The organism is Sinorhizobium glycinis, from assembly GCF_001651865.1.
GTDB lineage: Bacteria > Pseudomonadota > Alphaproteobacteria > Rhizobiales > Rhizobiaceae > Sinorhizobium > Sinorhizobium glycinis.
In genome coordinates, this window is record NZ_LPUX01000061.1 from 454,991 (window position 1) to 552,911 (window position 97,921).

General features: G+C 60.4%; 93 protein-coding genes and 1 pseudogene (1 of these 94 only partly in view). 56 read left to right on the top strand and 38 right to left on the bottom strand.

Going from position 1 to position 97,921, the window contains the following annotated elements; translation table 11 throughout:
- Both AU381_RS17670 and AU381_RS17675 read left to right on the top strand, forming a co-directional pair.
- A protein-coding gene (locus AU381_RS17670) for a FadR/GntR family transcriptional regulator (RefSeq protein WP_064243033.1) crosses the window boundary here: on the top strand, positions 1-722 show its 3' portion. Its footprint begins 1 nt before the window's first position; only the last 722 of its 723 coding nucleotides appear in the window; only part of the start codon is in view: it crosses the left edge, with 2 bases visible at positions 1-2; the stop codon is at positions 720-722.
- A 163-nt stretch (positions 723-885) separates the two neighbouring features.
- Entirely contained in the window at positions 886-1,767 is an 882-nt protein-coding gene (locus tag AU381_RS17675; RefSeq protein ID WP_064243034.1) for a beta-keto acid cleavage family enzyme, read from the top strand.
- Positions 1,768-1,861: 94 nt separating this feature from the next.
- Here the strand turns inward: AU381_RS17675 and AU381_RS17680 are convergent, their stop codons facing one another.
- Entirely contained in the window at positions 1,862-2,563 is a 702-nt protein-coding gene (locus AU381_RS17680) for a FadR/GntR family transcriptional regulator (protein ID WP_064243035.1), read from the bottom strand.
- 148 nt (positions 2,564-2,711) lie between these two features.
- Positions 2,712-3,503: an SDR family NAD(P)-dependent oxidoreductase gene (locus AU381_RS17685; RefSeq protein ID WP_037434659.1), complete on the bottom strand. Its 792-nt coding sequence runs from the start codon at positions 3,501-3,503 to the stop codon at positions 2,712-2,714.
- A 137-nt stretch (positions 3,504-3,640) separates the two neighbouring features.
- Here AU381_RS17685 and AU381_RS17690 point away from each other — a divergent pair, with 137 nt between their 5' ends.
- From AU381_RS17690 to AU381_RS17700, 3 genes are all read left to right on the top strand, one after another.
- Positions 3,641-4,987 (top strand): four-carbon acid sugar kinase family protein, encoded by a 1,347-nt coding sequence (locus tag AU381_RS17690; RefSeq protein WP_064243036.1) that lies wholly within the window; start codon positions 3,641-3,643, stop codon positions 4,985-4,987.
- A gap of 1 nt (position 4,988) precedes the next feature.
- Positions 4,989-5,870: a beta-keto acid cleavage family enzyme gene (locus AU381_RS17695; protein WP_064243037.1), complete on the top strand. Its 882-nt coding sequence runs from the start codon at positions 4,989-4,991 to the stop codon at positions 5,868-5,870.
- A 145-nt stretch (positions 5,871-6,015) separates the two neighbouring features.
- Positions 6,016-6,801 (top strand): SDR family NAD(P)-dependent oxidoreductase, encoded by a 786-nt coding sequence (locus AU381_RS17700; protein ID WP_174552531.1) that lies wholly within the window; start codon positions 6,016-6,018, stop codon positions 6,799-6,801.
- A 78-nt stretch (positions 6,802-6,879) separates the two neighbouring features.
- Here the strand turns inward: AU381_RS17700 and pgi are convergent, their stop codons facing one another.
- From pgi to AU381_RS17745, 8 genes are all read right to left on the bottom strand, one after another.
- Complete coding sequence (gene pgi / locus AU381_RS17705; protein ID WP_064243039.1) at positions 6,880-8,505, bottom strand: glucose-6-phosphate isomerase; 1,626 nt, start codon at positions 8,503-8,505, stop codon at positions 6,880-6,882.
- Between the two features lie 59 nt (positions 8,506-8,564).
- Entirely contained in the window at positions 8,565-9,827 is a 1,263-nt protein-coding gene (gene oiaX, locus AU381_RS17710; RefSeq protein WP_064243141.1) for a 3-oxo-isoapionate-4-phosphate decarboxylase OiaX, read from the bottom strand.
- Positions 9,828-9,861: 34 nt separating this feature from the next.
- Complete coding sequence (locus AU381_RS17715) at positions 9,862-10,728, bottom strand: N-acyl homoserine lactonase family protein (protein ID WP_064243040.1); 867 nt, start codon at positions 10,726-10,728, stop codon at positions 9,862-9,864.
- Positions 10,729-11,205: 477 nt separating this feature from the next.
- Positions 11,206-12,246, bottom strand: a complete 1,041-nt coding sequence (locus AU381_RS17725) for an aldo/keto reductase (RefSeq protein ID WP_046117985.1) — start codon at positions 12,244-12,246, stop codon at positions 11,206-11,208.
- Positions 12,247-12,276: 30 nt separating this feature from the next.
- A complete protein-coding gene (locus tag AU381_RS17730) occupies positions 12,277-13,326 on the bottom strand; it encodes an aldo/keto reductase (protein WP_064243041.1) in 1,050 nt (349 codons plus the stop codon).
- A gap of 53 nt (positions 13,327-13,379) precedes the next feature.
- Complete coding sequence (locus tag AU381_RS17735) at positions 13,380-14,363, bottom strand: substrate-binding domain-containing protein (RefSeq protein WP_012707230.1); 984 nt, start codon at positions 14,361-14,363, stop codon at positions 13,380-13,382.
- Between the two features lie 36 nt (positions 14,364-14,399).
- On the bottom strand, positions 14,400-15,386 hold the full coding sequence (locus tag AU381_RS17740; protein ID WP_064243042.1) for an ABC transporter permease: 987 nt from the start codon (positions 15,384-15,386) through the stop codon (positions 14,400-14,402).
- A gap of 70 nt (positions 15,387-15,456) precedes the next feature.
- Positions 15,457-16,986, bottom strand: a complete 1,530-nt coding sequence (locus AU381_RS17745; protein WP_064243043.1) for a sugar ABC transporter ATP-binding protein — start codon at positions 16,984-16,986, stop codon at positions 15,457-15,459.
- 115 nt (positions 16,987-17,101) lie between these two features.
- Here AU381_RS17745 and AU381_RS17750 point away from each other — a divergent pair, with 115 nt between their 5' ends.
- Positions 17,102-18,115 carry an L-threonylcarbamoyladenylate synthase gene (locus tag AU381_RS17750; RefSeq protein ID WP_064243044.1) on the top strand — a complete coding sequence of 338 codons (1,014 nt, stop codon included), beginning with the start codon at positions 17,102-17,104 and terminating at the stop codon, positions 18,113-18,115.
- A gap of 179 nt (positions 18,116-18,294) precedes the next feature.
- Here AU381_RS17750 and AU381_RS17755 read toward each other — a convergent pair whose 3' ends face one another.
- On the bottom strand, positions 18,295-19,275 hold the full coding sequence (locus AU381_RS17755) for an aldo/keto reductase (protein ID WP_064243045.1): 981 nt from the start codon (positions 19,273-19,275) through the stop codon (positions 18,295-18,297).
- Between the two features lie 204 nt (positions 19,276-19,479).
- Between AU381_RS17755 and tkt the strand changes: the two genes are divergently transcribed.
- The 9 genes from tkt to AU381_RS17800 all read left to right on the top strand — a co-directional run bounded on the left by tkt (position 19,480) and on the right by AU381_RS17800 (position 31,267).
- Positions 19,480-21,471: a transketolase gene (tkt, locus tag AU381_RS17760; protein WP_064243142.1), complete on the top strand. Its 1,992-nt coding sequence runs from the start codon at positions 19,480-19,482 to the stop codon at positions 21,469-21,471.
- On the top strand, positions 21,468-22,490 hold the full coding sequence (locus AU381_RS17765; RefSeq protein ID WP_064243046.1) for a class 1 fructose-bisphosphatase: 1,023 nt from the start codon (positions 21,468-21,470) through the stop codon (positions 22,488-22,490). Before tkt ends, AU381_RS17765 begins: the two co-directional genes overlap by 4 nt.
- Before the next feature lie 6 nt (positions 22,491-22,496).
- The gene (gene fba / locus AU381_RS17770) at positions 22,497-23,546 is read left to right on the top strand and encodes a class II fructose-bisphosphate aldolase (protein ID WP_064243047.1); all 1,050 of its coding nucleotides are present in this window, start codon (positions 22,497-22,499) and stop codon (positions 23,544-23,546) included.
- 34 nt (positions 23,547-23,580) lie between these two features.
- Entirely contained in the window at positions 23,581-24,357 is a 777-nt protein-coding gene (locus AU381_RS17775) for a DeoR/GlpR family DNA-binding transcription regulator (protein WP_064243143.1), read from the top strand.
- Complete coding sequence (locus tag AU381_RS17780) at positions 24,354-25,124, top strand: triose-phosphate isomerase (RefSeq protein WP_064243048.1); 771 nt, start codon at positions 24,354-24,356, stop codon at positions 25,122-25,124. The genes AU381_RS17775 and AU381_RS17780 overlap by 4 nt, the downstream gene beginning before the upstream one ends.
- Before the next feature lie 13 nt (positions 25,125-25,137).
- The gene (derI, locus tag AU381_RS17785; protein WP_064243049.1) at positions 25,138-25,611 is read left to right on the top strand and encodes a D-erythrulose-4-phosphate isomerase; all 474 of its coding nucleotides are present in this window, start codon (positions 25,138-25,140) and stop codon (positions 25,609-25,611) included.
- Between the two features lie 144 nt (positions 25,612-25,755).
- A complete protein-coding gene (locus AU381_RS17790; protein WP_064243050.1) occupies positions 25,756-27,327 on the top strand; it encodes a Re/Si-specific NAD(P)(+) transhydrogenase subunit alpha in 1,572 nt (523 codons plus the stop codon).
- Positions 27,328-27,340: 13 nt separating this feature from the next.
- Positions 27,341-28,786 (top strand): NAD(P)(+) transhydrogenase (Re/Si-specific) subunit beta, encoded by a 1,446-nt coding sequence (locus AU381_RS17795; protein ID WP_064243051.1) that lies wholly within the window; start codon positions 27,341-27,343, stop codon positions 28,784-28,786.
- 606 nt (positions 28,787-29,392) lie between these two features.
- A complete protein-coding gene (locus AU381_RS17800) occupies positions 29,393-31,267 on the top strand; it encodes a methyl-accepting chemotaxis protein (protein WP_064243144.1) in 1,875 nt (624 codons plus the stop codon).
- Positions 31,268-31,613: 346 nt separating this feature from the next.
- Here the strand turns inward: AU381_RS17800 and AU381_RS17805 are convergent, their stop codons facing one another.
- The 5 genes from AU381_RS17805 to AU381_RS29810 all read right to left on the bottom strand — a co-directional run bounded on the left by AU381_RS17805 (position 31,614) and on the right by AU381_RS29810 (position 38,296).
- Positions 31,614-32,441 (bottom strand): phosphogluconate dehydrogenase C-terminal domain-containing protein, encoded by an 828-nt coding sequence (locus AU381_RS17805; RefSeq protein ID WP_064243052.1) that lies wholly within the window; start codon positions 32,439-32,441, stop codon positions 31,614-31,616.
- A 333-nt stretch (positions 32,442-32,774) separates the two neighbouring features.
- Complete coding sequence (locus AU381_RS17810) at positions 32,775-33,563, bottom strand: hypothetical protein (protein WP_064243053.1); 789 nt, start codon at positions 33,561-33,563, stop codon at positions 32,775-32,777.
- Positions 33,564-35,141: 1,578 nt separating this feature from the next.
- The gene (locus tag AU381_RS17815) at positions 35,142-35,948 is read right to left on the bottom strand and encodes a hypothetical protein (RefSeq protein ID WP_064243054.1); all 807 of its coding nucleotides are present in this window, start codon (positions 35,946-35,948) and stop codon (positions 35,142-35,144) included.
- Positions 35,949-37,249: 1,301 nt separating this feature from the next.
- Positions 37,250-37,639 carry a hypothetical protein gene (locus AU381_RS17825; RefSeq protein WP_156528628.1) on the bottom strand — a complete coding sequence of 130 codons (390 nt, stop codon included), beginning with the start codon at positions 37,637-37,639 and terminating at the stop codon, positions 37,250-37,252.
- Positions 37,640-38,017: 378 nt separating this feature from the next.
- Positions 38,018-38,296 carry a hypothetical protein gene (locus tag AU381_RS29810; RefSeq protein ID WP_156528629.1) on the bottom strand — a complete coding sequence of 93 codons (279 nt, stop codon included), beginning with the start codon at positions 38,294-38,296 and terminating at the stop codon, positions 38,018-38,020.
- 1,130 nt (positions 38,297-39,426) lie between these two features.
- Here AU381_RS29810 and AU381_RS27715 point away from each other — a divergent pair.
- The 3 genes from AU381_RS27715 (at position 39,427) to ligD (ending at position 41,081) form a co-directional block, all read left to right on the top strand.
- Complete coding sequence (locus AU381_RS27715) at positions 39,427-39,600, top strand: DUF3606 domain-containing protein (protein ID WP_064506656.1); 174 nt, start codon at positions 39,427-39,429, stop codon at positions 39,598-39,600.
- A gap of 113 nt (positions 39,601-39,713) precedes the next feature.
- Positions 39,714-40,076: a sunset domain-containing protein gene (locus tag AU381_RS29815; RefSeq protein WP_064243059.1), complete on the top strand. Its 363-nt coding sequence runs from the start codon at positions 39,714-39,716 to the stop codon at positions 40,074-40,076.
- 33 nt (positions 40,077-40,109) lie between these two features.
- Complete coding sequence (gene ligD / locus AU381_RS17850; protein ID WP_064243060.1) at positions 40,110-41,081, top strand: non-homologous end-joining DNA ligase; 972 nt, start codon at positions 40,110-40,112, stop codon at positions 41,079-41,081.
- 370 nt (positions 41,082-41,451) lie between these two features.
- Here ligD and AU381_RS17860 read toward each other — a convergent pair whose 3' ends face one another.
- A complete protein-coding gene (locus tag AU381_RS17860) occupies positions 41,452-43,410 on the bottom strand; it encodes an AAA family ATPase (protein ID WP_064243146.1) in 1,959 nt (652 codons plus the stop codon).
- Between the two features lie 44 nt (positions 43,411-43,454).
- On the bottom strand, positions 43,455-43,757 hold the full coding sequence (locus tag AU381_RS17865; protein WP_064243062.1) for a hypothetical protein: 303 nt from the start codon (positions 43,755-43,757) through the stop codon (positions 43,455-43,457).
- A 55-nt stretch (positions 43,758-43,812) separates the two neighbouring features.
- Between AU381_RS17865 and AU381_RS17870 the strand changes: the two genes are divergently transcribed.
- The 9 genes and pseudogenes from AU381_RS17870 (at position 43,813) to AU381_RS17910 (ending at position 51,242) form a co-directional block, all read left to right on the top strand.
- On the top strand, positions 43,813-44,406 hold the full coding sequence (locus AU381_RS17870; RefSeq protein WP_064243063.1) for a helix-turn-helix domain-containing protein: 594 nt from the start codon (positions 43,813-43,815) through the stop codon (positions 44,404-44,406).
- 641 nt (positions 44,407-45,047) lie between these two features.
- Positions 45,048-45,329, top strand: a pseudogene (gene thyA / locus AU381_RS17875) (thymidylate synthase); the annotation flags it as partial.
- Between the two features lie 144 nt (positions 45,330-45,473).
- Positions 45,474-46,079, top strand: coding sequence for a glutathione S-transferase family protein (locus tag AU381_RS17880; protein ID WP_064243064.1), 606 nt, complete (start codon positions 45,474-45,476; stop codon positions 46,077-46,079).
- Complete coding sequence (locus tag AU381_RS17885; RefSeq protein WP_064243065.1) at positions 46,072-46,611, top strand: dihydrofolate reductase; 540 nt, start codon at positions 46,072-46,074, stop codon at positions 46,609-46,611. Before AU381_RS17880 ends, AU381_RS17885 begins: the two co-directional genes overlap by 8 nt.
- Before the next feature lie 205 nt (positions 46,612-46,816).
- Positions 46,817-47,899 carry an FtsH protease activity modulator HflK gene (gene hflK, locus AU381_RS17890; RefSeq protein ID WP_064243066.1) on the top strand — a complete coding sequence of 361 codons (1,083 nt, stop codon included), beginning with the start codon at positions 46,817-46,819 and terminating at the stop codon, positions 47,897-47,899.
- On the top strand, positions 47,896-48,831 hold the full coding sequence (hflC, locus tag AU381_RS17895) for a protease modulator HflC (protein WP_064243067.1): 936 nt from the start codon (positions 47,896-47,898) through the stop codon (positions 48,829-48,831). Before hflK ends, hflC begins: the two co-directional genes overlap by 4 nt.
- A gap of 7 nt (positions 48,832-48,838) precedes the next feature.
- The gene (locus AU381_RS17900) at positions 48,839-49,024 is read left to right on the top strand and encodes a DUF2065 domain-containing protein (RefSeq protein WP_064243068.1); all 186 of its coding nucleotides are present in this window, start codon (positions 48,839-48,841) and stop codon (positions 49,022-49,024) included.
- A gap of 6 nt (positions 49,025-49,030) precedes the next feature.
- Entirely contained in the window at positions 49,031-49,417 is a 387-nt protein-coding gene (locus AU381_RS17905) for an ACT domain-containing protein (RefSeq protein ID WP_064243069.1), read from the top strand.
- A gap of 316 nt (positions 49,418-49,733) precedes the next feature.
- Positions 49,734-51,242: a Do family serine endopeptidase gene (locus AU381_RS17910; RefSeq protein WP_064243070.1), complete on the top strand. Its 1,509-nt coding sequence runs from the start codon at positions 49,734-49,736 to the stop codon at positions 51,240-51,242.
- On the opposite strand, the gene AU381_RS17915 is transcribed toward AU381_RS17910, so the two are convergent.
- Positions 51,223-51,825 (bottom strand): GNAT family N-acetyltransferase, encoded by a 603-nt coding sequence (locus AU381_RS17915; protein WP_064243071.1) that lies wholly within the window; start codon positions 51,823-51,825, stop codon positions 51,223-51,225. The two genes, AU381_RS17910 and AU381_RS17915, sit on opposite strands and share 20 nt — an antisense overlap.
- Entirely contained in the window at positions 51,822-52,709 is an 888-nt protein-coding gene (gene serB / locus AU381_RS17920; RefSeq protein WP_064243072.1) for a phosphoserine phosphatase SerB, read from the bottom strand. Before serB ends, AU381_RS17915 begins: the two co-directional genes overlap by 4 nt.
- Between serB and miaA the strand changes: the two genes are divergently transcribed.
- The gene (gene miaA, locus AU381_RS17925; RefSeq protein WP_064243073.1) at positions 52,708-53,619 is read left to right on the top strand and encodes a tRNA (adenosine(37)-N6)-dimethylallyltransferase MiaA; all 912 of its coding nucleotides are present in this window, start codon (positions 52,708-52,710) and stop codon (positions 53,617-53,619) included. The two genes, serB and miaA, sit on opposite strands and share 2 nt — an antisense overlap.
- A 104-nt stretch (positions 53,620-53,723) precedes the next feature.
- On the opposite strand, the gene AU381_RS17930 is transcribed toward miaA, so the two are convergent.
- Together AU381_RS17930 and AU381_RS17935 are read right to left on the bottom strand one after the other, a co-directional pair.
- Positions 53,724-54,074 carry a DUF4440 domain-containing protein gene (locus AU381_RS17930; RefSeq protein WP_064243074.1) on the bottom strand — a complete coding sequence of 117 codons (351 nt, stop codon included), beginning with the start codon at positions 54,072-54,074 and terminating at the stop codon, positions 53,724-53,726.
- A gap of 75 nt (positions 54,075-54,149) precedes the next feature.
- Complete coding sequence (locus AU381_RS17935) at positions 54,150-56,129, bottom strand: ATP-binding protein (RefSeq protein ID WP_174552532.1); 1,980 nt, start codon at positions 56,127-56,129, stop codon at positions 54,150-54,152.
- Between the two features lie 403 nt (positions 56,130-56,532).
- Here AU381_RS17935 and AU381_RS17940 point away from each other — a divergent pair, with 403 nt between their 5' ends.
- Both AU381_RS17940 and ilvN read left to right on the top strand, forming a co-directional pair.
- Entirely contained in the window at positions 56,533-58,311 is a 1,779-nt protein-coding gene (locus AU381_RS17940; RefSeq protein ID WP_064243076.1) for an acetolactate synthase 3 large subunit, read from the top strand.
- A 25-nt stretch (positions 58,312-58,336) separates the two neighbouring features.
- Positions 58,337-58,909: an acetolactate synthase small subunit gene (gene ilvN / locus AU381_RS17945; RefSeq protein WP_012708543.1), complete on the top strand. Its 573-nt coding sequence runs from the start codon at positions 58,337-58,339 to the stop codon at positions 58,907-58,909.
- Between the two features lie 191 nt (positions 58,910-59,100).
- Here ilvN and AU381_RS17950 read toward each other — a convergent pair whose 3' ends face one another.
- Positions 59,101-59,946 (bottom strand): aldo/keto reductase, encoded by an 846-nt coding sequence (locus tag AU381_RS17950; RefSeq protein WP_064243077.1) that lies wholly within the window; start codon positions 59,944-59,946, stop codon positions 59,101-59,103.
- A gap of 449 nt (positions 59,947-60,395) precedes the next feature.
- Here AU381_RS17950 and nthA point away from each other — a divergent pair, with 449 nt between their 5' ends.
- From nthA to AU381_RS17965, 3 genes are read left to right on the top strand one after another with little or no spacing between them, the layout of a single operon-like run.
- Entirely contained in the window at positions 60,396-61,040 is a 645-nt protein-coding gene (gene nthA, locus AU381_RS17955) for a nitrile hydratase subunit alpha (RefSeq protein ID WP_064243078.1), read from the top strand.
- The gene (gene nthB / locus AU381_RS17960) at positions 61,037-61,696 is read left to right on the top strand and encodes a nitrile hydratase subunit beta (protein ID WP_064243079.1); all 660 of its coding nucleotides are present in this window, start codon (positions 61,037-61,039) and stop codon (positions 61,694-61,696) included. Before nthA ends, nthB begins: the two co-directional genes overlap by 4 nt.
- The gene (locus AU381_RS17965; RefSeq protein WP_162273435.1) at positions 61,665-62,060 is read left to right on the top strand and encodes a nitrile hydratase accessory protein; all 396 of its coding nucleotides are present in this window, start codon (positions 61,665-61,667) and stop codon (positions 62,058-62,060) included. The genes nthB and AU381_RS17965 overlap by 32 nt, the downstream gene beginning before the upstream one ends.
- A 10-nt stretch (positions 62,061-62,070) precedes the next feature.
- On the opposite strand, the gene AU381_RS17970 is transcribed toward AU381_RS17965, so the two are convergent.
- The 4 genes from AU381_RS17970 to AU381_RS17985 form a co-directional block, all read right to left on the bottom strand.
- On the bottom strand, positions 62,071-62,883 hold the full coding sequence (locus tag AU381_RS17970; RefSeq protein WP_064243081.1) for an anti-sigma factor family protein: 813 nt from the start codon (positions 62,881-62,883) through the stop codon (positions 62,071-62,073).
- A complete protein-coding gene (locus AU381_RS17975; RefSeq protein WP_064243082.1) occupies positions 62,880-63,434 on the bottom strand; it encodes an RNA polymerase sigma factor in 555 nt (184 codons plus the stop codon). Before AU381_RS17975 ends, AU381_RS17970 begins: the two co-directional genes overlap by 4 nt.
- A complete protein-coding gene (locus tag AU381_RS17980) occupies positions 63,418-63,792 on the bottom strand; it encodes a COG4315 family predicted lipoprotein (protein ID WP_064243083.1) in 375 nt (124 codons plus the stop codon). Before AU381_RS17980 ends, AU381_RS17975 begins: the two co-directional genes overlap by 17 nt.
- A gap of 219 nt (positions 63,793-64,011) precedes the next feature.
- Positions 64,012-65,100 carry an AbrB family transcriptional regulator gene (locus AU381_RS17985; RefSeq protein ID WP_064243147.1) on the bottom strand — a complete coding sequence of 363 codons (1,089 nt, stop codon included), beginning with the start codon at positions 65,098-65,100 and terminating at the stop codon, positions 64,012-64,014.
- 249 nt (positions 65,101-65,349) lie between these two features.
- On the opposite strand from AU381_RS17985, the gene AU381_RS17990 reads away from it, so the two are divergent.
- From AU381_RS17990 to AU381_RS29820, 7 genes are all read left to right on the top strand, one after another.
- On the top strand, positions 65,350-66,477 hold the full coding sequence (locus tag AU381_RS17990) for an ATP-dependent DNA helicase (RefSeq protein WP_064243084.1): 1,128 nt from the start codon (positions 65,350-65,352) through the stop codon (positions 66,475-66,477).
- Positions 66,478-66,509: 32 nt separating this feature from the next.
- The gene (locus tag AU381_RS17995) at positions 66,510-67,142 is read left to right on the top strand and encodes a LysE family translocator (RefSeq protein WP_064243085.1); all 633 of its coding nucleotides are present in this window, start codon (positions 66,510-66,512) and stop codon (positions 67,140-67,142) included.
- 262 nt (positions 67,143-67,404) lie between these two features.
- Positions 67,405-70,473, top strand: a complete 3,069-nt coding sequence (locus tag AU381_RS18000) for an ATP-binding protein (RefSeq protein WP_064243086.1) — start codon at positions 67,405-67,407, stop codon at positions 70,471-70,473.
- Positions 70,457-71,692, top strand: a complete 1,236-nt coding sequence (locus tag AU381_RS18005; RefSeq protein WP_064243087.1) for a YcaO-like family protein — start codon at positions 70,457-70,459, stop codon at positions 71,690-71,692. Before AU381_RS18000 ends, AU381_RS18005 begins: the two co-directional genes overlap by 17 nt.
- A 3-nt stretch (positions 71,693-71,695) precedes the next feature.
- Positions 71,696-72,529 carry a TfuA-like protein gene (locus tag AU381_RS18010; RefSeq protein WP_064243088.1) on the top strand — a complete coding sequence of 278 codons (834 nt, stop codon included), beginning with the start codon at positions 71,696-71,698 and terminating at the stop codon, positions 72,527-72,529.
- A gap of 36 nt (positions 72,530-72,565) precedes the next feature.
- On the top strand, positions 72,566-73,771 hold the full coding sequence (locus AU381_RS18015; protein WP_064243148.1) for a gluzincin family metallopeptidase: 1,206 nt from the start codon (positions 72,566-72,568) through the stop codon (positions 73,769-73,771).
- Positions 73,768-74,421 carry a hypothetical protein gene (locus tag AU381_RS29820; RefSeq protein WP_064243089.1) on the top strand — a complete coding sequence of 218 codons (654 nt, stop codon included), beginning with the start codon at positions 73,768-73,770 and terminating at the stop codon, positions 74,419-74,421. The genes AU381_RS18015 and AU381_RS29820 overlap by 4 nt, the downstream gene beginning before the upstream one ends.
- 176 nt (positions 74,422-74,597) lie before the next feature.
- Here AU381_RS29820 and AU381_RS18025 read toward each other — a convergent pair whose 3' ends face one another.
- The 5 genes from AU381_RS18025 to AU381_RS18045 all read right to left on the bottom strand — a co-directional run bounded on the left by AU381_RS18025 (position 74,598) and on the right by AU381_RS18045 (position 78,579).
- On the bottom strand, positions 74,598-74,951 hold the full coding sequence (locus tag AU381_RS18025; RefSeq protein WP_064243090.1) for an EF-hand domain-containing protein: 354 nt from the start codon (positions 74,949-74,951) through the stop codon (positions 74,598-74,600).
- A 15-nt stretch (positions 74,952-74,966) separates the two neighbouring features.
- Entirely contained in the window at positions 74,967-75,215 is a 249-nt protein-coding gene (locus AU381_RS18030) for a glycine zipper 2TM domain-containing protein (RefSeq protein ID WP_064243091.1), read from the bottom strand.
- A gap of 277 nt (positions 75,216-75,492) precedes the next feature.
- Positions 75,493-76,170 (bottom strand): MerR family transcriptional regulator, encoded by a 678-nt coding sequence (locus AU381_RS18035; RefSeq protein WP_064243092.1) that lies wholly within the window; start codon positions 76,168-76,170, stop codon positions 75,493-75,495.
- Positions 76,171-76,545: 375 nt separating this feature from the next.
- Positions 76,546-77,649 (bottom strand): hypothetical protein, encoded by a 1,104-nt coding sequence (locus AU381_RS18040; protein ID WP_064243093.1) that lies wholly within the window; start codon positions 77,647-77,649, stop codon positions 76,546-76,548.
- Positions 77,650-77,868: 219 nt separating this feature from the next.
- Positions 77,869-78,579 (bottom strand): DUF899 family protein, encoded by a 711-nt coding sequence (locus AU381_RS18045; RefSeq protein ID WP_064243094.1) that lies wholly within the window; start codon positions 78,577-78,579, stop codon positions 77,869-77,871.
- A 194-nt stretch (positions 78,580-78,773) separates the two neighbouring features.
- On the opposite strand from AU381_RS18045, the gene AU381_RS18050 reads away from it, so the two are divergent.
- The 8 genes from AU381_RS18050 (at position 78,774) to AU381_RS30770 (ending at position 87,484) form a co-directional block, all read left to right on the top strand.
- Positions 78,774-79,526 carry a pyridoxine 5'-phosphate synthase gene (locus AU381_RS18050; RefSeq protein WP_064243095.1) on the top strand — a complete coding sequence of 251 codons (753 nt, stop codon included), beginning with the start codon at positions 78,774-78,776 and terminating at the stop codon, positions 79,524-79,526.
- 482 nt (positions 79,527-80,008) lie between these two features.
- A complete protein-coding gene (locus AU381_RS18055) occupies positions 80,009-81,577 on the top strand; it encodes an MBOAT family O-acyltransferase (protein ID WP_064243096.1) in 1,569 nt (522 codons plus the stop codon).
- A 3-nt stretch (positions 81,578-81,580) separates the two neighbouring features.
- Positions 81,581-82,798: a TonB-dependent receptor gene (locus AU381_RS18060; RefSeq protein WP_244520089.1), complete on the top strand. Its 1,218-nt coding sequence runs from the start codon at positions 81,581-81,583 to the stop codon at positions 82,796-82,798.
- A gap of 72 nt (positions 82,799-82,870) precedes the next feature.
- Positions 82,871-83,116 carry an acyl carrier protein gene (locus AU381_RS18065; RefSeq protein WP_064243150.1) on the top strand — a complete coding sequence of 82 codons (246 nt, stop codon included), beginning with the start codon at positions 82,871-82,873 and terminating at the stop codon, positions 83,114-83,116.
- Positions 83,117-83,157: 41 nt separating this feature from the next.
- Complete coding sequence (locus tag AU381_RS18070; protein WP_064243097.1) at positions 83,158-85,044, top strand: HAD-IIIC family phosphatase; 1,887 nt, start codon at positions 83,158-83,160, stop codon at positions 85,042-85,044.
- 87 nt (positions 85,045-85,131) lie between these two features.
- Complete coding sequence (locus tag AU381_RS18075) at positions 85,132-86,529, top strand: aminotransferase-like domain-containing protein (RefSeq protein WP_064243098.1); 1,398 nt, start codon at positions 85,132-85,134, stop codon at positions 86,527-86,529.
- Between the two features lie 269 nt (positions 86,530-86,798).
- Complete coding sequence (locus AU381_RS18080; RefSeq protein WP_064243151.1) at positions 86,799-87,233, top strand: DUF983 domain-containing protein; 435 nt, start codon at positions 86,799-86,801, stop codon at positions 87,231-87,233.
- A gap of 47 nt (positions 87,234-87,280) precedes the next feature.
- Complete coding sequence (locus AU381_RS30770) at positions 87,281-87,484, top strand: GDCCVxC domain-containing (seleno)protein (protein WP_082910137.1); 204 nt, start codon at positions 87,281-87,283, stop codon at positions 87,482-87,484.
- A gap of 25 nt (positions 87,485-87,509) precedes the next feature.
- On the opposite strand, the gene AU381_RS18085 is transcribed toward AU381_RS30770, so the two are convergent.
- Together AU381_RS18085 and AU381_RS18090 are read right to left on the bottom strand one after the other, a co-directional pair.
- Positions 87,510-88,148 (bottom strand): NrsF family protein, encoded by a 639-nt coding sequence (locus tag AU381_RS18085; RefSeq protein WP_064243099.1) that lies wholly within the window; start codon positions 88,146-88,148, stop codon positions 87,510-87,512.
- A gap of 1 nt (position 88,149) precedes the next feature.
- Positions 88,150-88,677 (bottom strand): sigma-70 family RNA polymerase sigma factor, encoded by a 528-nt coding sequence (locus tag AU381_RS18090; protein ID WP_064243100.1) that lies wholly within the window; start codon positions 88,675-88,677, stop codon positions 88,150-88,152.
- 279 nt (positions 88,678-88,956) lie between these two features.
- On the opposite strand from AU381_RS18090, the gene AU381_RS18095 reads away from it, so the two are divergent.
- The 4 genes from AU381_RS18095 to AU381_RS18110 are packed head-to-tail and all read left to right on the top strand — an operon-like array spanning position 88,957 to position 91,536.
- Entirely contained in the window at positions 88,957-89,280 is a 324-nt protein-coding gene (locus AU381_RS18095; protein ID WP_064243101.1) for a BufA1 family periplasmic bufferin-type metallophore, read from the top strand.
- Between the two features lie 37 nt (positions 89,281-89,317).
- On the top strand, positions 89,318-90,244 hold the full coding sequence (bufB, locus tag AU381_RS18100; protein ID WP_064243102.1) for an MNIO family bufferin maturase: 927 nt from the start codon (positions 89,318-89,320) through the stop codon (positions 90,242-90,244).
- Positions 90,231-91,031: an HvfC/BufC N-terminal domain-containing protein gene (locus tag AU381_RS18105; RefSeq protein ID WP_082910139.1), complete on the top strand. Its 801-nt coding sequence runs from the start codon at positions 90,231-90,233 to the stop codon at positions 91,029-91,031. The genes bufB and AU381_RS18105 overlap by 14 nt, the downstream gene beginning before the upstream one ends.
- 1 nt (position 91,032) lies before the next feature.
- Positions 91,033-91,536: a DoxX family protein gene (locus tag AU381_RS18110; RefSeq protein ID WP_064243103.1), complete on the top strand. Its 504-nt coding sequence runs from the start codon at positions 91,033-91,035 to the stop codon at positions 91,534-91,536.
- 82 nt (positions 91,537-91,618) lie between these two features.
- Here AU381_RS18110 and AU381_RS18115 read toward each other — a convergent pair whose 3' ends face one another.
- Both AU381_RS18115 and AU381_RS18120 read right to left on the bottom strand, forming a co-directional pair.
- On the bottom strand, positions 91,619-92,230 hold the full coding sequence (locus tag AU381_RS18115; protein ID WP_064243104.1) for a 2-hydroxychromene-2-carboxylate isomerase: 612 nt from the start codon (positions 92,228-92,230) through the stop codon (positions 91,619-91,621).
- A 165-nt stretch (positions 92,231-92,395) separates the two neighbouring features.
- Positions 92,396-93,283, bottom strand: a complete 888-nt coding sequence (locus AU381_RS18120) for an SDR family oxidoreductase (RefSeq protein ID WP_064243105.1) — start codon at positions 93,281-93,283, stop codon at positions 92,396-92,398.
- A gap of 196 nt (positions 93,284-93,479) precedes the next feature.
- Here AU381_RS18120 and AU381_RS18125 point away from each other — a divergent pair, with 196 nt between their 5' ends.
- Complete coding sequence (locus AU381_RS18125; RefSeq protein ID WP_425288626.1) at positions 93,480-93,842, top strand: winged helix-turn-helix transcriptional regulator; 363 nt, start codon at positions 93,480-93,482, stop codon at positions 93,840-93,842.
- Positions 93,843-93,854: 12 nt separating this feature from the next.
- Here the strand turns inward: AU381_RS18125 and AU381_RS18130 are convergent, their stop codons facing one another.
- A complete protein-coding gene (locus AU381_RS18130; RefSeq protein WP_082910141.1) occupies positions 93,855-94,574 on the bottom strand; it encodes an aspartate/glutamate racemase family protein in 720 nt (239 codons plus the stop codon).
- A 219-nt stretch (positions 94,575-94,793) separates the two neighbouring features.
- Between AU381_RS18130 and AU381_RS18135 the strand changes: the two genes are divergently transcribed.
- Both AU381_RS18135 and AU381_RS18140 read left to right on the top strand, forming a co-directional pair.
- Complete coding sequence (locus AU381_RS18135; protein WP_064243107.1) at positions 94,794-95,258, top strand: Lrp/AsnC family transcriptional regulator; 465 nt, start codon at positions 94,794-94,796, stop codon at positions 95,256-95,258.
- Positions 95,259-95,349: 91 nt separating this feature from the next.
- Positions 95,350-96,618 carry an NAD(P)/FAD-dependent oxidoreductase gene (locus AU381_RS18140; protein ID WP_064243108.1) on the top strand — a complete coding sequence of 423 codons (1,269 nt, stop codon included), beginning with the start codon at positions 95,350-95,352 and terminating at the stop codon, positions 96,616-96,618.
- A gap of 185 nt (positions 96,619-96,803) precedes the next feature.
- Here the strand turns inward: AU381_RS18140 and AU381_RS18145 are convergent, their stop codons facing one another.
- Positions 96,804-97,502, bottom strand: coding sequence for a thermonuclease family protein (locus tag AU381_RS18145; RefSeq protein ID WP_064243109.1), 699 nt, complete (start codon positions 97,500-97,502; stop codon positions 96,804-96,806).
- A 205-nt stretch (positions 97,503-97,707) separates the two neighbouring features.
- Between AU381_RS18145 and AU381_RS29825 the strand changes: the two genes are divergently transcribed.
- Positions 97,708-97,921, top strand: a 214-nt coding sequence (locus AU381_RS29825) for a hypothetical protein (RefSeq protein WP_199275324.1), incomplete at its 3' end; no start/stop codon positions are given.

Below are 97,921 nucleotides of genomic sequence, written 5' to 3' on the forward strand. Positions count from 1 at the left end.
TGAGAGTGTTGGACGAGCCGAAGAAGACTCAGACGCGCCTCGAACTGGCCTTGGAATACATCACCGGGGAGATTGCCCGGGGCAATCTGAAGGCGGGCGACAAGCTTCCAAACGAGAAGGAGCTGGCCGAGCAGCTAGGCATAAGCCGTACCCCCATTCGCGAGGCGATGAAGACCCTTTCGGTGGCGGGACTCATAGACATACGGCATGGACACGGAAGCTATGTGCGAGAAGGGCCGGGCCTGCCCTCCACACCGCTCACCCTGTTTCAGCTCTACCTTCAGGATTCCACCCCCGAAATGCTGATGGAGCTTCGGGATATCTTCGATCGCAATTGCACCGAAATCGCAGCACAACGAAGAACGGAAAGCGATCTGGCAAAGATGCGGGAATGCATCGATCGCCTGAAGGCGCTAACGCAACAGCCCGGCGCCTCCTTGGACGACATGTTGAAAGCTGACCTCGATTTTCACCGTGCTGTCTACGAGGCCAGCGGCAACATACTGATCGTCACCATTGCCGAGTTCGTTCTGAACATGGTCGCGCCTTGGGTGAAGAAATCGCTGGATGTAAGCGGGCGCGTCCGCGCCGTCGAGCTGCACGAACAGATGTATGGCTCGATACGCGATCGTACGGTCGGCCAGAAAAACCGAGTGAGCGTCGAAGCAAACATGCAGCACTTCAAGCAATCGTTGGACACAGCAACTTCTAAAGCGGGATAAGAATACGCTTATATGTAAGCCCTTCTAAGGCAACCAAGGAGTGGCGGCGAATGGTGAAGTCCAAGGCGGCTGTTCATTCGCCGCTGCAAAGGGCGATCTTTTCACACGAGTCACTCCGCACGCTCACGAGTAGCGGGGCCGAGAAGGGGGCCAGGTAAGAAAGATGTCAGCGAAGCGAAAACTGATCATCGAAGCGCGCTTGAACGAGTACATGCCGCGCTCCGCGAACCCGAACGTGCCTTTCACAGCGGAAGAGATTGCATTGGAAGCCGCGAAAGCGCGGGAGGCCGGCGCGAGCATCGTTCATTTTCATGCGAGAGACGCGGAGGGTGCGCCGGCCCACGGCGCAGAAGATTATGCGAAAGCGATCAGGGCGATCCGAGACGCGTGTGATTGCCTGGTCTACCCGACGCTCGGTCAGATCACGAAGGATGGTCGGGAAAGCCGCCTTGCTCATCTCGAGGTGCTTGCCAAGGATCCGGCCACGCGCCCTGACATCGCTCCGATCGACACCGGGAGTACGAATATCGACCGTTTTGATCCAGAAGCCCGCAAATTCCTTTCCGACACGATGACCTATCGAAACGACGTCGCGACCTTGAAGCTGTTTGCCAAGAGGCTGCCAGAGCTCGGCGTCAAGCCGCAATTTGTGAGCTGGACGGTGGCCTTTACGCGAACCTTCGAGGCTCTCAGAGAGATGGGCCTCGTCGTTGATCCTGCGTACTTGATGTTCGAGCTGACTGATCAGGGCATCCTTGGAGGCCATCCTGGGACCGTCAAGGGATTGCTTGCTCACCTCGATTTCCTACCGGCGCAACCGCTCGAATGGAGCGTCTGCAACAAGATCGGCAACATCACCGCCCCGGCAGCGGCGGCTATAGAAATGGGTGGGCACGTATCCGTCGGCCTCGGCGACTATGGCTGGCCGGAGCTGGGCACCGCCAACAACGGCGATGTTGTCCGCCACATCGCAAATCTCGCGCGGGCCATGGGCCGCGAGATTGCCGCCCCGGATGAGGCGCGGGAGATGCTTGGATTGCGGTAAGCTGCCTCAGCCGCACTCACGGCTGCAGGTGTCGCGCAGTCGGTGCCGCCCCCGAGGCCAAGCAGATCACGAGTTCAGTGAACCGCGCCCACTCTCATTCTTGATCGAGCGATTGCATGAAGTGCTGCATGTTGGCGTCGACGCTCATGCGGTTCTGCGGGCCTATCTCTTGCTTGAGAATGGCATCGTAGATCTGTTCATGGAGATCGACCGCTCTCACACGGCCGCTGACATCAAGCGATTTTCGGACCCATGGCGCGACCATGTTCAAGACGAACTCGGCTACCGTCATAATGAGTTTATTTCCTGTGGCCTCATAGATCGCTCGATGAAAATCGAGATCAGCCTTCAACATGTCGTCCAGCGACGCGTCGGGCTGCTCCGTGAGCGCCTTCAGCCTGTCGATGCATTCACGCATCCTCGCGAGATCTTCGTCGGTGCGGCGCTGCGCGGCGAGTTCTGAGCAATTGCGGTCGAAGATGTCCCGCAGTTCCATCAGCATTTCGGGCGTCGAATCCTGAAGATACAACTGGAAAAGATTGAGGGGCAGCGCGGGAGCGCCCTTTTCCTCGCGAACATAGCTTCCGTGGCCGTGCCGAATATCGATCAAGCCTGCGACGGCGAGCGTCTTCATCGCTTCGCGAATGGGGGTACGACTAATTCCCAGCTGCTCGGCCAGGTCCTTTTCGTTTGGAAGTTTGTCGCCGGCTCTTAGATTGCCTTGGGCGATCTCCTTGGTAATGTAATCCAACGCGAACTCAACCCGCGTCTGCGGTTTCTTCTGACTGTTCAACACACAGTTTTCCTTTCAGCATCCAATCTGCACCCCCGCAGAGTCGGGGTGGTCGTGAGACCTTATACCACCCCGGCCGGATACTCGTAAAACAAATGTCGCACGGCAGAAGAAGACCAACGCCAAAACGCCCTGGCCAGCTTTGCGAATGTCACCTTTCGTCGCCGAGCTTTTTGGATGTCTTGGGATCAAACGGGAACAACAGTCCTGCGGCCAGGAAGCCGCCATCGACATTCAAAGTATGGCCCGTAATGTAGCGCGCTTCCTCGCTAGCGAGAAATACAGCGGCATCGGCAATCTCCTCCGGCTCGCCATAGCGACGCTGTGGAACCAGACGGTGGTAGGCTTCCCTGGTCTCAATGGTGTGCATAGTACGCGAAACTTCCGTCAGAATCGGTCCTGGAGCGATTGCGTTCACATTGATGCCGTGGTCGGCCAGTTCAACGGCCATGACCTTGTTGAGCAGCTCAACGCCGGCCTTTGACGCGCCGTAAGCGGACCGACCGACGCCACCCTTTTGTCCAGACAGCGAAGCGATATTCACGATCGAACCGCTCTTGTGTTCAGCCATAGTCCGCGCGACCGCCTGGGACACCAAGAACGTGCCGGTGAGATTGATGCGAACGACCCGCTCAAACTCTTCCCTCGAACTTTCCAAAAACAGGGTTGTCGCGCCAATTCCAGCATTATTCACCAAGATGTCGATCTTGCCGAAGCGCGCGAGCGCTTGATTGACCAGACCGCTCACGTCTTCATCGACGGAGATGTCCGCACGGACGGCCAGCGCCGCGGAACCGATTTCCTCCGCAGTGAGCTTGGCCGCTTCTTCGTCGCGGTCGCAGACCACGACTTGAGCCCCTTCGCGGGCAAAAGCAATAGCGATGGCTCTGCCGATGCCACGGGCGGCGCCCGTTACAATGGCTGTTTTCCCGTTCAAACGCATAGTTGACCTCCCAAACGGTTCTAGTTGCGCTAAAGGTATGAGGTATGATCTTGACCATGTTATGATCCTTCCTTATTACTGCTGTCAAGTGGTTGTGGATGCGCGTTCATGCGGCGCGCCGCCAGGGAGGTAGAGAAATGGAAGGGAAGAGGCCACTCGTTGGCTTTTACGGTGACGATTTCACCGGTTCGTCGGAAAACCTTGCGCAGTTTCACCGCAACGGCCTGAAAACCAGGCTTTATCTGCGGGTTCCATCGCAGGAGACGCTGGCGGAAGCAACTCGCGACCTGGATGTCGTGGGATTTGCGGGAACGGCGCGAGCACTGGATAACTCGCACATCACAGCCGAAGTATTTCCGGCCTTCAAAGCGCTCCGAGCGTTAGGCTGCACGTTCCTGCAGTACAAGATCTGCTCGACCTTCGATTCCGCCCCGCAGGTCGGCAACTTCGGGTTAGCCGCGGAACAGCTCGCGGGGGGCGGAGGCGAATACGACCTGGTTGTCTTGGCTGCAACGCCCGACTTCGGCCGCTACACGGCGTTTGGCAACCACTATGCGAAATTCGGTTCCGAGATCGTGCGACTGGATCGGCATCCGAGCATGTCGAACCATCCACGTACTCCGATGAAGGAATCTGATCTCCGGCGGCACCTGGCCGACCTGTGCTCCCTCGATTTCGCCAACATATTCTTGCCGGAGATCCGGGACGAAGCGACACTGTCGAGACGCCTCGAAAATTTGCTTGCCGACAGGAAGGGCGTTGTTTTCGACGGCGTGGACAATCGCGATCTCGACAATATTTCCAGCGCGCTTTGGGAGTATCACAAAAAACGGCCGGTTTTCGCGATAGCGGCCCAGGGTCTTGCTCAGGCGCTCGGCAAGCAATTGGCGAAACACAAGAATCCGCTCGATCTTCTGGACGTCGGAACGACCATCGCACCCGCGTCCAACCTGCTGGTGCTGTCGGGCAGCTGCGCCATTCAGACGGGCCGCCAGATCGACGCTGCGGTTCAGGCGGGCTGGGCGGCGCTTGAGCTCAATCCGCTCGAGCTTACCGACAGTCGGGCGGTCGCACACAAAATCGAACTCGTCAAACCGCAGATCATGGCCCACCTCGCCAATGAGCGGCCGACGATCGTCTACACCGCACGGGGTCACGCAATGGACCGCGAGAGGTTCGAGGACATTCCGCCCCAGCTCATTGGCGAAGCCTATGCCAATCTCATGGTCGCGGCCAGAAGGGAGACGGATGTCCAACGTGTGGTCCTAGCCGGCGGCGATAGTTCGAGCTACGCGGTCCGGCAGAGCGCGGCGGAGTCGCTGACCATCAAGGTCTTCGATCGGGTTCAGCACGGTCATCTTTGCGAGCTGATGGGCGGGGGATTGGACGGGCTCGAGGTTCTCCTCAAAGGAGGCCAGGTCGGCGACGACGACTATTTCATGCGCGTGCTTCGCGGCACCGAGAAGCAGCACGTGGAGGCTTAGGATGAAGAAGCTTATCCTTGAGGCGCGCATCAACGAGTATGCAATGCGCGACCACAATAGGAACGTTCCTTGGACATCCGACGAGATTGCGGAGACCGCAGCCAGGGTGCGTGAAGAAGGCGCGTCGATCCTGCACTTCCACGCGCGAACGGTCGACGGCCAGCCATTGAATACGTTCGAAGCTTACGATGATATCATTCGCAAGGTGAAGGCTAAGTCGGACATTCTCATCCTCCCCACGCTCGGCTTCATCTCGAACGATGCCGATGCCCGTAACCGGATCGATAATGTGGTTCGGCTTGCGCAAGACCCGATAACGAAGCCGGATATCGCACCCATCGATACCGGAAGCGCCAATCTCGAGACCTTCGACCGCGAAAGCGGCAACGTTTCCTTTGCCGAGCGTATCTACGTCAACACAACCGACTCGCTCGTGCATTATGCTCGCGAACTAAAGCAGGCAGGCGTGAAGCCCAAGATGGTAAGCTGGTCCGTCGGTTTTACCAGGCGGGCGCTCATGCTGATGGACATGGGATTAATCGATGAACCGGGCTACATGCTGTTTCACATGACGGACGGCAAGACGATTACCGGTCATCCCGGAACCCGGCAGGGGCTCGAGGCACATTTGATGTTCTTGCCGCCAGACCGACGGATTGAATGGACGGCAAACGTGCTGGGCGGCAACCTGCTCGCACTCGCAGATACCATTGCCAAACGGGGCGGCCACCTAGCCATGGGAATCGGCGACTATCCTTATCCGGAGCTCGACTATCCTTCAAACGAAGTTTTGATCCGCGAGACTGTTCGGGTCATTCGGGCAGCGGGAAGGGAGCCAGCTACTCCAGAGGAGGTCCGTCAAATGCTTGATCTGAGTAACTAACTCGGTGTTGGCGGGACCTACACCGCGCCGCTTTTGAAAAAAAGCAAGCGCGAGTAACTACGGCGGATAAACGGTCGCGCGCTCGACTGGCGGGCGCCATTGAATGGCTGACGGGAAAGAGCGGACGCTAGGAAGGAGATTTAAAATGAATAGCGGTCGGCCTTTGGCAATGGTGACGGGCGCTTCGTCCGGTATAGGTTTCGAGCTCGCTAGGCAATTTGCGCAAAAGGGGTTTGATATCGCGCTGTCTGGCTCCAGCGAAAAGATCTTCGAGGCAGCTGAAAAACTTCGGAGTGACGGCACAGAAACATTCGCGTTACGGGCCGACGCAGGAACATACGAAGGAGTCGAAGCTTTCTGGCGCTTCGTGATGCATCTAAAGCGTCCGGTCGATGCGTGCGCGCTGAATGTGGGCATTGCAGTAGGCGGAGCGTTTGCCGAGACTGCATTGGAGGATGATCTGCGTGTTATAGCAGTCAACGTCACCGGAACGGTTCACATGGCGAAACACGTGGTCCGGCATATGGTTGCGAACGGCAATGGCCGCATTCTGATTGTATCGTCGGTTTCCGCCACATCCCCCACGCCCTTCGAAACAACCTACGGTCCTTCGAAAGCGTTTGGTTTTTCGTTCGCCGAGTCGCTGCGCGAAGAACTGAGGGGAACGGGTGTTACGGTAACGGCCCTCCTTCCAGGCGCGACGAACACAGAATTCCATGCCAATGCTGGCATGGCCGACACGCCGATCGGAAAAGCGATGAAAAACGATCGGGAACTCGTCGCGAAGCAGGGGTTCGATGCTCTGATGAACGACATTGACCATGTCGTGGGTGGAGACGAGGCGACGAAACAGGTGGTGATCGAAAATCGCAAGCTGACAGAGACCGTCAAAGCGGCTCGCCATGCCGCGATAGCGCGAATAGGAAGATAACCAAGCTAGCCATCGTGCGGCCTACCGGAGCGCTTGCCCGCGATCGGACGCCCTATCGGCGTTTAGCAAATAGGTCACTCAGCCCTGAGCCTTCAGCAGTGCCGCAACGAGGCCCGCGGTCGAAGAATCATGTCCCTCGGCGCTCTCCTTCCCCTCGACGACCGGCAGCAGCCCGGTCGCCAGTTCCTTGCCGAGCTCGACGCCCCACTGGTCGAAGGAGTTGATGTTGAAGAGCGCGCCTTCGACGAAAACGCGATGCTCGTAAAGCGCGATCAGGCGGCCGAGCGCGAAGGGGTCGAGCTGCTCGTAGACGAAGGTCAGCGACGGCCGGTTGCCGGTGAAGACGCGGTGCGGCGCGATCTTGTCGGCCTTTGCCTCTTCCATGCCGTTTGAGGTGAGTTGCGCCTTGGCCTCGGCCAGTGTCCGGCCCTTCATCAGGGCCTCCGACTGCGCCAGGCAGTTGGCGATCACCAGCTGGTGCTGGTGGCGCAGGTCCTTCTCGTGACCGTTGGCGGCGATCATGAACTCGGCCGGGATGATGTCAGTGCCCTGGTGGATGAGCTGGTAGAAGGCGTGCTGGCCGTTGGTGCCGGGCTCGCCCCAGACGACCGGCCCGGTCTGAAATTCGACCGGCTTGCTGTCGAGCGTGACCGCCTTGCCGTTCGATTCCATGTCGAGCTGCTGCAGATAGGCGGGAAAGCGCGACAGGCGCTGGTCGTAGGGCAGGATCGCCCGCGACGGATAACCGAGCACGTTGCGGTGATAGAAGCCGATGAGGCCGAGAAGCATCGGGATGTTTTCCCGCACCGGGGCGGTACGAAAATGTTCGTCGATCGCGTGGCCACCGTCGAGGAAGCGGCCGAAACTCTCGCTTCCGATGGCGATCATCAAAGGCAGGCCGATTGCCGACCAGATCGAATAACGTCCGCCGACCCAGTCCCAGAAGCCGAAGACGCGCGAGGCGTCGATGCCGAAGGCGGCGACCTTGTCGAGCGCAGTCGAGACGGCCGCGAAGTGATGGCCGACCGCCGCCTCGCTGAGCTTGCCGGCGATGAAGGCGCGGGCGGTCGCGGCATTGGTCATCGTCTCGATCGTCGTGAAGGTCTTGGAGGCGACGATGAAGAGCGAGGTCTCCGGATCGAGCAGCTTCAGCGTGTCGGCGATGTGGGCGCCGTCGACATTGGAAACGAAATGGAGCCGTGGACCGTCATGGAAAGGCGCGAGCGCCAGCGTCGCCATCACCGGGCCGAGATCGGAGCCGCCGATGCCGATGTTAACGACGTCGGTGATCTTCTTGCCGGTGGCACCCTTGAGTGCGCCGGCGCGGACGTCGTCGGCAAAGGCGCCCATGGCCTCCAGCACCGCGTTCACATCGGGCATGACGTCCTTGCCGCCGACGAGGATCGGCCGGTTCGACCGGTTTCGCAGGGCCGTATGCAGCACCGCGCGTTCCTCGGTGATGTTGATGACGTCGCCGCGGAACATCGCGTCGCGCTTCTCCTCGACCTTCGCCGCCTTGGCGAGCGCCTCGAGACCATCGAGAATCCTGTCGTTCACCGCGCATTTCGAATAGTCGAAAAGCAGGTCGCCGAGGCTCAGGCTGAAGCGCGAGAAGCGGTTCGGATCGGCCGCAAAGGCGGCGCGGATGTAGGTTGCATTAGTGGCCGAAACGGCGGACTTGAGCTGTTCGACGATGGTCTTCATGGGGATACCTGCGATCCAAGGCGCGAGTTAAGACGCTGTCATTTTCCGCCAGGGAAGGTTCAATCGCGCTTGCCGAATTTGGCCAGCGCCTGTTTGAGCTCGGGATGGTTCTGCGCGTACGAATCTAGGTCAACACCCTCGCGCGCGGCTTCCCATGCTTGTCGAACGGCTTTGACGCCCGCACCTGGACCGTCTGGATGACTGACGACGCCTCCGCCGCAGAGGTACAGGAGATCGAGCGTCCTTCCGGTTCGACGATATGTCTCAGGCGCCTGTCCACCCCATTGCCCCGAGCAAACGACCGGCATGGGCTTTTCCCCTGCGGACGTAAAGGGGGCGACGAGGTCGTGGAAAGACTGGACGAACGAATCGTCGGGCTCCCAATACTTAGATCCAATGCCGTTGATCTGGAACTGGTCGACGCCGAGCAGCCGCCAGTACTGCTGGTAAACAGAAAAATTCATCCCAAGGCCGGGGTGGCGGGTGAGGATGTCCCATCCGTTACGGTGGGCATGCAGCGCCAGTCTTGAACGCCTCCTCAAGAACAGGAAAGCGCCTTGCCCGATAGAGTTTATGTTGATCACGGCCGCGTTTCCGCCGGCATCGGCGACGACGTCATGGTTTCTCATCATGACGTCGGGATCGACATGGGAGATGTTGAAGGCATACATTACCTTCTTTCCGGTCCGTTGCTCATGGTCCTTGATAAGAGGCATGATCGCTCTCACCCGCTCCTCGAGCGGCGAATAGGGCGGACCGCAGAGCTTCTCGTCATCCTTGATGAAATCAACGCCCGAGGCGATAAGCTCGCTCACCATCTCGGCCGTTTCGTTGGGACGCAGCCCTAGCGCCGGCTTTATGATCGTGCCGATCAGGGGGCGGTCGAAGACGCCTGTCAGCCGCCGCGTCCCCGCTATGCCGAACTGAGGCCCTGGGTAGGAAGCCCCGAACGCATGCGGCAATTGCATGCGCAAGACACGTATGCCGGTGAAGCCTCGGATCGAGAAGACTCCGCCGATCGTGATCGTCATCAAAGCCGAAAGATCATCGCCGATCGCTTCAATCGGAAAGGCGATGTCGGCTTCCGCCCGCCGATACGAAGGTCCCGACGCGTTTTGGGGGATCGAGGGCACGGAGATCGGGGGAAGCTCGCGGACGTCAAGCACGCGGGCGGCGACCCGCGCCTTCAACTCCGGCGTCTCCCCCGGGAGGTCGACGAACGTGCCCGTCGACTGATCGCTGGCGATCTTGCTTGCAAATGATCGAGGATCCCCGTCGCATTCGATCAGATACGTCATGACGACGCAGTCGTTTCTATTCATGTCGTGCACACCGTTCGTAATCAAAACAGAAGGATCAAACCCTCGATCGCTCTCCGTCCGCGACGCAGATCTCGACTATCCGCAGCCCGTGATCGCTCAGGCGGGAGGGATAGAATTGGGCCAATTTTTCCTCATGCACCGGAATGATCCGACGCTCGTCATTTCCCACGATGCCCAGCATCTCTTCGGCTGCCTGGATCAGCTTCGTCTGGCTGCCATTCGCAAGCCCTGGGGGGACGAAACAAGGATCGAGTTGATCGTCGCCAGTGAGGTTCCGGTAGGTGTAGACGACATCTCCGGACAACACCAGCCTGTCATCGCTGCCTCCGTTTTGCACCACAACATATTGGGAGCCTGCGGTATGAGTGTCGTGGGCGGGATACAGGTGAATGCCCGGAAGGACATCTTCCCGCGTCCCTTCGAGAAGTTCCAGTCTGCCCTCGATGTTCGCCTGGGTAAGATAAAGTATATCGGCGGGGTTCAGCCCAGCCAATAGCGATCGAAACCGGCGGCCCTTGGCAAGGATCCACATCCAGGATTCAAGCTCCTTCTTCTGGATGAAGATCTTTGCATTGGGAAAGAACTTCAGGCCGCCAATGTGATCGAAATGGGCGTGCGTTATGAATATGTGAGTCACGTCCTCAGGCCGGACGCCACATTCACCCAAGACTATGTCCGGCGACGTCCATCCGGTTACTCCGATCGAGTTCGCTATCTCTCCCCCGAAATCGTTTGCATCGTGGCCGACGTCGACTAACGCGACCGCATCGGCCGTCCTGATCAGAATGTATGCGAATGGCAGATTCATCGTTCCCTGGTTATGGGCGCCGTAATAGACACCGCTCACCGGGTGAACAGGGCTTTGGGCATACTCAAGCACCCAAACGGAATGCGCTCCCATGTGTTTCCTCCGCGTTTGCGAACAACGGCCCTGCGCAACATCCGCTCGCGTCGAATGTCATGGTGCCCAATAGCGCAGATGCCCGTTTCAATTCCAACGAAGCTCTCGTCAGCAACCTCAAGAGTTCGGTACTCTGTCTTCCCAGCCGCCCTTCGAATGCCCTCTGGGCCTGTAAAAGGTCAGAGCGGGCCCGGCCAAGATGCCGAGCTGCATGTTCGGTTGCCGCCAAGCGCCTCCTTCTGTCGCCCCCCTGTCCGACGGACTCCAATATATCGGCGGCACGGCACGACAGCTGGGCGAAGAGCAGATTCATGCCGGGCTCTCTCAAGCCGAGGTGCATGAAGGAGAACAGTGCGAGCACCTCGCCGTAAGCCCGGACCAGGGTCTCCAGTTCAGACCGCTGCTCCTGCAATTCAACGGCGTTTGTGACTTCGTTGCAGGAGAACGGAACAAGGCCCCGCTGATACCCCATAACCGTCACGCCACCGCGGGGAGTGGCGCTGTTGCGGGCAGCAGATCGGCCGATTGCAGGGCGGTCCAGAATGCGGGCGGAATGCGCTCGTTGATCGCCGCCACGTTCTGATCGACTTCAGCACTGCTTTTCGCGCCCATGACTAATGTGGCCACGGCCGGGTGGGCATATACGAACTGCATTGCGGCAGCCGGCAAGCTGACCCGGTATTCCTCGCACACCGCTTCGATCGATTTGACCCGGTCGAGGACGGCGGCCGGGACTTTCCCGTAGTCGTATGTCGCCGTTGCGCCAGAGGTTCCGCTGGCCAAAATACCCGAATTGAAGATGCCGCCTGCGATGATTGAGACATTTCTCGACAAAAGCTCGTCGAAGGCGGAGTGCAGGGGTTCGTGGTTGAGCAATGTATAGCGTCCGGCCACCAGGGCGCACTCGATAGGGAACTCCCGGGAGACGCCTACGACGGAATCCGTTTCATTGACTCCGAGGCCAATCGCCGAGACGCAGCCGGTGGACCGCAGCTCGTCCAATGCCTTGTACCCGGAGGCTCTCAACTGATCCCAGTAGAACTCGCTTCGATCGCCGTGCCAGGCGCGCCCGACATCATGTACGAGCAGGACATCGATGTAATCGAGACCAAGACGCTGCTGGCTGTCCTCGAACGACCTCATGATACCGTCGTAGGTGTAGTCGTAAGTGTCCAGGAAGGGCAGGGGATCGATCCACTCGATTCCATAGACGGTGTCGAGCTTTTTCGTGCGGCTGGCTGGCTTGAGGACACGGCCCACCTTGGTGCTCACGACGACGTCGTCTCGCAGCTTATTCACTCTAAGGGCGTGGCCCAGGAAATGCTCGGACTTCCCGAAGCCGTACATGGGAGCGCAGTCGAAGTATCGAATGCCCGCAGCGTAACCCGACAGAATCGTCTGCTCGAACTCGTCGTATGATACGTCCGCGTTGAAGCCCGAAATGGGAACCGTTCCAAGCCCCAGTGACGTTACCCGTACATTCGATTTGCCGAGCGGGCGCTTTGCCAGGTCCGACATCATATATTCCTTTTCTTGACTACGAAGTATTCAGGCGGCCGATGTCATGATCGGAGCCGCTTCCGGGATGAGGCTCTTTGCCTTGAGCGCGGACCAGAACCCTGGCGGGATCTTCTCGGAAATCGCCTTGACGTTCGCCTCGACGTGGGCAGTGCTAAGGGCGCCTTGGACCACCGCAGTGACGGCCGGGTGCGAGTAGACGAACTGCGTCGCCGCCGTCGCAAGCGAAATGCCAAATTCGCCGCAAACTGCCTCGAGAGCTTCAACGCGCTTCAGGATTTCGGGGCTGGCTGTCTGATAGTCGTACGTCCGGACCGCAGCCGCACCTTTGCTTCCCTCTGCCAGGACGCCGGAATTGTAGACGCCGCCTGCGATGATTGAGATCCCGCGGCGCTGAGCCTCGGGGAAGAAGTCTTCAAGAGGCTGATGGTTAAGCAGCGTGTAGCGGCCCGCGACCAACGAGCAATCAAGATTAAATTCGCCAGCGACTTGTAGAACGGACGCGGTCTCGTTGACGCCGAGCCCTATCGCCTTGACTGCTCCGCTGCTCCGAAGCTCATCGCAGGCCCGATACCCGCTCTGGCGTAGCTGTGAGAGGTAGAGGTCGTAGCTGTCGCGATGCCAGACGCCGCTGACGTCGTGGAGATAGAGAATGTCGACGCCATCAACGCCCATGCGCTGCTGGCTGTCCTCGAATGAACGCATTATCCCGTCGTACGTGTAGTCGTATTCGTCGACGTAAGGCAGCGGGTCGATCCAGTTGATGCCGTAAAGGCTCTCCGCCCGCTTCGAGCGGCTCGCGGGCTTGAGGATACGTCCCGCTTTAGTGCTGATGACCACGTCCTCGATGATGCCGTTCACGCGCAGCACATGACCCAGGCTGTGCTCGGACTTGCCGAGGCCATAGAGCGGTGCCGTATCAAAATACCGCACGCCCAGCTCGTAGGCCTTCATGACCACGGCTTCGAAATCGGTGAACGGGACCCTCACGCCGCAACCGCCCAATGGCGAGGTACCAAGACCCAGTGAAGTCAGTTCGACTCCGGTGTTACCGATCTTTCTCTTCTCTAGCACAGTCATATTTCACCTTGATCTGACAGTGGCGAGCCCGTTGACGGGCTCGCCAACAATAATCACATGTACTTTTTGACGTTATCTTTGTCCAAGATCAGCCATGGAACGACGTAGTCCTTCTGTGTGCCGTCCTTCCACTCCATCAGGCCGTTCCATACCTCCGACTGCGGCTTGTATTCCGTGCCGATTACCTGACGCAAAGCAAGATCTACTGCACCTTGCCCTTCCGCCCTCGCATACTTGTACAGGGTGACCGCCATTTCGCCGTTCTCCACGGCGCGCTTTGCGTCCGGGATGCCGTCGATCGCAATGACCGGCACCTTGCTGAGGTCAACGTTGGCTGCCTTCATGGCTTCAATGGCGCCGAGCGCCATCTCGTCGTTCTCAGCGAGGACGCCATTGATCTGGTCGGGATAGGCGGAGAGCCAGTTCTCCATGAGAGCCTGGCCCTCGGCGCGGCTCCAATTGCCGCTCTTGTCGGCGAGCAGCTTGAGGTTCGAATGCGCTTCGAGCCCGGCGTCGACGCCGGCGCGACGTTCAATCTGGGCCGACTGGCCGATTGGCCCTTCCATGAGGACCAGATTGCCGCCGCTCGGGAGGCGCTTCGCCATTTCCTCGGCGATGATCCTGCCGCCTTCGCGATCGTCGACGATAATCGACGCGGTATAGTTTTTCGACGAGGTTTTGAGCGCCGAGACGATCACCGGGACCTTTGCCTCGGCCGCCTTGTCGATGGCCGGCGCGGAAGCTTCGAGATCGAACGGGGCCATGATGATCGCATTGAACTGCTGGGTCAGCGCCGTATCGATCTGGTTGGCCTGGATAAGCGGATCGTATTTTCCATCAAAAACCGTGATCTCGACCTTGCCCTCCTTTACGGCAGGGTGGTTCTGGATCTCTGTGGACCAGGCCTTCATGTATTCGCCTGCCTCGCCGAAAGAAAGTGCAGCAATACGGATCTTCTCTTGGGCTGCGGCGAGGTCCGCACCGAGCAGCATCGTCGAGGCTGCGATCGCGGCAATGAACGTACGTCTGTTAATCATATTCTCCTCCGATTTTTTTGTTGCAATTGGCAACGGTTACTTGCGTATCTGGTCTGCGATCACGGCTAAGACTATGATGGCTCCTTTCAATAGTTGCTGGTAATATGACGACACGCCCATCAGATCCATCCCGTTGTTGATGGTGCCGATGATCAATGCGCCGAAGAGGGTCCCTACGAGTGAGCCGCGTCCGCCGGAGAGGCTCGTGCCGCCGATCACGACTGCCGCGATGGCGTCGAGTTCGTAGCCGATGCCCGCCTGCGGCAGTGCCGCTGTCGTGCGGGCCGTCAGCACAAGTCCGGCAAGCCCGGCGAGCAGACCGCAGATCACGTACGTGGCAGCGATGATGGTACGGGTCGAGATGCCGCTGGTCCTGGCCGCTTTTTCATTGCCGCCAACGGCGTAGACGTAGCGTCCAAAAGTCGTCCTCGAGAGCGTGAGCCAGCCAATCAGGAACACGGCGAAGAAAATGAGGACGGGGACAGGGAGGCCAAGGATGTTTCCGCTGCCGATCCACCGCAGGGAAGCGGTAAGGTTAGCGATCGGCCTGCCGTCGGAATAGATTAGAGTGAGGCCCCTGGCCATGCTCAGCATTCCGAGCGTCGCAACAAAAGGCGGCACGTTGATCCGGGCGATGAGAACCCCGTTCGCGAGGCCGACGACGGCTCCGGTACCGAGCGCTGCAAGAATACTCCAGATCACAAGGTGCTCGTTCCCGGTGGTGACCAGGTTGGCTGCCAGCATTCCGGCGAGTGCCATGACCGATCCGACCGACAGGTCGATGCCCTTTGTCAGGATGACGAACGTGACGCCGATGGCGAGAATGCCGTTGATGCTCGACTGGCGAAGAAGGTTGAGCCAGTTGTTCCAGGTGAGGAAGTACTGGTTCAGCGAGGTGAAAAGCACGCAGATTGCGAGAAACACCAGAATGATGCTGAAGGACTTTATGAAGTCCTTGGTGATCTCGGCTTTCCTGCGCTCCGACGGAGTGCCGGTGGCGATCTTGGTGATGTTAGCGTTCATTTGACTCGTCCTAAATCCTGCCGCGACACCGGCAGCAGTAGCTTGCCGAACCTGAGGGAGCGCAGACTCCTCAACTTGCGAGCTCCATGATCATTTGCTGGGTGGCGCCATGGCCGTCGATGACGTCGACCAACGTGCCTGCCTTGAAAATCGCGATCCTGTCGCTGACCTGGAGGATCTCCGGAGCCTCGGACGACACGACGAGAACACCGTGACCCTTGGCGGCGAAGTCCCGCAGGAAGGCGTAGATCTCCTGCTTGGAGCCTTCGTCGATGCCGCGGGTGGGCTCATCGCAGATCAGAAGTCGGGGATTGGTCGTCAGGCATCGCGCGAAGACGACCTTTTGCTGGTTTCCGCCGCTCAGATTCTCGACCGCAAGCTCGGAGGAGCTGGTCTTGATCCGCTGGGAGCGGATCATCTCCTCGACGACTTCGCGTTCCTTCTGCTGCTTCACGAAGCCGCTGACCGCCATCAGGGAAAGGGCGGAAAGCGTGATGTTGTGGGCGATCGAAGACGACAGGACCAAGCCGCTGTCCTTGCGGTCCTCGGACACCATCGCCATGCCCATCTTGATCGATTCACGCGGCTTGCCGCGCGGAACCGGCCTTCCTGCAAGCATCACCTCGCCGGATGTCGGCGTCTCCATCCCATAGACCGCCTCCAGGAACTCGGTCCGGCCGGAGCCGAGGAGACCGTAGATTCCGAAAACTTCGCCGGCGGCGACGGAGATCGAAATGTCCTTGAATTCGCTCTCGCGGGACAGGTTGCGGACTTCAAGCAAGATGGGAGCACCTGCGTTCGGACGCTCTTTCTCGACGACCTTGACCTCACGCCCGACAATATGAGTGACAAGCTCCTTGCGGGTGGTCTCCTTCATGGAGCCGCTTACGATGTAGTTGCCGTCGCGGAAGACCGTGAACTCGTCCGCAATCTCGAAGATTTCTGAGAGCTTGTGTGAAACGTAGATAATGCCCGAGCCACGATGCTTCAGACGATCGATCGCCGCGAACAGGATGTGGGCTTCGTGCTCGCCGATCGCGGAAGTCGGCTCGTCCATGATGACGATATCCGCATCGAAGCTCAGCGCCTTGGCGATCTCGACCAACTGGGTTTCGGCGAGGCTGAGATTTGACATACGGGCATTGGCACGGATCGGGAAGCCGATGTCGTCCAGGAGCTTCTGCGCTTGCGTCTCTAATAGGGCAAAATCGATGAAGGCCCCAAGACGTTTTGGCTCCCTTCCGAGATAGATGTTCTCGGCGACAGTCATTTCCAGAACCGGAGAAAGCTCCTGGGTGATGATGGCGATGCCGTGATCGAGCGCCTCGCTGGCGGAGCGGAAATCGACCACTTCACCCTTAATCTTGATGCTGCCCTCGTCCCTGCGCAGAAGACCCATAACGATGTTTAGGAAGGTGGACTTCCCAGCCCCATTTCCCCCGCACAAGGCGTGGACGGTCCCCGGACGAAGCTTCAGGTGCCCGTTACGCAGTGCCGGAACGCCATGAAACGCCTTCGCAACACCATCCGCCTCCAGCAGAAGACCGTGTCCGGTCGTCGAGTGTAGTGTGGTGTCGAATGTGACACTTCCCGTCGTCATAAAACCTCCCAAGGCCAACTCCTCATCAGCCTCGGAAGAAGGTATAAGGTCATACCTATTTTGACAAGCGGTTTTTTTCCCTTTATTCAAACAGCGAGACGGAAGGGGTTTTTCAATGATCATTGATGTCGCAGCCGATCCCGCAGCGGGGATCACTTCAGCTGTCGAGGCGCTCGGGAGGGGCGCTGTGATCGCGGTGCCGACCGAGACCGTTTACGGGTTGGCCGCCGACGCGACTAATGAATCCTCGGTATCCAAAATCTTCGATATCAAGCAGCGACCGAGCTTCAACCCGCTTATCTGCCACTGCTCCGATCTTGAGATGGTCAGCGAATTCGCGACCCTGGATCCGGTCAGTCTCCGTCTTGCGGAAAGGTTCTGGCCGGGGCCGATGACGTTGGTGCTCAACTCGAACCCCGGTAGGCTTCCATCCGTGACTACGGCCGGCCTGACCACCGTCGCCATCAGAATTCCCATGGGATTCAGCAATGGCTTGATCAGGTCCTATGGAAGGCCGCTGGCCGCCCCGAGCGCCAATATCTCGGGAAGAGTGAGTGCGACGACAGCAGCGCACGTCGAGAGCGAATTCGGCGATGGAGTACCGTTGATACTCGATGGTGGCCCGACGAAGATCGGCGTCGAGTCCACTATCCTGAGGGTCTGCGAAAATGGCATCGAGTTGCTTCGTCCTGGCGGCCTCCCGATCGAGCTCGTCGAGCATGCGGCAGGTCTTCAAGTCAGCGCCCCAAACCTTTCCCGCAAAGTGCTCGCACCGGGAATGCTGACATCGCACTATGCTCCGCGCGCGATGGTCAGGCTGAACGCCACGCGCGTCGGACCAGGCGAGACGCTCCTCAAGTTCGGCAATGCCATTGTTCCGGGCGAAGGGGCCTGCGCACGCGTTTTCAACCTGAGTCCGGAGGGCGGTCTCGAGGAGTTTGCGGCGAAATTGTATGCGACCCTCAAAGAGGCCGACGATGCCGGCGCGGAATCCATAGCAATCGTTCCCATACCGGACGAGGGCTTGGGGCTGGCGATCAACGACCGACTCCGGCGAGCTGCGGCGCCGCGAACCCTGACACTCGGCGAACTCGAGCAGGCGGCGGTTCGAAACAAGGAAGCCAGGTGATGCGAAGTTTCGGCGACGAGGCCATGGATTGTCCCCGGCGCCCGGTCACCGAGCAGCTTTTTGACGTGACGCACGTCCTTCCCGCTTCAAGGCAGCGTTCAGGCGGAATGGCGACCCGACGCGTCGCAGACGCCCGGCAGTTGCCAAGCGTCTTGAACTTCAAACTGCGGCCATAGCCGTCACATCAGGCCGACTACATCGTGGGGTACGTAGGGAGCTTCAAGCCGCTGGATTTCGTCGTCGGTCAATTTGACGGCCAGAGATCCCACCGCATCCTGCAGATGGCTTGGCTTGGTAGCTCCGATGATAGGGCAGGTCACGCCCTGCTTTTGCAGCACCCACGCCAACGCTATTTGCGCTTGAGGCAGGCCGCGTTCCACGGCGATCTTGGCAACTTCGTCCACCACGACCCGATCTGCGGCCGCGGCCTTCTCGTAGAACCTGCCGGTGACGTTGTCCGTTTCCGCGCGCTTGGACTGGGATCCGCTTCCCTTCGTGAGAATACCGCGTGCCAGCGGGCTGAACGTCATCACGCCGATGCCTTCGGCACGGCACAGCGGCAGCATCTCGCGTTCCTCCTCGCGATAGATAAGATTAAGATGAAGCTGCATTGATGCGAACGCAGCCCAGTTGTTGCGCTTTGAGATCTGGATCGCCGTTGCGAACTGCCACGCGTACATGTTGCTCGCGCCGATGTAGCGAACTTTGCCCGCCTTCACCACGTCATTGAGCGCCTCGAGCGTCTCCTCGATGGGCGTTTCGCTGTCCCAGAAATGCGTCTGGTACAGATCGATGTAGTCCGTTCCCAGGCGACGGAGACTGTTGTCGACCTCGGACAGGATTGCTTTGCGCGACAGGCCGGCGCCGTTGGGGCTGGCGTTCATCCGCCCGAAAACCTTGGTTGCCAAAACAATTTCGTCACGCCGGCCGTGTTCCTTCAACAGCTTGCCGACGATCTCCTCGCTGGTGCCGTCGGAATAAACGTTCGCCGTGTCGAGGAAATTGATCCCGGCATCCAGCGCTTGGTGGAAAAGCGGCCGCGCCTCGGCTTCGGCAAGCGTCCACTGGTGATTCCCCCTTTCAGGTTCTCCAAAGCTCATACAGCCCAACGCCAAACGCGAGACCTTAAGTCCAGTCGCTCCTAAGCGAACATATTGCATGTTTTCACTCCCTAAGGTATGAGGTATGATCATCTCTAGCAGAGACATGGCTGGGCGTCATTAAAAATTTTTGCGGAATGTTACTGATCTTCTCAAAATAACAAAAATTATGTGAGTTTGTAATTTCCGCTTGTGATTTTCAACAAAGCGCGCAACATAGCGTCCATCGAATTGATCATACCTCATACCTTTTGGGAGGAAGAGTTGACAGCAGTTTCGGTCCGCGATCTGGCAAACGCTATCCGCGTCCTATCAATCGATGGCGTGGAGGCGGCCAACTCCGGTCACCCCGGAATGCCGATGGGCATGGCCGATGCGGCGGCCGTTCTGTTCGGCAAGCACCTCAAATTCGATGCGAGCGAACCCGGCTGGCCGGATCGCGACCGGTTCGTCCTGTCGAACGGCCATGGCTCGATGCTGCTGTACAGCCTTCTCCACCTAACCGGTTACAAGGAGATGACCATTGAGGAGATCCGCAATTTCCGCCAGTGGGATTCGAAAACGCCAGGCCACCCGGAATACGGCCACACCGCCGGCGTCGAGACAACGACGGGGCCGCTAGGGCAGGGCATTGCGTCCGCGGTCGGCATGGCTATCGCCGAGCGGCGCCTGGGCGCGGAATTCGGCACTGCGCTCGTTGATCACCACACCTATGTCTTCTGTGGAGACGGATGCCTCATGGAAGGCGTAGGCCAGGAAGCTGCCTCGCTGGCGGGCCATCTTCAACTCGGCAAGCTGATCGTCCTCTACGACGACAATTCCATCACGATCGACGGTTCGACTGCGATAGCGTTTTCGGAAGACGTGCTTGCGAGGTTCGATGCATACGGATGGCACACGCAACGCGTAGATGGCCATGACGCTGAAGCGATCGACGCGGCGATCTTGAACGCGAAAGCGGAAACATCGAGACCGTCCCTCGTCGCGCTGAAAACCATCATTGGGTTCGGTTCTCCGTCAAAGGCAGGAAAGAGCTCGGTGCACGGCGCGCCGCTGGGCGCGAGCGAAGCCGCTGCGACAAAGACGGCCTATGGCTGGACGGCAGATCCTTTCGAGATTCCAACACCGATCCTGGAAACATGGCGCGCGATCGGCGCGAAGGGCGCGAAGTCCCGCAGAGAGTGGCAAGCGCGGCTCGAAGCAGCGGAACCGGACGTCAAAAGCGAGTTCGAGCGTCGCACCGCGGGATCGTTGCCGCCGCATTACGAGGAGACGGTGAACGCCGCCAAGGCGAAGCTGCTCGATAAGCCGCAATCAGTGGCCACGCGCAAGGCAAGCCAGATCGCCCTGGAGGCGCTGACGGAGTTGCTTCCCGAAATGATTGGCGGCTCTGCGGACCTTACCCACTCGAACTTGACGCGTGTTCCGGCCGTCGACAGCGATTTCACCGCCGTTAGAACCGGGCGTTATGTCAGCTATGGCGTGAGGGAGTTCGCAATGGCCGCCGCAATGAACGGCATGGCGGTTCATGGCGGCTTCATACCGTATGGCGGCACGTTCCTCGTATTCTCGGACTATTGCCGCAACGCCATTCGCGTGGCGGCTTTGATGGGAGCGCGCTCCATCTTCGTGATGACGCATGATTCCATCGGTCTCGGAGAAGACGGCCCGACCCACCAGCCCGTCGAGCATCTTGCCAGCCTCAGGGCGATGCCGAACTTGCATGTGTTCCGGCCCGCGGACACGATCGAAACGCTCGAATGCTGGGACATCGCGATAACCAGCAAGAACACGCCGTCCGTCCTGGCGCTATCGCGGCAGAATGTTCCCCAGCTCCGCTCGGAACGCGACGGCTCCAATCGCAGCGCGCGAGGAGCCTACGTGCTGCGGGAAGCCAGCAGGGAACGCGCGGTCACGCTCATCGCGACTGGAACGGAGGTAGCGCTTGCGATCCAGGCCGCCGAACAGCTCGAAACGAGACATATTCCAGCCGCGGTCGTCTCGATGCCGAGCTGGGATCTCTTCGAAAAACAGGCCAAGGACTACCGGCACGCGGTGCTGGGGGACGCGCCACGCATAGCGGTGGAAGCGCTCTCGAAGTTCGGCTGGACCAGGTATGTGGACAGCGAAGACGACGTGATTGGAATGTCCGGCTTTGGCGCGTCCGCGCCGGCGGAGACGTTGTACGAAAAATTCGGAATCACCCGCGACGCGATAGTCGCGCGCGCCGTTGCAAGGGTGAGGGGCGAAGAATGAGCACTCCGGCAACTCTCGCGAGCGACGAAGCCTCTTTCCGGCACGAGTCGGTCGATGAGTACCTCTCGACATGGGCGGGTGAGGACCGGTCGCGACAGCGCGTGACGGCACTTATCAACGGGGTCTTGGACGCAGCATGTCTTCTGTCGGAGCGTATTGCGACCGGTTCGCTGGAAGGCGATCCGGCGCGACTTGTCGGTTCCAATTCCGACGGAGATGCGCAAAAGGCCATCGACGTTGCTTCGCATGCGTTGTTCGTCGAGATTCTGGAACAGGCAGGGGCCGGACGGATCCTCTCCGAAGAGGCTGACGAGCCTGTTGTGTTCAAGGGTTCGGGGTTCGGTGTGGCTATCGATCCGATCGATGGTTCAGGCAACCTCGGACTGGGCGCCCCGGTGGGCACGCTCTTCTCGATCATTCCATTCACCGAGACTGAAGACCCGTTCTTGACTTCTGGCAGGCGGCAGGTCGCCGCCGGATATGTCTCCTTCGGCAACACGATCGACCTCGGCTTCTCCGTCGGAGACGGCATGCTGCTTGCAACGATGCATCCGCAGACCGGCGAGTTTTTGATTGTGAGAAGGCAGGTCCGGATACCGCCGGACACGTCGGAACTCGCTTTCAACGCTTCCGTTCACCGCCACCTTCCATCGGGTCTCAGCCTGTATGTCCAGGACTGCCTGGGGGGCAGGGAGGGACCGCGTGGCCGCGATTTCAATATGCGCTGGCTGGGGTCGGCAGTCGGAGAGCTCCACCGGATAGTGCTCAGGGGCGGTGTTTTCTTCTACGCCGCCGACAAACGACCGGGGTACCAAAATGGACGGCTTCGCCTGGTGTACGAGGCAAACCCGATCGCGTTTCTGATGGAGCAGGCCGGGGGGCGGGCGACGGACGGCATTTCAGCGATTCTGGACAGGGTCCCGACCTCCCACCATTGCCGCACGCCGCTCGTCTTCGGTTCGGCGACCGAGGTCGAACTTATCGCGAGCTATCTCAATTCCAATCCAACCAGCGAGTGAGATTTCATGGCCAGGATCACTCTCCGCCAACTGTTGGACGACGCCGCCGAGCACGGATACGGCGTCCCGGCGTTTAACATCAACAACATGGAGCAGGCGCTCGCCATCATGGAAGCGGCCGATGACACGGATTCGCCTGTCATTCTGCAGGCGAGCCGCGGCGCGCGGGCATATGTGAACGACATCATGCTCAAGCACATGATGGATGCGGTGACGGAGATCTATCCGCATATTCCCGTTTGCGTCCATCTTGACCACGGAAACGAACCGAGCACCTGCGTCACCGCGATTCAACACGGCTTCACTTCGGTGATGATGGACGGGTCGATCCGTGCTGACGGGAAGACGCCGGCGGACTGGGACTACAACGTAAGGGTCACAAAAAATGTCAGCGAGACGGCCCATTGGGCAGGCGTTTCGGTGGAGGGGGAACTTGGGGTTCTGGGCTCGCTCGAGACTGGCATGGGCGAAGCCGAAGACGGGCACGGTGTCGAAGGTAAGCTCGATCTGCATCAGCTTTTGACCGATCCCGACGAGGCCGCGAAATTCGTCGAGGAGACGAAGGTGGACGCGCTCGCCGTCGCAATGGGCACCAGCCATGGAGCCTACAAGTTCTCGCGCCGCCCGGACGGGGACGTCCTAGCGATGGATGTTATCGAGGCGATCCACCGAAAGCTGCCGAACACGCATCTTGTAATGCATGGTTCCTCGAGCGTCCCGGAGGAATTGCAGGAAATCTTCAATACCTTCGGTGGCCGGATGAAGCCGACTTGGGGCGTGCCGCTCGATGAAATCCAGCGGGGCATCCGGCATGGCGTTCGAAAGGTCAACATCGACACCGACTGCCGCATGGCCATGACGGGGCAGGTACGCAGAGTGCTTGCAGAAGACCCGACGGAATTCGACCCCCGCAAGTACTTGAAGCCCGCAATGACGGCGCTTTCGAAGCTCTGTCGCGAAAGATTCGAGGCCTTCGGAACGGCCGGACGCGCGAGCTCGATCAACGTCATCCCACTTGCAGAAATGGCGAAGCGGTATCGGGCAGGCTCGATATAGGCCGAGGCAACGGCGATTTAGAACGGAGATGTTTGTGAAGCGGGACGAGCGCAGGCAGCGAATCATCGACATGCTGGTCGAAAACAAGGCCGTCGGTCTCGACGAGCTTGCCGATCATTTTGCGGTCTCGAAGATGACGATCCATCGTGACCTCGACGACCTCGACCAGGAAGGAGTCTTACGGAAGGTCCGCGGTGGAGCGACGATCGACGCTGGGACGCGGTTCGAAAGCGACTTCCGAATTCGCGCGCGCCAAGATAACGCGGCCAAGATTGGAATGGCGCAGGCGGCTTTGGAACTGGTCGAGCCGGGTATGACGGTGATGGTCAACGACGGCTCGATGGCAGCGGTGCTCGGCGGGATGCTGCCGCAGAAGCGGCCGCTCACCCTAATCACCAACAATGCGGAGATCATGGAACGGCTGAAAGGCGAGTTCGGCATAACGCTGATAGCTCTCGGTGGCATGTATTCGGCGAAATTCAACGCTTATCTCGGCATCGTCACCGAGGATGCGCTTTCTCGGTTGAGGGCGGACATCGCCTTCATTTCAACCCCCGCCATGAGCGGCAGGATCGCCTATCACATGGACGACAATGTCGTGCGTGCGAAGCGCGCGATGATTTCGTCGTCGGTCAGGGCCTGCCTCTTGGTCAACCATCAGCGGTTCGGCCACACCGCCTTGAACGTGCTGGCAGACGTAGCTGAGTTCGATGCGGTTATCACCGATCGCGCGCCTGGAACTGCTGTTCTGGACGAATTTGAACGGGCGGGCATCAAGCTCACCATCGCATCGACGCAGGATCCGACATGACCGGCACATCGCGCTTCTGGATTGGCACCAGCTGGAAGATGAACAAGACGCTTGCGGAGGCCGAGCACTTTGCGCGGGGCCTCAAGGCCGCAGATGCGACGCGTGATCCGCGCATCCAGCGTTTCGTCATTCCGGCTTTCACCGTCCTTCGCGAGGTCAAGGCAATGCTCGCCCAAACCTCCGTAAAGGTTGGCGCGCAGAACATGCACTGGGCCGACCAGGGCGCTTGGACGGGCGAAGTCTCGCCGCTGATGCTGAAGGACTGCAATCTCGATCTGGTCGAACTCGGCCACTCTGAGCGGCGTGAACACTTCGGGGAGACCGACGAAACGGTGGGCCTGAAGACCGAAGCCGCCGTCCGGCACGGTCTTATTCCGCTTATCTGCATTGGTGAGACGCTGAGAGACCGCGACAGCGGTAACGCACCGGAAATCCTAGCCGCCCAGGTGCGCGGCGCGCTTTCGAAATTGGCCCCCGCGCAGAAGGAGGCCGAGGTCCTCCTTGCCTATGAGCCCGTCTGGGCCATCGGCGAGAAGGGCATCCCGGCAACCGCCGAGTACGCCGATGCGCGTCAGGCCGCAATTATCGCCGTGGCCGAAGAGGTGATCGGCCGAAAGATCCCCTGCCTCTATGGCGGGTCGGTCAATCCGCAGAACTGCGAAGAACTGATTTCGAGCCCGCACGTAGACGGGCTGTTCATCGGCCGTTCGGCATGGAGCGTCGAGGGGTACCTCGACATCCTTGCGAAATGCGCCGCCAAACTCTGAGGAGAAACAACAAATGAAAGTTGCCATTGCAGGAGACAGCGCAGGCGAAGGTCTCGCCAAGGTTTTGGCCGAACACCTGAAAGGTCGCTTTGACGTGTATGAAGTCTCGCGAACCGAGGCCGGTCCCGATCGGTTTTATGCCAATCTGTCGGAGCGCGTCGCCTCTGGCGTGCTCGACGGCATATACGACAAGGCCATTCTCGTTTGTGGAACCGGAATTGGCGTCTGCATCGCAGCGAACAAGGTTCCGGGCATCCGCGCCGCACTGACGCACGACACCTATTCCGCCGAGCGTGCTGCCCTTTCGAACAACGCGCAGATCATCACGTTGGGTGCACGTGTGATTGGACCGGAGCACGCTAAGTCGATCGCCGACACGTTTCTAGGCAAGACGTTCGACGAAGGCGGCCAGTCGGCGGGCAACGTCAGGGCGATCAACGACCTGGACAGCAAGTATCATCCCGGCGCGCCAAGTTCGAGCAGATAGACGTCGAACTGGGGGGACGGCGGCGAGCGCCTCGGGCAATTGGTAAGCACAAGGCAAACCTTGGGTCAGTATCGGGCGAGCACATTTGCTCCGAGTCGATGCCGTCGAGCAGGTAACAGAGATATCTCATGTAGGGAGGCGGCAGTGCGTATTGGGGCATTAAGAGAACGGTATCCAGAGGAAGCGAGAGTAGCGCTGACTCCCGAATCTGCCGTCCAATTAAGAAAATTGGGCCATAATTGCGTGGTCGAGGCGGGAGCTGGGAGCAGGTCGGGTATTTCAGATGATGCATATCGCTCCGTGGGCGTAGAGGTCGTGCCTGACGCGAGGGCTCTCATCGCAGCTTCCGACGTCGTCGTGAAAGTTCGCAGTCCCGAAGGGGATGAAGCGAAGAGCCTGAAAGATGGTCAAACGCTGATTTCCTTCCTGTGGCCGGCCCAGAACCCGGATCTTCTCGAGACCTTTCGGGACAAGAACATCACGGCCGTTGCCATGGACATGGTGCCACGCATCTCCCGTGCACAGAAAATGGACGCGCTGTCCTCCATGGCCAACATCGCCGGGTATCGCGCCATCATTGAGGCGGGCAACCAGTTCGGCCGCTTCTTCACTGGCCAAGTGACGGCTGCCGGCAAAGTGCAGCCGGCAAAGGTTCTCGTAGTTGGTGCCGGCGTAGCTGGGCTTGCAGCGATTGGTACGGCTGTCAGCCTCGGTGCCATAGTACACGCCTTCGATGTTCGTCCCGAAGTGGCCGAACAAATCGAAAGCATGGGTGCGAACTTTGTCTTCCTTGAATTCGAAGCAAACCAGGATGGCGCTGCAACGGGTGGCTATGCGGCGCCTTCCTCGCCGGAATTCCGCGAGAAGCAGCTTACGAAGTTCCGAGCCCTTGCGCCAGAAATAGATATTGTCATCACCACGGCGCTGATACCTGGTCGCCCAGCTCCCAAGCTCTGGCTGGAAGACATGGTTGCCATGATGAAGCCCGGCTCTGTCATCGTCGACCTGGCCGCCGAGCGCGGCGGCAACTGCGATCTAACCGTTCCCGATCAGCGTATCGTCTCGCCGAACGGTGTGGTCATCATCGGCTATACCGATTTCCCGAGCCGCATGGCGGCTCAGGCCTCCATCCTCTATTCGACGAACATCCGCCACATGCTGGCCGATCTCACGCCTAACAAGGATGGCGTGATCAACCACAACATGGAAGACGACGTTATTCGCGGCGCGACCGTGACCAAGGGCGGCGAGATCACCTATCCGCCACCGCCGCCGAGGATCCAGGCCATTGCCCCCGCCAAACCAAAGGAGAAGGTGAGGGAGCCGACAGCGGAAGAAATGCGGGCCGCGGAAGCCGCCGCCTTTCGCAAGCAAACGACCAGTCAGGTGGGGCTGCTCGTTATTGGTGCTCTGCTCCTAGCCTTGATCGGGTCCTATGTGCCGTCTGAGTTCATGGCGCACATTGTGGTCTTCGCTCTCGCTTGCTTCATCGGATTCTCGGTGATCTGGAACGTAAGCCATTCGCTGCACACCCCGCTGATGGCCGTTACCAACGCGATCTCTGGCATCGTGGTTATCGGGGCCCTTTTGCAGATCGGTTCGGGAAATTGGCTGGTCGTGATCCTCGCTGCACTGTCGGTTCTGGTCGCCACTATCAATATCGTAGGCGGCTTCATGGTCACCCGCCGCATGCTTGCCATGTTCCAAAGGTCGTGAGGGAGCGGCACCAATGAATCTTGGACTTGTATCAGCAACCTACCTTTTCGCTGCCGTTCTGTTCATCCTGTCGCTTGGGGGGTTATCAGGCCAAGAGAGCGCCAAGCGAGCTGTTTGGTATGGCGTGGTCGGGATGGTCCTGGCTGGCGGTGCCACCATCCTCTCGCCCGACGTCAGCTCTCTATCGCTGATTCTTCCTGTCATTCTCGTCGGCGCTGCGCTCGGTGCGATTGTTGCCAGGCGTGTGCAGATGACCGAAATGCCCCAGCTCGTCGCAGCATTGCATTCATTCGTTGGTCTCGCTGCCGTATTCGTCGGTTTCAACGCACATCTCCAGCTAGCGGATGTAGCAGGAATGAACGAAACGACTCGCGCAGGTCTGACGGGCTTTGCGAAAGTTTTGGCACAGAAGCTTGCGGACCCATCTGGTGTCTTAGTATCGATCATGAAGGTCGAGGTGTTCCTCGGCGTGTTCATCGGTGCGGTCACCTTCACGGGTTCGGTCATCGCATTCGCCAAACTCGCAGGCAAGGTTGATGGCAAGGCTATGAAGTTGCCGGGGGGCCATGTTCTCAATGCCGGCTGCGCGATCGCTTCGGTTATCCTCTTGGGGTTCTATTTTCAAAGTAATGATTTGTGGCCGCTCGCTGCCATGACCATTTTGGCTCTATTCATCGGTTATCACCTGATCATGGGCATTGGCGGAGCCGACATGCCAGTCGTGGTTTCCATGTTGAATAGTTACTCGGGCTGGGCAGCTGCGGCCATCGGTTTCACCCTCGGCAACGACCTCCTTATCGTCACTGGCGCTCTGGTTGGCTCATCGGGTGCAATCCTTTCCTACATCATGTGCCAGGCGATGAACCGGTCCTTCATCTCCGTCATCCTCGGTGGCTTCGGGAGTACGACGGCTCCGGCAACGGAAATAATCGGTGAACAGGTGGCCATCGATGCAGACGGAGTTGCAGCTGCGCTCAATGATGCTGACTCTGTCGTCATCATTCCGGGCTACGGCATGGCGGTGGCACAGGCTCAAGGTGCGGTTTCGGAAGTGACCCGCAAGCTGCGCAGTAAGGGCAAGAACGTACGCTTTGCAATCCACCCAGTAGCTGGCCGTCTCCCCGGTCACATGAACGTGCTGCTTGCGGAAGCGAAGGTGCCTTACGACATCGTTCTTGAAATGGACGAAATCAATGATGACTTCCCGGAAACGGACGTGGCGATCGTCATAGGCTCGAACGACATCGTCAACCCTGCAGCACAGGAAGACCCGAACTCTCCAATCTCCGGAATGCCGGTGCTCGAATGCTGGAAGGCAAAGCAGGTATTTGTGTCCAAGCGAGGCCAAGGCACTGGTTACTCGGGCATCGAAAATCCGCTGTTCTACAGGGACAACACGCGCATGTTTTATGGCGACGCCAAGTCCTCGCTCGAAAAGCTGCTTAGATTGATAGATTAAGTTCTTGGCATTCCCTCGCTCTGTGAACGTGAGCCGGGTCTCCCTCCGGTCTCATACAGAGCGTTTGCCCCGCAGGCATTGCCTGCGGGGTCTTTTTTACGGGCTGTATGCCAGTTGCTGGACCGTATTCTCTTTTGTGCCTGAGACACCAATCCATCATAGACAAGTAAATCTAAACTCAGGATTATTTGAACTGCGTCAGGTTAGCCTCGACACTCTTTCGGTTCTGGACCCCAACTTCGCAATTAAGAATGGACGAGGCAAACCAGATTGCCATGTTAGCCGAGCAGGCAATGCGGACTGGCTATCGGCGGCATCGCGTCCTTCGGGAACTGTAAACACAGCTCTTTTGGGTCGGCCCGTTGGCCGCGGAGATCGCCGAACACTGCTGTCCAATACCAATTGTGAGGCGTTCGTTGTCTGAATAGGACCACTTTAACTCGAATTAAAGGTATCAGGTATAAGGTTATACCACTTCTCAAGTGGAACTTCGATACTGCTGCATGACGCAGCACGGTTTGCCTGATAAGCGTCCACAGCCCGGAAAGATGGACTCGACGCTAACTCACCTCGTTCAATAAATTTGCTTCCAGCGGCGGAGGAATGATGCGCGATATTCGGGAATTTGGCGTGGCACTACGTTTGTCGATCGCTTTCGGGTTGCTGTTGTTCGCAATGGGAGTTCTGTCCCTTTCGTCAATCAGGCAGGTGAATGAGATAAACGCTAAGCTCAGCCTCATAAATGGGAGTAACAGCCAAAAATACCGGAACGGCATTGATATGCTCGGAACGGTCCGTGATCGAGCAATGGCATTGCGCGACATCGTTTTGACCGACTCAGATACGGATAAAGCGACGACAATCGCGATGATGAAAAAGCTGCAGGCGTCCTATGCCTCAAACTCCGCGAAATTGCAGAAGGCCGTAAATGCTGATGTCTTCAGCACTGCCGCTGAGCATCGTCTTGTTGATGGTCTGAAGGCATTTCAGAATGAAGCGGAACCACTAATCGCCGAAGTTATCAAACTGACACTGGATAGAAAAAAAGACCAGGCAAAGCCACTCCTCTTAAATCAACTTCGACCCAAGTTGACGGCATGGATTGGCGCTTTGAACAAATTAATCGATTACGAGCAAGCATTGAACCAGGGCGTAGGCGGCAAAGTCAAAGCGGCTTCTGACGAGTTTAAATCCCTGACCCTCACTGCGCTAAGTGTGGCTGCTTTGTTCGGGATATTTGCGGCAGCGCTCACTACCCGCTCAATCATAGCGCCTCTGGCGAAGCTGCAGCAGTCAGTCCGTCAAATGATAGCCGGCGACATGCAGATTGACCGAGTAATTGAGCGACGAATGGATGAAATCGGCCAGCTAGCTAGGCAGATATCCAGCCTTAAGACCCATCTCTCAGAAAAAGCTGAGCGCGATGCGACTGCCGAACATCATCGACAGGATGCTGAGCGGCAGCGTTTGGAGAAGGAAGCGGAAGAGCGCCAGCGGGCTGCCGAACAGACTAGTTCAGCCGTTGAGCAAGTTGCCGAAGCGTTGAAACAATTGTCGAAAGGCAATCTTCACATCCAGCTCGATCGGCCTTTCACGGAAGCTCTTGAGCCGCTCAGATTGGACTTCAATTCAGCGATCAGCCAGCTTCGTGATGCGATGTCCGAGGTGAACTATAATGCGCAGGCGATTGCTGCAGGTGCTGAGGAGATCCGTACGTCCTCGAGCGAACTCGCGACCAGGACGGAGCAACAAGCTTTAGTTGTTGAGCAAACGGCGTCGGTCCTCGCAGATATGACAAGGCAGGTGGTGGACGCAAGTCATAGAGCACACGAAGCAGGGGTCCTGGTCGGTGAAACCAAAGAGAATGTCGAGAGGTCAGGCACTATAATGCGCGATGCTGTTGAGGCTATGACGAAAATTCGGGCCTCTTCGGTTGAAATAGGCGATATCATCGGCGTTATCGATGAAATCGCGTCTCAGACAAACCTCTTGGCGTTGAACGCAGGCATTGAGGCGGCACGTGCTGGTGAGACTGGCCGTGGGTTTGCGGTGGTTGCGCAGGAGGTCAGAGACCTAGCGCAAAGGTCTGCGGCGGCCGCGAAAGAAATCAAGTCCTTGGTGGAGGTATCTAACCTACATATAAATGATGGGGTCCAGCGCGTGCATCAGGCCGGCAATGCGTTGGGACAAGTCGTTGTTCAGGTGCAGAGTGTTAATCAAAACGTCGACGCCATTGCTCAAGTTTCTCGCGTTCAAGCCGACGGGCTCAAGGACATCAATTTCTCAGTAGAAAAAATTGAATCAGCGACACAACAAAACGCAGCAATGGTGGAAGAGTCGACCGCTGCCGTCCACAATCTCGCGAAAGAGGCAGCCTCGCTTTTCGAGATGTTATCCAGGTTCCAGATGGACGACGGGCCAGGAAACACCAAGCGCATAGAAGGGCCCGCGTTCTCTTTGGCGGTAGCATCGTCGGCGTGATCTTGCAAAGCGGGTTTCCAAGTTCGCGACGTGACCTGCCACTGAGAATCTCCTCCAGACTGCCCTGTAATTCGAAAGATTGGACCAGGCGCCTCCTGATCCTCCGGCAGCCTCGATCGCCTTCGCCGCTGCCGTCCGCCTTCCAAACCTGGCCCGATCGGACGTGTCCTCCCAACGCGAAAACGTCCGCCAGCCCTGCTGCACACAATTGTCTCAAGAGGATTTCCATCCGCGGCGACAGGAATCTTGGGCTGACGCTTACGGGCCTATGGTCCGTTCAAAGCGACCTCTATGGTGGGTGCGCTCATAGGTCCTGCGACTCCGACTTCGAAGGAAAGGGAGGTCGTCAGGTGATGCGCCGGATGCTGGCCGCGATTTCCTTGGGCTCGAATACTTTCTTCCAGTCGTCCTTCATCAGAGCAGGGATCCCGAATTCGATCGCCTTGTTGCATGCGTCTGAGAAGACGCCAGGCGTTTCCTCGAAAATCACCGCGCCTAAGACGTTCAGGTGGCCGAGCAGGAAATCCCGAGCCGCTTCCTTCGGGACTCCCCGCGCGACGCATTCGTCCATGGCCTGGCGCATGACGACAAGGAGCGAGGCGCAGACCGTTTCCGACAGGCCGGGTTCGAGCAAGGCAATTTGTTCGACCGTGACTCGGTGCGATCGCATGACAGGTGACCAGATCACTTTGGCCACTTCTTCCCCAAGAGCATAGTGCTCTTCGGGGCCTTGCATCAGCGCGGAGACTATGTGCTGCTTGGCCGCCACCCCTCCGAAGAAATCGCGCTTTGCCTGCGGATCCGTCTCATCGTTGAAGATCGGAGGATGGCATGGATGGGTGACGAAGTACGTGAGGTCCGGACGATCCGGCAGGTGTCCGGCCGCCGGAGCCGCGGCGTCGAGCGCGATCACCATCGTGCCCGGCCGGAGTTTCGCCTCAATGCTCGAGGCCACTTTGCCTATCGCCGTGTCCGGGACGGCCAATATGACCACGTCCACGCCGTCGAGTGCCTGGTCGACGTCAACAGTGGCGATGCCAAGCTCTCTCTCAAGGCGAGCCTTACCGTCAGCGCTCACTTCGACGTGGCGCACATCGAACCGAGAGCCCTTGAGATTCTTCGTCAGGCGGCATCCCATTTTTCCACCAGCCCCGAACAGCGCAACCGAAGTCATGAACTCCTCCTGGATTTTAGGTATGAGGTAATACCTTCCACGTGAAGCTCTTAACCCGAGCTGGCAGGATCAGTCAATCACGCGAGCCCGATAGATGCGACGAAGAGCAGCGCCCAGACCATGTCAGGCACTGTTCGGAAGAGTGAGATGAGCATCTTGAAAGCATGCCGCAACGGGCCGAAATTGATCCTATCACGGTGGTTGCGCCGGAATGCGTTCGACAAGCGGGACCTTTGCACTTCGACGGGGCGGGCGGCGTGAGAGACGTACCGCCTGCCATCGAGCACTGGCCAGGCACTATTTGGTCGCGATTGATGGCGGAACAATACCGCGTCAACTGAGCGATATAGGTGAGGCATCTGTTTCAAGTAATCTTAAGCTTTCGCCAGAGTTCGTGCGGCACTCACCCTGAAAGCCTTCCACCTTCTCAATGAAACTATAGTCTGGATCGTCTCGACGAGCATAAAAATAGAACAAATGACTTACCAGCGAAGCTCTGTAGGTTAGCGTATCTGCTATAAGGTTGTCGACAGTATATCCATGCGCGAAGGGAGCATATGAGTACCCGTGATTGAAATCACATTGTTCCTCAGCCAGGATTTCAACCCCGCTTTCGGACAGATGAACGCCGTAACCATCGAGATCAAAATCACGATGCATATTCAGCCATGATAGCCAATCGTCAACTTCAGTTTCCGCCTTCAGCATGTCCTGCGCTCGCCATTTCTCTTCGTGCGGCATGCGACGCTGTCGTGCCATTTCCATAGAGATGTTCGTCAATTCCAGGCAACGTTCGAGAAGGGCGGCATCAATGTCGGGACAATTGCCATGATGAACGAAATCAATCAAATACGCTGTCCAGTCGGGAATACGGCCACTCCGATGGCCGAAGATAGCAAGCCACACATCGTCCCAATGCAGGCCCGCGGGAACTTTTATCTCGATGGGGCATTCGTCGTCAGCTTCCGACTTTACTCGCGATGTAATAACACCTGGCGCAAAGCGTATGACCGAATCTTCATCCGTATAACCACGTTTGGCTATTAAAACACTTACGTGTAGGCCATTGATCTCGAGTGCGGAGGGCTCGAAACCATAGAAATCAATTTTTTTTACTTGCATACGTGCTTTTCCATGATCTGAAAGTGTTTCAATTGTGGAGGGGATCGTTGAAGAGATCGACCGACAGCATTTGATGAGGTCGCCATCGGCAGGGTTCTGGTGCGATACTCGCGGATTGGCCTTGAACAGGCATATGAACTTCCGTGTGAGATGCGTTAATCGATATGGTGGGTCACGGAAGCTGTTTTTGCAACCCCTCTGCGCGAGAATAGACTAGGCTAAGCCATTGAGTAATGTTGACATTTTTCAGAAGTGCCGGATTTTAGTGGCTATTCTCGGATCCGCACTTGGAAGAATTTTTGCCCTGTTAGACTCGGCAGCTCGGATCCGGACTGCTCTTTAGCAGAAGCCGAAACAATTAAGAGACCCGGAAGCCCTAAAAGCCGCCGGAGCGAAGCCGGATCCTGTGGCAATAGTCAATGACGTCAAGTTGAGTCCGCCTTGTCACGTGCGAAAAGCACCTCATTCGCTTCTTCCTATCCGGCGGCCGTGAATATTGCCGTGACGCGTGCATGTTTGCTGTTGACATTGGTTGATCTCGATTACTGTCGCAGGCGGTTCTGTGCAGCTTCTCTGCAACCCTGCACCCGGCCTCGCAGTGGCAACGGACGAGAAACTGGCAGCGAGAAGGATGGCTCTCGTGGAGGGGGTACCTGTCGCGCCACGATAATCCGCCCAGGCGATTTAAGTTTGTAAGAGGCCTGGCTCAGCATGGTTTTCTCCTTCTGATGCCACTGCTGGTGGTGAGCTGCCTCTAAGGGAAGCCGCCGTCAAGCGGCGGCAATTGGAAGGGAGGGCTGGCGGACGGGGGCGTCAGGCCAATGTCGCAGGCGACTACCTGCGACAGTGGCAACTGTTGAGTTAGAGAGCTAACAGCAGAGTAGAAATACGCGCAGTGCTGAAAGCCTTTCGCGCGTAGCCTTCGCGATCTTACAGTTCTTGGAATCGGTGAGTTCCATGAAACCCCGCCGACTCATTTGAAACCCATAGCCAAGTGAGAACATACGCGCCGCTGGGCGTCCGCTCTGTCGGTCCATTGCAAGGTACATGGGTATAGTCGTCATGTGCGTTGGCTGCCTGTCGAAATCTTTCGCCGTCGGGGTGCGGTTTTTCCGTTAACTTATCCCGGATAATTCCGGGGCCAATTAGATCAATAATCCGGCTGACTTCATGTTCGTCCAGTTCCACCCACATACCATCGCCCACAACTCGATACCTGATAGGCTCGGTTGAATTTTTGTTGGCGGCAATAAAAAAGTTGGATGACGGCGAATCCGGCAAGGTAGCGGGATAGATTTTTGACTTTGAGTACGAAGCGTGCTAGTCGCGATGGACCATCTGAAAGGATGGCGAGCGTGATTGAGGTGCCCCGCTCGATAATGATCAGAAGCATCCCGCGTAGCGCTTCACGGCCGGATCGTAAAGATCAAGTAGTGGACGACTAGGCAGCGGCTAGTCCTTCGACCTTGCGTCGTCGCATTAGAAAGCAGGCCTACAGGCCTGCTTTTTTGTTTTCCCGGGCGACAGAGCAAGAGCGATGTGCAATTCGAGGGGCGCAGAAGAAGGGCGGTACAGCAGCTAATCACTTTCGCACGGTCGGTGGACGGCGGCTGGATGACCATCCTTGCGCAAAACCAGAGTTGCTACCTCTGGATAGCGCCAAGGTAGCTCCGTCACAAAATCCTGCAGTTGCTCCAAGAGTGATTCATCCAGCTCTCTGTAGCCTCCAGACGCGACCTGTAAAAAGGGCCTCGCTGATCCCCCGAATCCGTCCATTCGCCAGTTTTCTATGTCCGCCGAATAGCCCCCAAGGAGGGAGAGTGGCCTCTCGTCATGATCCACGAGCCATTGGTTGACGATTTGCATCAGGTAGGGCGGATGAAACGGTTCGGACCGATCGTGAATGGTATCGGCCGAGACCTCATAGTTTGACATCATCAGAGCGATAGTGGTTGTAGAAGATTGGTCTTGCTGCACTTCAGTGCCCGGCGATCCGCGCGAATCCATCGGCGATGGGCGGAATACCTGAGCTGGATCGCCATCGTGGCAGGTTATCAGGACAACTGCCTTCGATTCAACCCAAGGTAGAGAGCAGATGAATCTGTGCAGCTTTGGCAACAGGTCTAGGCCAAGGTTCCGGTAGCCGCCGGAAGCGATCAAAAGGTTCGATGGTAAGGAGCCTGCGAAACCTGAGATGTCGATAGTAGTCGTGTCGAAACTTTTCCCGGTGAGGAGAGCCAGCGGTTTCAACGCCCGGCAAGCTAGCCATTCGTTAATGCGCTTGAATAGGTCAGGAGTTGGCTTTTCCCCGTCCGGGGTGGTGCTATATCCGGTCGTCAACTCGCGTGTCGACATGAAAAGTGTGATGGAGGTGTTGGAACTCATTGAACGTCTCTATGGTAATCACTACTAAAAAGTATTTCTCTGATATTGTTCGGCCGCAACTGGTTGGCCGATTGGAACAGCGGCAATGCTAAGGATACGTCTCAACTTACTACTTGGCCTTGTCGATTGTCTCAGCTTCTCGCTGGAAAGTGCTCAGTCGTCGATGATCTCGCCATCTTCTCGGACTTCCACGCATTCAGGATGGTCTGTCCGAGAAAGCTGGAAAAGGACGACAGACTTCGCTCTCGATCCCAGATCGAGGCTGAGATCAATGCACTTTGTTTCCACGGCCACGGTCTGAAGCGCTTCCTCTTCTCCGAGCTCGAAACGGCTCGATCAAAGAGAGAACCAATCGTGCAGTCGGAATTTATCGGCGGCAAGTTTCTCAGACCACAACTTCATGGGCGTTGTCACGACATCCGCCAAAGATCCCACAGATCTTGAATTCCCTTGCGGCCGCTTGTTTTCCGGGCGACGATTCGTGTATCGCAATTGGATACCGGTTTCCGGTCTCAGGATGAGCCAAGCAAACTCCGTCTATACGCTGAACTTCGAAAGCATTTCGCAACTCAAAGCAACATCAGGGCTCCAAACCTCGACCTACACAGGAACGCTTCTGGCAAGTGGGCTCGATGCGTCCTTCGAGATCCTTCACGGTAAGATCCGATTCTTCCTGGATGGAGTGGAGGACAGCCCCGACGGCGCGTTCGGCGGCCAAATACGTCGATATGAGCGAGCGATTATGAATGCGGTAAGCGTGCGGAGCAGCACGCACCGCTCCGTGATTTGCGGGAAATGGCACGTTCCGGGACGAGACTATAGTCCGCTTTTCATACCGTACGTGACCCGCGAGTTCCTTCCGAGCGGGGAGGTCGCCTCCCGGCGCTATAGCCTTGAAATCTTTGATTATGATGAGCTCGATAATGGGGGCACGATTGGATGCACTTTACATGACTGTAGCGAGATCTATCGCCCGCTTCATGTGGTAGCGAAAAATACTCTTAATCGTGCAGAAGAATATCTTCTGGCAGGTGAAGCGTGCCCAATAGAAGGAGTGATTTGGTATCCAGACACAGCCACTGCTGACCTGCCGATTGTGGTAAGCCGACCGTCCTCCTGGAGATAGTCACGCTAAGGACGAAAGCTCCCGGACTAGCAAATCAAAGGTTTTTTAAGGTCGGCTCCGACGCGCTCAGCGAGATGACGGTGAAGTACCTGCTCACAGCTCCGCCCGACATGTGGCCATTCGTTGGTGGCCCGTATGGATCTGATGGTCCCTCAATTCCAAGCGGTTGGTTTGCTTACGCGTTGCGGGTCGGAACCTCCGCCACTGACCTACTTTTTCGATTTTTCGAGATCGGCATCACATCGAAATACTTGGACCGCTGATGAGACGGCATTAGCCGGATCAGATTCCAGAAAAATTCACTGACTGCGGCCTCCTTGGTGGGGAGCGTTGAGGTGGCCGTCCAAGTTTTCCGTCCACCCCGCCGCCGGGCGAGTACGACCCATTTGTCAGCCTCGGTTTCGTGCGGCTCGAACTGGAGCCCTACGCGAAACAGAAACAGCTCAACCAGATGAGGAAGCTCTCCCTTTCGTGTCCCTTTCCCCCCGAACGGCTCCATGTTGAGTTTGAACACCCGCCCGTTGGAAAGATCGGAGGGCGTAATTTCCGGATAGTGAAGTGGCATAAGGTGTCCTTAGATGATCGTGAAAAGTTGGAAGAGTCTTGAGGAAGCGTGTCAAAATGGCTGCTTCCGTGGTGATGGAGACGAGACAGACGCTAAGTCAAATCGAGGCGTCTGGGGGACTCGCGTATAGTCGAAATCTCCAGACACCAACTGGTCGAAGGTCCACTCTTGTCCGTCCTCGCACAGAAAGAGCATATTCCCTTCGCGTTCTAAAGTCCGCTGAGTATCCCAGTGGATCTCGCTTTCACCAGAGTATTCAGGGTCGTGGCTTTCTGGTCTATGCCCAGTATCAGCGCCGTCGCGAGAAACGGTTTCAGCAGTGCCGACAATGCGAGTCCGTTAGGGGACAGGTATACCTTCGATGAGCTCATGTCTGGATCAGCCCGTTGCTTCATCATCATTGTCGGCTGATTTTTCGATCGGCGGCAAGCGAATGTTGCAAGTGAGACGCGCTTGGTAGACGGCGTCTATGTTTCGTCGGTCGATCAGGGACCGGCAGCCCATGCGGTGAAAATGAGGAAGTGATCGGAGCGAAGCGACTTTTGGTGCGGCAAACAACGCAGCTTGGGCGGCCGGAACAGTAATGTGGTCAATCACCTTGTCCGCGAAATCGGTGTTCTTATAGGTCCGGCTAAGGTCTTTCGTCAGCACCGTCACTTTTGGCTGCCCGCTAGCGGCACCGTCACCACCGCAAAGGTGTCGTCGAACCCATCACCTGTGCAGGCGCTGGTAGGAAAGTGAGCGCTTTCGCGCAGGTGAAGGCATCCAGTCGGCAATCGCCGAAAGACTGGCCAGGTTTGCCCTGCTCGACGGACGTGTTCCAGTCCCCGCGCAGGTGGCCGATGCCTTTCTCCGGATCAATCGCGTGTCTGCGGGGGTCCAGGTCAATACTGCGGGCGTGCCTCATCGCTCGATTCCCATTCCGGGCGATGCTCGTAGCAAAACCATTTCGGTTCGCTTCGCCCCACTGCGAAGCCGAAGCTGCCCCACTTCTTGCAGTCCGGTTGCTCGCACCAATGAACCCAAAGAACCGTATCGCTTCGCGTGTTTCCCGATATCCGTTCGTCACTCATCGCAGGTTCCTTCGCCAAGCCGACCAGCGGGCGCCTATCTTGCCAGCCGAAAATCTGTGGAACTCGCACGCGGCTGTCATTGTTCTCTGTTTGTTCTTGTACTATTTGGCGATCATGGTCGAGACAATCGGTGAAGCTTTCAGTCTGGGATGGCAGCTAAAGGCGCGGTGCGCGTATGGCCATCGTGACGGAATGAAGTCCGTTCGCAGGTGCACGTGGAACTACGATCTCGACATGCTGACGCTGGTGGCCACGCGTGGCAGAGACTTCCCACTGTCGTTGGTCGCCAGCCGTCTTCGTTGCCCACGATGCGGCTCCAGGACGGTGACCGTCTTGTTCATGCCTCCGACGGAGGGCGACCGGCGGCGCGGGGCGGCATAGCTGATGGGTTTTGTGCTCCTGAAGAAGGCGACGGGCAGCGCTCCCTCGGGGAGGAGACGGGAGCGCTGCCTGCTCGGTCGACTCAGGGCATTGTGGAGGGTAAAAGCCGACCTCCTGTGTCGCTTTCGAGGCGACGGCAGCTAACGTCTTCCTATTCGGATGGTTCCCAAGAGGCATCAGTTCCGTTCCGGCAGTCTTGATCGGTTGGGTTGGCGGCCGCCCACGCATGGGCTTTGGAGCCGCTCGTGCGGTGATGCGCTTGAGCAAGATTCCGCGAGGGCTTGCCGCCCCTAGAACCGCTCCTATCCTATTTGATCATCGAAGGAGGAAAGCATGGCAGACGATCCGAAGAAGCAGGGCCGCGACCGCAAGTTTGCATCCACACAGGAGCATGAGGTCGCCTACATCGTGAAGACGGCCAAGGTCACGCGGCAGAAGGCGCTAAAGGCGATCCGGGAGGCTGGGCCGAGCCGTGTCAAGGTGATGGAGTATCTCGGAAAGAAATAGCGCCCTCAGCTGCCTCGCGGCAGCCTTATCGTAAGGGGGCGATGGTTCACTCAATGAGGCTAATGGACTCAACCGCTAATATACGTAATCGTGCCCGGCTGAGGGGGTGCGACATGGGAACGGTTGTCGACTTTGATCCGCGCAAGCATCGCAAGCGGAAGGGGAAACATAATGGTCCATCTCCGCCGCGCTATGCTCGCAAGGTGTCAGTGAAGGCTCAGTTTCGCGAGTGGATTCCCGGTGTCGCTCTTGCGACGGGCGTTACCATCCTGGTCGCAGCAATGCTCACATCCCCAATGGCGTCCGGCATCGGATGCGATATCAAAGGAAATGTCAGCACCACGGGCGAGCGGATATTTCACGTTCCCGGCCAAGAATATTATCGCGAGACGGTCGTTAATCCCCTGCTCGGGGAACGTTGGTTCTGCTCTGAAGAAGCGGCGCGTGAAGCCGGATGGCGGAAGGCTTATCGGTGAGGCGATTTCTCTAGTCTGCGCGTTAATTCGCGAATGGTCAGAACATCCTCGAAAAAACCCACAGGCAGGCCGCCGCCCGACCCAATGCCGAGCCGCATCGATCCATGCTTGGCGATGCTCGTGGACAGGCCGCCCAAAGGGCCGCAGTGGTCCTTCGAAGTGAAATGGGACGGTTATCGGCTAGCAGCCCACATCGAGCCGGGCCAGGTCAGAATCATCACCCGGGGCGGCTACGATTGGACTCCTCGATTTCCGGCCATTGCGGACGAGGCGCGTCTGATTCCGCTCCAAACCGCCATCCTTGACGGCGAAGCGGTCGTGCTCGATGAGCAGGGGCGCTCCGATTTCGGAATGCTTCAACGTGCGCTCGGCCGAAGGCCTGCATTGCACGAGCCCGGCGAAATCATCCTCTTCGCCTTTGATGTTCTTTATCTCGACGGCTGCGACCTGCGCCGTCTGCCGCAGCGAGAACGGCGGCGGCTACTTGAACAAGTTCTCTCCGGTCAAACAGGTGCCGTCCGTCTTTCGGAAGAGGTGCAGGCGGATGGGGACGAATTCTACCGCGTTGCCTGCGAGCACGGTCTCGAAGGGATCATCGCCAAACATCGCGAGAAGCCTTATAGGTCCGGGCGCACCGGAGACTGGCTGAAGATAACCTGCACACGCCGAGACACATTTGTGATCGTCGGCTACGAGCCATCTGTGTTGCCAGGCGCGATCGGTCGCCTGTTGCTCGCGGCCAAAAAAGATGAAAGCCTGGTTTATGTCGGCGGGTGCGGCACGGGTTGGAGCCAGCGCGAGTCGGTCGCGCTGCGCGAGTTGCTCGATGGGATCGTGACTGACGAGCCTCAGGTATCACTCAGGCGCAAGCGCGCTGTCTTCACGCAGCCGTTGCTCGTGGCGGAAGTCGAATATCGCGCTTGGACGGAAGACGGAAAGCTTAGGCATCCTTCGTTCAAGGGGATCAGGGAGAGGGCGGATGAAGCGGCGGTCTTCAACCTCTAGCCTCCCCAACATGTACCGCGCCGATGCTTAGTACTAGGTCACCCAGCCTGGTTTATCTCTCCGCATTACTTGAAACTCCTTATGTTGACCGGAAATAGGCCTAAGAACTCGGCAATAATGCAGCAGAGTCGACTGATCAGCAAGACGGGCGACGACGATGCCTCAAAGAACCGCCTGGTTTCAGGCCGGGCCCCGCACGTGCTTGCCGTCTCCTGGTGCGATCGGCGCTTGACAGCCGGTAAAAACCAACCGAGCCTTTACACTGTCGCGATGGGGCGGCAAATTTGCGGTCATGACGGATGAAGACGCTCGCGCCATTGTAGCCTTTGCCAGCACTCGACTCGATCACTAGTTCGCCGATCACGCGGAGTCAGTCGGCGGGTCCATTTCCGGAGAGTAGTCCTTCGAGCTCACGACCTTCGAGCCGCTTTTTCCTTTGCAAGGTAGTTGCGAACTCCATCAGTTCGGCCTTGCGTGCTGACAAGAGGTCCTTCGCTCGCTGGAACTCTCTGTTCAAGACAGCGTCGATTTCCTTCCGGAGGAACGGGTCCTGCCACAGCGCTAATGCGTCGCCAGGATCGACGGCCTTCGGAGCAAAGACCAAGGAATTCCCTAGACCGTACTCGCTGACCATTTCGATCGCCATCGCGGTTGCGAGCGCCAAGTCGCTTTCCTTCGTGCCGCCGGAAGAAGTAGACCGGTCCTCGTAGGCGATCTCTTCAGCGGCCAAACCGCCCAGTGTCATGGCGATATGATTGAGAATGCTACTCCTCGTGCGAAAAGTGCGCTTGGGAGTCTCGACGAGCGCCATCCCGTTCCCGGTTGTTTGCGTAGGATGAATGTCACGATGATCATAAATCTCCACCAGTTGAACGGTGCCGACCGTTAAATGGTGAGCAAGGAGAGCATGGCCTGCTTCGTGAATCGCGACGCGCAGCAGTGCTTGGTCGTCTAGCGCTTGGCGCTCGGGCATATATTCTTCTACATCGGTTAAAGTCACCGCTCGATTGTTCTCACGAGCCCGCCGCCTTGCCTGCCGCGCAAGATTTTCGATGTCGGCTCCGGAATAGCCGACAAGTCTCGCGGCCAGATTTCGAAGCTGAGGCTCATCGACGAGAGAGGGAAGATAGAAACTGAGTATGTCGCCTCTTGCCTTGATGTCGGGAAGAGGAAAATAAATGTGTCGTTCGAGCCGACCGCTTCTGAGCACCGCGGGATCAATTTGGTCGGGACGATTGCATGCGCCCATAACAATGACGCCTTCGCGGCCATCTACTCCGTCCAGCGCTTCCAGCAAACCGTTCACGACTTGTGTGGAATAGTTTCGGTGCCTCGCAGGAAAGCGGTTCCTGTCGCCGACGCTGTCGATCTCATCAATGAACAAAAGTGATGGCGCGTCCGCTTTCGCTTCGGCGAAGCTTGCATACATCGCCCGCAACAGGTCGCCTAGCGCTCCGTCCTTTGAGCTTTGCCATCGCGACAAAGAGGTTGCAACCAAATGCATACCGCATTCTTGAGCGAGCACCCGAGCAAACCTGGTTTTTCCCGTTCCAGGTGGCCCGTAGATGAGCACACCACGGTCTACCTCCGACCACGGCAGTGTTCCCTGCCGCCATGCCGCAATGTCCTTCTTCAGATTCTGTGCCCACTCACCTGCCGGGCCGAAACCGGTAGTTGTAGATTGCGGAACAACCTCTGATAAAATCTTCTCAGGTGCCGCAAAGGACTTCAGCTTGGAAATTGCGACTTCGGCGGAATGACCGAGTCGGAACACGGCATCGATACGTTCGCTCGGCTCCTTAGAGATCATGGCGATTGCTTCGTCGGTGAGGTCTTCGCACTTCAAAAGCGATGACAAAGCTCGGAAATGCCGCTCTAAGCCAAGGTCTATCTTGGCGCGGAACGTTGCTGCAATCTCAAAATCCGGGTGAATTTCGGTCTCTTCAGCGGTAAAAATCACAAGTTTCGGTGCGGCCAGATAGTCGCTCGTATCGATTTCCCAACGTCCCTTGCGGTCGCGAGCGGCCGCGTGATTTAGAAACCGCAGTTCATTGTTGTGGCCAAATGCCATGGAGGCGGCCGCTTGCACGTCTGGCACGCGCCAAACTTTGGGGACGTCGATGACAATGACGAAAGCGGGCTTCGCGAACACGAGGCGATGCATGCGAACGAACCGAACGAAACCGCAATAGGCGATAAAGTTGCGGCTGGACTTTAACAGTGCGGCCATTCCGGCGCGGGAATGCAGAGCCAGTCCGGAGTGAAGAAAGGCGTTCCTATTTTCGAGGGCGGCCCGCCGCAGTTGCATTAGAACCGAAGTGAATTCCATTGGAACATTCGTAATGGGGGCGTCGTTCCTGCGCATGTCGGCTCTCAGACAGCGGGGCGCTTCAGTCGGTACCAGCGATTCAATGTGCGTGCGATGCCCAGGTTTTCATCAAAGTAATAGACCTCGCTCGTCACCCCCGGCCTGCCGTCGCTAATCGTGGGGTGCCCCGTCATACGGCCAGCGAGGCAGGGTACTGCCCGCTTGAAGAGCATATAGTCATCGATCCAAACGGCCTCGCCGGAAAGGTGAATCCGCTTGTCATTGGCGACGCGCTCCAAGTCCTGTGCGAGCGCACGGAGTCGACCAATTAGCTTATGTGGCTCTTCGCCCAACCATTCAGAAGACATCAAGCAACTCCGATTCGAGGTAAATTTCCTTTCCATAGGAAGCACGCAGCTGCATATGGAGTCAAGAAAATGCATACAGCGCTCAAATATCGCATTGCGTGCTCAAAATGTTGACATTTCGCGGCGTCGGCTGCTTGTCGGCCTTATGGATTTTCATGGTGGGAGTTTCCGTGCTGCTCGGTCCTTGCTTGGTTTAGGGCAAGCAGGGGTTGCCAGCCGTGCCGAAGTGGACCGCAACGTCGTCTTTCGCGTGGAGGCGGGAAATTACCAAAGGGCACTTCGGCCACAGGCAACCAAACTGAAACGCTTCTATGAGAAAGTCGGAATAGAGTTCATCGAGGGAACCGCCGAGCACGGGCCAGGGATTCGGTGGGACACCAACAAAGTTGACGAGCTCGTTCACCGAGCGCACCTGCGAGCGGGCAGGGCGCTCGTAGGAATGCTTCAGGCAGATTTGGCTGCAAAAGCAAACGTAAGCCAAAGTCTCATCAGTCGCTTTGCGAGCGGCAAAACTCAAACAATTCCGTCGATCGAGTTTGATAAGATCGCATCTGCGCTCAGGGATAAGGGCGTTGAGTTGATAGACGAGCCCAAAAAGAGAGAGGCCGGGGTTCAGTTAATACTGCCACTGGCGCAACCCGATGAGTGATCACTAAATCTCGGAGGGAGAAAGCCCAGCCGGAGGCTGGGTCCTAAGGCGTCCTGCCACTCAGGCTGAAGCAGCTACAGCGCAATTTGAAACGCGCAGCTTCAGCCTGATTACGCACAGTCATTCGCCATCTCGGGTAAACAATTTCTGAGGAGGTAGGGGGGTGTCGACTAAGCGCTGGAACGTTTGATCACTGCCAGCGACGAAATTTGATTCGCTACCTGGGCTTCTTCATTGCAACGCAGGGGCATTTCGCGTTGGGCGGTAAACTCTAAAACCAGGACGCTACGATCTCGTTGGGAATGAATCCACGAATTCCGGTGTCAAGCATGACATGACGGAAGAGCTGGTCAACGCAAGTGTGCCACTTGCGTCCTACACTGCGTTCCGGCCCAAAGGGGTGACAAGCTCTCCCTTACATGTCGTGCGAGAGGTATCGGGACGGGGAACATCAAGGGCCGCCCGATGGGCGGGTTCGATCCCTCCGGGGGGGATCGAACAGGGAACAAGCCCTTAGGCATGAGCGGCAAATCCAAACGACTTACTTGATGTCGAAGACGGGAATCAACGATAATGACGGATAGCGATAGAAGGGTCATTTCGACAAAACATGGTACCGAATTATGAAAAAAACTGATGATGTCGGAAAACCGTTCAACATCGCGTCCTATGCGCTGTTGACGATGATGGTGGCGCAGGTGACGGGGCTGAAACCGGGCGATTTCGTTCACACGCTCGGCGACGCGCATATCTACCACAACCACTTCGAACAGGCGCGGCTCCAACTGACGAGGACGCCGAAGGCGCTGCCGAGGATGGAGATCAATCCGGCGGTGAAGGACCTATTTTCCTTCAAGTTCGAAGACTTTGCGCTCGTGGGCTACGAAGCCGATTCACACATCAAGGCGCCCGTCGCGGTCTGATCAGGAAACCAAAAGGTATCCGGGGTGGATTTGCCGGCCGCGTCTCATATGTTCTGCGAATAAGAATGTGAAGCACCGTGAGGGCCCGCTCGGCCCGATCATGTTTCGCTAAAGCCGGCGGCGACCGGTGGACGGGAGGTCTTGATGCTGACGCTGATCCATGCACCCTTGTCGCGCTCATCGCGGATCATCTGGCTGCTCGAGGAACTCGGCGCCGAATACGGGATTCGCTACGTCGATATCCGCCGCTGGGACGGTTCAGGTGGTCCGGACGAGAACAATCCGCATCCGCACAAGCAGGTGCCGGCACTCCTCCACGACGGGACGCTGGTCTGGGAGTCGGCCGCGGTCGTGCAATATCTGACCGACCTCTACCCCGACTCCAGTCTCGGGCGGCCGCCGGGCCACCCGGATCGCGGCGCCTACCTCTCCTGGCTCGCCTATTATGCGGGCGTGATCGAGCCGACGGCGCTTGCCCATATTTCCGGCGTCACAGTCAACAATCCGGCGCTGGCGCGCCTTTATACCGAGATGTGCGCGCATGTGATCGATGTGGTGACGCGCCAGCCCTATCTTATCGGCGAGCGGATGAGTGCGGCCGATCTGCTACTTGCAAGCGCTCTGCAATGGATGCGCAAAATCCTGCCGGAAAGCGACGTCATCGACCGCTACATCCGCGTCGTGACCGATCGGCCGGCGCTTCTGCGGGCCCGCGAAATCGACAGCAAGCCGAGTGGTTTCCATGACTGATGCAACACCTGAATCGAAGATCGTCATCGTCGTCGCGGTCGCGACGAATGGCGTGATCGGACGTGAGGGCGACCTGCCTTGGCGGCTTTCGACCGATCTCAAGCGCTTCAAGGCGCTAACGATCGGCAAGCCGGTTATCATGGGAAGAAAGACCTGGGCGTCGCTCGGTCGCCCATTGCCCAATCGGCCGAACATCGTCATCAGCCGCGACCCCGGCTTCATGGCCGCCGGAGCCGAGGTCGCCCGGTCGCTCCAGGAGGCCCTCGAGAGGGCGCGGGCGCATGCGGCGGGACTTGGCACCGACGAGATCTGCATCATAGGCGGTGGCGAGATTTACCGGCAGTCGATCGATCTTGCCGACGTGCTGCACGTGACCGAGGTGCAGGCGGAGGTGGATGGGGACACGCGCTTTCCGCCGATCGATCCGCAGTCTTTCGAGAAGGTCTTCGAGGAGGATCTGCCGCGCGGCGAGAAGGACAGCCATGCGATGCATTTTGTCACGTGGCGGCGGCGTGAAACGCTGGCAAAATAGCGGAAGCCTCAAGCGGCGGCACAGGCCGACTTCGTTCCTTTCCGACCGCGCTGCGAAGCCGTCAACTATTTTTAGCACTTTACGGTGAACTCGCCCGTATCGCGTTGAAAGCAATGCACATGATACCTATAACGAGATCACGTCGTGACCGGCCGCGTGTCTGCGGCGCGTTCAGCGAGAGAATATTCTTTGAAGAGAGGTTTTGATGCCCTGGAGCAATCAAAATGGCGGCGGCGGCCCTTGGGGCGGCGGCGGCAATCAAGGGCCATGGGGTCAGGGAAACAGGCCGCGCGGCGGCCGAGGCGGGCCACCGGATCTGGAAGAGATCATTCGTCGCGGCCAGGATCAATTGAAGAATGTGGTCCCGGGCGGCTTCAACGGCGGCGTCTTCGTCATCATTGGCCTGTTGATCGTCGGGTTCCTGCTGCTCAATTCGATCTATACCGTGCAGCCGGATGAACGCGGTGTCGAAATGCGGTTCGGGAAGCCGAAGGAGGAAATCTCCATGCCCGGCCTGCACTATCACTTCTGGCCGCTTGAGACCGTCGAGATCGTCAAGGTGACGGAGCAGCAGCTCAATATCGGCAGCCGCGTCGGCTCCCAGTCCAGCGCGGGCCTGATGCTGACCGGCGACCAGAATATCGTCAATGTGCAGTTCTCCGTACTGTTCTCGGTCACCGATCCGAAGTCCTATCTCTTCAACGTCGAAAACCCGGCGGATACGCTGCAGCAGGTGGCTGAAAGCGCCATGCGCGAGGTCGTCGGCCGGCGCCCGGCGCAGGACATCTTCCGCGACAACCGCCAGGCGATCGCCGCGGACGTCAAGAATACGATCCAGGCGACCATGGATACCTACGGCGCCGGCATCTCGGTGAACACCGTTGCGATCGAGGATGCGGCGCCGCCGCGCGAAGTGGCCGATGCGTTCGACGAGGTGCAGCGCGCCGAGCAGGACGAGGACCGTTTCGTCGAGGAAGCCAACCAGTACGCCAACCAGGTGCTCGGCAAGGCGCGAGGCCAGGGAGCGCAGATCCGCGAAGAGGCGGCTGCCTACAAGGACCGTGTCGTCAAGGAAGCCCAGGGTGAGGCACAGCGGTTCATTTCGGTCTATGACGCCTATTCCAAGGCGCCGGAAGTCACGCGCAGGCGGCTTTATCTCGAAACCATGCAGGATGTTCTCGGCAAGTCGAAGAAGGTCATTCTCGATGAGAAGAACGGCCAGGGCGTGCTGCCCTATCTGCCGCTCAACGAAATTGGCCGACCCTCGCAGTCGGGAGGTACCCAATGATAAACAATCGCAGCTCAATCATTCTCATCGTTCTCGCGGCGGTGCTGGTCGTCGTCTACTCGTCGGTGTTCGTGGTCAATGAGCGCCAGCAGGCGATCGTCGTCCGCTTCGGCGAGATCCGGGACGTGAAGACCGAGCCGGGCCTCTACTTCAAGCTGCCCTTTGCCTTCATGGATGCCGACCGCGTGCAATATGTCGAGGACCAGGCGCTCCGCTTCGATCTCGACAATATCCGGGTGCAGGTCTCCGGCGGCAAGTTCTACGAGGTCGACGCCTTCGTAGTCTACAGGATCGCCGACCCCCGCCGCTTCCGCGAAACGGTTTCCGGCGACCGGGAATCCGCCGAAGCGCGGCTTCGCACGCGTCTCGATGCGTCGCTGCGCCGCGTCTACGGCTTGAGGGGCTTCGAGGCGGCGCTTTCGGACGAGCGCGCGTCGATGATGCGCGAAGTTCGCGCCGATCTCAGGGGAGACGCGGAATCGCTGGGTCTCAACATCGAGGACGTACGCATCCGCCGGACCGACCTGACCCAGGAAGTCTCGCAGCAGACCTACGACCGCATGAAGGCGGAACGACTGGCCGAGGCCGAACTGATCCGCGCCCGCGGTAACGAAGAGGGCCAGCGCCGCCGCGCAATCGCCGATCGCCAGGTGGTCGAGATCGTCGCGGAAGCCCAGCGTGATTCGGAAATCCTTCGAGGCGAGGGCGAAGCCGAGCGGACGGGGATCTTTGCCGACGCCTTCCAGCGCGATCCCAGCTTCTTCGAATTCTACCGCTCGATGGCCGCTTATGCACAGTCGATCGGCAATCCGGATACAACCGTGGTGCTGTCGCCGCACTCGGAGTTCTTCCGTTATTTCAACAGCGCGGACGGAACAACGACGCCGCCGCTATCGCCGGCCGCGCCGGCGGCACCCGCCGCGGGAGATTGAGCGGACGATGTCCGATCTCCTGACCGGGTTTGCATTTTTTCTGATCATCGAGGGGCTGGTGTACGCACTGGCCCCTTTGGTTCTTGTGGAAATGGCGAAGCGATTGCCGTATGTCCCGGAGCATCAGCTGCGCCTCGCCGGACTGACATCGGTGGCCGTTGGCGTCGGACTTGTTTGGTTGCTTCGAGGATAGTGCGAAATGCCACATAAACTGCTGATCCGGTTGGTCGATGCCGAATATGCGATTACCCGCCTGAACATCGGGTCCGCTATTCCGGAGTGGCTCCCCGGGCCGGGGTTCTGGACGGTTTCGAGTTCGCGCGAGGAAATGACGCTCGTCTGCCGCGCCGCCCGCATCCCCTCGAGCGTGCAGAGCTCGCTTGGCTGGCGCTGTCTCCGCATAGAACAGCATTTCAGCTTCTCCGTGCCGGGTGTCCTGTCTTCGGTGCTTCATCCGCTTTCGGCGGCCGGTGTCGGCGTCTTCGCCAATTCGACCTTCAGCACCGACTACGTCTTCGTTGCCGGTTCCGATCTCGATAAAGCGGTGCAGGCGCTGAAGGAGCACGGTCACGAAATCACCACGTGATCGGCGAGACTGAAGCGCGTCGCAGCCAACGTATTTGCGCGGCGCACTTAGGTCCTTGTTATTATGCAGGTCGATACCCCAAATCCGCTGCGCATTTTTGGGCGACAGGCATGAGAGATCAGGAAATCGTGTCTGGACGCTCCGGAAATCCGCCGTATCTTGAAAAGAAGATCGTTTGCTGCGCGAAGCAGCCGCCGCAACACATTGCGGCAGTGGTATAATTCGCCAAGACGGATGGAAACGAACCACGCAGTTGTCGCGGAGCGCCAGAGTCCGTGGTCGGCGTGACGTAAAGGAATGATAGGAGCACAGCGACTTGTCGAAACGACCTGAAATCTTCCGCGGCCTGGTGCTGGCGGCTGCGACGGCATTGCTCTTTTCCAGCTCGGCCCTTGCCGAAACGGCGCTGCCGCGGCCGGCGGCCGGTCCGCCCTCCGTCGCGGATCTCGCCGAAAGCCTGCTCGATGCCGTCGTCAACATCTCCATTTCGCAGAACGTCAAGGGTGACGATGACAACGCGCCGATGCCGCAGGTGCCGGAGGGATCGCCGCATCAGGAGTTCTTCGACGAATTCTTCAAGGGGCAGGGCGGCGAAGGCGGACGCCCACGCACGGTCAATTCGCTTGGTTCTGGCTTCATCATCGACCCGTCCGGCTACATCGTCACCAACAACCACGTGATCCAGGACGCCGACGATATCGAGATCAACCTCTCCGACGGCACCAGGCTGAAGGCGAAGCTGGTCGGCACCGATACCAAGACCGATCTGGCGGTGCTGAAAGTCGAACCGAAGAAGCCGCTCAAGGCGGTGTCCTTCGGAGATTCACGTAAGATAAGGATCGGCGACTGGGTGATGGTCGTCGGAAACCCCTTCGGCCTCGGCGTATCGGTCTCCGTGGGCGTGGTTTCGGCGCGCGGCCGCAACATCAATGCCGGACCCTATGACAGCTTCATCCAGACCGATGCAGCCATCAACCGCGGCAATTCGGGCGGGCCGCTGTTCAACATGCAGGGCGAGGTGATCGGCATCAACACGGCGATCCTTTCGCAGACCGGCATGTCGGTCGGCATCGGCTTTGCAGTCCCTACCGAGCTTGCGATGAATGTCGTCAACCAACTCAAGGAGTTCGGCGAAACGCGGCGCGGCTGGCTCGGCGTGCGCATTCAGCCGGTCACCGACGATATCGCTGAAAGCCTGAAGATGGACACTCCGCATGGGGCGCTGGTTTCCGGCATCATCGAGGGCGGGCCGATTGCCAACGGCGAGATCAAGGCGGGCGACATCATCATCCGGTTCGATGGCAACGAGATCGGCGAAATGCGCGATCTGATGCGCGCGGTCGGCGAAAGTCCGGTCGGCAAAGCGGTCGAGGTCGTGATCATCCGCGACGGAAAGGAGCAGACGGTGCGCGTGACGCTCGGGCGGCTCGAGGATGGTGAGCACTTGGCGAGGGCAGGCGGCAGCCAGGCGCCGAGCCCCGAAGGCGCCAAGCCCAGCGAACCGCCGGCTGCCACGCTGCCGGCGACGGATGTCGTACTCGGCATGAAGCTCTCGGTGCTTGACTCCGATCGCCGCAAGGCTTTCGGCATTGCGGAAAGCGTCAACGGCGTCGTCGTGACCGAGGTCCAGCCGAATTCGCCCGCGTCCGAGCGCCGCGTCGAAGTGGGAGACGTCATCGTTGAAGTGGGCCAGGAGGCGATGGACTCGCCGGAAGACGTCACGTCCCGGGTTGAGGAACTGAAAGCCGACGGCCGCCGCAACGCGCTTCTGATGATCGCCAACAAGACCGGCGAGCTGCGTTTCGTTACGGTGCGGATGGAGTAGTATCAGGGCGCGGCGGCAGCTTGCCGACCCCGCGCCTCCACTCCTCCGCGCCAATCGCATAGAGCAGGTGACGCTTCAGAGGCGCATGCGTGTCTGGCACGCGCGGATGATCGAAGTCGCGAACAGGGTCCCGGTGCATGCCGATACGCTTCATCACGGCAACGGAGCGGGCATTTGTCGCCACCGCAAAGGAGACGATCTCGCTCAGCTTCCTTTCGCTGAAACCGTGTTCGAGAAGCGCCAGCGCCGCCTCGGTCACGTAGCCCTTGCCCCAGTGGGAGACGGCAAGGCGCCAGCCGATCTCGATCGTGCCGTCGGGCAGACAAGGCTCAAGATCAGTGCGTGCCAGGCCACAGAACCCGACCGGCGTGTCGCTGTCGCGAAGCGCAAGCGCGAAGAAGCCGAAACCCATCTCCGCGATGTCGCGGGTATTGCGATCGAACAGCGCGTCCGACTCGACGCGATTGCGCCGGTGCGGGAAGAACTCCATCACCTTCGGATCGGTGTTGATTTCGGCGAATAGATCGCGGTCGCTTTCCAGCCAATTGCGGATCCTCAGACGCTCGGTCTGGCAAATGATCACGTTGTGAAATCCGTCTTGCGGTAGCCCTGCAGATAGAGGAGGGCGGAGAGGTCGCCATGATCAATACGGATCTTCGCCTGTTCGGCAACGACCGGCTTGGCGTGCAGCGCCACGCCGCTGCCGGCAAGCTGCAGCATGCCGAGATCGTTGGCGCCATCGCCGACGGCGATAACGTCGGCCGTCGAAATGCCGAGCCGTTTAGAGATGTCGATGAGTGCGTCGACCTTGGCCTGCTTGCCGAGGATCGGCCGGGCGACTTCGCCGGTCAGGGCCCCGTTCTCTTCAAGGAGCACGTTGGCGCGGTTCTCGTCAAAACCGAGCCTTTCGGCGATCGGGCCGGTAAAGACCGTGAATCCGCCGGAAACAAGCGCTGTGTAGTGGCCCTTTGCCTTCATGGTGGCGATCAGTTCGCGTCCGCCGGGGGTCAGGGTAATGCGCTTGGCAATCACTTCCGCGATGACCGTGGCGGGGAGGCCTTTCAGCAGTGCGACACGCTCGATCAGCGCCGGCTCGAAGGCGATCTCGCCGTTCATGGCGCGGGCAGTGATCGCGGCGACCTTTTCCTTGAGCCCGACTTCGGCGGCGAGTTCATCGATGCATTCCTGGCCGATCATTGTCGAATCCATGTCGGCAATGAGAAACTTCTTGCGGCGGGTTTCGGCATCCTGCACCGCGACGTCGATAGCGGCGTCGTTCACGGCAGTTCGCAGCCGCGCATCGGCGTCATCCGGATCGGTGCCGTCCTTGAGCGCGATGTCGCAGGCGACGCCATCGGCCAGCCAGTAGAGCCCGGACGCCTGGACGGCTTCAGCCGCGGCCTCAGCCAGGGCAGGCGTCAGGACGGGATTTGACGGATTGGCGATAAGCGTGGCAACCAGAGCCATGATGAAAAACCTTGATCGAGACATGGACGCGATCCTGATAACCGGGCCGACCGCCAGCGGCAAGTCCGCGCTTGCCGTGGCGCTGGCAGAGCGGCACGGCGGGGTGGTGGTCAATGCCGACAGCATGCAGGTCTACGACACCTTAAGGGTGCTGACGGCGCGTCCGGACGAAGCGGAAATGGGCGGCGTCGAGCATTTTCTCTACGGCCATGTGCCGGCGGGACGGCTCTATTCGACCGGCGCCTGGCTTCGCGACGTCCAGGCGCTGATCGCAAAGCTGCGCAGCGAGGGGCGATTGCCCGTCGTCGTCGGCGGCACCGGTCTCTACTTCAAGGCCCTGACCGGCGGTCTGTCTGACATGCCCGAGGTTCCGGCGAAGATCCGCGAGCGGCTGCGGGAGAGGCTGAAGGCAGAGGGGGCTGCGGCCCTCCACGCCGAGCTCGAGCGCCGCGACCCGCAGACGGCAGGACAGTTGAGAGCAGAGGACGGCCAGCGGATCGTGCGGGCGCTGGAGGTCATCGAGGCGACCGGCAACCCTATTGGACTCTACCAGCAGAGCCGCGGCCCGATGATCGTCGATCCTGACCGGGCGCAGAAGATCGTCGTGCTGCCGGAGCGTGCGCTGCTCCACAGCCGCATCGATCGGCGCTTCGAAACTATGCTTGCGAGCGGCGCCGTGGCGGAGGTGCGCGCGCTTCTGGCGCTGAAGCTTCCACCGGACATGCCGGTGATGAAGGCGATCGGCGTGCAGCAGATCGCCGCGATGCTGCGGGGCGAGACAGGCGAAGCGGAGGTGATCGCCACGGGAGCGGCCGCGACACGACAATACGCCAAACGCCAGAGGACCTGGTTCCGCAACCAGCTCGATGAAAGCTGGCAGCGCATCGCACATCCCGATGAGGTCTTATAGGGCATTGCTCGAGGACGACGTGTTCCTTCAGCAAGGCCTGCTCGACCCGATAGGATTTCTTCCATCGCGCCCTCCTGTCGCTCCGCCTGCGCCGAGCGCGTCGCTTACCCACGAGTAACCGGCGTCTGCTGATGCTGGACCATTCGCCAGTCCTCGCCGGTTCGTGCATAGGTCGAGGTGCAATAGGCCGCATAGGGTACAGCGGGATCGCGACGGGCGTCGGCCCTATAGGCGAGCACCAGAACGCTGTCGTTGGGCCGAGCGCTCCGCTGCTCCGTCATCGCGACGTCCAGCCATCGCGGCGTGCCATCGAGGGCCCGGATGATTTCCACCCCGCCCAGAATGCCGCCCGGCTCAAAAGCCATCAGGCATTCGTCGTCGAGCAGGTGCTGGTAGACGCCGGCGCCTTCGAGCCATAGCTTGCGTTCCCATTCCCAGGCCTCTTTGTCATCCATATCGTCCTCCGTCGTTGCCCTCCCGGGCATTCACCGGAAAACGCTGGAGGTCGGAATCCGATCCCGGAAAATCTGCTACTTGCGGATGATACTGCCGAGAGGGCGCTTCAGCAGGCTCTCGCGCAGCGAGCCTGGCCGCTTCGGTTCGGCCGAGCCTATGAACGCGCGTTCCGGCTGTCCCGGCTCATGCAGCGTCCGCGCGGCGTCTCTTTCCGCCTGCCCGGAAAGGATCTGCTCGCGGATCTGGTTGAAGCGCTCGAGCTGCGGATTGACCGGCTCGGGCCGGTGCGGCAGCATATCTGGCCGATAGGATTCGAGTGCGGCCTCGTGTAAGTCGTCGCCGGTGTCGACGGGCTCGACTTTGTCGAGAGCATCGCCGGCGTCATCCTCGTGGGCGGCCGCCAGACTGTTCTGGGCGGCGAGATAGCTTTGCTGGAAGCTTGAAATATCGGGTCCGTTCATGGCGCGCATGCGGCTGACGATCGAACGAAGGTCGACGACCGGCGGCGCATCCTCGTCGACCTTGTCGGTGATGCCGTGGGCGCGCGGCAGCCTCTCCTCTTCGACCCGGCTGAAGCGCATGCGCATCGGCACCGCTACGGCCTCGCCGAAGGCGATCGCCTCGCCGTTGCCGATCGAGGAAATGAAGCTGGTGGTCGAGATCGACGAATTGGAGATCGCCGAGCGGATGATTTCCTGGTCGCGGTCATTGGCGAGCCGCATGGCAAACACGGTCGAGCACTGCGAGAGGATCGTCGGATCGAGTTCACCGGGGCGCTGCGTGATAATGCCGAGCGACACGCCGTATTTGCGGCCTTCCTTGGCGATCCGGGCGATCGCCTGGCGCGTCGGCAGGAAGCCGAGCGTGGGGTCGGCCGGCACGTAACGGTGAGCCTCTTCGCAGACAACCAGCATATGGATGCCGCCATTGCTCCAGAGGCCGATTTCGAATGCCATGCGGCAGAGCACCGAAGCGACGGAATTGACGACCTCGGAAGGGATGCCGGCGAGTTCGAAGGTGGCGATCGGCTTGCCTTCGCCGGGTATGCGGAAGATCTTGGCGATCGTATCCTGGATCGTGTCGGTGATGGTGTTCGACGAGAACATGAAGTGATAGCGCGGATCATTGATGGCCGAGACGATCTTGACCTTCAGCGAGCGCAGGTGCGGCTTGTCGGTGCGGCCCTCGAGGCGGCCGATGCGCTCGTCGATCATCGCGAGGAGATCGGCAATGCGGTAGGGGACCGGCGTGTCTGCGGTGATCGAGCTTTTCTCGGTCTGGCGGCGCATCAGGCCGGATTCGCCGCCCTTGAAGGCCTTCTTCGCATCCGGGATGACGTCGCGCAGGATGTCGAGCTCTTCCGGAACCGGCGGCCGTCCGCGAAAGATCACTTCGGCGAACTCCTCCAGGCGGAAGAACCAGAAAGGCAGGTCGAGCGAGTCGGTCTCGATGACCACCGCATGCTCCGGAAAGGCGGCGGCGAACTCGTTGTGTGGATCGAGGATCAGTACGCGCAGCTTCGGATCGGCGGCGATCGCCTTGTTGAGCAGCAGGGTGACCGCCGTCGACTTGCCGACGCCGGTCGTTCCGACGATGGCGAAATGCTTGGCGAGCATCGAAGGCACATGGATTGTCGCGTCGAGGCTTTCGTCCTGCGTCAGCCTGCCGATGACGCAACTGTCCAGCTGCCTGGAATCATAGATGCGCGCGAGGTCGGTGGCACGGATCCGATGCGCGATCGCGCCAAGATAGGGATAGCGGCTGATGCCGGCCGAGAACTCTTCGCGTCCGTCCGGACCCATGAAGACCTCGCCCATCAATTCGACTTCGATGCGGAAGGTGTTGTTCGTCTCCTCGCTCCATTCTTCGGCAGCGGTCTGCATCGAGCAGACGAGAGCGACGACGCGGTTTGTGCCGACCGAGATCGAAATCAGCCGGCCGACCGACCAAAGCTCGGAGAGCGACGTTTCGCCCCGTTCGGCCACAGCTGCGATGGTTGCGCGCGAACCGTTGCAGGCGACGACCCGCCCGAGAAAGCGGTTCCCCGGCTTCATGCCGTCGCGGCGATCCTGTTCCCCGGCACTGGTCGGGGCTTGAGTTTCACTGTTGAACAACACACACCTCGGCTAATAGCGTTCCAGAATAGCGGAGCGACTTTAATAAGTGGTTGCCGTGCCCCGCCGCATCCCGCGCCGTTGTTTCAAGCAGGTTCACGACAATCCCGAGCTGGCGAAATCCTGGCAAATCGGCGTTGACGGGTCATGGATTTCTGTTTATCAAATCGCCCCATGAAAAATTTCGCGGTTATTCTTGTGGTGGGACGGCGCATGGGCAGGATGGTGTAACCATCCGGCGGTAGCCACCCATGCGCTGAACGAGGCTCCTGATGGGGCCTTTTTTTATGTCCTCAAACAAGCTAATCACCCCAAGCCTTACAAAAGGGACGGAAGCAGGCCAATGAGCGGAACTGAAAACCAGATGACAGGGGCGGAGATCGTCCTCCAGGCCCTGAAGGACAATGGCGTCGAACACATCTTCGGCTATCCCGGCGGCGCCGTGCTTCCGATCTATGACGAGATCTTCCAGCAGGAAGAGATCCAGCACATTCTCGTTCGTCATGAGCAGGGCGCCGGCCACATGGCCGAAGGCTATGCCCGCTCCACCGGCAAGGTCGGCGTCATGCTGGTCACCTCCGGTCCCGGCGCCACCAATGCCGTCACGCCGCTCCAGGACGCGCTGATGGATTCGATCCCGCTCGTCTGCATCTCCGGTCAGGTTCCGACGCCGCTGATCGGTTCGGACGCCTTCCAGGAATGCGACACGGTCGGCATCACGCGGCCCTGCACCAAGCACAACTGGCTGGTCAAGGACGTCAACGATCTCGCCCGCATCATCCACGAGGCGTTCCGCATCGCCCAGTCGGGGCGGCCGGGTCCGGTCGTCGTCGACATCCCGAAGGACATCCAGTTCGCGACCGGCACCTACACGCCGCCCTCCGCCGTTCCGGCGCAGAAGAGCTACCAGCCGAAGACGCAGGGCGACCTGAAGAAGATCGAAGAAGCGATCGCGCTGATGAAGGCGGCGCGCCAGCCGATCATCTATTCCGGCGGCGGCGTCATCAATTCCGGACCGCAGGCGGCGCATTTCCTGCGCGAGCTGGTCGAACTCACCGGCTTCCCGATCACCTCGACGCTGATGGGCCTCGGCGCCTATCCGGCCTCCGGCAAGAACTGGCTCGGCATGCTCGGCATGCACGGCACCTACGAGGCCAACATGGCGATGCATGACTGCGACGTCATGATTTGCATCGGCGCCCGCTTCGACGACCGCATAACCGGCCGCCTCAACGCCTTTTCGCCGAACTCGAAGAAGATCCACATCGACATCGACCCGTCTTCCATCAACAAGAACGTCCGGGCCGACGTCCCGATCGTCGGCGATGTCGCGAATGTCCTCGAAGACATGGTCCGGCTCTGGCGCGCGGCGGCGAAAACGGTCGACAACGCACGACTGAATGACTGGTGGGGGGCGATCGCCAAGTGGCGGGCGCGCAATTCGCTGGCCTACACGCCGAGCGACGAGGTGATCATGCCGCAATACGCCATCCAGCGGCTCTATGAACTCACCAAGGATCGTGACACCTACATCACTACCGAGGTCGGCCAGCACCAGATGTGGGCGGCGCAGTTCTTCGGCTTCGAGCAGCCGAACCGATGGATGACGTCGGGCGGTCTCGGCACGATGGGCTACGGCTTCCCGGCGGCGCTCGGGGTCCAGGTGGCGCATCCGGAGAGCCTCGTCATCGATATCGCTGGCGACGCCTCGATCCAGATGTGCATCCAGGAAATGTCCTGCGCGGTCCAGTACGGCCTGCCGGTCAAGATCTTCATCCTCAACAACCAGTACATGGGCATGGTCCGGCAGTGGCAGCAGCTCCTGCACGGCAACCGCCTGTCGCATTCCTACACGGAAGCGATGCCCGACTTCGTCAAGCTGGCCGAAGCCTACGGCGGCATCGGTATCCGCTGCGAGAAGCCCGGCGAGTTGGACGATGCGATCCGGCGAATGATCGACACGCCGGCGCCGGTGATCTTCGATTGCCGCGTTGCCAACCTCGCCAACTGCTTCCCGATGATCCCGTCCGGCAAGGCGCATAACGAGATGCTGCTCCCCGACGAGGCGACGGACGAAGCGGTTGCGAATGCGATCGACGCCAAGGGCCGCCAGCTCGTCTGAGGATCAAGGGTTAGGAAACAAGAGAATGAGCGCACATCTTCAACCGACGGGCTCCGCCTATTTCATCGCCAAGGAGACGGAGCTTGCTGAGACGCACACGCTCTCCGTGCTCGTCGACAACGAGCCGGGCGTGCTCGCCCGCGTCATCGGCCTGTTTTCCGGCCGCGGCTACAACATCGAGAGCCTGACGGTCTCCGAAACCGAGCACGAGGCGCACCTGTCGCGCATCACCATCGTCACGCGCGGTACGCCGCATGTGCTTGAGCAGATCAAGAATCAGCTCGAGCGGCTGGTGCCGGTGCATCGCGTCGTCGATCTGACGGTACGCGCCGCCGGGCTCGGCCATGATCGGCCGGTCGAGCGTGAACTGGCGCTCGTCAAGGTGCACGGCTCGGGCGAGCACCGCGTCGAGGCGCTCAGGCTTGCCGACGCCTTCCGTGCTTCCGTGATCGACGCCAATATCGATCACTTCGTCTTCGAGATCACGGGCAAGCCTTCGAAGATCGAGCAGTTCATCGCCATCATGAAACCGCTCGGACTGATCGAGGTGTGCCGCACGGGTATTGCCGCGATGAATCGCGGGCCGCAGGGGATGTGACCTTCTTCATCTATGATAGGCTGCATGGGACGGAACTTTGCCCCTCACCCTAGCCCTCTCCCCGCGCGCGGGGAGAGGGGACTGGAGGCCGAGGCCTGGCCGCGAGTCCCCTTCGCCCCGCTTGCGGGGAGAAGGTGCCGGCAGGCGGATGAGGGGCGATCAAGAACCATCACTCCGTGATTCCCACCAGTCTAAATCACCTCCAGCCGCATCTTCCTCCTCGGCGGCGGAAAGACCCGGTCGAGCTCGGCGAGATTTTCGGCCGTCAGATGGATATCCATGCCATCGCGGTTTTCGCGGGCGCGCTCGGCAGAGGCGGTCTTCGGTATAGTGATCACGCCGGAGCGGGTCTTGAGAAAGGCGAGGGCGATCTGCGCAGGCGTCGCCTGATGCGCCTTGGCGATCTGGACCAGGTCGGCATCGTGGAGCAGGCGACCTTCATCAAGCGGCGAATAGGCCATGACCGGCACGCCACGGTCGCGGCACCAGGGCAACAGGTCGTACTCGATGCCGCGGCGGGCGAGATTGTAGAGAACCTGGTTTGCCGCAACGTTGCCGCCGTCCGGCACAGACTGCAACTCCCTCATGTCGTCGACATCGAAGTTCGAAACGCCCCAGGCGAGGATCTTGCCGGCCTTCTTCAGTTCTTCAAAAGCGGCAACGGTTTCGGCAAGCGGATGGCCGCCGCGCCAATGCAGGAGATAGAGGTCGATGCGGTCGGTGCCGAGATTTCGCAGACTGCGTTCGCAGGCGGCAATCGTGCCCGATCGGCTGGCATTGGAGGGCAGCACTTTGCTGACGATGAACGCTTCGTCGCGGCGGCCGTGGACCGCTTCGCCGACAATCCGTTCGGCGCCGCCGTCGCCGTACATTTCGGCCGTGTCGATCAGCGTCATGCCGAGATCAAGTCCGACCTGGAGGCTGCGGATTTCGCCGGCCGCCTTTGCCCGGATCTCCCCCATCCGCCAAGTTCCCTGACCGAGGACCGGTACGTTGCGCCCGTCGGGGAAAGTCGTAGCGGGTATCGGATCGTGCATGGGATGCGCCCTCGTTTGATTTCGAAAACTCCAAAATGGTATTCGGGCGGGAAAAGTCCATGCTATTCAGTCGACGCGCCAGAGGTGACGGAAGACGCAAATCGAAAATTGTCGCGCTACGCCTTGCGGAGAGCGCCATCGCTCACTACATGCGCCCTATCGATGTTGGTCGGCGACGTTGTCCTCCCGCAACGGCCGGATACGCGCCAACAGATGTTGTCTCCCTGCCTTTGACCACGGATGTACTGGCATCGGCGGTCGAGATGACGAGGAAGGTCGGGTTCTTGCCCGGCCTTTTTTGTTTGCCATCCTTTTTTTGTTGCCATTGTCGCCGATGGGAGAACAAGCCGTCGATTCATCACATCTGGTTTTGTGACCATGACATATTGATTCAGGTTTCTGCCGTAATGCATTAGAATTGGCCGGGTTTCCGGCAGAGGAGGCACGGAATGTCGGATCATCATCATGGCCATGGGGATGATCATGGCCATCATCATTACGACAACCATTTCACCGACATGGAAGCGCGTGTGAAAGCGCTTGAGATGGTGCTGACGGAGAAGGGGCTGATCGACCCGGCGGCAATCGATGCGATCGTCGAGACTTACGAAACAAAGGTCGGTCCGCGCAACGGCGCCCGCGTCGTTGCCAAGGCCTGGAGCGATGCGGAGTTTGCCGACTGGCTGCGGCGCGACGCCACGGCCGCGATCGCCAGCCTCGGCTTTACCGGGCGGCAGGGCGAACATATGCGCGCCGTCTTCAACACGCCCGATACCCACAACCTCATCGTCTGCACGCTTTGCTCCTGCTATCCCTGGGCGGTGCTCGGCCTGCCGCCCGTATGGTACAAGGCGCCGCCCTATCGCTCGCGTGCCGTCATCGATCCGCGCGGCGTGCTTGCGGAATTCGGGCTTGAGCTGCCGGTCGAGAAGAAGATCCGCGTCTGGGATTCGACGGCGGAACTCCGCTATCTCGTCGTGCCCGAGCGGCCCGAGGGAACGGAAGGCTTCACGGAGCAGGGGCTGGCCGATCTTGTCTCGCGCGACTCGATGATCGGCACAGGACTGGCATTGTCACCGGAGGCGGTGCGATGAACGGGCCTCACGATCTTGGCGGCCAACACGGCCTGGGCGCGATCGCGCCGGAAAGGGACGAGCCCTATTTCCATGCGGATTGGGAGAAACGGGCGCTTGGCATCACACTATCCTGCGGGGCGTTCGGCGCCTGGACGATCGACGAGAGCCGGCATGCGCGCGAAAGCCTGCCGCCCGCGACTTATCTTGCGGCAAGCTATTACGAGATCTGGACTCGTGCGCTGGAAACGCTCCTGACGCGCCATGGCTTTGTCACTCAAACGGAGCTCGATGCAGGCCATATGCTTGAAAAGGGGCGCGAAGCGAAGCGGGTGCTCATGGCCGATATGGTCGCGGGCGTGCTCGCCAAGGGCGGGCCTTGTGATCGGCCGGTGCAGACACCGCCACGTTTTGTCGTCGGGGAAACCGTGCGCACCAAAAATTTCAACCCGGAGACTCATACGCGCCTGCCGCGCTACGCCCGTGCCAAGCTTGGCGTGGTGGAAGCGGTGCAGGGCGGATTTGTCTTCCCGGACGACAACGCCCACGGCAAGGGCGAGAACCCGCAGTGGGTTTACACGGTGGTCTTTGATGGCAGGGAGATCTGGGGTGAGGGCGCCGATCCGTCACTGACCGTCTCGATCGATGCCTGGGAGAGCTATCTTGAGCACGTGTAACACCACATCTCCGCTGGTCGCCTCCGCCGAACTGCCGAAATCGGCAGACGGCGACCCAATCTTTGCCGAGCCCTGGCAGGCGGCCGCCTTCGCCATGACCGTCCGGCTCCACGAGCAAGGGGTGTTTTCCTGGACTGAATGGGCCGAGGCGCTTTCGACCGAACTCCACAAGCCGGGCCGTAAGCCGGACGGCAGCGATTATTATGATTGCTGGGTCGCGGCGCTCAGCCAACTCGTGGCGAAGCTCTCCATCACGTCTGGTCCGGAACTCGAGGCACTGGTACGAAGTTGGCAGCGTGCTGCCGAAGCGACGCCGCACGGCAAGCGGATCGTCCTGGAGAACGATCCGCTGCGACGAGGATGAGTCGGGCGTGCTATGAGGCTTCCGATCCCTCGAATTGCCGATAACATTCGCCGGCGACCTTCCTGAGGACGTCGCGCGGCACCTCGCCGGTGACCGCGTAGCCGATCTCGCCGTCGATCCAGTAGAAGGTCTCGAGGCCACCCTGGCTTGCAATGCGGAAGCTCGTTTCGCGATTGTCCCTATTGCGGCCGAGAAGCACCGTCAATCGCTGGCCGGAGCCGTCCTCATACATCAGCATGGCGCCCGCCGTCCCATTGACCGGGATGAGCCTGCCGCCGACGAGCGAAAATCCGACCGCCGAGAGATCGGGGATCTTCAAGCCATAATCGAGCCGCTTGCCGAGCCAGGTCGCGAGATGCGCCTGTTGGTCGGCCCCGACCTCGACCGGATGGCGCACCTCGCTTGCGTAGACGAGGAACGCGGATTGCGCCTGGCGCGGAAGGCTGTCGGGGCTCGCAGCCGTCTCAAGCGGCCGATCCGGGGCGACCATCCCGGGGATATAGAAACCAGCAAGGCCGCCCGCGACGAAGATCAGGAGACCGGCGGCGATGCGCCGGAGCACGGAGGCATGGGAAGACGCGACGGCGTTGCCCTGGTGCCGGCGGGCGGAGACCAGCGCCCGATCGCCTTCTTCGCCGCGGGCATAAGGTGCGAAATGTTGTTTCAGCGCTGCCGCCTGGGCCTGCCATTCGCGGACCTCTTGAGCCCGGGCCGGGTGCATATCCAGCCAGGCCTCGATACGCGCGCGCTCCGGCGGGCTGAGGTAGCCATCGACATAGGCGTGCAGTTCGTCTTCGGAGACTGTGTTGAATTCGTGCGTCATTTCGGTCTCCGCAGGGCGATCACGTTGCCGTCCTTCATTATTTCCGCAAGCTGGCGGCGGGCGCGCGACAGGCGCGACATCACCGTGCCGATCGGAATAGCCATCATCTCCGCCACATCCTGATAGCGGTAACCCTCGATCACCACGAGCATCAGCACTGAGCGGTTCTCCGCCGACAGCCGGTCCAGCGCGCGTTCGAGCCGGCGACTTTGCAAGGGATCGGCGTTTTGGTCCTCGGCAACGAGGCCAAGCGCTTCCTCGTACTCGACCTCGGGATGCAGGGCGCGGTGGCGGTGGCGGTTGCGATAGAGGTTCGTCATGATCGTGAAGGCCCAGGCGCGCAGGTTCACGCCTCGCCATTGCTGACGCCGCGCCAGCACTTTCTCGATGCAGTCCTGCAACAGGTCCTCGCCGTCCGAATCGGACCGGGCGAGGCTGCGCGAATAGCGTCTCAGCGCTGGCATCAGGCCGAGGACGCCTTCTTCAAAAGCATCGGGCGCTGAAGCATCCGCACCCGCGCTCGCGTCCGAACCGTCACGGTCTTGCGACATCCCATTCGCCCTTCACACCGTCACCGGTGATGTCGCCCATCTTCTTATCCTTGACCCAGAAATAAAGCGGCATGCCGTCCTTGGCCCATTGCTTGCTGCCGTCCTTACGCTCGACGATCGAATAGGCGCCTTCAGCCGCCGCGTCGCCTTCCACCATGAAGGGCGGCCAGTTCTTTGCGCATTGATCATAGCAGGTGGAGACGCCCTTCTGGTCGTCTCGGTATGTGTAAAGCGTCATGCCGTTTGCTGCGGCAAGCACCGGACCTTTTTCGCTTTCGACCGTTTTGACCGGCGGCGCCGCCAACGCCGAGGCGGTCATGGCAAACGAAATGGCAGTGGCTAATGCAAACGTTCTCATGGGAGATTTCCCTTCCGAAATTGCCCGACCGGCTGCCGGCCGCGAACCGGTCCAAGCTGGTTCATGCGAATGAGACACAGCGACCGACGGAATTATTCCCTCGGCGCTCGTGCCGGTTGCGGCTGGCAGGAAGAAGGCTTCGAAGATCTGCTGCGCCGTTGTCGTGAGCGCGACGGCGGCGGAGAGCTTTTTGTTCTGCGGGGAGGAACGCCGGCCGCCTCAGGCCCGGTCGGCGACGAAGCGAGCGAGAGCCGGGCCGATCAGCGTGATAATCAGCAATCTGGCGGTCTGCAGCGCCATCACGAAGGGGAGGTCGACGTCGCTCGAGGCGGCGATGACGGCAATGGAATCGAGACCGCCGGGACTGGTGGCGAGATAGGCGGTCAGCGGATCGATGCCGGCTGCCTTGATGAGCAGCAGCGCAAGCGAGCCGGAAAAAGCCATCAGCACGAGAATGGAAACGACCGTCGGCACGAAGGCGCGGCGCGCATGCGCGATGATGCTGCGGGTGAAGCCCAGCCCGATGTTCCAGCCGAGCAGCGCGAAGGAAAGCGCCAGCAGCCACTGCGGCAGTTCGATCTTAAGCATGCCGGAGACATTGAGCGCCGAACCGATGGCAAAAGGGACGAGGAAGGCGCCGGCCGGCACGCGCAGCACCTTGCCGAGGAAGCCACCGACGATGCCGACGGCGAGCGTCGCGAGGAACGGCAGGCCGGCGACCGGCTCAAACCAGCGGGTCGCGGTGTCGGCCTCCGTGCCGGTGACCCAGAGATGCGCGATCATCGTCGCGGCGCCCGCGACGAAGACGACCCGCAGGTATTGCATGAAGGCAACGAGACGGACATCCGCGCCATAGGCGTCGGCCATGAGCAGCATGGTTGAGGCCGCACCGGCCGAGGAGCCCCAGATCGCTGTCGTTCCCGGCAGGATCCGCATCCGCGTGATCGTCCAGCCGCAGAGCGTGCTGACGCCGATCACCGACAGGATGACAGCGAGGAAGAGCGGCCAATTGCTGGAAAACGTCGCAAACAGGTCGGGTCGCATCGAGCCGGCGATCATCATCGCTAGGACGAACTGCACGCAAAAAAAGAACTGGCGGGGCAGGCGGATCGTGCCGCCGTTCATCCCGACGAGCGCGCCGGCAACCATGGGCCCCATCAGAAGCCCGGCCGGAATGCCCGCCATTTCGAAAAGAGCAGCAAAGGTGAGAGAAAGCACGGCCAGCAGGCACCATTGCCAGGCGCGGGGCAAGCGACCAAGCCCAGTGCTTTCGGGCGCCATCGGCGTTGCGGGCTGTTCCGGCTTCAAGGTCATTCTCCGGCGAGGGACGGTAGCAGCATCGGGCGGGCCGATTCAAGGTGGCGTGTCACTACTACAGCGATATTGCAGCGAGAGTGGGCTTCCGGACGCAGAGCATGAGACCGATTGACGGCTCTCCCGCCGCAGAAGATTCCGCGCAAGCACCTGCAGGCGGCATTGTGAGCGCCGAAGCATGTACTTCGAGGTAGACGGAAATCCGGACTTGCGCCGAGCCACCGAATCCTGACACTGCAGGCCATGCAATTCGCTCCGCAACAGGATGAGGCCCTGCAGGCCGTTTCGCGTTGGCTGAAGGAAGGCCGCTCGCCGCTGTTCCGGCTGTTCGGCTATGCCGGCACCGGCAAGACGACACTTGCCCGGCACTTCGCAGAGCATGTCGACGGGGAGGTGTTGTTCGCGGCCTTCACCGGCAAGGCCGCGCAGGTGTTGCGCTCCAAGGGCGCCAGCAATGCGAAGACCATCCATTCGCTGATCTACCGGCCGCGCGGCGAGGAGGAAGTCGAGGACGAAGAAACCGGCAAGACCTCGATCGCGCCGATGTTCGCCATCAACCGCCAGAGCCCCGTCGCCAAGGCGGCGTTGATCATCATCGACGAATGCTCGATGGTCGACGAGGCGCTCGGCAGGGACCTGATGAGCTTCGGCACGCCAATCCTCGTGCTCGGGGACCCGGGGCAGCTGCCGCCAGTGTCGGGTGGGGGCTATTTCACCAATCACGAGCCGGACTATCTGCTGACCGAGATCCACCGCCAGGCGCGCGACAACCCGATCATCCAACTCGCCATGCATGTCCGCGAGGGCAAGGAGATCATGCATGGCGACTACGGCACGGCGCAGATCATTTCCAAGAGCGAGGTGACCCAGCCCATGGTGCTGGAGGCAGATCAAGTGCTGGTCGGCACCAACCGGACGCGGCGGCGCTACAACCAGCGTCTGCGCGAGCTGAAGGGCTTTACGAGCGAGTATCCTCAGTCGGGCGACAAGCTCGTATGCCTCAGGAACGATCCGGCCAAGGGCCTGCTCAACGGTTCGCTCTGGCAGGTGATGAGCTCGTCGAAAGAGACGGTCAAGCCGGGCATAAATCTGATGATCCGTCCCGAAGACGACGACATGGATCGCGGCGCCGCGAAGATCAAACTGCTGAAAGCAGCCTTCGAGGAGGTCGAGGGCGAAATTCCCTGGTCCACCCGCAAGCGCTATGACGAGTTCGACTACGGCTATGCGTTGACCGTCCACAAGGCACAGGGCTCGCAATGGAACAATGTCGTGCTCTTCGACGAGAGCTGGGCCTTCCGCGACACGCGCGAACGCTGGCTCTACACGGCAATCACCCGCGCGGCGGAGCAACTGACGATCATCAGGTGATCATTAGCCTGCCGCCTTGAGAGGAGCCGACAATGCCGTCAATTGGATTGCTGATCACTTTTCTCATCACCACAGCCGTATTCGCTTATGTGCCAGGGCCGGCCATGCTTTACGCGGCGGCGCAGACAATGGCACGCGGCCGCTGGTCCGGCCTGATGGCGACGCTTGGCATTCACATCGGCGGCTATGTGCATGTCGCCGCGGCTGCCGTGGGGCTTTCGGCGCTTTTTCATGCCGTGCCCACGCTTTATCTGACGGTCAAGCTGGCCGGTGCCGCCTATCTGATCTGGATGGGTATTTCGCTCTTCCGCGCAAAGGCTCAAGGCGATGTGGCGCTGCCGGAAATGCAGGCGAAATCGGGGAGACGTGCCTTTTTCGAGAGCATCATAGTCGAAGTTCTCAACCCGAAGACCGCGATTTTCTTCGTTGCCTTCCTGCCGCAGTTCGTCGACGCGTCGGCGACGCTTCCCGTTTGGGCGCAATTCGTCGTCCTCGGATCGATCGTCAACCTGATGTTCTCGTCGGCGGATGTCCTTTGCGTCGTGTTGGCCGGCGCGCTCCTGTCGAGGCTTAGGCGCTCACGTCGCACGCGGCGGCTGGTCCAGCGCCTCGGCGGCGTGACCCTCATCGGATTGGGCACCCATCTCGCCCTGCAGAAGAGCTGATGGACGGCTGCCGTCACACTGCCGTGATCACCCCGATCTAGACCTACGATCGCGCACCGACAGATAGAGAGATCTAGTTCGTTGCAACCCTCCGCCGATTGACATAGACCGGTGGGGCGATCAGCCTTGGCTTTACCAAGGGAAGAAGGGCCAGGCCGCCTCCTCAAATCAGGCCTTTAAGGAATTACAAGAAATAGGTTACTTGTCTTGAATATGCGCGTCTAAGTCTCAAGGCGGCGCGCTCCCGAATGCGGGGTGGTGCATGCTGCGCGAAAGCCGGACCAATACACCGCGAAAAGCAGTCGGCCGCACGGCACGCGCCGGCGGTCCTTCGGCGCATGGCAGCGAGCGCCGTATCGTTACGGCGCTCTGTTACGACCTTGTCGGATCTACCGATCTGCTGCATCTCATGGACATTGAGGACTATCAGGAGCTGATGGCGGCCTTCCAGCGGTCGGCAAGGGCGTCGATCGCGGCGCATTCCGGAGTGATGCAGCACGAGGCTGGCGATGGCGGAGTGGCGCTGTTTCCGATCGATCTTGACGCGAAGGACGCGGCCTCGCTCGCCATCCGGGCGGGGCTCGGCATCGTCGAAGCCTGCAAGCGGGTTGGCCGAGAGGGCCGACGGGAAGATCTGCGCGTGCGCGTTGGCGTTGCGACCTCCGTCGCATTGGTCCGCGACTTGGCGCGGGAAAGCTCGACGGAGGAGCCAGTCACTGGTGCTGCACTCGCCATGGCTGCCCGCCTCCAAACCATCGCCGAGCCCAACAGCGTCCTGGTTTCCGAAGAGACACGAAACCTGGCCGGGCGGTCGCACGCTTTCGTGTTCCAGGGCAGCAAGGCGCTCAAGGGCTTTTCCACACCCGAAAAAGTGTGGCGGGCGCTCGGTCACAAGATGGAGGTCGATCGCTTCTATGCCTACGGCAGGCTTGGCGGGCCCTTCATCAACCGCGAGAGCGAGTTGGATGCGATCGCCCGGACCTGGGATCGCGTTCTTTCGGGACGGGGTGCAACTATCCTCATCGAGGGGGATGCTGGCATCGGCAAGTCCCGACTGCTGAGGGAGATCCGTCGGCGGACGCGGGATCGGCGATCGAAGTTGTTGTTCTTCCAGTGCCTGCCAGGCGGATACCGTTCGACGCTCCATCCTCTGCAGCACAGTTTCCCTGGTGGGAGCGAGGGTCGGATGGGGCTGACTCATTCCGATGTGGCGACGTTGTTCGCGCGCAACGGTATCGAGGACCGAGAGACTATCGACGTCTTCGCCTATCTGCTTGGAGCAGAGGGGCGAAATCAGCTGCTGTCCAATGACAACCCCAAGACGATCCGGGAAAAGGCGCATCGGGCGCTCTTGCGGGCGCTCGAAGCAGTCTGTCGGAAGGGGCCGGTAGTCGTGGCGGTGGAGGACGTCCACTGGATCGATCCGACTTCGCGGGACCTGCTCGGCGAAGCGGCGCGGCTCATTGATCAGTTCCCGATCTTTCTCGTTTTGACGTCGCGCCGCGGTTCAGCCGCCGATTGGCTGGATGCGGCAAACCCGCTGCGGCTGTCGCTGCGGCCGCTCGACAGCGACGAGACGAGGCTGGCGATCATGGCGAAGTGGCCGGGGCATCGGCTGGCGATGCTGCCGGAGCTTTTCGAGGTGGCGGAGCGGATCTCGGGCGGCGTTCCGCTGTTCATCGAGGAAATCTGCCAATGGGCCTCGCAGAATGCCGAGGCGGATGAGGCGAGCCTGTCGGAGAACATGAAGCCGGCCCATCTATCGGCGTTCGAATCCATCCTTGACGCGCGCCTGCAGCTCTTGGGTCCGGCGAGAGAGGTGGCGAGAGCGTCCGCCGTTGCCGGCACCCAGGTAACCTTGCCGCTGCTGCGCGTGCTGCTGCCGGATTTCAGCAAGAAGGCGATTGCAAGTGCCGCCGACACGCTGTGCGAGACCGGGTTCCTGACGCGGGTGCGGGCGCCCGGTGGCGTCGCCTACGGCTTCCGCCACGTGCTGATCCAGGAGACGATCTACAACGCGCTGTTGCGCAAACAGCGGCAGGTGCTGCACCGGCGGCTCTTTACCGCTGCGAACCAGAATAGACACATGGCCGCCTGGATCGACACCGGCGCACTTGCCGAACATGCGGAGCGAGCCGGCCTTCTCGAAAATGCGATCGAACTGCTGATAGCGGCCGGAAAGGAGAGTTCGAGCCGGTCGGCAATGATCGAGGCGCGCCAATATCTCGAACATTCGCTGGCGCTTTGCAGCCAATTGGGCGAGGGACGCCCCGTCGAGACCTTGCAGCTTGCCGCGCTGACGGCGCTCGGGCCCATACTGATCGGGATGGTCGGGATGAGTTCGCAACCGGCGCGTCAGCTGTACGAGGACGGTGTGGCGATTGCCCGCCGGCAGCCGATGTCGGAGCAGTCCAGGTGGTTTCCGATCTATTGGGGATGGTGGCTGACCGGGTCGGATTTTCGGGTCATGCATGACCGCGCTCTTGAAGTGCAATCCATGCTCGCCGAGGTCGAGGATCCGGAGATAAGGCTACAGATCAACCACTGCATATGGGCAATCGATTTCAACCTCGGCCACCACCGCCAGACGCAAGACGCGATCCGATCGGGTCTGGCACTTTACGACGAGAGGACGGCAAGGACGAACCGGACGCTCTATGGCGGGCACGACGCCAGGGTCTGCGGTCTCGGTCAACTGGCATTGTCACTGTGGCTCACGGGCAGGACAAGCGCCTCGGATGCGGCGCTCTCAAGAATGATCGCTTTCGTTGACCGCATCGCGCACGCGCCGAGCAAGGCGCACTCCCTCGACACGGAAGCGGTCTCCGCCTTCTACCGGGACGACTTCGCGCGCCTCACGGATGTAGCCGAACGCATGGCGGACTTCGCAAGGAAGCATGAAATGCGGTCGCTATCGGCGCTTTCTCTCCTCTTTCGCGGGTGGGCCACCGCGCATGTCGAAGACCTGGCGACCGGGCATAACACCTTTCAGAAAGGTCTGGAGCATCTCCAAGAGCTCGGCACCGTCATCGACCTGCCGATCTACCTCCATATGCATGCCACCATGCTGGGCCTCTCGAAAAGGTATGACGACGCGATCGAGGTCGCGGATCAGGCAATCGAAAGAGCGCAGCAGACCTATCACGCCTATTGGCTCGCCGAGCTTTTCCGGTGCCGTGCGGTTCTCCTTGCCCAGGCCGAGGCAAACTCGGATCGTGTCGTGGCGGATTTGTGCTCGGCCGTAGAGATTGCCGAACGTCAGGGGGCGAAGGCTCTGCTGCAACGGGCCAGGCGTTCAATCCGGGAGCTCGGCGTTGCCGACAGGCTTTGATTCCGAGGACGGCACGAGGAAAGACCAGGCGTTCCGCAGCCAGGAACTCGCCGGATTTCATCAGGCAATCGTCACGGGACTTCGCCAGCCCTGGTTGCACGGGACAGTACCAGGGGATGCCGACGAGCGGTTGAGGAGGATTCGACCGCTCTGCCGAAGAGCGCGCATAACGCGGCTTGCGGAATTGACGGGTCTCGATCGCCTTGAACTGCCCGTCGTACAGGCCATTCGCCCCGCCGCACTCTCGGAGGTAACGTCCTTGGGCCGAGGCATTGCCTTGGCGGAGGCGGCCGTAGGGGCAGTCATGGAGTCGCTCGAGCGCTACTACGCCGAAGCCATCCCGCCCGCGCGTACGTTTCTCGCTCGGGCCGAGGAACTCGATGTCGGCGACGGCATGTTCGAACCCCTGCTGCTGCCGGATTACCGGGAGAACTGGCGACAACGCGTGATACCCTGGATCAGGGGCGTAGATATTGCCACCGGTTGCCTACGGCCGGTTCCGCTGGAACTTGTGCATACCTGTTATACGGAGCCGCAACCTGCTGGCGACGGCCTGTTCGTCCGCACGACCACGGGCCTTGCCTGCCATATGGATGCTTGCAGTGCCTTTCTGCACGGCCTGTTCGAGTGCATCGAGCGCGATGCAATCGCCCGGGCCTTTGCGACGCACGGATTTTTCGACCGGATGCGCATTGATTCGACGGGGCTTGGTGCGCGTGTGGATCATATCCGCTCAGTCGCCGCGGCCAGTGGGATAACCTTTGCCCTGTGGCATGCCCCCTCACCGGCGGGCGTTCCGGTGATCTGGTGCCAGACAATCGAGACGGGTACCGGCGAACCGATACTCTCTTTGCCGACCGAGGGCTATGCCGCCGGCCCGAGCGTCGAAGCGGCAGCTGTAAGCGCTATGCTGGAAGCGCTCTCCGCCCGGGCAGGGGCGATCTCGGGCGCTCGCGACGACCAGACGAGAGGACATTACAGGAGAAGCGTGGACGCCGTTTCGAGGGCACGTCAGCTCATCCTGGAAGAGGGGCCCGGAAGGCCGGTGGACGCAGGATTGTCGGCCCCGATTGCCGACCCGGTGTCGCTGCTGCAGCTTGTCCTGTCCGCCGGTTTGGGGCCAGTACTCGCCGTGCCTGTCGGCTCGGATGGGGAGACTGGCGTTCAATGCGTCAGGACGGTACTTGCCGGAGCCTGTCCCTTCTTTGTCCTGAGGTGAGAGATGTCGGGTGCGAGCGAAGGCGGTCCGATCCTGGTGTTTCTTGGCCCGACGTTACGCCTCGCCGAGGCCGAGGCGGCACTCGACGCCATCTATCTGCAGCCCGCAACGCAAGGCGATATCCTGCTTGCCGCCCATGCGTTTCACCCGCGCGCCATGGTCCTGATCGACGGGCAGTTCGAAGACCGGCCAGCCGTCCGGCACAAGGAAATCCTCTGGGCGATGGCGCAGGGAATCGTGATGATCGGTGCGGCCAGCATGGGGGCGCTCAGAGCCGCGGAGCTTGGCGATTTCGGCATGATTGGTGTCGGCCTGATATACAGATGGTACCGGCGCTTGCGCTTCGCTTCGTCCCCCCATGCCGCCGCTTATCCCGCACTTGCACCCGACAATGCGGTTGCCGTGCACTCGGCACCGCCGGAGCTTGGCTTTCTTCCATTGACCGATTCCCTGGTCGACCTGCAACGGACGTTTTCCGCACTGATGCGCCGCGATGTCATCACGCCTGCCGAGCGGGAGCGGCTCACAACAATTGCACGAAACCTGAATTTCCGCGAACGCACGTTCGCGACGGTACTGGGTGCCGCAGGCTGGCCGAAGGAGAGGATGCAGGAACTGCGACGGGAGGTCGTGGGCCAAAAGAGGCTGGACGCGCTGTCGGCGCTTCGAAACACACAAGCCCTCGTGCATCACGCCCTTGTGCATCACGCCCTTGTGCGGCGGGGGCCAGGGGGAGGCGATAGCACCTCGTGGGTCGCAACGAACACTTTCATCCGGGACCTCGAGGCCGGCGGGGTTGACTCAAATTTAGTGAACACTTATAAATTGAATCCGTAATTGCCGGACTTTTCAATCGAGGGGGGCAATTGTGCGATGCGTCTGCTTCGGGACGACTCCCTCGACGATGGTAGTGCGCGTTTAGGAACGCGCTTCTGGATATTCCCCCAGCCGCCCTTCATCCCTGGATATGAACAGCCCGACCGAGTCTGGCTGTCGATCATGCCGGACGAAATCGGCGAGGGTCCGAGCGATGTGGCGATGTATGTGGCAGACCCGGTTTACGACAAGCAGCCATACAGCCTCACGCGTTTGCCTCCGTTTGACGGTGCTCGACGGCCTTCGCCGCTGCCGGGTCCGGATCGCCATTTCGACAACATTGATCCCGCATCGCGCGCGTTTCTTGGCATACATGCCTATGCTTGCGTGCATTTCGTCCGCGACATCTGGCAGAGCTATCTCGGATGTCCAGTGCGTTGGTTCTTCGAGCAGACCTATCCCAAGCTCGAGATCGTTCCGTTCGTTGAGTGGGATAACGCACATGCGGGATACGGCTTCCTTGAACTTGGCCGTGCGCAGGTTGATGGCTTAGTGCGACCCTATGCATTGAACTTTGATACGATTGCCCACGAGGTTGGGCATTTCATCGTTCTCTCTGAGACGGGAATGCCGCGGGGGCTGTCACGGGATCTCGACTTCTTCCCCTTTTCGGAAGCCTTTTCGGACGCGGTCTCGTTGATTTCCTTTCTCCACTTCGATTCAGGCGTAGAAAGGTTACTGCGACGGACGCGCGGCAATTTGCTCCTTTACAGCGAGCTTAACCGTTTTGCCGAGACCAGCCCCGAAACGCAGATTCGTATGGCGACCAATGCACGGCGCATGTCGGATACGACGCGTGAAGTCCATGATCGCGGACTTCCATTCCTTGGCGCCATTTTTGACAGCATCGTCGAGCTCTACCATCAACAGCTGGTGTCGAACGGCTGCGCCGACAGGCGACTACTCGACATCGATCTCCGTGACCTGGAACAACACGAGTTCGATCGGTTCCGCGCAATGACCGCTGAGGCCTACGCAACCAAGCCGCTGTTCTTCAAATTGGCACTTGCAACGGCCCGTGACGCAGTGGGCCAGGCACTGGCGCGATCCCTGCGAATGCTGGAGCCCGCCACTCTCAGGCTCGACAGTGCGGCTCGCGCGATCATCGCTGCCGCGGACGCTGGAGCCGCGCAGCAATTGGAGGAGAATTTTGCCTGGCGTGAAATCATTACACCAATGGATAGGAACAGGAGATGGCGATGAGCGATTGCTTTGTCAATCCAGTTGTTGGCGATGTGCGAACCTTAACGGAGAAGATCGATTATGAATACTATAGACCTGGCGATTTAAGGTTGTATGGTCGCCCAGCGGAGTCTTACAAGAAGGATGAGAAGGACAATTCGATAAATGACGCTCTGAAAGAGATAGAAAATACGATAAGGCCAATCGGAGCAGGTGAAGATATTTTAGAGAAAATAAAAAGGATTATAGAAAACATATTCGATCTCATTAGAAAAAAGGCGGGAGTTGTGGGTGAAGGTATAACCGTTGCGGTATTTGATGGAGAACTTTATCACTTTTTGCCAATCGGACTGAACGTGAAACGCAATCACATAAAAAGTATTGGCGTGATCTATGGATACGCCTACGAGGGGCATTGCTACAAACTACCGAAACCGCAGATCATGTGCCTGTCCGAAAGACCGACGCCGGTCGCAAAGGGGGATTGCGGATTCGACCCCTCGTTTGGCTATGCCGTCTGGTCAATCGACAAGTTGGAGCGTGCCATAGTCCTCGATATTCGTGCCGACGATTTGAAAACGCTGGTGCTCGACGAAAACCTGCCGGGCAACCGCTCGCCACTGGCCTACGCGCAAGCGCAATCACTCGCTCCGCAACGGCATCGCGATTGAATTTTGCAAGGTTTCAGGAGCGCCGGTCTTGATTGCGGTTCTGGGTTCGAGCCAAGCTGCGACCGTAGTCGAGTTCCGCGGGCGCCCTCGCTTTGTCGTGCCGGATTCCAGCGCAAAGACGCCGGATACGACTATCTGCAGTCCGAAAGATACGCGATGCCGCAGAAATGCGCGCCCTATTGCAGGCTGCCGTCGCCGCTGCGGTCGGCCGCCTTGAAGTCCGCCATGACCCTGTTCAGGAACTCGCTCTGGCTAAGCTTGCCGTCGCCGTTCCTGTCGGTGGCGGCAAATTGCTGAGCGTTCAGTGCCTGCGCCACCTCGTCGGAGCGCAGGCTGCCGTCCTTGTTCTTGTCCAGGCTTTCGAAGGCCATCGTCATGAAGGCCTGGTATTCGGACCGATCGACCGCTCCGTTTCCATCACGGTCGAGGCGATCCATCTGTCCCTGTTTCATTGCGGCAGGCCGATCCTGCGCAGTGGCCGAAACGAGCTGACAAAGCGCGAATGCCGTCGTAAGAACCACTTTTCGCATCAGGGCCGCCTTTCGCTAATAAGCGCACGTCAATGCATTGCCGGCCGCGCTGCCGAGGGTGGCGCCGCCGCCGACAGCCCAGAGCTGGCCGGTCCCCGAGCCTATGGTCGCGCCGACCACGCCGCCGACGATCGCGCCGCCGACCGTCCCGGCAATGCAGCCGAACTCGCCTATGCCTCCCCCCTGGGATGTCGCAGCAGACTGGCAGCCGGACAAGGCGAGGGAGCCGGCGAGAATGAGAATTGGGGTGCTGCACTTGCTCATTTTTACCTCCAGTATATTCGTCCGCAGCCAATATGGATGCGCGGAGGCGCCATTGAGTGGCGTCCGATGTAAATAAGCTCCTGAGTATGTCTCCCGAAGTGCGAGAGGCTCTTCTGTTCGATCAGAAGCAGCTCATTGTCGAAACGTGCAGTCTGTCGACGAAGACGTCCGAAACTGCGGGCAAATACTACCGCCAAGGACGGATGATGACAACTCTTGAGCGGCTTCAGGCCCCGGCGAGGCGGCGCTGCCTCGAGAAGCAGCGCGCCAGACGTTGCTATTCCGTCGCAATCATTCCAGAGAGCACGGCCTTGGCGACCGCCTGGAAGCGGTTTCGAGCATCGAACTTGCGGATGATGCCCGATTCGAGCGTCAGGGCTGCGGCGATGTCCATATCCATCAGTTGCGCGATGCGCGCGGCAGGATGCCCCTCCGCCATCAGGCCGAGGCATTCGCGCTCTATTGGCGACAGGTGGACGTCTCCGGGTGTCGGGTCGGCAGGGTCTCTCGAGCCAGTTTCAAGCAGCTCGGCGATCCGCTGCATCTGCCGGCGCAGGATCGATTGCTGCGCCGCCAGTTCGCGGCGGCGCGACTGCAGCGCGGTCGCGAAGATCCGATCGGCCTCCTCCTGGCCTTGCGCCGCATCGAGCGCCGCCATCAGTTCCTGGATTGCGGCGACCGGCATGTCGATTTCCCGGCACGCGTTGATCACGGCCATGCGACGGATATGCCCTTCGCCGTAGACGCGCATGGGACCGAGGCGTGCGGCGTTCAGCAGTCCCTTCTCCTCGTAGAAGTGCAAAGTGCGGTGCGTCACGCCAAAGGCCTCGGCCATCTCGGCAATCGCGAGCCGATCGCCCGAGCCAAAATACGGAATGGACAGCTTCGGCAGAAAACGGCCAGTGCCCGGTGTTGCACTGGCAGCCTCCGCATTCTTCCATGGATCCTGTGCCATTTCCGCGCCCCCCGTTTCCCGCCTCACGACATCGTGATCAGCTGATCGCGATCGCCGCCACAGGCTGCCTCTTGGGGCACATCGTGCGCGTGGCACGACTACTACGGACCAATGTGCTCACCCTTCACCGGCCCTGCGCTGCAAAGGCGCGGGGCGCAGATGGGCTGGAGCTCCTTGCGCGTTCGTTCGAACGTGCGGTGCCCCAACGGGCAACCAGGCATTTAAATTCTAACGCACGAGTTCACGGTAAGCGCGAATCAGCGAAATGAACAGCCCTCAATATTAGGGGTGAAATATTGGCAAGAGCAGGTTGCGCCGCAAGGCTGCAACACCGGGCGCTGGTTGCGGCACTTTCCTTGCAGCCGATCAACCTGGTCAGTGGCCGAAGAGTTGGTTCGGTCCCTTGGCAGAGAGGATGAAGAGCGGTTCATCGCCCTTGAGGGGGGCAAGTTCCTGCTGGCATGCCCAGGCTTCCTGGAAGCTCTCGCGCGTCAGCAGCTTCTTGTAGCGCGCCGTCGTCACCATGCATCTCATCAATGTGCTCTGCAGCCCCTCAGCAGCCGCGTGAGCGTATATCTCGCCATTGAGACCGAATAGCTGCGCAGCAAGCGAGGTGGTCCTGTAGAGAATGTCGGATTCACTTGCTAGCTGTTGCGCGCCAATGAAATCCTGACGGAGCGGCACGGCTTTTCCATCGTGCGAAAGGCTGACGCGGATGCCGGGCGCCGGGCTATCGTGCCAGGCGACCGTAACGGAGAAGGCGAGCGCCGGATTCCGGGAGCCCGACGCATGTGAAGACCCGGCTGAATCTGCCGCGGCAAGGGTCTTGTGGCGGAGCGCCGCTGCGCGCAGCAGCGTTGCAAAATGCTCGGCGTTCCCATGTTCGGCATCAACGATGAAGCCTACGGAGGGAAGCCCGCGGACGGCGGCCATTGGGCCATTCGCAAGCTTGGCTTCCGCATCGAAGTCGAGCGCCATCTTCGGGGAAGGCAGCGGCGTGAACAAGAGAAGCGGGAGCACCGTCAGTACGGCCCAAGGCGAGGAAAATGGAGTGGGCTGCCATGTGGGCCGGTGTTTGGAAGGGCGGCCCCTTCCAGCCGCCGCCAAGCGCGCGGTGGCTGCCGCGGCCGGTTCGCGCAGGTGGCGGTACTCCGGCACATAGGTCCCCTTTGGAATGCTGATCTGCCATTCTTCGCCGGCCCCCTCGGCTTCGTAGAAGCCCTTCAGCATTTTGCGCAATTTGCCGGCGTGGACGCGCACGAGAGGGTCGCTATCGGCATCGAAGGCCTGGTTACGTCCGAAGACGTCGACGGCGATCGAATAGCCTTTCAGTTGTCCGGCTTCGCCGACAATTTCCTTCTCGACCACATAGGCGAGGAAGGCGCGCAGCCGTTCGGAGCGCCGAAAGTTCTTGCTGTCGAGAATCCGGCCGAGCGCCGATCGGATCGTCTCGTCGCAGGGCCTTTCGGCTGACGTCATCAATGGCTCCGGAAGAGAGGCGCTATACCGTGGGGTGTGAAAAGCAGGCAAGTTTAAGCTGATTCGAAACTTAGACCCAAAAGATGGTGGTGTCAGGTTTCGCAACAAGAAATGTCAGCTTTTTCTGAAGTGGAGCGGAGCCACGTCATATCCGCGAAAAGCACAGTGGCACGGGCGGACGTCCGTGCCAGGTTGATGTCAGATCCGGGGCAGTGCCGGCTAAATGCGGCTGCGATATTCCAGTTTGGGATACCAGTCCGCGCCGCGACCCTCCGGCGTCGTGTCGAGCAGGTGCCACAGCGGATCGGGATCGGGCGCGTCGCGCGGGTCCTGGCCGGGATCGGCCATCTCGCCGCTCATCTCGGCGCTCCAGAAATGCCGGATCGTGCCGCCCCGGCGGGTGAAAACCGTGTAGCCGGCGGCGTCCGCGTCCTCGGCACTGACATAATCGCGGGTAAAGCTCCCCTCGCTGTCGGAATAGACCTTCAGCTGGGTCCAGCCTCGCGCCTTCTTGGCCTCGATCAGCCGTTCGATCGGCGAACGAGCGACCATCGCCAGAGCGATGCGTTGCTCGATGTCCGGCACCTTTCCCTCCCAGGATGCCATCAGCGACGTGCACATGGGGCAGGGCTTCTCGCGCTTCGGGCCGAACATGTAGCTGTAGACGATGAGCGTGTCCTTGTCCCCAAAGAGGTCGGCGAGCGTCACAGTGCCGTTCTCCCCCTCGAAAACATAGGTCCGCGGCACTTCGCCACCCGGCGGCAACTGCCTGCGCTGCGCAGCCACCCGCTCGATGTGGCGGCGGAGTTCGATTTCCTCGGCAAGCAAAGCGTTGCGTGCCTGGCGGTACTCGGCACTCTCATTGGGGAAGCGGGCGCGGTTCCTTGCGGCAAGTTCCGATGCGGGGACGAGTGGGGCCTGCGTCGTCATGATCGCTCTCCTCCTTCTTCGCTGCGACATGGTCCGGGGATAAGGTTGATATCAACATAATGAGGCGCTGTCAAAACGCCTCGACGAACCCGTGCAAAGGCCGATTCCGGTCTTGCAAAATCTGCGGTAGAACTGCGACGATTGATTTGGTCGCCGACACACTCCTTCGAGTGCATCGCTTTGAAAGTTTCGATATGCCCGCAAAGCTTTCCGTGAATCTCAATGCCATCGCCATGCTGCGCAACCGGCGCGATCTCCCATGGCCTTCGGTGACCGGCGTCGGCCGGATCGCGCTTCAAGCCGGCGCGAGCGGACTGACCGTCCATCCGCGACCCGATCAGCGGCACATCCGGTTTTCCGACCTGCAACCGATCCGCGACCTGATCGACGACGAATTCCCGGCGGCCGAATTCAACATGGAAGGCTATCCCAACGAGGAGTTCCTCCAACTTGTCGAACGGCACGAGCCGGAGCAGGTGACGCTGGTGCCCGACGACCCGGCACAGGCGACCTCCGACCATGGCTGGAATTTTCGCGAAAACCGAGCCCTGCTCGCCAGCGTGGTGGGGCGCCTTAAGAAGAAGGGCTTTCGCGTATCGCTGTTTGCCGATGGTGACCCGGACGCGGAAGCGCTGAAGTTCGCCAGGGAGACCGGCGCCGATCGCATCGAGCTCTACACGGGGCCTTATGGCGGCTGCCACGACGATCCCGACAAGGCCGAGCGGATCGCCGGCGAACTCGGCCGCACGGCCGAAATCGCAATCGGCCTCGGCCTCGGCGTCAACGCGGGACACGACCTGACGGTCGCCAACCTGCCGCTGCTCGTCAAGCACATCCCGGCGCTCGCCGAGGTCTCGATCGGCCATGGCCTGACGGCCGACGCGCTGGAACATGGCATGGCCGAGACGGTGCGCCGCTTCCGCCGCGCCTGCGGCGAGGCGGTGTAAGGCCACCTCACGAGATGCAATCGCCCACGGGGCGGGCGCAGGCCGGCGACGGCATTTGTTGTTGCTGCAGAGGCACAAACATGGCGTGGTCGATCCCTGCGGGCTGAAATGCAGGCCAGGCAAATTCCGACATGGCGACCAAAAGCCTGTTTACAATCGGCAAGGTCCGTGGTCTCCTTTGCCCAAGACAAATTCGCAAGCATTTTGCCCTGGAACTAGCGTTCCGGGGACGTTTGGTTTTTCAGTAGGAATTCGGCGACGCCTAATGTCGGCGAAAGCAGGCCAGAATTCGGTTCACAGCACGAAAAAGTGCATCCGGCACATGGCTATGAAATGGCAAGATCTACGAGGGAGAAGCCATTAGCAGGCGTGCTGGGCGACAGGCCCGGCGTCCCCTCGACATGCGACGCAAGTCGTTGCCGAGTAGTTGACTTTGCCAGACAGCGGATTTTGTTGAGCAAGAAATATTGACGGGTGATGACATGATCTTCACGGATCCGGTCTTCCTCTTTTTGTTTCTACCGGCGACGTTGTTCGCATTTTATCTGGCGCTGTTGACGAGAGGCAGTAACGAGGCGCTCCTCGTCCTTTTCGTCGCGTCGATCATTTTTTACGTACCCTATGGGCTCTCTTCGGCCGTCCTGCTCGCGGCAGCGCTGCTCGTGAACTTCAGCGTGGCGAACGCGCTCCTGAACATGGAGGACAATCATCCCTATCGGCGCACCGTCTATGGCGTCGGGCAGACCTACAACATCGCCTCACTCTGCTATTTCAAGTACAAGATCGTCACCGTGCTGTTCGGGGCAGAAAACGGTGCGATGACGGATTTCGCCGGCATCGCCATACCGGCGGGCATCTCCTTCTACACGTTTCACCAGGCAGCATTCCTCGCAGACGCCTATGCACGCGAGAAAAACGTCGTCGAGTTCTTCGCCGGCGCGCGTTCGCTGGTCGGAGGGTTCTGGGCGTTCTGCCGCTATGGAGCCTTTGTCAGCTTCTTTCCACAGTTGATCATCGGCCCGATAAGCTACCTCCACGAGTTCCACCCTCAGGTGAGGTCCCGAACATTCGTCGGTCTCAATCCGATGGATATCGCGGTGGGGCTGGCCTTCGTCTCGATCGGTATGTTCAAGAAGGTTGTCATCGCGGACAATCTTGCGCCGACGGCCGACCTTGTTTTCGGAGTGGCGCAAACGGGCGCGGTGATGGATCCGGCGCGTGCCTGGATCGGCGCCTTTTCCTACATGGCGCAACTCTATTTCGATTTTTCCGGCTACTCCGACATGGCGCTGGGGCTCGCCCGGATGTTCGGACTGCGCTATCCGGTGAATTTCTTCTCGCCACTCAAGGCAACAGGGATCATCGACTACTATCGCCGTTGGCACATGACGCTGACACGCGTCATTGCCCGTTTCCTGTACACGCCCCTGTCGATCGCTGGAACGCGCTATAGCGTGAAAAATCGGCTGTCGCCGGTCACCGGGCAAGTGCTCAGCCTCTGGCTGCCGGTCCTTATTAACTTCCAGGTTATCAGCCTCTGGCATGGCGCGACCTGGACCTTCGTCGCCTTCGGCCTGATGCACGGTGTCTGGTACGCGGCGGAGGCGGAGATCAGGGCCAGCCAGAAATACAAGACGCTGCGGGCGCGAACGTCGCCCGTTATCAGGATGTTCGTCGAGCGTGCCATATTCACCCTGCTTCTTTGCCTGACGCTCGTGATGTTCCGGTCTGAAACGATCGGTGCGGCGTTCCACCTTTACGCGCAGATGTTTGCAGCATCGATCCAGGCGCCCCCCGCCTTCGCGCTGCGCAACCCCGTGGCCATGCTGCTTTTTGCCTTCGCAATCATTTATCTGCTGCCCAACGGGGTGGAACTGATGCGGCGCTACCGGCCGGCAATCATGACCTACGAAAATGTGAGCTACGGATTTGCATTTCTGCGCAACATTTGGAGACCCTCCTGGGCCTGGGCCGCATTCGCGGCGGTGCTGACGGTGTCATCGCTGCATTTTGTGTCGCGGCAGCCGCCCTTCCTTTATCAGGGATTTTGAGGCATGAGCAGCAAGAAGCGCGCCATATTCATGGATGCTCCTTCCTCGCCAAAAACGGCGCAGTGGCCCCGTGCGGTTGGGGACGCGACCGGCGGCAGGCTGGGTGGCGGACGCCCGAATGGTCGGCGTTGGCGCGCCGCCGCCCCAATCCTGGTCACATTCGGCATCATCTGGCTCACCTATCTTGCGATCGTCGCTGTGGTGATCGCGACCGATCCCTACGACATCTACCGGTGGGGCTCGGCACTTCAGTCGAAGAGAAGCGATATGCCCAGCGACCGGCTCCGGGCGATCAACGTCGCGGCAAAAAAGGCAAGTATCGATACTTTTCTCGTCGGCGGGTCGACGACCGAGATGTACTCTCCCAACGAGATTTCGGCAGCACTCGGCGGAAAGGCGATCGCCTATAACCTAAGCTACGGCGGGCCGCGCCCGATGGATCGCGACATCGTTCTCGACCAGCTGGCGGAGAACTCCCAAGCCAAGCACATCATCATCACCTTCGACTGGATGTATATTCTCGGCAGCGAAACGATCCGCCGGAATTTTCCTGAGTTTCTTTACGACGAGGAAATTACCGACGACATCCGAATGGTGGATCTCACAGCGCTCCGCCGTACATTGAGGGTGCTGTTGGGCCTTGCCAACCACGGGCCGGATGACGGCGAGACCTATACACATCTCGTCGCGGAGCAGCGCGACGATTTCCATCAGCCCGCGCGAATGGCCGAGCTTGATAGGCTGGTCGAGGAGTTCCGGCCGGTGATCGATGCACCGAGCGGCAAGACATGCAGTGATTTCGGAGCGGTCGAAGAGCAATTGGTGCCGCGCGTGCACACCTTCTCTGAAAAGGGCGTCAAGATCGACATTCTCATGCCGATCCTGTCCTACGTGAAGTACTATCACAGCGTCAGCAACATCAGCCCGACGATACTCGACGAGGTGTTGATCTCCCGCAAGTGCCTTGTCGAAGCCATTGATGGCTTGCCGAACGTGCGCATCTTCGGATTCGACGACGATCCGGCCGTCGCCGGGGATCTTGGTAACTTCCGCGATCCGGGGCACATCGACAATCCGGCTCTGCTTAAGCGTACTCTTGCTTCGCTTTCCACCGGCGAGAAGCGGCTTACGGCGGCGAACATCGACGAATACCTGCGGCGTATCCGGAGCGAAGTGAAGAACTATCACGTCAGAAACAGCTATCTCGAAAGAACGAGGTGACCGGGCTCGCGCGGCTAAATGCCGGCTCATCCGCATGTCGCCTTGAGCTGCGGTCAAATCGAGGTCGAGCGTATGTCCGATCATGAATCTTACCTCTCCCAAGTGGCAGACGTCATTCGCGGCCTGTTCGACGAATACGACGGCCCGATTACCATGGAGACGACGGCGCGCGACGTTCCGCAGTGGGACAGCCTCTCTCATGTGAGGCTGATGGTGTTGATCGAACAGGAACTGGGCGTGCGCTTCAGCACCACCGAAGTCCAGGGATTCCAGAATCTTGGTAGCCTGATCGACGCGGTCGTCAAGCACAAGAACTGATTGCAGGTCAGCCACGCGGCGATTGGAGCAGGAGCTCGTTCATGAGCAGTCTATTTCCGTGGAGAAGACCGCTGGAGGAGGGCTGGGGCGCACGAGTGAGCGAGATCGAGGCGGTCGTCGCCAGCGGCCGGATGCCGGATTACGCGTCCGTCAGAGCCGCGGCCAACCAGCAGCTCGGCCCCCGCGAACAGCTCCGAATCGAGCGCCTCGCCAAGCGCATCGAGAAGGTCGAGGCAAAGGGCTTCACCCGCATGGAACTCGGCCTCCTCGGAAGCCGGACGCTCAGCTATCTCCGCGAGCCCTTGGGCGCCGCGGGTCTGGCGAGAGGTCTGCTCGTGTCCGGACACGAAGCGCCGTATGATCACGTCGCGAGCTTCGCTTTCTCCGGACACAACTGTTTCGAGCGGCGGCTCGATGCCGTGCTCGCGGTTCTGGGCGAAGCTTCCTTCCAAGGCTTGCGGCCGCTGTTGGACCGCGCCGCGGAGGACGAGGCCCTGCATGAGGCGGAAAGGCTGGTTTCCGCGATCGGGGCGGCGGCGCGCTCGAAAACGGGATGTCCGGTAATCATCGCGACGTTGCCGCCGCCCCTCCAACTGGCTTCCGCGGACAGCGCAACGCCCGGCTCGAGCGCTCGCTTCCGCCTACGGATCAACAGGATGCTTGCCGATGGAGCGGCCGAAAGGAGATGGCTGATCTGGGATCAGGCGGCACTTGCAGCGCGGGTAGGGCTCGAGCGTTGGTTCGATCCGATCGCCTATCATTCGGCGAAGGCGCCCTTCAGCGTTCAACTCTGTCCGCTCGCGGCGGACAGCGTTGCCTCGTTGCTCGCGGCGATGAGCGGCAGGAGCGCGCGGGCACTCGTGCTGGATCTCGACAATACGCTGTGGGGCGGCGTCATCGGCGATGACGGCATAACCGGCATCCGGATCGGCCAGAACTCCGCAGAGGGGGAGGCCTTCGTTGCGTTCCAGCATTTCCTCCTGGGACTGCGGGCGCGGGGGGTGGTCCTTGCCGTTTGTTCAAAAAACACCGATGCCATTGCGCGCGAGCCATTCAGGCACCATCCGGACATGGTGCTGAAGGAAGAGCATATCGCCGTATTCCAGGCGAATTGGGACGACAAGGCTACGAACATCCGCGCCGTCGCCGAGGCACTCGGACTAGGACTGGAGTCGCTTGCCTATGTCGACGACAACCCTGCCGAACGTGAGCGCGTGCGGCGGGAGCTTCCTCTGGTCTCCACGATAGAGGTGGGCGAGGACCCGTCCTTCTTCATCGAACGGATCGCCCGATCGGGCCTGTTCGAACACTTGCCGCTGAATTCCGACGATCTGGCGCGGGCAAGCAGCTATGGCGGTCGCGCCGCAGTCGCCGAGATCCGTGCGCGGGTCGGAAATTATGAGGACTATCTGAAGTCGCTCGAAATGCAGATGACGATCTCGCCTTTCGACGCGGTGAGCCGTCCGCGCATCGTTCAGCTGATCAACAAGTCCAATCAGTTCAATCTGACGACCCGCCGCTACGATGACGAGGATGTCAGCCGGATGCAGGAGGATCGGGAGCTTCTGGGCTGGCAGGTTCGGCTCGACGACAGGTTCGCGCAGCACGGCATGATTGGAGTGGTCATCATCAGGAAGCACGGGGCCGAGTGGGAGATCGACACTTGGCTGCAATCGTGCCGCGTCCTTGAACGCGGGGTGGAGCAAGGCATTATGAACAGCCTGTTCAAGGAGGCCTCGGCAGCCGGAGTGGAAAGCATTCGCGGCCGCTACATCCCGACGGAGCGCAACGGGATGGTGTCGGAATTCTACCCGCGCCTCGGCTTCGAGGTCGTTACGAAGAGCGGCGACGGCTCCATGAACTTTGCCTGCGGCGTAGCGCGATATGCGCCCCATCCCGTCTTCATGAATATCAGTCTCCTGCGATAGGATCGGTTTCCCTGACGTCGATATCGGCGACTTGCCGAGCGAGCGAATCCATGCAATATCCATACATCTTCAAGGACGGGTGCTTGCATGGGTAGGGATCGCGGGGGACTTTCGTGGGTACCGGCGCTTGGAAGGGCGAGCGGACCGCTTTACCTCGCCATTGCTGATGAGATTGCTGCGGACATCGCGGCGGGGCGGTTGCCGGCTGCGACACGTTTGCCGCCGCAGCGGGCGCTCGCGGCCGCACTCGGCATCGACTTCACGACCGTAAGCCGTGCCTATAACGAGGCGCGGCGTCGCGGTTTGATCGAGGGCCGAGTGGGGCAAGGCACCTATGTAAAGGTGCGTCTGAGAGGTGCCGGCGGTTCGTCTCCCGGCGGGCTCGTCGACATGAGCATGAACCTGCCGCCGCTCTTCGATGATGCGGCGCTCGCGGAAAGGATGTGGCGCGATATCGCCGATTTGCAGCACGAGCGGGACCTTGCCCTGCTGATGCGCTATCAGCCGGTCGGTGGCGCCCGGCAAGACCGGGCCGCGGGGGCGGCATGGCTGAAGCCGCGGCTTGGCGAGGTTTCGCCGGAGCGGGTGCTGGTCTGTCCCGGAGCGCAAGGGGCGCTGCTTGCGACGCTTGGCGTGCTGGCGACAAAGGGCGAGAGGATCTGTGCCGAGGCGCTCACCTATCCGGGCCTTCGCTCGCTGGCGGCTCATCTCGGCATCGAAGTCCTCGGTGTCGCCATGGACGAAAAGGGCATTCTGCCCGAGGCTTTCGAGGCCGCCTGCCTCAAGCACCGGCCCAAGGCGCTGTACTGCAATCCGACGCTGCACAATCCAACAACCGCCACGCTTCCGTTGAAAAGGCGCGAGGCGATCGTGGCGATTGCGCGCAGGCATGGTGTTGCCATCATAGAGGACGACGCCTATGGCGCATTGCCCGCAACGCCCGTGCCGCCACTTGCATCCCTTGCTCCCGATCTCGTCTATCACGTGGCGGGGCTCGCCAAATGTCTCTCGCCCGCACTTCGGATCGCCTATCTGGCCGTGCCGGATTCAGCGACGGCCGTTCGCCTGGAGAGTGTCATCCGGGCCACGGCCGGTATGGCATCGCCGCTCTCGGCGGCGATTGCCACGCGTTGGTTCGAGGAGGGGACGGCGCAAGCGGTTCTCGCCGCCATTCGCAGCGAGGCGAGACGTCGTCAGCAGATGGCCGCCGACAGGCTGTCCCGGGCCGATGTTTCCACCGACCAGGAAAGCTTTCACGTCTGGCTGAGATTGCCGCCTCATTGGAGCCGAGGCGAGTTTACGGCCCGGCTCAGGGCAGTCGGGATCAGCGTCGTGGCGAGCGATGCCTTCGCGCTTTCGGAACCTCCGGAGGCCGTACGTCTCGGGCTCGGCGCTCCAGAGACCGAGACCGAGCTCCAGCGAAGTCTCGACGCCATTTCCGACCTTCTCGCAAAGCCCTCCGCGGCGCTCAATCTCGTTGTCTAGATATTGGAGCGGGATGCGGGCGGAAAACCGCGCACACCCTTCCTCACTCCTACGGTAAGAGCGCGTCGCCTGTTTTCGCGGAGTTCTCATGGGCGGAAGTGTCGCAGCCGCAATTGCATACAATTGTTGACGATGTATGCTTTGTATGTTTCCGTGATTTCCACAGAAGTCACGGGGCCTGTCCGCGGCCGGTCGCCGTTTGCGGAACCTCCGACCCCGGTTCCCGGCTTTGCCAATGCCCGCGAAAAAGCTCTTGGAAAGGAAGAATGATGTCTTCAAACGACGACTGGCCGCCTCTGTCGCCGCTGCACACGGGCCTGCGTGGTCGCTGCCCGCGCTGTGGGCAGGGACGCCTGTTCGAGGGGTTTCTGAAGCTCCGGCGAGAGTGCGAGGTCTGCGGGCTCGACTATTCCTTCGCCGACCCTGCCGATGGTCCCGCATTCTTCGTGATTTGCTTCGCCTGCGTGCCTAGCGTGTTTCTCGGCGTCTGGCTGGAAGTGCAGTACAATGCGCCGCTCTGGGCGCATCTGATGGTCACGGGGCCGTTCATGCTCCTGACCTGCATTCCGCCGCTGAGGCCGCTCAAGGGCTGGTTGGTCGCCAGCCAGTTCTTCTACAAGGCCGAGGAGGGCAAGCTCGTGCGCAATCCTACGACGCCCCCGCCGGAGGAGCCCAAAGCGACTGCCGCGCGGGATTTGAGGTAGATTTTGAGGCGCCCGGCGCCGCAGTCGCGGGCGTGGAAAAACAACCCATGACGGAGTACATCTCGATCCTGACCTGTCCCGCCTGCCGCCACCAGTCCGCCGAAATCATGCGGCCGGACGCGTGCCTGCACGTTTGCGAGTGCAAGGGCTGCGGTGTGCTTCTGAGGCCGAAGGCCGGGGATTGCTGCGTTTTCTGTTCCTATGGTTCCGTGCCATGTCCTCCGGTCCAGGAGGAACGCGGCCGTCGATAGGGCGCTCACATTCCTCATCCGCTCGCTACCAACGGGCGATGCGAGTGGCACCGAGCGCACCGAGGAGTGTCAGGATCGCGATCGCGATCGTATACCATGTCGCAACGAACAACGGTGAATCGTCCGTGCAATGGGCGGCATAGAAGGTCGCGGCGAGGCCGCCGGCGGTGAGCCCGGAAACCGCGCCTGCAAGCCCGGGATGGGAGGGCGCGCCGTGGCGTAGCGCAAGCAGCAGCAAAGCGAGCGGCCCAATGCCGATCAGCGGAATGAAGGTGAGGCATACCAGACTGTTCGTCCCGACGAGCCTAGCCGACCACGTGTCCGGTGGCGTGACGGCGAGTTCCGCGATAACGCCCGCCGCCAACAGCGCCGGCGCTATAGCAATACGTGGCAGCGACCGGCGGACGTCCGCTTCCGGGCGCGACAGGATATTTGCTAGGCCGAATGCGCTCGCGGCAAGGGCGACGGTCACCCCGAACTTGAAGAGGAAGCGGAAGGTTTGCGCGGCGTCGGCAATGTCCGGCCTCGCGCCAAGCAGGGCGAAGAAGATGGCGGCGGCGAGGGCGACAGCCGCGAGAACGGCGCTCGACCACGCGGCCCTCATTGATATGCGGCTTCGCCGGGCGTCCGCCGAAAGGGCCTTGATGAGTTCGCGCGTTTCCATGTCAGTCACGTCCAAATCGTCTGGCGATAGCAGCAAGGCCGCGATGGAGTGCGACACGGACTGCAGTTTCGTTCATGTCGAGGCTTCTTGCCGCCTCGGCTATCGTGCGCCCTTCGACCGAGATCGCCGTTACCACTGAACGCTGGCCGGGGGTCAGTGTCTTGAGCGCACGGTCTATCTCCCAGTCCCTCACGGATTCGGCTTCCTCAACTGCGAGCTGGCCCTCCAGATCGCTGATATCCACCCGCGGCTGGCGGCCCAACCGTCTTAGGGCATCGACAAGCTTGTGCTTCGCGATGGCATAGAGCCACGGCGCTACCGGGCCGTCGGTTCGCCAGGTGTGCCGTTTCACATGGATCGCCAGCAGGGTTTCCTGGACGATGTCTTCCGGATCCAGGCCACCGAAAGCGGTTCTGCGCCGCGCCCAGCCACGAACAAGCTCCGCGGCGGCCTGCAGGAAGTCGCCATAGGCTCGCTCATCGCCGGCGAGCGCCGTGCGGAACAGCCGGGCGAGATCGCTGTCGTCCACCTGTCTTTCCTCCCAATTCGCCGGCTCCGACCGCTTGTTACATATGCGCCCGCAAATTTTCTTTTCGGCGTGCCGCCGGGACAGAGCCGTTCCGCATTGCGGCGCCGATCACGTTCATGATCTTCGGCCGAGTCAATCCAAAATCATCGTGATCTCGCGCAGAACCGTGCTCACGAAAGCGTGTGGGCGAGGAATGTAACATATCTCCCATTGGCGGCGAACGAGGCTCTGTGCGGCCCCGAAAGGCGCGCACAAGACCCGTCAAGATGGAGAGATGTGATGTCCAAGAAATCCACGATCAATACGGCTGCACTGGCAGGCGCTGTGGCGGCGGCGCTTTCGTCGCTGGCGATCGCCGCGCCGCTTTCGCAGGAACAGGTCAAGGCCGCGATGGATGGCGGCAAGGAGAAATGCTTCGGAGTCGCGCTGAAGGGCCAGAATGATTGCGCGGCCGGACCGGGCACGACCTGCCAGGCGACATCGACGGTCGACTACCAGGGCAACGCCTGGAAATTCGTCGACGGCGGTACCTGCGCGACGATGGACCTGCCGGGCGACCGCAAGGGCTCCCCGGAACCGCTGTCGCGCGACCTTCCCTCCTAAGCGAAGCTGCAACACAAGCCGGAAAGTGGAGGCGACGATGCCCACATTGACATTTCATGCGGATCGCAGCGCATCGGGAACTCTCCGCTTTCCGGCGCATCCGATCGACGGACAGGCTGGTACGAGTTTCAAGCACCAGCATCTGCCATCCATCCTTGCGGACAGCGACCGGGACGGCGGCTTCTTCGAGGTTCATGCGGAAAACTATATGGGGGCGGGCGGTCCTCCGCATGCGGCGCTCACGCGAATACGGGAGGACTATCCGGTTTCGCTTCACGGTGTCTGCATGTCGATCGGCGGGCCCCAGCCCCTCGACAGGGCCCATCTCGGCCGCTTTGCGGGGCTGGTCGAGCGGTATGAGCCTGCGCTCGTCTCGGAGCACCTGGCCTGGTCGACGCACAACACCACCTATTACAATGACCTCCTGCCACTGCCTTACACCGAAGCCACCTTGCGGCGCGTCGCCGAGCACATCGACGAGGTGCAGGAGGCGATCCGACGCCCCCTCCTGCTGGAGAACCCCTCGACTTATGTGCTCTTCAAGGAGTCGACAATGAGCGAGACCGCCTTCATCCGGGAGATCGTCAGACGTACCGGCTGCGGCCTGCTGCTCGACATCAACAACGTCTTCGTCTCGGCGACCAACCAGGATTTCTCCGCGCTTGAATATCTTTCGGACTACCCGCTCCAGCACGTCGGCGAGATCCACCTGGCCGGCCATGCCGAGCAGGAGGACGACGAGGGCGATCGGCTGCTGATCGACAGCCACGATGGGCCGGTTGCGGATGCCGTTTGGAAGCTCTTCGAAATCGCGGTCGGCCGCTGCGGCCCGATTCCGACGCTTATCGAATGGGATAGCGCAATTCCCGAATGGCCGGTGCTGAAATCCGAGGCGAAGGCGGCGCAGTCGATCCTCGATCGTCATGCGGTATTGCGACGGGAGAGGGTGCATGCAAACGCTTAGGAAGGGCGATGGGGAAGCCGTCGAGGGACCCGGCTATCCGGAGGGCCTGGTGGAAGGGCTGCTTGATCCCGGTTGCGCGACCCCCTCGCTTGTGGCCGGCCCGAAAGGCAAGGCGGCCGACAAGCGCTTCAATGTCTACCGCAACAACGTGACCGTCAGCCTCATCGATGCGCTCGCTGCGGTATTCCCCGCCACTATGCGCATCACCGGTGAGGCGTTCTTTCGCGCCATGGCGCGGTTTCACGTCCGCGAGGCGCCGCCCACGTCGCCGCTCCTCTTCGAGTACGGCCGGGATTTTCCGGATTTCATCGCGCGTTACGAATATGCGCAGTCGATGCCCTGGCTGGCGGATGTCGCGCGCATCGAGCGGGCCTGGCTCGATGCCTATCACGCGGCGGACGCGGCCGTGCTGGAGGTGGGTCTCCTGGCCTCGGTCCCGCCAGAACGGCTCGGCGGGCTCGTGTTCGTGGCACATCCAGCGACCCGCATTGTCCGTTCCGCCTACCCGGCCGTGACGATCTTTTCAGCGAACCGGGCGAGCGGCCCGGTAGGGCGCATCAACGCTACGGCTCCGCAGAGCGCACTTGTAACCAGGCCGGCGCTGGACGTGGAGGTTCGCCGCCTGCCGCCGGGCGCCGATATTTTTCTCGACGGCCTGATGGCAGGCCAATCCTTGGGGAGCGCGGCGTCGACGGCGAGCACGTCCTGCCCCGAATTCGATCTCGCGACCGCCATGCGCACGATGCTCGAGGCCGGTGCCGTCGCGGCGATCCAACAGGGAGGATGAGATGCTGACGTCCAAATGGAGACTTTTCGACAAGCCCGCGGGGAGGGGAGGCTTGCTCGGGCGGATCGACGGGCTGATTGGCGCCATGGCGCCCGGATCCCTTGCCCAGCTTGCATTGCGCTTTGGACTCGCCGTGCCCTTCTGGCGCTCCGGCATGAGCAAGTGGGATGGCTTCCTGCAGCTGAACGATGTCGCGGTCCTGCTCTTCACTTCGGAACTCAAACTGCACCTGCCGGGTGGCCCTTACGACTTTCCCACGCCGGCGGTGATGGCGTTTGCGGCGGCTTGCGCGGAAATCCTGTTGCCGACCCTTCTCGTCTTCGGGCTGGCGACGCGCCTTGCCGCTCTCGGCCTGCTTGCGATGACGATCGTCATTCAGCTGACGGTGCCAGATGGATGGCCGATACATCTGACCTGGGCCGCGATGGCGCTTGCTGTCATCACCTGGGGCGCGGGCAGGCTGTCGCTGGATTGGTGGCTGGTTTCTGGATCGGGAAAGGGGTAAGCGCCCTGCGCCGTTCATCCTGCCTCCCCGCAAGCGGGCGACTCCGCAGACGGGGCGCGGCCCAGGCTCACAACATCGGACTTCACCCCGGGTTTCCCTGGTCCAGATTGTGCTGCCACTCAATCGCGTCCTCCAGGCGGTCGTGACCCCAGAAAAGTTCGCCATCGGCGACGAAGGAGGGCGAACCGAAGAGGCCGATCTCCTTCGCTTCCCTGGTCGCGGCGTCTAGCGCCTCGGCACCGGCTGCGGTGCTTGCCTGCTGCAGCACGCGGGCAGGGTCCTGCCCGGCCTCCTTGATGCTCGCCGAGAGATTCGGCTCGCTGCCGGCGGCCTCGCGGTCGACGAACCAGTGCCGGTAGGTGGCAATCGCATAGGCAGGGCACCACCCTTCCTTGGCGGCGAGCACCGCGACCCGGTTGGCCACTGCGCGGTCGGCGAGCGGATAGGGGATAGGCAATCTCAAGGGCAGGCCGAACTTCGCAGCACGTCGCTCGATATCGCGCCACATATAGGCGGCCTTGAGCGGCTTGTCGGCGAAAGGGCTGTCATTCGCCTCGGCCTGGATCGCGTAAGCGTCGAAGGGCCTCCAGCGAACCTCAACGCCCGCCCTTTCGGCGACCTCCGGTAGCCGCATGACGGCGAGAAAAGTGTAGGGGCTTCCTATCGAGAACCAGAAGTCGATCGGCGCCGTCATCCTGCTTCCTCCTCAACCGAGTGATCTCACGATAGCAATGCGCTGGGGCGAGAGGGTGGCGGAAGCGCAGGCTTCCAGAAAAACTTCATGATGGCCCAAGGCGGCGGGATGGACGAGATCGGCCCGGCGGCGGACGCCGGGCCGATCGCCACTACGACAATTGCTTCAGTGGGCGAGCGCCGCCCTGTTCGCCTCGAGGAAGGCGGCGAGGTCGAGCGGGACTGTTCCGGTGAGGCTAGCCACGTCGTCGGTCACGACATCGAAATGGCCCTCGCGCGTGTTGGTGTCGAAGGAGACGAGGATCGGAACGAAGAAGTCCGGCAGCCCGGCTCCCCTGAGGCCGCCTGCCAGAGCCTCGTCAGAAATGTGGACGACGTCGAGCGTCTTTCCGGTTGCCTCGGCGACGTGGCTGGCGATCTCCGCGGTCGTCAGAGCCTGTGCTCCCGTTAGCGTATAGGTGCGGCTTTCGATCGAACCCGATTCCAGCGCGGCGGCAGCCGCCCTGGCGAGGTCCTGGCGCGCCACATGGGAGATCCGGCCTTCGCCGGCGGACGAGAACCATTGCCCGGTCTGAAGTGCATGCGGCAGCGCTAGGAACAGGTTCTCCATGTACCAGGCATTGCGCAGGATCGTGTAGGGAATGCCGTTTGCCTTGATGGCGTTTTCCGTGCCGAGATGATCGGCGGCAAAGGGAATGACCGAGTTTTCCGGGTTGGGCATGGACGTATAGAGAATGTGCTTCACGCCGGCTTTCTTGGCGGCGTCGACGGCGGCGAGATGCTGCTTCAAGCGCTTGCCCGGCTCGTCCAGGGTGTCGGTCGAGATGATGAGAATCCGGTCGGCGCCGGCAAAGGCCTTTTCGAGCGAGGCAGGATCGTCGAAGTCGGCGGCGCGGGTCTTGATGCCTTTGGCCGCATAATCGGCGAGTTTGGCTGTGTCGCGGCTGGTGGCGATGATATCGTCCGGTTTCGTCTTGCCTGACGCGAGAAGCGCATCGAGTACGAGTTTGCCGAGCTGGCCTGCAGCGCCGGTTACGAGCAATGTCTGGGACATGATCTTCCTTTCACTTCGCTTTCCAGCTTCGCAACGCCTCCATCGGCTTATATCGAATGCTGGTCTCTTTTTGAGAGTTGCTCTTATCCCGTAATCTGCTAAGAGCTGTAAAGGAGGCAGTTTTTTCTGCCATGGTTACGGAAAGGGTACCGCGGTGAACAAGGCGACGGGCGAGGTGAGGGGCAAGCGGGTGGCAATGGTCGGCGGCGTGCCGATGGATGTCGACAATTGCCCGGTCCGCGACGTGATGGACAATATCGGCGGCAAGTGGAATTCGCTGATGATCCTTTCACTCGCCGACGGGCCGCTGCGGTTCTCGCAGCTCCGGAGGCTGATCCCGGACATTTCGCAGAGGATGCTCACGCAGACGCTGCGAGACCTGCAGCGCGACGGGTATTTGAACCGCACCGTCTATCCGACGCAGCCGCCGAGCGTCGAATACAGCCTCACCGACCTCGGCCGATCGTTCCTGGCTGTCCTCATACTGTTCGTGGACTGGTCGCTTGAAAATCACGACTCGATACGCAAGGCGCGTATCGAGTTTGACGCCGCCGCGTAGGCGGCGCGGGGCTCAAGCGGCGCGGCTTACGTCGCGCATGCTCAGCGCGAATTCGACTGCGGCTTCGGCGTGGATTGCCGTGGAATCGAAGCCCGGCAGCGGCAGGTTGGCCGGATCGAGGATCAGGCAGATTTCGGTGCAACCGAGAATGACGGCGTCGGCGCCCTCGGCCTTCGCCTTTTCGACGAGCGCCACCAGCGCCGCGCGCGAAGCGTCCAGTACCTTGCCGGCGCAGAGTTCGTCGAATATCACCTCGTGGGTCAGCTTGCGGCCATCGGCATCCGGCACGATCAGTTCTATGCCGTGCGCCTTCATGCGCTCGGCATAGAAGCCGTGCTCCATGGTGTAACGGGTGGCGAGCAGCAGCGGCTTGCGGCGGCCTGCAGTCTTGAGGCGAAGCGCGGTCGCGTCGATGATGTTGATCAGCGGTACATCGACCGAAGCCGCCACGGCGTCGGCGATCAGGTGCATGGTGTTGGTGCAGATCAGCACGCAATCGGCGCCGCCGGATTGAAGCGCGCGCGCAACATCGGACAGGCGCCCGGCCGCCTCATCCCAGCGGCCGGCCTTTTGCAGGTCGACGATTTTCTGGAAATCGACGGAATAAAGCAGCACCTCAGCCGAGTGCAATGCACCCAGCCGCTCGCGAACCGCCTCGTTGACCATCCGATAGTAGACCGCCGAACTTTCGAAGCTCATGCCGCCGATGAGGCCGATCCTGCGCATTTCCATCAACTCTCTCCCTTTTTGCATCCGATCGCTGGAACTGAAAACGAGAGCGCGTTGCCACTTTCCGATCTTGTTCCACCGGTAAGATTATGACGCGGGGCGGGTTGGATTTGTTTGCTTTGAAGGCTATTTAAGGAAAGAACATCAAGAGCTTTTTGCGTCGTTTGTTCAGTTCGTGCAAAATGTAGGCGTCACAGTGGCGTGGGGTGAGGAGTAAAGGGCGTGCTGGACGAAAGGGACCGAAAGCTGCTCACGCTTCTGCAGGAGGATGCGAGCCTTGCAATGGGGGATCTTGCCGAGCGGGTGAACCTTTCCTTATCCGCCTGCTCGCGCCGCATCCAACGGCTGGAAGAGGCGGGTTATGTGGCCAGACGCATCGTCGTTCTCGACCGAGAGAAGATGGGCGTGCCCACGACGGTTTTCGCGCTCATCAAGACCGCGCATCATTCCGATGAGTGGATCGAAAAATTCCGTCGTGCGATCAGCGATATCCCCGAGATCGTCGAGGCACACCGGTTGACGGGTAACTACGACTACATCGTCAAGGTTGTGCTGCCGCGTGTCGAGCAATATGACATGGTGTACAAGCAGATCGTGCGCAAAGTTGAACTCTTCGACGTTTCCGCCTCGATCTCGATGGAAGTCCTGAAAAGCGGGACGGCGGTTCCGGTCCGTTACGCCGAGTAAGGAGCGCGGTATTGCGCGTTGCAAGAAAAGCCATGTCGGTCCGCCGCCGATGTGACGCGGTTGGATCCGTTGACCGAACGAGGCAGCAGCCATGGAGCAAAATCATCACGTGGTGGTCGTGGGAGGCGGCTTCGGCGGGCTAGAACTTGTCAACGACCTCAGGGGCGCCCCGGTCCGCATCACACTTATCGATCGACGCAACCACCATCTCTTTCAGCCGCTGCTCTATCAGGTCGCGACCACCATTCTCGCGACCTCCGAGATCGCCTGGCCGATCCGTCATCTTTACCGCGACCGACCGGAGGTGATGACGCTGCTTGGCGAGGTGCAGGGCGTCGACAGGCTGACAAAGACTGTGACGCTCGCGAATGGCCAGGCAGTTCCCTACGATACGCTGGTGCTCGCAACCGGCGCGACGCACGCCTATTTCGGCCGTGACGAATGGGCCCCCGTAGCGCCGGGGCTGAAGACGCTCGAGGATGCGACGACCATTCGCCGGCGCGTGCTGCTCGCATTCGAGCAGGCCGAGATCGAGGAGGACCCCGCCAGGCGCGATGCCCTGTTGACCTTCACGATCATCGGCGCGGGGCCGACAGGAGTGGAACTCGCCGGGATCATTGCCGAAATGGCGCACCGGACCCTGCCGGGCGAGTTCCGCCGCATCGATACGCGTCAGTCTCGCGTCGTGCTCGTCGAGGCAGGGCCTCGCATTCTGCCGGCCTTTGCGGAAGAACTTTCCGCCTATGCAATGACCGAACTCGGGAAGCTTGGGGTCGAGGTGCTCACCGGAACGCCGGTGACGGACTGCACGGAAGCAGGCGTGAGGATCGGCGACAGCTTCGTTCCCAGCCGCACGCTCGTCTGGGCGGCCGGCGTTCAGGCATCTCCGGCCGCCAATTGGCTCGGGATCGTGGCGGACCGCGCGGGACGTGCCATCGTCGATCAGCACCTGACCGCACCGGGAAACCCGGATGTCTTCGTGATCGGCGACACCGCCTCGGTCAAGCAGGAGAACGGTACGCCGGTGCCGGGCATCGCGCCGGCTGCCAAGCAGCAGGGTGCCTTTGTCGCCCGGGTGATCCGCGCCCGGCTCGCGGGCCAGCCGATGCCCAAGGCCTTCCGCTACCGCCACCAGGGAAGCCTTGCCACGATCGGCAAGCGCGCCGCGATCATCGACTTCGGCAGGATCAAGCTCAAAGGAGGGCTTGCCTGGTGGATCTGGGGCATCGCCCATATCTATTTCCTGATCGGCACCCGCAGCCGTTTTGCGGTCGCCTGGAGTTGGCTGTGGATCTTTCTCAGCGGCCAGCATAGCGCGCGGCTGATCACGCAAAAGGAAACGCACCGCAGGGAGGAATAGTGGCGGCGATCGCAAGTCGACGATGCAGCCTGTGTTTGCCCTATGCAAAATGGCGAAAGGGGCAAGTTTGCGACGCATGCTCCGATCGCCGATATGGACCGACGTTGCGATGGCGCTTGCAGCGATCGACGAGTTCTTGCCGATCACGCGCGGTACGGTTGAGATGAAAGTTGGTTTGCGATGGTTCAGCCCGACGCACGGGCCGACTGGCCGCACCAGGATACGGGCCGGCTGGTGCGCTTTCTCACCAACCCCTCGGATACCAGAAGGTCGCCTAGCGATTTGCCGCCTCTCATCACCACCCGGAGTTTTCCCGCCTCCTCGTCGGCAAACCCGCCCGCCGAGTCGACCAGCGTGAATTTTCCGGCGTTCAGCAGTTCGCGCAGCCTTGCCTTTGCATAGGAGCCACGCGACCGCTCAGCGTCGCATTTCGCGAGTTTCGTCTCGGGCGCATCGATGTCGGCAATGAGGATCCTCTCGCCGTTGAAGAGGAACGTGTCGCCATCGATGACACAGTTATCGTGGCGAATGCCGCAGAAATAGAAGGTGCCATTTTCTGATCGAAATGAGGCAGCTTGCGCCTGCGGCTGTTCCACGGGCCGGCCGATCGGCGCAGGTGGCGTCAACGCGGGTTTCCGAGCAATGGCGCCCGTGTGTTCCTTCGGCCGGGTCTCGACGGCTGCCGTTTTCGGTTTCTTTTCGGGTGGCGAAAGCAGCGCCGTCAGTTCTCGATCGCCGGGAAGGTCTCCGAGTTGTTCCCGGTGATCATAGGCGACGACGCCTCCGATAAGAATGACGGCTGCGAGGTACCACAGGCCCATGCCGCCCTGGCTGCCCTTCCGACGTGCGCCGCGCTTCCGTCGCGTGGAATTTCCCTTGGCCATCCGATTCGATCCTCGATTTCACGCAGCATTATCGGGACGAGGAGTTGCTGAAAGGTTGTCGTGGAAATCGGGCGGTTGACCGAATAGGCAAGGGCGGGATCCGTCGGAACCCGCCCTTTGCAGATTTCGTCTCCGTCGCCGCTATGTCGCGCTGCACCGTAGACGCGCATCGTATGGCCTTGATGCCTTCGCGAAGCACGCCGCGATGCGCTTGTTAGCGGTTTTCGTCGCTTTTACCGGAACTGCCAGGCGTCCCGTCGCCACCACCGTTGCCCCCTCCGTTATTGCCGCTGCCGCCACCCCCTTCGCCGCCTTCGCCGCCGCCGCCGTTACCGCCGCTGCCGCCGTTGCCACCGCCGCCATTGCCGCCGTTACCGCCGTTGCCGCCGCCGCCGCTGCCGCCGCCGCCGCCGCCGCCG

Bases quoted from the DNA above. Each gene is read 5' to 3' on its own strand.
- AU381_RS17675 (WP_064243034.1), top strand. From the start codon at position 886: ATGTCAGCGAAGCGAAAACTGATCATCGAAGCGCGCTTGAACGAGTAC.
- AU381_RS17685 (WP_037434659.1), bottom strand. From the start codon at position 3,503: ATGCGTTTGAACGGGAAAACAGCCATTGTAACGGGCGCCGCCCGTGGC.
- AU381_RS17690 (WP_064243036.1), top strand. From the start codon at position 3,641: ATGGAAGGGAAGAGGCCACTCGTTGGCTTTTACGGTGACGATTTCACC.
- AU381_RS17695 (WP_064243037.1), top strand. From the start codon at position 4,989: ATGAAGAAGCTTATCCTTGAGGCGCGCATCAACGAGTATGCAATGCGC.
- AU381_RS17700 (WP_174552531.1), top strand. From the start codon at position 6,016: ATGAATAGCGGTCGGCCTTTGGCAATGGTGACGGGCGCTTCGTCCGGT.
- pgi (WP_064243039.1), bottom strand. From the start codon at position 8,505: ATGAAGACCATCGTCGAACAGCTCAAGTCCGCCGTTTCGGCCACTAAT.
- oiaX (WP_064243141.1), bottom strand. From the start codon at position 9,827: ATGAATAGAAACGACTGCGTCGTCATGACGTATCTGATCGAATGCGAC.
- AU381_RS17715 (WP_064243040.1), bottom strand. From the start codon at position 10,728: ATGGGAGCGCATTCCGTTTGGGTGCTTGAGTATGCCCAAAGCCCTGTT.
- AU381_RS17725 (WP_046117985.1), bottom strand. From the start codon at position 12,246: ATGTCGGACCTGGCAAAGCGCCCGCTCGGCAAATCGAATGTACGGGTA.
- AU381_RS17730 (WP_064243041.1), bottom strand. From the start codon at position 13,326: ATGACTGTGCTAGAGAAGAGAAAGATCGGTAACACCGGAGTCGAACTG.
- AU381_RS17735 (WP_012707230.1), bottom strand. From the start codon at position 14,363: ATGATTAACAGACGTACGTTCATTGCCGCGATCGCAGCCTCGACGATG.
- AU381_RS17740 (WP_064243042.1), bottom strand. From the start codon at position 15,386: ATGAACGCTAACATCACCAAGATCGCCACCGGCACTCCGTCGGAGCGC.
- AU381_RS17745 (WP_064243043.1), bottom strand. From the start codon at position 16,986: ATGACGACGGGAAGTGTCACATTCGACACCACACTACACTCGACGACC.
- AU381_RS17750 (WP_064243044.1), top strand. From the start codon at position 17,102: ATGATCATTGATGTCGCAGCCGATCCCGCAGCGGGGATCACTTCAGCT.
- AU381_RS17755 (WP_064243045.1), bottom strand. From the start codon at position 19,275: ATGCAATATGTTCGCTTAGGAGCGACTGGACTTAAGGTCTCGCGTTTG.
- AU381_RS17765 (WP_064243046.1), top strand. From the start codon at position 21,468: ATGAGCACTCCGGCAACTCTCGCGAGCGACGAAGCCTCTTTCCGGCAC.
- fba (WP_064243047.1), top strand. From the start codon at position 22,497: ATGGCCAGGATCACTCTCCGCCAACTGTTGGACGACGCCGCCGAGCAC.
- AU381_RS17780 (WP_064243048.1), top strand. From the start codon at position 24,354: ATGACCGGCACATCGCGCTTCTGGATTGGCACCAGCTGGAAGATGAAC.
- derI (WP_064243049.1), top strand. From the start codon at position 25,138: ATGAAAGTTGCCATTGCAGGAGACAGCGCAGGCGAAGGTCTCGCCAAG.
- AU381_RS17795 (WP_064243051.1), top strand. From the start codon at position 27,341: ATGAATCTTGGACTTGTATCAGCAACCTACCTTTTCGCTGCCGTTCTG.
- AU381_RS17800 (WP_064243144.1), top strand. From the start codon at position 29,393: ATGCGCGATATTCGGGAATTTGGCGTGGCACTACGTTTGTCGATCGCT.
- AU381_RS17805 (WP_064243052.1), bottom strand. From the start codon at position 32,441: ATGACTTCGGTTGCGCTGTTCGGGGCTGGTGGAAAAATGGGATGCCGC.
- AU381_RS17810 (WP_064243053.1), bottom strand. From the start codon at position 33,563: ATGCAAGTAAAAAAAATTGATTTCTATGGTTTCGAGCCCTCCGCACTC.
- AU381_RS17815 (WP_064243054.1), bottom strand. From the start codon at position 35,948: ATGAGTTCCAACACCTCCATCACACTTTTCATGTCGACACGCGAGTTG.
- AU381_RS17825 (WP_156528628.1), bottom strand. From the start codon at position 37,639: ATGCCACTTCACTATCCGGAAATTACGCCCTCCGATCTTTCCAACGGG.
- AU381_RS27715 (WP_064506656.1), top strand. From the start codon at position 39,427: ATGGCAGACGATCCGAAGAAGCAGGGCCGCGACCGCAAGTTTGCATCC.
- AU381_RS29815 (WP_064243059.1), top strand. From the start codon at position 39,714: ATGGGAACGGTTGTCGACTTTGATCCGCGCAAGCATCGCAAGCGGAAG.
- ligD (WP_064243060.1), top strand. From the start codon at position 40,110: ATGGTCAGAACATCCTCGAAAAAACCCACAGGCAGGCCGCCGCCCGAC.
- AU381_RS17860 (WP_064243146.1), bottom strand. From the start codon at position 43,410: ATGGAATTCACTTCGGTTCTAATGCAACTGCGGCGGGCCGCCCTCGAA.
- AU381_RS17865 (WP_064243062.1), bottom strand. From the start codon at position 43,757: ATGTCTTCTGAATGGTTGGGCGAAGAGCCACATAAGCTAATTGGTCGA.
- AU381_RS17870 (WP_064243063.1), top strand. From the start codon at position 43,813: ATGGAGTCAAGAAAATGCATACAGCGCTCAAATATCGCATTGCGTGCT.
- AU381_RS17880 (WP_064243064.1), top strand. From the start codon at position 45,474: ATGCTGACGCTGATCCATGCACCCTTGTCGCGCTCATCGCGGATCATC.
- AU381_RS17885 (WP_064243065.1), top strand. From the start codon at position 46,072: ATGACTGATGCAACACCTGAATCGAAGATCGTCATCGTCGTCGCGGTC.
- hflK (WP_064243066.1), top strand. From the start codon at position 46,817: ATGCCCTGGAGCAATCAAAATGGCGGCGGCGGCCCTTGGGGCGGCGGC.
- hflC (WP_064243067.1), top strand. From the start codon at position 47,896: ATGATAAACAATCGCAGCTCAATCATTCTCATCGTTCTCGCGGCGGTG.
- AU381_RS17900 (WP_064243068.1), top strand. From the start codon at position 48,839: ATGTCCGATCTCCTGACCGGGTTTGCATTTTTTCTGATCATCGAGGGG.
- AU381_RS17905 (WP_064243069.1), top strand. From the start codon at position 49,031: ATGCCACATAAACTGCTGATCCGGTTGGTCGATGCCGAATATGCGATT.
- miaA (WP_064243073.1), top strand. From the start codon at position 52,708: ATGATGAAAAACCTTGATCGAGACATGGACGCGATCCTGATAACCGGG.
- serB (WP_064243072.1), bottom strand. From the start codon at position 52,709: ATGGCTCTGGTTGCCACGCTTATCGCCAATCCGTCAAATCCCGTCCTG.
- AU381_RS17930 (WP_064243074.1), bottom strand. From the start codon at position 54,074: ATGGATGACAAAGAGGCCTGGGAATGGGAACGCAAGCTATGGCTCGAA.
- AU381_RS17935 (WP_174552532.1), bottom strand. From the start codon at position 56,129: ATGAAGCCGGGGAACCGCTTTCTCGGGCGGGTCGTCGCCTGCAACGGT.
- AU381_RS17940 (WP_064243076.1), top strand. From the start codon at position 56,533: ATGAGCGGAACTGAAAACCAGATGACAGGGGCGGAGATCGTCCTCCAG.
- ilvN (WP_012708543.1), top strand. From the start codon at position 58,337: ATGAGCGCACATCTTCAACCGACGGGCTCCGCCTATTTCATCGCCAAG.
- AU381_RS17950 (WP_064243077.1), bottom strand. From the start codon at position 59,946: ATGCACGATCCGATACCCGCTACGACTTTCCCCGACGGGCGCAACGTA.
- nthA (WP_064243078.1), top strand. From the start codon at position 60,396: ATGTCGGATCATCATCATGGCCATGGGGATGATCATGGCCATCATCAT.
- nthB (WP_064243079.1), top strand. From the start codon at position 61,037: ATGAACGGGCCTCACGATCTTGGCGGCCAACACGGCCTGGGCGCGATC.
- AU381_RS17965 (WP_162273435.1), top strand. From the start codon at position 61,665: ATGCCTGGGAGAGCTATCTTGAGCACGTGTAACACCACATCTCCGCTG.
- AU381_RS17970 (WP_064243081.1), bottom strand. From the start codon at position 62,883: ATGACGCACGAATTCAACACAGTCTCCGAAGACGAACTGCACGCCTAT.
- AU381_RS17975 (WP_064243082.1), bottom strand. From the start codon at position 63,434: ATGTCGCAAGACCGTGACGGTTCGGACGCGAGCGCGGGTGCGGATGCT.
- AU381_RS17980 (WP_064243083.1), bottom strand. From the start codon at position 63,792: ATGAGAACGTTTGCATTAGCCACTGCCATTTCGTTTGCCATGACCGCC.
- AU381_RS17990 (WP_064243084.1), top strand. From the start codon at position 65,350: ATGCAATTCGCTCCGCAACAGGATGAGGCCCTGCAGGCCGTTTCGCGT.
- AU381_RS17995 (WP_064243085.1), top strand. From the start codon at position 66,510: ATGCCGTCAATTGGATTGCTGATCACTTTTCTCATCACCACAGCCGTA.
- AU381_RS18000 (WP_064243086.1), top strand. From the start codon at position 67,405: ATGCTGCGCGAAAGCCGGACCAATACACCGCGAAAAGCAGTCGGCCGC.
- AU381_RS18010 (WP_064243088.1), top strand. From the start codon at position 71,696: ATGTCGGGTGCGAGCGAAGGCGGTCCGATCCTGGTGTTTCTTGGCCCG.
- AU381_RS18015 (WP_064243148.1), top strand. From the start codon at position 72,566: ATGCGTCTGCTTCGGGACGACTCCCTCGACGATGGTAGTGCGCGTTTA.
- AU381_RS29820 (WP_064243089.1), top strand. From the start codon at position 73,768: ATGAGCGATTGCTTTGTCAATCCAGTTGTTGGCGATGTGCGAACCTTA.
- AU381_RS18025 (WP_064243090.1), bottom strand. From the start codon at position 74,951: ATGCGAAAAGTGGTTCTTACGACGGCATTCGCGCTTTGTCAGCTCGTT.
- AU381_RS18030 (WP_064243091.1), bottom strand. From the start codon at position 75,215: ATGAGCAAGTGCAGCACCCCAATTCTCATTCTCGCCGGCTCCCTCGCC.
- AU381_RS18035 (WP_064243092.1), bottom strand. From the start codon at position 76,170: ATGGCACAGGATCCATGGAAGAATGCGGAGGCTGCCAGTGCAACACCG.
- AU381_RS18040 (WP_064243093.1), bottom strand. From the start codon at position 77,649: ATGACGTCAGCCGAAAGGCCCTGCGACGAGACGATCCGATCGGCGCTC.
- AU381_RS18045 (WP_064243094.1), bottom strand. From the start codon at position 78,579: ATGACGACGCAGGCCCCACTCGTCCCCGCATCGGAACTTGCCGCAAGG.
- AU381_RS18050 (WP_064243095.1), top strand. From the start codon at position 78,774: ATGCCCGCAAAGCTTTCCGTGAATCTCAATGCCATCGCCATGCTGCGC.
- AU381_RS18055 (WP_064243096.1), top strand. From the start codon at position 80,009: ATGATCTTCACGGATCCGGTCTTCCTCTTTTTGTTTCTACCGGCGACG.
- AU381_RS18060 (WP_244520089.1), top strand. From the start codon at position 81,581: ATGAGCAGCAAGAAGCGCGCCATATTCATGGATGCTCCTTCCTCGCCA.
- AU381_RS18065 (WP_064243150.1), top strand. From the start codon at position 82,871: ATGTCCGATCATGAATCTTACCTCTCCCAAGTGGCAGACGTCATTCGC.
- AU381_RS18070 (WP_064243097.1), top strand. From the start codon at position 83,158: ATGAGCAGTCTATTTCCGTGGAGAAGACCGCTGGAGGAGGGCTGGGGC.
- AU381_RS18075 (WP_064243098.1), top strand. From the start codon at position 85,132: ATGGGTAGGGATCGCGGGGGACTTTCGTGGGTACCGGCGCTTGGAAGG.
- AU381_RS18080 (WP_064243151.1), top strand. From the start codon at position 86,799: ATGTCTTCAAACGACGACTGGCCGCCTCTGTCGCCGCTGCACACGGGC.
- AU381_RS30770 (WP_082910137.1), top strand. From the start codon at position 87,281: ATGACGGAGTACATCTCGATCCTGACCTGTCCCGCCTGCCGCCACCAG.
- AU381_RS18085 (WP_064243099.1), bottom strand. From the start codon at position 88,148: ATGGAAACGCGCGAACTCATCAAGGCCCTTTCGGCGGACGCCCGGCGA.
- AU381_RS18095 (WP_064243101.1), top strand. From the start codon at position 88,957: ATGTCCAAGAAATCCACGATCAATACGGCTGCACTGGCAGGCGCTGTG.
- bufB (WP_064243102.1), top strand. From the start codon at position 89,318: ATGCCCACATTGACATTTCATGCGGATCGCAGCGCATCGGGAACTCTC.
- AU381_RS18105 (WP_082910139.1), top strand. From the start codon at position 90,231: ATGCAAACGCTTAGGAAGGGCGATGGGGAAGCCGTCGAGGGACCCGGC.
- AU381_RS18110 (WP_064243103.1), top strand. From the start codon at position 91,033: ATGCTGACGTCCAAATGGAGACTTTTCGACAAGCCCGCGGGGAGGGGA.
- AU381_RS18115 (WP_064243104.1), bottom strand. From the start codon at position 92,230: ATGACGGCGCCGATCGACTTCTGGTTCTCGATAGGAAGCCCCTACACT.
- AU381_RS18120 (WP_064243105.1), bottom strand. From the start codon at position 93,283: ATGTCCCAGACATTGCTCGTAACCGGCGCTGCAGGCCAGCTCGGCAAA.
- AU381_RS18125 (WP_425288626.1), top strand. From the start codon at position 93,480: ATGGTCGGCGGCGTGCCGATGGATGTCGACAATTGCCCGGTCCGCGAC.
- AU381_RS18130 (WP_082910141.1), bottom strand. From the start codon at position 94,574: ATGGAAATGCGCAGGATCGGCCTCATCGGCGGCATGAGCTTCGAAAGT.
- AU381_RS18140 (WP_064243108.1), top strand. From the start codon at position 95,350: ATGGAGCAAAATCATCACGTGGTGGTCGTGGGAGGCGGCTTCGGCGGG.
- AU381_RS18145 (WP_064243109.1), bottom strand. From the start codon at position 97,502: ATGGCCAAGGGAAATTCCACGCGACGGAAGCGCGGCGCACGTCGGAAG.